Source organism: Motilimonas eburnea (assembly GCF_021295345.1).
GTDB classification, from domain to species: domain Bacteria; phylum Pseudomonadota; class Gammaproteobacteria; order Enterobacterales; family CBDFNC01; genus Motilimonas; species Motilimonas eburnea.
The window spans coordinates 1-115343 of the sequence record NZ_JAIMJB010000006.1; the positions used below are offsets into that span (position 1 = coordinate 1).

104 protein-coding genes, 1 tRNA gene and 1 pseudogene (1 of these 106 running past the window's edge) are annotated in these 115343 nt (G+C 46.9%); 59 read left to right on the forward strand and 47 right to left on the reverse strand.

All coding sequences use genetic code 11. The features are described 5' to 3' along the window. Window positions 1-127: 127 nt before the first annotated feature. The 7 genes and pseudogenes from K6Y21_RS07135 to K6Y21_RS07165 all read right to left on the reverse strand — a co-directional run. Window positions 128-858: pseudogene (locus K6Y21_RS07135) on the reverse strand (IS3 family transposase); the annotation flags it as partial. A 68-nt stretch (window positions 859-926) separates the two neighbouring features. Further along, the gene (locus K6Y21_RS07140; protein WP_233071103.1) at window positions 927-1103 is read right to left on the reverse strand and encodes a YhfG family protein; all 177 of its coding nucleotides are present in this window, start codon (window positions 1101-1103) and stop codon (window positions 927-929) included. After that, complete coding sequence (locus K6Y21_RS07145; protein WP_233071104.1) at window positions 1096-1404, reverse strand: winged helix-turn-helix domain-containing protein; 309 nt, start codon at window positions 1402-1404, stop codon at window positions 1096-1098. Before K6Y21_RS07145 ends, K6Y21_RS07140 begins: the two co-directional genes overlap by 8 nt. Window positions 1405-1570: 166 nt before the next feature. Continuing rightward, a complete protein-coding gene (locus K6Y21_RS07150; protein ID WP_233071105.1) occupies window positions 1571-2662 on the reverse strand; it encodes a helix-turn-helix transcriptional regulator in 1092 nt (363 codons plus the stop codon). Next, window positions 2646-5786, reverse strand: a complete 3141-nt coding sequence (locus K6Y21_RS07155; RefSeq protein ID WP_233071106.1) for an efflux RND transporter permease subunit — start codon at window positions 5784-5786, stop codon at window positions 2646-2648. Before K6Y21_RS07155 ends, K6Y21_RS07150 begins: the two co-directional genes overlap by 17 nt. After that, the gene (locus K6Y21_RS07160) at window positions 5786-6991 is read right to left on the reverse strand and encodes an efflux RND transporter periplasmic adaptor subunit (RefSeq protein WP_233071107.1); all 1206 of its coding nucleotides are present in this window, start codon (window positions 6989-6991) and stop codon (window positions 5786-5788) included. Before K6Y21_RS07160 ends, K6Y21_RS07155 begins: the two co-directional genes overlap by 1 nt. A 30-nt stretch (window positions 6992-7021) precedes the next feature. Further along, window positions 7022-7897, reverse strand: a complete 876-nt coding sequence (locus K6Y21_RS07165) for an ABC transporter six-transmembrane domain-containing protein (RefSeq protein WP_233071108.1) — start codon at window positions 7895-7897, stop codon at window positions 7022-7024. A 259-nt stretch (window positions 7898-8156) separates the two neighbouring features. On the opposite strand from K6Y21_RS07165, the gene K6Y21_RS07170 reads away from it, so the two are divergent. From K6Y21_RS07170 to phnP, 14 genes are all read left to right on the forward strand, one after another. Then, entirely contained in the window at window positions 8157-8576 is a 420-nt protein-coding gene (locus K6Y21_RS07170) for a DUF7878 domain-containing protein (protein WP_233071109.1), read from the forward strand. Between the two features lie 511 nt (window positions 8577-9087). Continuing rightward, on the forward strand, window positions 9088-9894 hold the full coding sequence (gene phnC / locus K6Y21_RS07175) for a phosphonate ABC transporter ATP-binding protein (RefSeq protein ID WP_233071110.1): 807 nt from the start codon (window positions 9088-9090) through the stop codon (window positions 9892-9894). 23 nt (window positions 9895-9917) lie between these two features. Continuing rightward, window positions 9918-10922 carry a phosphonate ABC transporter substrate-binding protein gene (phnD, locus tag K6Y21_RS07180; RefSeq protein ID WP_233071111.1) on the forward strand — a complete coding sequence of 335 codons (1005 nt, stop codon included), beginning with the start codon at window positions 9918-9920 and terminating at the stop codon, window positions 10920-10922. 120 nt (window positions 10923-11042) lie between these two features. Then, window positions 11043-11855, forward strand: a complete 813-nt coding sequence (phnE, locus tag K6Y21_RS07185; protein ID WP_233071112.1) for a phosphonate ABC transporter, permease protein PhnE — start codon at window positions 11043-11045, stop codon at window positions 11853-11855. Window positions 11856-11880: 25 nt separating this feature from the next. Continuing rightward, window positions 11881-12615, forward strand: coding sequence for a phosphonate metabolism transcriptional regulator PhnF (phnF, locus tag K6Y21_RS07190; RefSeq protein WP_233071113.1), 735 nt, complete (start codon window positions 11881-11883; stop codon window positions 12613-12615). Next, window positions 12612-13085 carry a phosphonate C-P lyase system protein PhnG gene (gene phnG, locus K6Y21_RS07195; protein WP_233071114.1) on the forward strand — a complete coding sequence of 158 codons (474 nt, stop codon included), beginning with the start codon at window positions 12612-12614 and terminating at the stop codon, window positions 13083-13085. The genes phnF and phnG overlap by 4 nt, the downstream gene beginning before the upstream one ends. Then, on the forward strand, window positions 13082-13693 hold the full coding sequence (phnH, locus tag K6Y21_RS07200; RefSeq protein ID WP_233071115.1) for a phosphonate C-P lyase system protein PhnH: 612 nt from the start codon (window positions 13082-13084) through the stop codon (window positions 13691-13693). The genes phnG and phnH overlap by 4 nt, the downstream gene beginning before the upstream one ends. Then, a complete protein-coding gene (locus K6Y21_RS07205; protein WP_233071116.1) occupies window positions 13684-14880 on the forward strand; it encodes a carbon-phosphorus lyase complex subunit in 1197 nt (398 codons plus the stop codon). Before phnH ends, K6Y21_RS07205 begins: the two co-directional genes overlap by 10 nt. Continuing rightward, on the forward strand, window positions 14867-15754 hold the full coding sequence (locus tag K6Y21_RS07210) for an alpha-D-ribose 1-methylphosphonate 5-phosphate C-P-lyase PhnJ (RefSeq protein WP_233071117.1): 888 nt from the start codon (window positions 14867-14869) through the stop codon (window positions 15752-15754). Before K6Y21_RS07205 ends, K6Y21_RS07210 begins: the two co-directional genes overlap by 14 nt. Continuing rightward, window positions 15747-16562, forward strand: coding sequence for a phosphonate C-P lyase system protein PhnK (gene phnK / locus K6Y21_RS07215; RefSeq protein WP_233071118.1), 816 nt, complete (start codon window positions 15747-15749; stop codon window positions 16560-16562). The genes K6Y21_RS07210 and phnK overlap by 8 nt, the downstream gene beginning before the upstream one ends. 56 nt (window positions 16563-16618) lie before the next feature. Continuing rightward, the gene (gene phnL / locus K6Y21_RS07220) at window positions 16619-17296 is read left to right on the forward strand and encodes a phosphonate C-P lyase system protein PhnL (RefSeq protein ID WP_233071119.1); all 678 of its coding nucleotides are present in this window, start codon (window positions 16619-16621) and stop codon (window positions 17294-17296) included. After that, complete coding sequence (gene phnM / locus K6Y21_RS07225) at window positions 17235-18476, forward strand: alpha-D-ribose 1-methylphosphonate 5-triphosphate diphosphatase (protein WP_285229727.1); 1242 nt, start codon at window positions 17235-17237, stop codon at window positions 18474-18476. The genes phnL and phnM overlap by 62 nt, the downstream gene beginning before the upstream one ends. Next, a complete protein-coding gene (gene phnN, locus K6Y21_RS07230) occupies window positions 18473-19129 on the forward strand; it encodes a phosphonate metabolism protein/1,5-bisphosphokinase (PRPP-forming) PhnN (RefSeq protein WP_233071121.1) in 657 nt (218 codons plus the stop codon). Before phnM ends, phnN begins: the two co-directional genes overlap by 4 nt. 28 nt (window positions 19130-19157) lie before the next feature. Then, complete coding sequence (gene phnP / locus K6Y21_RS07235; RefSeq protein ID WP_233071352.1) at window positions 19158-19928, forward strand: phosphonate metabolism protein PhnP; 771 nt, start codon at window positions 19158-19160, stop codon at window positions 19926-19928. 22 nt (window positions 19929-19950) lie between these two features. On the opposite strand, the gene K6Y21_RS07240 is transcribed toward phnP, so the two are convergent. From K6Y21_RS07240 to K6Y21_RS07250, 3 genes are read right to left on the reverse strand one after another with little or no spacing between them, the layout of a single operon-like run. After that, a complete protein-coding gene (locus tag K6Y21_RS07240) occupies window positions 19951-20433 on the reverse strand; it encodes an HPP family protein (protein ID WP_233071122.1) in 483 nt (160 codons plus the stop codon). 24 nt (window positions 20434-20457) lie between these two features. Beyond that, a complete protein-coding gene (locus K6Y21_RS07245; protein WP_233071123.1) occupies window positions 20458-22083 on the reverse strand; it encodes a 2Fe-2S iron-sulfur cluster-binding protein in 1626 nt (541 codons plus the stop codon). Window positions 22084-22143: 60 nt separating this feature from the next. Beyond that, window positions 22144-22689, reverse strand: coding sequence for a carboxymuconolactone decarboxylase family protein (locus K6Y21_RS07250; RefSeq protein WP_233071124.1), 546 nt, complete (start codon window positions 22687-22689; stop codon window positions 22144-22146). A gap of 156 nt (window positions 22690-22845) precedes the next feature. On the opposite strand from K6Y21_RS07250, the gene K6Y21_RS07255 reads away from it, so the two are divergent. Next, complete coding sequence (locus tag K6Y21_RS07255) at window positions 22846-23754, forward strand: LysR family transcriptional regulator (RefSeq protein ID WP_233071125.1); 909 nt, start codon at window positions 22846-22848, stop codon at window positions 23752-23754. A 170-nt stretch (window positions 23755-23924) separates the two neighbouring features. Next, complete coding sequence (locus K6Y21_RS07260; protein ID WP_233071126.1) at window positions 23925-24662, forward strand: DUF2057 family protein; 738 nt, start codon at window positions 23925-23927, stop codon at window positions 24660-24662. Between the two features lie 376 nt (window positions 24663-25038). On the opposite strand, the gene proX is transcribed toward K6Y21_RS07260, so the two are convergent. The 7 genes from proX to ectB all read right to left on the reverse strand — a co-directional run bounded on the left by proX (window position 25039) and on the right by ectB (window position 33539). After that, entirely contained in the window at window positions 25039-26058 is a 1020-nt protein-coding gene (gene proX / locus K6Y21_RS07265) for a glycine betaine/L-proline ABC transporter substrate-binding protein ProX (RefSeq protein ID WP_233071127.1), read from the reverse strand. 39 nt (window positions 26059-26097) lie between these two features. After that, window positions 26098-27294: a glycine betaine/L-proline ABC transporter permease ProW gene (proW, locus tag K6Y21_RS07270; RefSeq protein ID WP_238486368.1), complete on the reverse strand. Its 1197-nt coding sequence runs from the start codon at window positions 27292-27294 to the stop codon at window positions 26098-26100. A 2-nt stretch (window positions 27295-27296) separates the two neighbouring features. After that, window positions 27297-28484 carry a glycine betaine/L-proline ABC transporter ATP-binding protein ProV gene (proV, locus tag K6Y21_RS07275; RefSeq protein ID WP_233071128.1) on the reverse strand — a complete coding sequence of 396 codons (1188 nt, stop codon included), beginning with the start codon at window positions 28482-28484 and terminating at the stop codon, window positions 27297-27299. A 180-nt stretch (window positions 28485-28664) separates the two neighbouring features. Then, on the reverse strand, window positions 28665-29444 hold the full coding sequence (locus tag K6Y21_RS07280) for a TPR end-of-group domain-containing protein (protein ID WP_233071129.1): 780 nt from the start codon (window positions 29442-29444) through the stop codon (window positions 28665-28667). Window positions 29445-29565: 121 nt separating this feature from the next. After that, complete coding sequence (locus K6Y21_RS07285; protein WP_233071130.1) at window positions 29566-30999, reverse strand: aspartate kinase; 1434 nt, start codon at window positions 30997-30999, stop codon at window positions 29566-29568. Window positions 31000-31078: 79 nt separating this feature from the next. Further along, complete coding sequence (locus K6Y21_RS07290; RefSeq protein WP_233071131.1) at window positions 31079-31477, reverse strand: ectoine synthase; 399 nt, start codon at window positions 31475-31477, stop codon at window positions 31079-31081. Between the two features lie 253 nt (window positions 31478-31730). Then, window positions 31731-33539: a diaminobutyrate--2-oxoglutarate transaminase gene (gene ectB / locus K6Y21_RS07295; protein WP_233071354.1), complete on the reverse strand. Its 1809-nt coding sequence runs from the start codon at window positions 33537-33539 to the stop codon at window positions 31731-31733. A 525-nt stretch (window positions 33540-34064) separates the two neighbouring features. Here ectB and K6Y21_RS07300 point away from each other — a divergent pair. Beyond that, the gene (locus tag K6Y21_RS07300; RefSeq protein WP_233071132.1) at window positions 34065-34577 is read left to right on the forward strand and encodes a MarR family winged helix-turn-helix transcriptional regulator; all 513 of its coding nucleotides are present in this window, start codon (window positions 34065-34067) and stop codon (window positions 34575-34577) included. Window positions 34578-34710: 133 nt separating this feature from the next. Here K6Y21_RS07300 and K6Y21_RS07305 read toward each other — a convergent pair whose 3' ends face one another. Next, on the reverse strand, window positions 34711-36360 hold the full coding sequence (locus tag K6Y21_RS07305) for a trypsin-like serine protease (RefSeq protein ID WP_233071133.1): 1650 nt from the start codon (window positions 36358-36360) through the stop codon (window positions 34711-34713). 263 nt (window positions 36361-36623) lie between these two features. Then, window positions 36624-37634, reverse strand: a complete 1011-nt coding sequence (locus K6Y21_RS07310; RefSeq protein ID WP_233071134.1) for a CobW family GTP-binding protein — start codon at window positions 37632-37634, stop codon at window positions 36624-36626. 130 nt (window positions 37635-37764) lie between these two features. Here K6Y21_RS07310 and K6Y21_RS07315 point away from each other — a divergent pair, with 130 nt between their 5' ends. Both K6Y21_RS07315 and K6Y21_RS07320 read left to right on the forward strand, forming a co-directional pair. Continuing rightward, window positions 37765-38304 (forward strand): LapD/MoxY N-terminal periplasmic domain-containing protein, encoded by a 540-nt coding sequence (locus K6Y21_RS07315; RefSeq protein ID WP_233071135.1) that lies wholly within the window; start codon window positions 37765-37767, stop codon window positions 38302-38304. Between the two features lie 2 nt (window positions 38305-38306). Then, window positions 38307-39269 carry a TAXI family TRAP transporter solute-binding subunit gene (locus K6Y21_RS07320; protein WP_233071136.1) on the forward strand — a complete coding sequence of 321 codons (963 nt, stop codon included), beginning with the start codon at window positions 38307-38309 and terminating at the stop codon, window positions 39267-39269. A gap of 100 nt (window positions 39270-39369) precedes the next feature. Here K6Y21_RS07320 and K6Y21_RS07325 read toward each other — a convergent pair whose 3' ends face one another. From K6Y21_RS07325 to K6Y21_RS07355, 7 genes are all read right to left on the reverse strand, one after another. Further along, complete coding sequence (locus K6Y21_RS07325; RefSeq protein WP_233071137.1) at window positions 39370-40062, reverse strand: transglutaminase-like cysteine peptidase; 693 nt, start codon at window positions 40060-40062, stop codon at window positions 39370-39372. Window positions 40063-40249: 187 nt separating this feature from the next. After that, window positions 40250-40954, reverse strand: coding sequence for a purine-nucleoside phosphorylase (gene deoD / locus K6Y21_RS07330; RefSeq protein WP_233071138.1), 705 nt, complete (start codon window positions 40952-40954; stop codon window positions 40250-40252). A gap of 31 nt (window positions 40955-40985) precedes the next feature. Continuing rightward, the gene (gene deoC / locus K6Y21_RS07335) at window positions 40986-41756 is read right to left on the reverse strand and encodes a deoxyribose-phosphate aldolase (RefSeq protein WP_233071139.1); all 771 of its coding nucleotides are present in this window, start codon (window positions 41754-41756) and stop codon (window positions 40986-40988) included. Between the two features lie 362 nt (window positions 41757-42118). Continuing rightward, window positions 42119-42877, reverse strand: coding sequence for a TatD family hydrolase (locus tag K6Y21_RS07340; protein WP_233071140.1), 759 nt, complete (start codon window positions 42875-42877; stop codon window positions 42119-42121). A gap of 107 nt (window positions 42878-42984) precedes the next feature. After that, window positions 42985-44574 (reverse strand): peptide chain release factor 3, encoded by a 1590-nt coding sequence (gene prfC, locus K6Y21_RS07345; RefSeq protein ID WP_233071141.1) that lies wholly within the window; start codon window positions 44572-44574, stop codon window positions 42985-42987. Between the two features lie 170 nt (window positions 44575-44744). After that, window positions 44745-45737: an L-threonylcarbamoyladenylate synthase gene (locus tag K6Y21_RS07350; RefSeq protein ID WP_233071142.1), complete on the reverse strand. Its 993-nt coding sequence runs from the start codon at window positions 45735-45737 to the stop codon at window positions 44745-44747. 298 nt (window positions 45738-46035) lie between these two features. Then, entirely contained in the window at window positions 46036-46701 is a 666-nt protein-coding gene (locus K6Y21_RS07355; RefSeq protein WP_233071143.1) for a hypothetical protein, read from the reverse strand. A 352-nt stretch (window positions 46702-47053) separates the two neighbouring features. Here K6Y21_RS07355 and K6Y21_RS07360 point away from each other — a divergent pair, with 352 nt between their 5' ends. The 3 genes from K6Y21_RS07360 to K6Y21_RS07370 are packed head-to-tail and all read left to right on the forward strand — an operon-like array spanning window position 47054 to window position 49714. Beyond that, window positions 47054-47728, forward strand: a complete 675-nt coding sequence (locus tag K6Y21_RS07360; RefSeq protein ID WP_233071144.1) for a response regulator — start codon at window positions 47054-47056, stop codon at window positions 47726-47728. Further along, window positions 47719-49122: an ATP-binding protein gene (locus K6Y21_RS07365; RefSeq protein ID WP_233071145.1), complete on the forward strand. Its 1404-nt coding sequence runs from the start codon at window positions 47719-47721 to the stop codon at window positions 49120-49122. Before K6Y21_RS07360 ends, K6Y21_RS07365 begins: the two co-directional genes overlap by 10 nt. 28 nt (window positions 49123-49150) lie before the next feature. Continuing rightward, the gene (locus K6Y21_RS07370) at window positions 49151-49714 is read left to right on the forward strand and encodes a DUF6568 family protein (RefSeq protein ID WP_233071146.1); all 564 of its coding nucleotides are present in this window, start codon (window positions 49151-49153) and stop codon (window positions 49712-49714) included. A 165-nt stretch (window positions 49715-49879) separates the two neighbouring features. Here K6Y21_RS07370 and K6Y21_RS07375 read toward each other — a convergent pair whose 3' ends face one another. The 3 genes from K6Y21_RS07375 to K6Y21_RS07385 form a co-directional block, all read right to left on the reverse strand. Then, the gene (locus tag K6Y21_RS07375; protein ID WP_233071147.1) at window positions 49880-50047 is read right to left on the reverse strand and encodes a hypothetical protein; all 168 of its coding nucleotides are present in this window, start codon (window positions 50045-50047) and stop codon (window positions 49880-49882) included. Between the two features lie 87 nt (window positions 50048-50134). Then, window positions 50135-50947 carry a M90 family metallopeptidase gene (locus K6Y21_RS07380; RefSeq protein ID WP_233071148.1) on the reverse strand — a complete coding sequence of 271 codons (813 nt, stop codon included), beginning with the start codon at window positions 50945-50947 and terminating at the stop codon, window positions 50135-50137. 25 nt (window positions 50948-50972) lie between these two features. Then, the gene (locus tag K6Y21_RS07385; RefSeq protein ID WP_233071149.1) at window positions 50973-52208 is read right to left on the reverse strand and encodes a cystathionine gamma-synthase family protein; all 1236 of its coding nucleotides are present in this window, start codon (window positions 52206-52208) and stop codon (window positions 50973-50975) included. Window positions 52209-52422: 214 nt separating this feature from the next. Between K6Y21_RS07385 and K6Y21_RS07390 the strand changes: the two genes are divergently transcribed. Beyond that, on the forward strand, window positions 52423-54006 hold the full coding sequence (locus tag K6Y21_RS07390; protein ID WP_233071150.1) for an ATP-binding protein: 1584 nt from the start codon (window positions 52423-52425) through the stop codon (window positions 54004-54006). A 26-nt stretch (window positions 54007-54032) separates the two neighbouring features. Beyond that, on the forward strand, window positions 54033-55076 hold the full coding sequence (locus tag K6Y21_RS07395) for a lactonase family protein (RefSeq protein WP_233071151.1): 1044 nt from the start codon (window positions 54033-54035) through the stop codon (window positions 55074-55076). A 458-nt stretch (window positions 55077-55534) separates the two neighbouring features. Here K6Y21_RS07395 and K6Y21_RS07400 read toward each other — a convergent pair whose 3' ends face one another. Beyond that, entirely contained in the window at window positions 55535-55798 is a 264-nt protein-coding gene (locus tag K6Y21_RS07400; RefSeq protein WP_233071152.1) for a hypothetical protein, read from the reverse strand. A gap of 349 nt (window positions 55799-56147) precedes the next feature. Between K6Y21_RS07400 and K6Y21_RS07405 the strand changes: the two genes are divergently transcribed. The 5 genes from K6Y21_RS07405 to K6Y21_RS07425 all read left to right on the forward strand — a co-directional run bounded on the left by K6Y21_RS07405 (window position 56148) and on the right by K6Y21_RS07425 (window position 67846). Then, window positions 56148-56750, forward strand: a complete 603-nt coding sequence (locus K6Y21_RS07405; RefSeq protein ID WP_233071153.1) for an OB-fold-containig protein — start codon at window positions 56148-56150, stop codon at window positions 56748-56750. A 21-nt stretch (window positions 56751-56771) separates the two neighbouring features. After that, a complete protein-coding gene (locus K6Y21_RS07410) occupies window positions 56772-59012 on the forward strand; it encodes a flotillin family protein (protein ID WP_233071154.1) in 2241 nt (746 codons plus the stop codon). Between the two features lie 91 nt (window positions 59013-59103). Continuing rightward, window positions 59104-64122 (forward strand): DNA repair ATPase, encoded by a 5019-nt coding sequence (locus tag K6Y21_RS07415; protein WP_233071155.1) that lies wholly within the window; start codon window positions 59104-59106, stop codon window positions 64120-64122. A 3-nt stretch (window positions 64123-64125) separates the two neighbouring features. Beyond that, complete coding sequence (locus K6Y21_RS07420; RefSeq protein ID WP_233071156.1) at window positions 64126-64812, forward strand: phospholipase D-like domain-containing protein; 687 nt, start codon at window positions 64126-64128, stop codon at window positions 64810-64812. Window positions 64813-65047: 235 nt separating this feature from the next. Continuing rightward, window positions 65048-67846 (forward strand): DEAD/DEAH box helicase, encoded by a 2799-nt coding sequence (locus tag K6Y21_RS07425; protein ID WP_233071157.1) that lies wholly within the window; start codon window positions 65048-65050, stop codon window positions 67844-67846. On the opposite strand, the gene K6Y21_RS07430 is transcribed toward K6Y21_RS07425, so the two are convergent. Together K6Y21_RS07430 and K6Y21_RS07435 are read right to left on the reverse strand one after the other, a co-directional pair. Next, complete coding sequence (locus tag K6Y21_RS07430; RefSeq protein ID WP_233071158.1) at window positions 67840-68385, reverse strand: YaeQ family protein; 546 nt, start codon at window positions 68383-68385, stop codon at window positions 67840-67842. The two genes, K6Y21_RS07425 and K6Y21_RS07430, sit on opposite strands and share 7 nt — an antisense overlap. Window positions 68386-68455: 70 nt before the next feature. Next, window positions 68456-69541 carry a site-2 protease family protein gene (locus tag K6Y21_RS07435; RefSeq protein WP_432757982.1) on the reverse strand — a complete coding sequence of 362 codons (1086 nt, stop codon included), beginning with the start codon at window positions 69539-69541 and terminating at the stop codon, window positions 68456-68458. Between the two features lie 200 nt (window positions 69542-69741). On the opposite strand from K6Y21_RS07435, the gene K6Y21_RS07440 reads away from it, so the two are divergent. From K6Y21_RS07440 to mtgA, 13 genes are all read left to right on the forward strand, one after another. After that, window positions 69742-72696, forward strand: coding sequence for an EAL domain-containing protein (locus K6Y21_RS07440; RefSeq protein ID WP_233071160.1), 2955 nt, complete (start codon window positions 69742-69744; stop codon window positions 72694-72696). 70 nt (window positions 72697-72766) lie between these two features. Beyond that, entirely contained in the window at window positions 72767-73195 is a 429-nt protein-coding gene (locus tag K6Y21_RS07445; protein ID WP_233071161.1) for a hypothetical protein, read from the forward strand. A gap of 131 nt (window positions 73196-73326) precedes the next feature. Then, entirely contained in the window at window positions 73327-74709 is a 1383-nt protein-coding gene (locus tag K6Y21_RS07450) for a TolC family protein (protein WP_233071162.1), read from the forward strand. A gap of 11 nt (window positions 74710-74720) precedes the next feature. Next, window positions 74721-76448: an efflux RND transporter periplasmic adaptor subunit gene (locus K6Y21_RS07455; RefSeq protein WP_233071163.1), complete on the forward strand. Its 1728-nt coding sequence runs from the start codon at window positions 74721-74723 to the stop codon at window positions 76446-76448. Then, window positions 76445-79585, forward strand: coding sequence for an efflux RND transporter permease subunit (locus tag K6Y21_RS07460; RefSeq protein ID WP_233071164.1), 3141 nt, complete (start codon window positions 76445-76447; stop codon window positions 79583-79585). The genes K6Y21_RS07455 and K6Y21_RS07460 overlap by 4 nt, the downstream gene beginning before the upstream one ends. Before the next feature lie 29 nt (window positions 79586-79614). After that, the gene (copI, locus tag K6Y21_RS07465; RefSeq protein WP_233071358.1) at window positions 79615-80196 is read left to right on the forward strand and encodes a copper-resistant cuproprotein CopI; all 582 of its coding nucleotides are present in this window, start codon (window positions 79615-79617) and stop codon (window positions 80194-80196) included. 72 nt (window positions 80197-80268) lie between these two features. Continuing rightward, the gene (locus K6Y21_RS07470) at window positions 80269-80796 is read left to right on the forward strand and encodes a c-type cytochrome (protein ID WP_233071165.1); all 528 of its coding nucleotides are present in this window, start codon (window positions 80269-80271) and stop codon (window positions 80794-80796) included. 11 nt (window positions 80797-80807) lie between these two features. Next, window positions 80808-81245 (forward strand): DUF411 domain-containing protein, encoded by a 438-nt coding sequence (locus K6Y21_RS07475; protein ID WP_233071166.1) that lies wholly within the window; start codon window positions 80808-80810, stop codon window positions 81243-81245. A gap of 52 nt (window positions 81246-81297) precedes the next feature. Next, window positions 81298-81645 carry a copper resistance CopC family protein gene (locus tag K6Y21_RS07480; protein WP_233071167.1) on the forward strand — a complete coding sequence of 116 codons (348 nt, stop codon included), beginning with the start codon at window positions 81298-81300 and terminating at the stop codon, window positions 81643-81645. Between the two features lie 14 nt (window positions 81646-81659). Continuing rightward, window positions 81660-82523 carry a copper resistance D family protein gene (locus K6Y21_RS07485; RefSeq protein ID WP_233071168.1) on the forward strand — a complete coding sequence of 288 codons (864 nt, stop codon included), beginning with the start codon at window positions 81660-81662 and terminating at the stop codon, window positions 82521-82523. A gap of 123 nt (window positions 82524-82646) precedes the next feature. Beyond that, window positions 82647-83471 carry a substrate-binding periplasmic protein gene (locus K6Y21_RS07490; RefSeq protein WP_233071169.1) on the forward strand — a complete coding sequence of 275 codons (825 nt, stop codon included), beginning with the start codon at window positions 82647-82649 and terminating at the stop codon, window positions 83469-83471. Window positions 83472-83576: 105 nt separating this feature from the next. Beyond that, window positions 83577-84389, forward strand: a complete 813-nt coding sequence (locus K6Y21_RS07495) for an HAD family hydrolase (RefSeq protein WP_233071170.1) — start codon at window positions 83577-83579, stop codon at window positions 84387-84389. A 107-nt stretch (window positions 84390-84496) separates the two neighbouring features. Further along, the gene (gene mtgA / locus K6Y21_RS07500) at window positions 84497-85189 is read left to right on the forward strand and encodes a monofunctional biosynthetic peptidoglycan transglycosylase (protein WP_233071171.1); all 693 of its coding nucleotides are present in this window, start codon (window positions 84497-84499) and stop codon (window positions 85187-85189) included. Window positions 85190-85216: 27 nt separating this feature from the next. Here the strand turns inward: mtgA and K6Y21_RS07505 are convergent, their stop codons facing one another. Further along, complete coding sequence (locus K6Y21_RS07505) at window positions 85217-86089, reverse strand: DUF4190 domain-containing protein (protein ID WP_233071172.1); 873 nt, start codon at window positions 86087-86089, stop codon at window positions 85217-85219. A 183-nt stretch (window positions 86090-86272) separates the two neighbouring features. Between K6Y21_RS07505 and K6Y21_RS07510 the strand changes: the two genes are divergently transcribed. Further along, window positions 86273-87010, forward strand: coding sequence for a spermidine synthase (locus K6Y21_RS07510; protein WP_233071173.1), 738 nt, complete (start codon window positions 86273-86275; stop codon window positions 87008-87010). Window positions 87011-87315: 305 nt separating this feature from the next. Beyond that, window positions 87316-87897: a DUF922 domain-containing protein gene (locus K6Y21_RS07515; protein ID WP_233071174.1), complete on the forward strand. Its 582-nt coding sequence runs from the start codon at window positions 87316-87318 to the stop codon at window positions 87895-87897. Between the two features lie 47 nt (window positions 87898-87944). Here the strand turns inward: K6Y21_RS07515 and K6Y21_RS07520 are convergent, their stop codons facing one another. From K6Y21_RS07520 to K6Y21_RS07545, 6 genes are all read right to left on the reverse strand, one after another. Then, the gene (locus tag K6Y21_RS07520) at window positions 87945-88682 is read right to left on the reverse strand and encodes an RNA methyltransferase (protein ID WP_233071175.1); all 738 of its coding nucleotides are present in this window, start codon (window positions 88680-88682) and stop codon (window positions 87945-87947) included. A gap of 118 nt (window positions 88683-88800) precedes the next feature. Then, window positions 88801-89760, reverse strand: a complete 960-nt coding sequence (locus K6Y21_RS07525; protein ID WP_233071176.1) for a M23 family metallopeptidase — start codon at window positions 89758-89760, stop codon at window positions 88801-88803. After that, the gene (rimI, locus tag K6Y21_RS07530; RefSeq protein WP_233071177.1) at window positions 89732-90193 is read right to left on the reverse strand and encodes a ribosomal protein S18-alanine N-acetyltransferase; all 462 of its coding nucleotides are present in this window, start codon (window positions 90191-90193) and stop codon (window positions 89732-89734) included. Before rimI ends, K6Y21_RS07525 begins: the two co-directional genes overlap by 29 nt. After that, a complete protein-coding gene (locus K6Y21_RS07535; protein WP_233071178.1) occupies window positions 90190-90669 on the reverse strand; it encodes a DNA polymerase III subunit psi in 480 nt (159 codons plus the stop codon). The genes rimI and K6Y21_RS07535 overlap by 4 nt, the downstream gene beginning before the upstream one ends. Before the next feature lie 145 nt (window positions 90670-90814). Next, window positions 90815-90890, reverse strand: a tRNA-Trp gene (locus K6Y21_RS07540). A 118-nt stretch (window positions 90891-91008) separates the two neighbouring features. Further along, window positions 91009-91854: an HDOD domain-containing protein gene (locus K6Y21_RS07545; RefSeq protein ID WP_233071179.1), complete on the reverse strand. Its 846-nt coding sequence runs from the start codon at window positions 91852-91854 to the stop codon at window positions 91009-91011. Window positions 91855-92037: 183 nt separating this feature from the next. Here K6Y21_RS07545 and K6Y21_RS07550 point away from each other — a divergent pair, with 183 nt between their 5' ends. After that, window positions 92038-93150, forward strand: a complete 1113-nt coding sequence (locus K6Y21_RS07550) for a phosphoserine transaminase (protein WP_233071180.1) — start codon at window positions 92038-92040, stop codon at window positions 93148-93150. A 48-nt stretch (window positions 93151-93198) separates the two neighbouring features. On the opposite strand, the gene K6Y21_RS07555 is transcribed toward K6Y21_RS07550, so the two are convergent. Beyond that, window positions 93199-93414 (reverse strand): hypothetical protein, encoded by a 216-nt coding sequence (locus K6Y21_RS07555; protein WP_233071181.1) that lies wholly within the window; start codon window positions 93412-93414, stop codon window positions 93199-93201. 161 nt (window positions 93415-93575) lie between these two features. Further along, window positions 93576-95204, reverse strand: coding sequence for a methyl-accepting chemotaxis protein (locus tag K6Y21_RS07560; RefSeq protein ID WP_233071182.1), 1629 nt, complete (start codon window positions 95202-95204; stop codon window positions 93576-93578). Between the two features lie 451 nt (window positions 95205-95655). Between K6Y21_RS07560 and K6Y21_RS07565 the strand changes: the two genes are divergently transcribed. Further along, window positions 95656-96324, forward strand: coding sequence for an OmpA family protein (locus tag K6Y21_RS07565; protein ID WP_233071183.1), 669 nt, complete (start codon window positions 95656-95658; stop codon window positions 96322-96324). Between the two features lie 127 nt (window positions 96325-96451). On the opposite strand, the gene K6Y21_RS07570 is transcribed toward K6Y21_RS07565, so the two are convergent. Then, window positions 96452-97705 (reverse strand): glutamate-5-semialdehyde dehydrogenase, encoded by a 1254-nt coding sequence (locus K6Y21_RS07570; protein WP_233071184.1) that lies wholly within the window; start codon window positions 97703-97705, stop codon window positions 96452-96454. 162 nt (window positions 97706-97867) lie between these two features. Here K6Y21_RS07570 and K6Y21_RS07575 point away from each other — a divergent pair, with 162 nt between their 5' ends. From K6Y21_RS07575 to K6Y21_RS07595, 5 genes are all read left to right on the forward strand, one after another. Beyond that, the gene (locus K6Y21_RS07575; RefSeq protein WP_233071185.1) at window positions 97868-98119 is read left to right on the forward strand and encodes a hypothetical protein; all 252 of its coding nucleotides are present in this window, start codon (window positions 97868-97870) and stop codon (window positions 98117-98119) included. Between the two features lie 182 nt (window positions 98120-98301). Continuing rightward, window positions 98302-100446 carry an ATP-binding protein gene (locus K6Y21_RS07580; protein ID WP_233071186.1) on the forward strand — a complete coding sequence of 715 codons (2145 nt, stop codon included), beginning with the start codon at window positions 98302-98304 and terminating at the stop codon, window positions 100444-100446. Between the two features lies 1 nt (window position 100447). Continuing rightward, window positions 100448-100810, forward strand: a complete 363-nt coding sequence (locus K6Y21_RS07585; RefSeq protein WP_233071187.1) for a response regulator — start codon at window positions 100448-100450, stop codon at window positions 100808-100810. A 5-nt stretch (window positions 100811-100815) separates the two neighbouring features. Next, window positions 100816-101262: a chemotaxis protein CheX gene (locus tag K6Y21_RS07590; protein WP_233071188.1), complete on the forward strand. Its 447-nt coding sequence runs from the start codon at window positions 100816-100818 to the stop codon at window positions 101260-101262. 67 nt (window positions 101263-101329) lie between these two features. Further along, on the forward strand, window positions 101330-101965 hold the full coding sequence (locus K6Y21_RS07595) for a hypothetical protein (protein ID WP_233071189.1): 636 nt from the start codon (window positions 101330-101332) through the stop codon (window positions 101963-101965). Between the two features lie 80 nt (window positions 101966-102045). Here the strand turns inward: K6Y21_RS07595 and K6Y21_RS07600 are convergent, their stop codons facing one another. The 4 genes from K6Y21_RS07600 to K6Y21_RS07615 are packed head-to-tail and all read right to left on the reverse strand — an operon-like array spanning window position 102046 to window position 105432. Continuing rightward, a complete protein-coding gene (locus K6Y21_RS07600) occupies window positions 102046-102984 on the reverse strand; it encodes an L-lactate dehydrogenase (protein WP_233071190.1) in 939 nt (312 codons plus the stop codon). Between the two features lie 23 nt (window positions 102985-103007). After that, a complete protein-coding gene (locus K6Y21_RS07605) occupies window positions 103008-103658 on the reverse strand; it encodes a YdcF family protein (RefSeq protein WP_233071191.1) in 651 nt (216 codons plus the stop codon). 12 nt (window positions 103659-103670) lie between these two features. Continuing rightward, a complete protein-coding gene (locus K6Y21_RS07610) occupies window positions 103671-104438 on the reverse strand; it encodes a heme ABC transporter ATP-binding protein (RefSeq protein WP_233071192.1) in 768 nt (255 codons plus the stop codon). A 1-nt stretch (window position 104439) separates the two neighbouring features. Continuing rightward, on the reverse strand, window positions 104440-105432 hold the full coding sequence (locus K6Y21_RS07615; protein ID WP_233071355.1) for a FecCD family ABC transporter permease: 993 nt from the start codon (window positions 105430-105432) through the stop codon (window positions 104440-104442). 136 nt (window positions 105433-105568) lie between these two features. On the opposite strand from K6Y21_RS07615, the gene K6Y21_RS07620 reads away from it, so the two are divergent. Both K6Y21_RS07620 and K6Y21_RS07625 read left to right on the forward strand, forming a co-directional pair. Continuing rightward, entirely contained in the window at window positions 105569-106501 is a 933-nt protein-coding gene (locus K6Y21_RS07620; RefSeq protein ID WP_233071193.1) for a Gfo/Idh/MocA family protein, read from the forward strand. Window positions 106502-106604: 103 nt separating this feature from the next. Further along, entirely contained in the window at window positions 106605-106913 is a 309-nt protein-coding gene (locus K6Y21_RS07625; protein WP_233071194.1) for an STAS domain-containing protein, read from the forward strand. Here K6Y21_RS07625 and K6Y21_RS07630 read toward each other — a convergent pair. Then, window positions 106910-108610, reverse strand: coding sequence for a diguanylate cyclase domain-containing protein (locus K6Y21_RS07630; RefSeq protein WP_233071195.1), 1701 nt, complete (start codon window positions 108608-108610; stop codon window positions 106910-106912). The two genes, K6Y21_RS07625 and K6Y21_RS07630, sit on opposite strands and share 4 nt — an antisense overlap. A 318-nt stretch (window positions 108611-108928) precedes the next feature. Between K6Y21_RS07630 and rsmC the strand changes: the two genes are divergently transcribed. The 6 genes from rsmC to K6Y21_RS07660 all read left to right on the forward strand — a co-directional run. Next, on the forward strand, window positions 108929-109981 hold the full coding sequence (rsmC, locus tag K6Y21_RS07635; RefSeq protein WP_233071197.1) for a 16S rRNA (guanine(1207)-N(2))-methyltransferase RsmC: 1053 nt from the start codon (window positions 108929-108931) through the stop codon (window positions 109979-109981). Between the two features lie 360 nt (window positions 109982-110341). Then, window positions 110342-111568, forward strand: coding sequence for a glucose-1-phosphate adenylyltransferase (gene glgC, locus K6Y21_RS07640; RefSeq protein ID WP_233071199.1), 1227 nt, complete (start codon window positions 110342-110344; stop codon window positions 111566-111568). Window positions 111569-111729: 161 nt separating this feature from the next. Then, window positions 111730-112950 (forward strand): glucose-1-phosphate adenylyltransferase, encoded by a 1221-nt coding sequence (glgC, locus tag K6Y21_RS07645; RefSeq protein ID WP_233071202.1) that lies wholly within the window; start codon window positions 111730-111732, stop codon window positions 112948-112950. A gap of 78 nt (window positions 112951-113028) precedes the next feature. Continuing rightward, window positions 113029-114498: a glycogen synthase GlgA gene (gene glgA / locus K6Y21_RS07650; RefSeq protein WP_233071204.1), complete on the forward strand. Its 1470-nt coding sequence runs from the start codon at window positions 113029-113031 to the stop codon at window positions 114496-114498. Between the two features lie 93 nt (window positions 114499-114591). After that, entirely contained in the window at window positions 114592-114885 is a 294-nt protein-coding gene (locus tag K6Y21_RS07655; protein ID WP_233071206.1) for a late competence development ComFB family protein, read from the forward strand. A 285-nt stretch (window positions 114886-115170) separates the two neighbouring features. Then, on the forward strand, window positions 115171-115343 hold the 5' portion of the coding sequence (locus K6Y21_RS07660; protein WP_233071208.1) for an antibiotic biosynthesis monooxygenase family protein. Its footprint extends 154 nt past the window's final position; the window shows 173 of its 327 coding nt (coding positions 1-173); its start codon is at window positions 115171-115173; the stop codon falls past the right edge of the window.

Sequence of the window (115343 nt, forward strand, 5' to 3'; positions counted from 1 at the left end):
TTGAAGGGAGGTAATAACTTGTTCAAAACCTGCTGTTTTCGTTCTTCACTATAGCGTGGCACTATCAAGCCTTAACGCCCCAACTGGTTAAATTTTAAGTAGTGACAACTATCCTGCCAGAGGGGGCAATGGCTAAATACATCCAGCCTTCACCTGTTTTTAAGTAAGTCACATCGCCTGCCCAAACTTGGTTGGCAGCTGTGGGATTGAAGTTCTGATTCAGTAGGTTGTCAGCCACTGAATCGGAGTGCTTACGCTTTGTTGTGACCTTGTAAGCCAGGCGTTGTGTGACCTTAAGGCGTAAGCGACGCATAATTTTACGAACAAGATAGCGACCAACTTGATAGCCTTCTTTGCGCAGTCTCTTTACCATTTCACGGTTCCCCAAGCTGCCACGGCTCTTTTCAAAAAGGCGTCGGATACGTCGATATAACTTCAACGTATCCAAGCTTATGACTGTTGCAGGGCGCTTAAGCCAATCATAATAACCGGACTTGCTTACACCCAAAACACGGCAGAGTAAGGCCACAGGGAACTGGCCAGACTGTTTTTTAATGAAATTAAATTTTACTTCATTTCTTTTGCAAAGAAGGCGCTGGCCTTTTTTAAGATTTCTTTTTCCATGCGTAATTCTTTGTTTTCTTTACGCAATCGCTTAAGCTCATCCCGCTCAGACTCTTCTAAACTAATACCTTGGCGCTGGGCTTCAAACTTCTCTTTCCACTTGTAAAGAAGGCTAGTACCGACGCCAAGTGACTTAGCCGCTTCCGCAACACTGTAACCTTGCTCAGTCACCATCAAGACAGCTTCATCCTTAAAATCTTGAGGATAGCTTTTATGGGATTTTTTCAGGCTCATATCATTTCCTTAATCTATTGACGTTATTGTCTCAAAATTAAGTGTCCGATGGGATTAGACCAGAACAGTTAGTCTAACGATTTAGCCTGAGAGTATTTTTCAATCAGCTGTTGTCTATGTTGCTCCCTATTTTGTGCTAGGTCCAACTCAGCGCTATGCTCAAAACCTTCTAAGCGCATGCTTTCTTTGTAGTTGTCCATTTTGACTTGCTCATAATAGGCATGCTTGTCTGCATAGTTAGCCATCAATGAATGATCTGAATGGGTAAGATGTACATTGTTCAATTGAGATTGAATGGGTAAGATGTACATTGTTCAATTGAGATTGAATGGCTTGGCCTGATTCAAAGACCCCCCAGCCCTTAATAACAAAGCTAAACGTTCGCCCATGGCGCTGCCTTTGAATATCTAGGCCTAAATCATCAATTAGAGATTTCACCACTGATTGTACTTTTCGTTCCGATATTCCTGTTGCAGCAACAATGGCGTTAGTATTGGGAGAGTCCAATCGTGACATTGCCGCCAGCACGGCTAATTCGTATTTCATATCTTTACCTCGCACATTTATGCGCATCTAGGATAATTCTATACCTCATAGACCATGATAACCATATAGAATTTACTTTAATCACATTCCTCCAAACAGCCCCTACCCGCTCAGTCCCCACAAGGCAAAGCCGTGATCATCATGGGCTAGACGCTCCCCAAACAGCCTAACTACAAATCGGAATTTGAAAGGAAAAGGTGACGCCGCCGGTGGTGGTGAGTTCGATGTCTCTGACATATTCCAGCAAGTAGCCCGCTTCGTCTAACTGCAAGCCTTGCTGCTCGGCGCAGGCAAATAGTGCCTCTAAGGCGCTGCTGTAGCCGATATCCGATACCACATACACTTCGGCGCAAAGATAATACCCTTCGGGGATCATGACATCGTACTGGCTGGGGTCGACTTGCCAATCACCTATTTGAGTTTTAATTTGCGACCAGCTGCTTTCGAGTTGGTTGATGGGGGTGGCGCCCATCAATCGCAGGGACTTTTTGCCATAGCGTTCAAATAGCTTGTCCCAATCTGGGTTGGCTTTAGGCTGGACTTTCATGCCGCGCTGCGGATACCAAATCACTTCGGTGGGCATGGCTTGGCCTAGCTCGGCTTCAACATTGCCCTTGGTAATAGCACCTGCGGCGGCACTCGGATGAGCAAGGCGCGCCATCAATTCCATGGTTTCCCTCGGCGTTGCTTGGGTGGCCATGGCCTTAATTTGACTGGCGGTTAAGCCTAATTCGCGTTTTAACGCCTTGGCCAAGGCTTGGGAAGACGAAAACCCCGCATCTTGGGCAATGGCGGTGGTGCTGCGTGGCTCGGCGCTGAGTAAGTCGCTGAGCGCTAATTGCAACCGATAGCGACTCAAATAGTGACCCGGCGTTTCATTAAACAAGGCGCTAAATTGGCGATGAAAATGATAAGGCGAGATAGCGCTGGCATTGGCTATTTGCTCCCATGTCAGCACTGGGTCGCTGGCTTGGTGCATTAAGGTTAAGGCGTGATAAAACCGCTTACGCTGATGGCTAGGTAAGCGTTCTAACAGTGCGATTTCAGGCACTAATTGATAGGGCTGCGCGCAATTATTGGCTTTAATCATGGCTAGGTGTCTGGTTACACTCTCGTTTAACTCATCCAGCATTTGCGCGGTTATCTCTTGGGGGAGCTCATCTTCGAGCTCCTCAAAAAAATCATCGAGCAACACGCTTAATTCATCGGCCCAGTTACTATTGTCTGTTTTCCAAAGAAAATCAATTAAACTCAGCATCTTGTGCTCCACCTTTAGATTCTAATGTTAGCGATTTAACAGGCTCATCACTGAGCGCAGGGAGACGCTCGCGGCTAAATAATTTAAGCAGGACGGGGATCAAGACTAGGGTCACAACCGTGGCAAACAGCTCACCAAACACCAGCGACACCGCCGCGGGTTTGAGGTATTGCGCCTGCTCCGCGCTTTCGCACAATAACGGCAATAGGCCGCATACCGTGGTTAAGGTAGTTAAAAAGATCGCCCTAAGGCGCTGGCTGCCAGCGTTCATGATCGCTTGTTCAACCGCGACGCCTTTGCTGCGCGCTTGATTAAAGCGGGTCAGCAATACCAGCGAGTCATTGATTACGATGCCGGTCATCGCCATCATGCCAAACATGGACAACAAGCTGATGGGTAAGTCCATCAAGTAGTGACCAAATATCGCCCCCGCAAAGCCAAAGGGGATCACCGCCATGATGATCAGCGGCTGCCAATAAGATTGCAGCGGCACCGCCAGCAGCACAAATATCAGCATTAGGGTAAGCAGCATGGCCGAGTTAAAGCCCTCACTCACCTCGGCCAGCTCGGCAAATTCGCCGCCGGGTTTAATTTGCACCTGCGGGTAGCGCAGCGCCAGCTCGGCAAGGGGCTCGCTCAATTGCGCTAAGGTTTGCTCCGGCGCTTGCACATCGCGATTTTGTCGCCAGTAAAGGTTAATCACTTGGGCGCGATCGCGTCTGTGGATCACCTGTGGCTGTTGCTCTAAGGCAAACTCAGCCACATCGCCCAGTAACACGCTGTTGCCATCGTCTAGTTGCAACCAAGTTTGCGCCAATTGCGACAAGCTAGTGCGGTTGGCTTTAGGGTATTTCAATAACACCTTGGTTTCTTGGCCTTGTTCAAGTAAACGATAAAGTTCGCGCTCACCAAAGGCCTCTCCCGCTAATTGGGCTAATTTAGCTTGGCTTAACCCTAGCTGCAGGCCATATTGATTTAAGATCAAGCGCACCTCGGCTTGGCCCGCTTTACCGTCATCAACCACATCGGCCACGCCCGGCAAGGTCATTAACTGCTGGGCTAGCTCATGACTGACCTGTTTAGCCAGCTCTCGGTCAGTGGCTTGAATGGAAATAAAGGTATCCCCAGCGGGCGCTTCGGCGGCGCTAAATTGCACCGCATAAGCCCCTTCAATCACACCGGTTTGGCTGCGCCAGCGCTCCAGCAACAAATTCGCGGGCAATAGGGTTAAGGCTTCGCTGGTGAGCTCGGCGGTCACTTCAATTTCACCCAAGCCGTCAGACCAAGCCAACAGGTTAATCACCGGGGGCTGGCTTAAGCCGTAATCTTGCCCCAGTGTGCTGGCCACTTGATTCATGTTCTGCTCAAGCTGAGCTAAGGCACGCTGCTGCAGAGGCGGCGCAGCGCCATCTTCTAGCTCTACCTTAGCGCTAATATAGCGCCCGGGAATATCGGGAAACACGGCGCTGCGAATAGTGCCCGTTGCCCACATGCCGTAGGCCAAGATCACCATGGCAATAAAGCCCAATAAAAACGCCACAGGATATGTGATGGCCTTGGCTAATACCGGTTGATAGATGCGTTGGTTAAACGCGCTCAGCGCACCTTGCGCGCTGGCTTGGGCACACCCGATTAAGCCGCGGTCAAATTCACGCGCGGGCAGATTGGCCAAGTGCGCCGGCAAAATAAATTTACTTTCAAGCAGCGAAAACAGCAGGGCTAATATCACCACCAGTGAAAAGCCAGAGAGCACCTTAGCCACTTCGTTATCTATCCACAGCATGGACGAAAACGCGGCGATGGTGGTCAGCACGCCAAACACCGTGGCCAGCGATACGGATTTCACGCCCAACCACGCCGCTTTGCGGCTATCGCGCAGCTGACCATTGGCTTGCACGCGCTGCTCATGGATCGCCTCGCCCACCACCACGGCATCATCCACTAAGATCCCCAGCACCAAAATAATGCCAAACAAGGTAATGTCATTGATGCTGTGGGTCGTTAATTGCAGCGCAGCTAAGGTACCAGCAAGGGCGACGGGAATGCCCACGGCTACCCAAAAGGCCAGCCTTAATTGCAAAAATAATCCCAGAATGAGTAGTACAATCAACAGCCCCTGCCAGGCATTATCACCAAGTCGAAATAGCTGGTCTTCAATGTAAGGGGCCATGTCGGCCATGGTGGTGAGGGCGATGTCGCTGGGTAATACCTTACGCTGCTGCGCTAAGGTTTGCTCGATAGCGTCACTCACCTTAAGTAAGTTATCGTTTTGACTGGTGCTCACCAGCAGCGCGATGGCGCTTTGGCCGTTATTGCGCACGATGGCGCCGCTGTCTTCATAGCCGCGGCTTAACTTAGCCATATCCCCTAAATACACCGTGCCTTGTGGGCCAGATATCACGCTTAAGCGTTGCAGTTTTTGCAGATCATCGGCGTAACCGTCACCGCGGATCACAATGCGACCACTGGCACTTTGCAGCTCGCCGCTACGCGACAGTAATGACATTTGCTCTATGGTCTGTGCCAATTGCGCCAGGCTTAAGCCGTACTGTTGCATCTTGTCGGGATCGGGCTCAATTAACAGCTGGGCACTGCGCCGCCCCCAGTTGGTCACATTAGAAATCGCCGGATGATTGGTGAGCGCCTGTTCGACTTGATGCGCAATAGGCTGCAATTCACTATCACTACGCGGCCCTGCAACTATCACAAAAGCCGCTAAGTTAGTAAAATCGTTGCGCGTGACTTGCGGCTTTTCGGCTTGCAAGGGAAAGCCATTAATGGCATCGACGCGGTTGCGTACATCGTCTAACAGCTTGGCTAAGTCAGTGCTGCTGGTTTTGCGCACCACCACGCTGGCTAAACCGGCGCTGGACTGACTTGTTACTTGCTTTATTCCCGCGATACCGCTGATGGCTTGCTCGATGCGCTGAGTAATGCTTTCGTCAATTTGTGTGGCCGTGGCCCCCGGATAGGCCACATTGATCACCACGGACGAGGGCGCCACTTGCGGAAACGACTCGACCCGTAATTGGGTTAACGCCAAAAGCCCACTAATGATGATGGTCACCATTAATAAATTAGCGGCCACCTTATGCTCAATAAACCACTTGGTTAGCGTGCCCATTATTTGCTCTCCTGCTTAGCCATTATTAATGAGGCTCTATCTGACGGTGCAGCCGACTTGCTCCCCTCCTTAGCGAATAAGAGTCCGTCAGCTAACGGCGCCACCTGCTTGCCCGCCAGCATAGACACTAAGGGATAGCGCACCACTTGGCGTGGCTGCTCTGGGTGTTGGATAAAGCGCAAATGCACTTGGCCGTTGCCTTTGCTCTGGTCTTGGCCGTGAACACTGACCCATTCTTGTTGCAAGCGATTGTCTGTATCTAAGGTCCAGACATAGCCGTCACGGGTTAACGCACTGGCAGGCACACTGGCAATATTGGCCTGCTCGCCCAAGGTGACTTGCACCTGCACCGGCTGGTTTGGCAATAACGGCAGCGCCCCGCTGTAGGGGTCGTTCACCGCCAACACCACTTGGCGCTGGCGAGTATGGGGATCGGCTTGAGGTGAAAGGTAGCGCACCTTGGCTGGCCATGCTGTGCCATCACGGCTCACCACCGTTAACTTAGGCTTGGTCAGCGCATTTTGCACTTGCTGCCAATGCATTTCAGACACCGGCAGCGCCACATTAAGGGAATCACTGGCCGCTATTTCAAAGGTCACTTGGCCGGCTTCTAGCCATTCGCCGGGGCTAATATGACGCGCCATGATCACCGCATCAAACGGCGCGCTAATGGTGGCTTCGGCCAATATTTTTTCGGCGCTGGCATAGCTTTGCTGCGCTCGACTTAACTCGGCCTTGGCAGCAGCGACTTGCGGTTTACGCTTAGCAAAATCAGAGCGTTGGTTAGGCGAAAGCATTTTTAGCGCAACGGTTTGCTCATGCTGGGCTTGTTGTAAATTCAGCTCGGCTTGTTTTACCCCGCTTAACGCCTCGGCTAAGTTGGCCTTTAGTGCTTGTGGGTTTAACCTCGCCAAGGGCGCGCCTTGTTTTACTAATGTGCCCGGCTCTAAGTTAGGGTCGAGCCATGCCAATTGGCCGCTGCTAGATACCTTTAACTGCATCGGCCAGCGCGCTGAGGTCGTGGCCAATAATTGCAACCGCCCCTGATGCGCTTGCGGCGTTACCTGAACCACGCTTACCACAGGCAAAGGCGGCTCACTGGCGTTCACAGGCACAGGCTCGGGGGCGAGTTCATCAACCACCACTAAGGCTAAAAAAATGGCCGCGCATCCCGCCGCCAGCGCCGCAATCTTTTTAAATTTCATTCGGTCCATCCTTGTGTGTGAGTAATGGGGTTAAGAGTTATGGGTTAAAGCTTGCAAGGGGGTTGGCTGGTTCAGCCGTTCAGTGATTTCTTGTAATCGAGTTAAGGTTTGCAATGCCATCGGCAACAGCACCGCGGCTTCGACAAACTCAAGGGAGTAAGTCACGATGGCAAACACCTGCCCCGCGCTGGGCGAGCTCAAGGTGCTCACCAACCACAAGTTGGCCAGTACCGAAGCAAATAGCAGGGTGAAAATAAGCCCATAAACAATGGACTCGGTATCGGAAAGCTTAATTTCGCAGCGCTTTAAACGGGCAAAATGCTCAGATAACAAACGAAAACTGCCACGGCCTAATAACGCAACTTGGCACTCTCGTTGATCGTTGAGCGCGCCATTTAAGTGTTTAAATTGCTGATGAAATAAGGCAAATACCAATAAGCTGGCTAAACCGGCTGCCAGGACAGACCAAGCCAACTGACTGGCAAAGCTGGCTAAAATCACCACGGTGGCCACCAGTTGGATCACCGCGGTAAATAGCGTTGGCAGCTCGTGTTCAAAAAAGTCCACCAGCTCGCGTGACATGGTTAGGCGCGCATCTGTCATCGACACCGGCGCCGCGCGCAGCTTTCGCGCCACGCGCTGGGCTAACCTGACTCGAATTGCGCCATAGACACGGGTATCGTAAAAACGCCGCGCAACACTCACCCCCACCAACACCAGCAACAAGGCGGCAAACATCAGCAGCGGCTGCATTTGCTGTTGCAACACGCCATCTATCGCCTTACCAATTAATAAAGGCAACAGAATAAGCAGCACGTTTTCAATCAGCACCAACAGCCAAGTTAAAGTGAGCTTAAGAGGCGCTAACGCCAGCACCATAGGCAGTGAGATAGCTTGATTAAACAAAAAAGACGCTCCTATTAATCAGGTAACGTCAGTATTGCCTATAGGCCTATGAAAAAAGTGTCCCAGATTGCGGTGTTGAGCTGTCATTTGTTGGGGGAACCACTTTGAGCAGAGGCTCAATGCGTTCTTTAATTGCTTGTTTACTATAGATAAAAATGATGCAACTATTGTGGATATGTTTTACGTACCGTTTTGGGGCGTTTTATAACCCCGTTATGGAATCTAAGAAGCTGTTATAAGCCAAGTTCTGGAACATGCGATGACCCAAATTAGCTTCGAGTTGGATAACATCAAAGTAGACCCAGAGGGGATGAATATTGATGAGAAGTATAAAGCTCTAATCAATATTGATGCTAATCTTACACTACGGTTTGATGATGACATTGTGTTTGCTGAGAACTTTAACTTTCTAGAGTTATTAGCCTCGTTGAAGCGCTGGGAAAGGTTAGATTTTTCAGGCTTATTCTCCTTTGAAAGCTTTGATTTTGATGATGAAGGAATATTTGAGTTTATCCCCGTTGAGAATGGTTTTGTTTTTAGTTCTTGCTGGGCTGTTTCTACAACCGATGTTACATTGTCTCTAGGTGAAGTTACCGACTTCGTTTTCAGCTTCGACCAGGTATGTAGAGCTAGCGTACAAGCTGAATTAGGTATCAACATAGAGCGCTTCAGCTTATAACAAGCCCATCAACCCGACGCCCTTCCGCTGCGCTTTTTGGGCTTGGTGCAAGCGCCAGTTTAGCCCCAAATTCGCTCTGGTCGACAGTTTTTTGGAAACCCTAGCAAAAGCTCCAACCAAGAGATTTTCGCGATATGATTTGAATACCTCACCCAATCAAATCACTATTTGATTCGATTAAGCCCCATAATCAAATCACAATCTGATTTAAATGTTCGGTTAGTCATATTAAGGATATGGCAATGTGGATCTGGCAAAAAGCAGGTTTGCCCTACTTTTCATAGGACAGGCTCTTTGAATCATTAACCCTTGCTAAAACATGGCTGCACTCGGGATAGATTATTCCCCCCAACATTACTTCAATAACTCGGCCATCGCCTTTCTGTCCAAACCATCAATATTGGTCATAAAACCACCATCAAAGTTTAACTATCCAGACATATCTAGATAAGCTGACTGTCACATAAACCGCCTAATTTATCATCAAACCCAAGCACAAGATGATGCCATTATGTCGGTAATTTCGGTGACAAAGCTAAACAAACACTTTAATGAAAATCATGCACTTAAAGATATTTCATTAGAAGTACAGCAAGGTGAGATGGTGGCCTTATTGGGGCCATCGGGGTCGGGTAAATCCACCCTATTAAGACACTTAAATGGCCTCGTTTGCGCCGATAAATCTCAGGCGGGCCTCAGTCAAGTGAAGGTGCTAGGTAATCGAGTGCAACAAGATGGCCGGTTTAGCCCACAGGTGCGCGCCAGCCGCGGCCAAACGGGTTATATCTTTCAGCAATTTAATTTAGTTAACCGATTAAGTGTGCTGGACAATGTGTTGATCGGCGCTCTTAATGCCACGCCTTTATGGCGCAGCCTAACCGGCCGTTTTAGCCTCAATCAAAAACGCCAAGCCTTAGCGGCGCTGGATCGCGTTGGTTTAGCGGACTTTGCCCAGCAGCGCGTATCTAATTTGTCTGGCGGTCAGCAGCAGCGCGTCGCCATTGCCCGCGCCTTAATGCAGCAAGCCAAGATCATTCTAGCCGATGAACCCATTGCGTCTCTTGATCCCGAATCATCACGCATTGTGATGGAAATACTGCAAGGCATTAATCAACAAGAAGGCATTGCCGTGGTAGTGACCTTACATCAAGTGGATTACGCGCGCCGGTATTGCCCAAGAATTGTTGCCCTAAAACAAGGCGAAATTTTCTTCGATGGCGCCAGCGAGCAACTCGACCAAGTCACGCTCGATGCACTTTATGGCAGTAAACCCCAAGCACCTCATTCTGTACCTCAACTCTGGGCTAAAACAGCCTAAATTAATATAGGAAGTTTGTAGACATGTTAAAGCTGATTAAAAACACCACCCTAGCTTCGGCTTTTGCCGTTTCAGCCATTGCGGCCACACCGGTTATGGCTCAGGAGCAAATGGACACCATTAACTTCGGTATTATTTCAACCGAATCGCAGCAAAACCTTAAAACCACCTGGCAGCCGTTTCTTGAAGCCATGGAGCAAAAAACCGGTTACAAGGTTAAAGCGTTTTTTGCCCCTGACTACGCCGGCATTATCCAAGGCATGCGTTTTAACAAGGTAGACGTGGCTTGGTATGGCAATAAGTCAGCAATGGAAGCCGTTGACCGCGCGGGCGGTGAAATTTTTGCGCAAACCGTGGATGTCAGCGGTAATCCGGGTTACTGGAGTGTGCTGGTGACTCACAAAGACAGCAAGCTAAATAGCCTTGAAGATGTGTTGGCACAGCGCCAAGAGCTGATCTTTGGTAACGGCGATCCAAACTCAACATCGGGCTTTTTGGTGCCTTCTTACTATGTGTTTGCCAAAAACAACGTCGATGTTTCAGAGTTTAAACGCTCGATGAACTCAAGCCACGAAGCCAATGCCTTGGCAGCCGCCGCTAAACAAGTGGATGTGGCGACAGGCAACACCGAAAACATGGATCGCTTAAAAACAACCGCGCCTGAGAAGTTTGCCCAGCTTAAGGTGATTTGGAAATCGCCATTGATCCCATCTGACCCGATTGTTTGGCGTAAAAACCTACCAGAAGACGTCAAAAATAAGGTTTACGACTTCTTTATGACTTACGGCACCAGCGGCGACAGCAAAGAGCTGGCGATTTTAAAAGAGCTGCAATGGGCACCGTTTAAGGCCTCTAGCGACCTACAACTACTGCCTATCCGCCAACTGGTCTTATTTAAGAACCGCTTAAAGATAGAGCAAGACACCGAGCTAAGTGCTGAGAAAAAACAGCAACAGCTGGCCGCCATTGATATGCAATTGGCTGAGCTAAACCGCCAGCAAAATGCCCTAACGGCGATGGCGAACTAATAGTCAATATGCACCACCAGCAAGTAGGCAGTTGCCTACTTGCTGCATAACAAAGGCTTTATCTCACTTAGCGCCCGTATGCTGGCGTTAAGCGGATTCGTATAACTAAGCGGTAGCAAGATGAATACACAAGTTAGCTCCACTCCCAATCACGATCTCGCACTTCAATTAAATTCAACTAAGCCGTCTTGGTGGCATTGGCTGTTTTGGGCAGGCGTAATACTGCTTTTATCTTGGTCTTGGCAAGGTGCGGAAATTGCACCGATGAAAATCGTCAACGATGCCGGCAACATGCTTGAGCTAGGCGCGGATTTTTTTCCACCCGACTTTACCGATATTCGCTACTACCTCGAAGAAATGCTGATCACCTTACACATCGCGCTGTGGGGCACCTTGTTTGCCATTATTTTGTCTGTGCCGCTGGGGTTAATGTGCGCCGAGAACATGGTGCCGGCGTGGATTTATCAGCCTACCCGCCGACTAATGGATGCGGCACGTGCCATCAATGAAATGGTGTTTGCCATGTTATTTGTGGTGACCGTGGGGCTTGGCCCGTTCGCCGGTGTAATGGCGTTATTCATTCACACCACGGGCGTGCTGGCTAAACTGTTTTCCGAAGCGGTAGAAGCCATCGACCCCGGCCAAGTTGAAGGCGTGCGTGCAACCGGCGCCAACAAACTAGAAGAAATCGTTTACGGCGTGATCCCGCAAGTTTTGCCCCTGTGGATTTCCTTTTCCCTGTATCGCTTTGAGTCCAACGTTCGCTCCGCCACCGTGGTTGGCATGGTGGGCGCAGGTGGCATTGGCGTGATCTTATGGGAAAGCATTCGCGGCTTTATGTTTCCTCAAACCTGCGCCGTGATGCTGATCATTATCGTCACCGTAAGCTTGCTCGACTTTGGCTCACAGCGCATCCGCAAACACTTCATTTGATTCCATCATCAACGAGGATCAAGTTATGGCGCGTTATCAAGAAATAGCCCAAAACCTTGAGGCTGAAATAACCCAGCACTACCAAGCGGGTCAATATTTACCGCCAGAGCAACGCTTGGCGGACCGCTTTCAGGTCAACCGTCATACGCTGCGCCGCGCTATCGATGAGTTAGTGGCGCAAGGCTGGCTGCTACGCCAACATGGCAAAGGCGTCAAAGTACTTAAAAAGCCCATGCGTTATCCACTTCATGCAAGCGCTAAGTTTACCGACAATATCTTAAATCTCGGCGCAGCGCCCACCAGCCAGCGCTTACAGTTTGGCTATGTTGATGCTTGCAAGGATGTCGCCGATGCCCTAGCCGTTCCCTTGGGTAGCAAGGTAATACAACTGATGACCCTGCGCTTTTTAGATAACACGCCCGTCAGCGTGATTAAGCATCACTTTATCAAGGGCAACCATGAAGCGGCGTTAGCGAGCTATCAATCTGGCTCGGTGCATCAACTACTCGCCCAGCAATGCCAAATTCAATTAAGGCGTAAACACACAATGATCGGGGCAGCCATGCCCAATGCCAGTGACAGTGATTACTTAAATATGCCGGCCCATTCGCCGCTATTGACCTTACGTAGCATTAACGTGAACAGCCAAGACACCCCCTTTGAATTTTCAATCTCTCACACCCGAGCCGAGTTGCTCGAGTTGAGTTTGACGCACCCTAGTGAAAAACCTCAGGAACCAGCATTGGAGCAAGCACTATGACTTGGCAACAACAAGACGCAAGTTACCACCAACAAAGCCGGCAGCACTGGCTCAGTGTATTAGCCTGCGCGCCCTACGAACAGGTGATTAGCCATTGGAACACCCTAGGGTTAGATCCAGAGTGCGAAGTGATCCGCCAACCTGAAATAGGCTTGGCTCGCATTCAAGGTCGAGTAGGCGGCACCGGCTCTCGCTTTAACTTTGCCGATACCACAGTGACCCGCGCGGCCATACGTTTAGCCGATGGCACCACGGGCTATGGCTACCTGCAAGGTCGCAACAAGCACCACGCCTTATTAATTGCCATAGCCGATGGCTTATTGCAGCAAAGGGACTATCACGACCAGCTGCAAGCCCAATTGGTTGCGCCTTTAGCCAGCTTAGTTAAACAACAGCACGAGCAGGTAGCAAAGCAAATGGCCAGTACTAAGGTCGACTTTTTCACTGTTGTAAGAGGAGAAGACGAATGAGCATTATCGCCCCCGGTTTTAATCAAAACGTTGAGCAAAGCCAAGTCTGTTTTCGCCAGCTGTTAACCGCCCTCAGTGAGCCAGGCACAGAAGTCACCTTAGATCAACATGTTGGCTTTAGCCCGCTAAATAGCGCTGCCTCACAAGTGATCCTGTGTTTATGCGATCAACTTACTCCGCTTTATCTCAGCCCATTTTTAGCAGAGCTGGTGCCCGGCAGCGATATCGCACAAGCCCAGCGCAACTTTACGTTTCACTGTAATACCAAGCCAAGCAGCTTGGTCAATGCCGACTTTGCGGTGATTTCGAGCCAAGAAAGCATTCATTTTAGTCGATTAAAAGTCGGCACTGATGAGCAGCCTCATCAGAGTGTCACCTTGATAATCCAAACCGACGATTTTACGAGTGGGCCTAAGCTCACCTTATCGGGGCCGGGCATTCCAAACCAGCGCACGGTGCAACTGGGCCAACTGCACCCTAAAATTTTGCAATACCTGTTAGCCCCTTCTCATCCGTTTCCCCTTGGCGTCGACCTGCTGTTTTGTCATCAGCAGAGCCTGATCGCCATTAGCCGAACCACTAAGGTGGAGTTAGCCTCATGTATGTAGCCGTAAAGGGGGGCGAGCAAGCCATTCAAGCCGCCCACCAGCAACAAGCCCAACGCCGACGCGGCGATCTGAATATCGCCGAACTCAGTGTCACGCAAATCCAAGGGCAATTAAGCCTTGGGGTTGAGCGCGTGATGACCGAAGGCGGCATTTACGACCAAGAGCTCGCCGCCCTTGCCATCAAGCAAGCCTGCGGCGACCAAGTGGAAGCCATTTTTTTACTGCGCGCCTATCGCACCACCTTGCCCATGCTATTTACCTGTGCGCCCCTCAATACGCAAAAAATGCGGGTGCAGCGGCGTATTTCGGCCATCTATAAAGACTTACCCGGCGGGCAACAGCTGGGCCCAACCTTTGATTATAGCCACCGATTACTTGATTTTAGCTTGCTAGCAGAAGGCTTAGGTAAACCAACAGCAACGCAAGAGGCAGACGCCAGCACTGGTTCTAACACTGAAGCCAACACTGAGCCATCCTTGCAACAACCCTTTAGCCGCGTATTTAACATGCTAGAGCAGCAGCAATTAGCGAAGCCCGAAGTGGATTGTGCCGCAGAGCCGGCCGATATCAGCCGCGATGCGATCCACTTTCCTTGCTCTCGCGCCGCTCGCATGCAACAACTAAGCCGCGGCGATGAAGGCTTTCTACTGGCCTTGGCCTACTCCACTCAGCGCGGCTATGGTCGTAATCACCCCTTCGCGGGCGAAATTCGCTGCGGTGAAGTGGCCTTAGAAATTTGCCCCGAAGAGCTGGGTTTTAACATCGAAATTGGCAGTGTGCTGCTCAGTGAATGTGAAATGGTCAACGGCTTTGTCCAGCCCAAAGAAGCCCCGGCCCACTTCACCCGAGGGTATGGCCTTGCCTTTGGCTTTAGTGAGCGCAAAGCCATGGCGGTGGCCTTACTTGATCGCGCCTTGCAGGCGCAGCAATACGATGAAGCCATTACCAGCCCAGCGCAAGATGAAGAATTTGTGCTGGCCCATGCCGATAACGTGGCCGCCGCCGGCTTTGTGTCCCATTTAAAACTGCCCCATTACGTGGACTTTCAATCTGAGCTTGAGCTGCTGCGAAAAATGCATCAAAGCCAACACGCTCCTTGCGCTAATACGGGTTATCCCTCGGGAAATCCATCGGGACAGCCCTCTAAACAGACCGTAACGAAAGAGACTGACAATGCAAAGGTTTAACCAACACTTAGCCACGCTCGATGCCGACCTTGGTTATAACTTCGGCTATTTAGATGAACAGACCAAGCGCATGATCCGCAGAGCCATTTTAAAGGGGATCGCCATTCCCGGTTACCAAGTGCCTTTTGGCGGTCGTGAAATGCCCATGCCTTATGGCTGGGGCACGGGCGGCGTGATGCTGAGCGCGGCCGTTTTGGGCCGTGATGATGTGTTTAAAGTGATCGACCAAGGGGCCGATGACACCACCAATGCGGTGTCAATTCGCCAGTTCTTTGCCAAGGTTTGCCAAATCGATACCACCACGTCAACCGATGCGGCCAGTGTGATCCAAACCCGTCACCGGATCCCAGAGCAAGCCCTTAAACATGGCCAAATTCTGATCTATCAAGTGCCTATTCCTGAGCCGCTTCGATTTATAGAGCCAAGAGAAACCGAAACCCAAAAAATGCATGCCTTGGCTGAATACGGCCCAATGCAGGTCAAGCTGTACGAAGACATCGTTAAATACGGCTATATTGCCACTAGCTATGCCTATCCCGTGATGGTGAATCAGCGTTACTTAATGGATCCTTCACCGATTCCTAAGTTTGACAATCCCAAGCTCAATCAATCTCCCGCACTCATGCTATTTGGCGCGGGCCGCGAAAAACGCATTTACTGTATTCCGCCTTATACCGAGGTGGCGAGTTTAGATTTTGCCGATCACCCCTTTGCGGTGCAGCAATGGAGCGAGCCATGTAGCTTGTGCCATAGCACCACTAGCTTTTTAGATGAGGTATTAATCGATGATCAGGGCCAGCGTATGTTTGTTTGCTCCGACACCGATTACTGCCAGCAGCAACAAGCCTCAAAGCAGGAGCCTTGCCATGGATAACCTTGCCTATGTGTTACCCCAAACCAATCCCCTCGCGTCTGAGTTACCCTTGCTCCAAGCCGAGCAACTCAGCCAATGGTTTGCTCCGGGAAAGGGCTTTGCGCCATTGGATTTATCCCTTTATCGCGGTGAAGTGCTGGCCATTGTCGGCGAATCCGGCTCAGGTAAAACCACTTTATTAAAAGCCTTATCTGGGCGCCTAACACCCCAGCAAGGGCAAGTGCTGTATCGCCACGGTGAGCAAGCCGCCAATTTATATCAAATATCCGAAGCGCAGCGACGCAACATCATGCGCCAAGACTTTGGCATCGTGCATCAGCACCCAATGGACGGTTTACGTCCTCGCATTTCGGCGGGTGGCAATATTGGCGAGCGCTTAATGGAAGTAGGCTGGCGTCATTATGGCGATATCCGAGCGCAAGCTAAAAGCTGGTTAAGCGCCGTTGAAATTGACATCGACCGTATTGATGACTTGCCCATCACCTTTTCCGGCGGTATGGCGCAGCGCTTACAAATTGCCCGCAATCTGGTCACGCATCCCAAGGTGGTGTTTATGGATGAGCCCACCGGTGGACTCGATGTGTCGGTGCAAGCGCGGTTGCTCGATTTGATCCGCAAGCTGGTTAGCGAGCTGCAACTGGCGGTGGTGATTGTCACTCACGATCTGGCCGTGGCGCGCCTGCTGGCCCATCGCATTATGGTGATGAAACAAGGCGAAGTGGTTGAGGCTGGCCTGACCGACCGTGTGCTGGACGACCCTCAACATCCCTACACTCAATTACTGGTGTCTTCGGTGCTACAACAATAAAACGGCAACAATAGAACGGCAACAATAATGATAAGGAGCAAATCATGGAGCCCTTCATGATGGCAAAAAATATCTCTAAAAGCTTTGTGTTACACAACCAAGGAGGGGTCGAGCTAAAGGTGCTACAAGGCCATGATTTTAGCGTGGCCAGTGGCGAATGCGTGGTGCTCAGTGGCAGCTCGGGCTCGGGTAAATCCAGTTTACTGCGCAGCTTGTATGGCAATTATCAGGTGAACCAAGGCGAAATCTTAGTTAAACATAATGACGCTTGGCTCGATCTGGCCCGCGCCGAGCCCAGACAAATTCTGCAATTAAGACGACACACCTTAGGCTGGGTCAGCCAGTTTTTAAGGGTGATCCCGCGTTTGTCGGCGCTGGATATTGTGATGCAGCCGCAACTGGATGTCGGCATCCCTCATCAACAAGCCGAAACCAAAGCCTGTGAGTTACTCACGCACCTTAATGTGCCCGAGCATCTGTGGCATTTAGCCCCCGCTACCTTTTCTGGCGGTGAGCAGCAGCGAGTCAATATTGCCCGCGGCTTTGCCTTGGATTACCCCTTATTGCTGCTGGATGAGCCGACCGCCTCGTTAGATGAACACAACGCCAATCAAGTCATTAGCTTGATCCACAGAGCCAAGGCAAACGGCGCCGCCATTGTCGGCATTTTTCATGATACTTGGGTGCGCGATCAAGTTGCCGATCGCATTTACCCAATGCAAGCCGCCCACTAACCCATTTCAGGAAAGCAAAATGATCATCACCAATGTCAATATGGTCTTAGCGGATCAAGTATTATCGGGCTCCCTTGAAGTGAGAGACGGGGTTATTCGCGCCTTAAGCGATCAACCAAGCCAATTACCGACGGCGATTGATGGCCAAGGGGCTTATTTGTTGCCCGGCCTCGTTGAGCTGCACACCGACAATTTAGAGAAATTTTTCACCCCTAGACCTAAGGTCAATTGGCCAGCGGCATCGGCCATGGCCAGCCACGACGCCTTAATGATTGCCAGCGGCATTACCACGGTGCTCGATGCCGTTGCGGTGGGCTATATCAATGATCAAGGTGCGCGCCTTAACAATCTGGATCGCATGCTGAGCACCATAGTGGCCAGCCAACAAGCGGGGCACAATCGCGCCGAGCATCTGCTACACCTGCGCTGCGAACTGCCCAATGCCGATACCGCCGCCATGTTTAACACCTTAGTGACCAAGTTTGCGCCGCCTGAGCAGGCTCATAACCCCATCGCCATGGTGTCGTTAATGGACCATACGCCGGGTCAAAGACAGTTTATCGACAGTGAAAAATACCGCACTTACTACATGGGCAAGTATGGGCTTAATGAAGAGCAAATGGCTGCCTTTGAAGCCGAGCAAACCCAAGCATCCAAACTTTGGTCTGATCCTAACCGTCAAGCCATTGCCGCCCAAGCCAGAGCGCGCCGCTTTACCCTTGCCAGCCACGACGATGCCACGGTGGCTCATGCCCAAGAGTCGGCCAGTTTAGGTTGCCAAGTGGCTGAATTTCCAACCACGGTTGCCGCGGCAAAGGCATCTCATCAAGCGGGACTAAAAGTTATGATGGGCGCCCCCAATATTATTCGCGGTGGCTCCCATTCGGGTAATGTGGCCGCCGCTACCTTAGCCAGTGAAGGCGTGCTTGATATGTTGTCATCGGATTATTACCCCGCCAGTATGCTAGACGCCGCTTATCAGGTCGCCCTTGACCCTAGTAACCACTATGATTTAACTGGGGCCATCAACATGGTCAGCCTCACTCCGGCACAAGTCATAGGGCTAACGGATCGCGGCGAAATAGCAGAAGGCAAGCGCGCAGATCTTGTCTTAGCCGCGCCTTATCAAGAGCGGTTAAGAATAAGGCAAGTGTGGCGCCAAGGAGAGCGGGTATTTTGAGTAGCATAAAGCCAACGCGGGAGCCAACCAAGACGCAAGCTCAGGGGCAGACGCAGTTATTGTACTTGATTGGCCCCTCTGGCGCGGGCAAAGACAGCTTGATCAATTGGCTTAAGCAGCAGCCACAAGCCATCGCCGACGCCATTTACTTTGCGCCGCGCTACATTAGCCGGCCAACGGATAATGGCATTGAACAACATATTTACCTTGACGCCGATGGCTTTGGTCAACAGCGTCATCAGTTTGCCATGTACTGGCAAGCCAATGGCTATCACTATGGCATTCACCAAGAAGTGTTAGTGCGCCTGCAACAGGGGCAAAGCGTGGTGATTAACGGCTCTCGCGCCGAGCTTACCCAAGCGCAGCGGGTGTTTGGCGAACGCTTAAAAGTGGTTTTACTGAGCGTATGCGATACGACCTTAGCCCAGCGGTTACAGCAGCGAGGCCGTGAAACGAGCCAACAAATCACGGCGCGCTTAACCCGCCACCGTCGATACCAAGATGTTAACGCCGATGCCATCATAGATAATAATCACTCACTCGAGGATGCGGGTAAGCAATTACTCAAGTATATTGAGGGAGTTATTGCCAAGGATACTGAGCCGCAACACCAGCAGAACGCGCCACTATTCACCAGCAGTGATATCCCCTAAACGTAATAGACTAAAGGAAGTGCCCGTGATGCAACTGACCTTATTGGGCACCGGCAATGTGCAAGGTGCGCCGGTTTATGGCTGTGACTGTACAGCTTGCCAGCGGGCGATGGATGAGCCAAAGTGGCAACGCAACTTATGTTCGGCGGTGCTGTCGGTGGCCGGACAACAACTGCTGATTGACGCTAATCATCCCGCATTAATGCAGCGTTTTGCCGCTGGCACTATCAACGCTATTTTGCTCACGCATTTTCATATGGATCATGTTCATGCCTTGTTTTCATTGCGCTGGGGCTTAGCGCCCACGATCCCGGTTTATCGCCCCGATGATCCCCAAGGTTGTGACGATTTATACAAGCATCCCGGACTATTAGCATTTCAGCCGCCCAATCAGTTAGGTGCGCCATTTCGGGTTGCTAACCTGCCAGAATTAACCATCACCCCAGTGGCGCTCAACCATTCGCGGCCCTGTCAGGGTTACGTGTTTGAATATGAATCGAACCAGCAGCGCGATTGCCTTGCCTATCTCACCGATACCCAAGGTTTGCCCGATGCCACTTGGCAAAAACTCATCCAATGCGCGCCAAGGGCGGTGGTGATCGATTGCTCTTACTCGCCTTTGGTGAACAACAGTAACCACAATAATTTAAGCCAAGTGATCGAGTTTGCTCGACGCTTACCCGATTCGCTGTGGGTGCTGACCCATATCAGTCACGAGCTGGACAGCTTTTTATTAAGAGAAGCGCAGCTTCAGTTGCCCCCCAATATCAAGGTGGGCTTGGATGACATGGTTGTCTAGCGCTTGGTGTGTTCCACGCGATTCAGGCGACAGTTTTCACTCCTTGATTAACCAATTTATTAGCGGCCTTATTAACCGCCTTATTAAACAGTAACGCCACCAGCACCATCACTATTGAGCCAGCGAGCACCGGGTTAACTAAAAATGCCCACGATGGCATGAGTAACATGATTAATGTGGGGTTGGCCCCTGCGGGTGGATGAGTGGTTTTCGTCGCTAACATGGCAAACACCCCAAGCCCAGTGGCAAGGGCTAACGACCATGGGGTAACACCGACAAAATGAGCAAAGCACAGACCAATCACACTGGTAATGAGATGACCAAAAATCACATTCTTGGGCTGCGCTAAAGGACTCGCGGGCACGCCAAAAACCAATACCGCGGTGGCACCAAAGGGCGCCATTAACCAAAGGTCGACGCCTTGCCAAGCCCGAAGCGTGGCCAAGATCATGATAGCAATGCAGGCACCAAAGCCTGCTAGCAAAGGTTGAAATAACGGTTTCATGTTGCTTCCTTGAAATTTTTTTCGTTACAGTTCGATGGTAATACTGGGGCTCGTGGCGCGTGAGACACAGGCACACAGGCGTTGTTGGCGCTCTGGTTCGCTCAGGCAAGCATCTTGATGGCTCACCTCGCCATCTTGATAAGCCACCACGCAACGACCACAAATGCCGCTGCGACAAGCACTTGGCAGCGCAACTTGATGCTGCTCTAACGCTTCCAACAAGGTTTGATCTTCCGCTACCGTCAACATGATGTCAGATTGACTTAAGTGCACTTGAAACGCACTCGCCTTTTGTTTTTCCTTAGTTATTTGAGATGCCTGAAAGTGCTGATAGCGAAGCCGTTCTGGGTCGAGACCTATTTGTTTGGCTACCGCTAGGGCTTGAGCAATCAAACGCTCTGGTCCACACAGATAAAATAAGCTGTCGGGATCAGCGCGACGTAACATCTCGGCCAGATCCATTCGCTGCTGCTGATCACTGTAATAAAACTGAACGCTGCCAGCGAATGCGTTTGCCAATTTATTAGCAAAGGCCATGTGTTGCTTCGATTTGGCTGCATAATGCAGCTCGAACTGGCGCCCCGTCGCGGCGAGCTGCTGCGCCATGGGTTTAATGGCCGTGATCCCTATGCCTGCCGCAATCAATACCGATGGTCGCGCATCGTCATGAAGCGCAAAACCTTGCTCGGGCGCTACGCAATTTAATCGCTGACCCAATTGCAACCAAGCATGAATTGCCTGCGACCCGCCTTGGCCTTGGGTTTGGCGTAACACCGCAATTTCATAAACATCGCGGCGCGCCGGATTGGAGCAAATAGAATAATAGCGCGTGGTTTGGCTTTTATCTGGCATCACCACTGGGATACCAATATGGGCACCGGCACTGATTTTTGGTAACGCTTTGCCCTCACGATGGCGCAGCTCATAAGCGCGCACTAAAGGCGTTAATTGACGAACGGCGCTGACCACAAGGGGTAAGTCACCCGAGCCAATGGCCTTGTCCACACAAGCTGCCATATCGTCATCTTTAGCTTTGTCGTGTTCAAGGGCAGCGAGGCGATCCAGTTTAGATTGCAGCTGGTTATTTCGTTCAACTAACGGGTCCACCAGCTGCGCTATTTCTTGCTCGGTAAATCGCGGCGTGATGTATTTTGGGCAATTCCAATCAAATCCAACCACCTTAATCACAAACCCGCGCTCAACGGGCGCAGTAAAGTCGTCCATTTCCAACCGCGCCAAGGTGGCTAAGTCATGATCCGGCACTTGTTCAATATAACCACTTAGCTTTAACCGGCGCTGATTGGGATAATCCATGAAAAAAAGCGCCACGCGATGGTTATGGCGAAAATTGCCCGTGCTGATGTATTGGCGATTGCCACTGAAATCAGCAAACCCCAATGTCGTTGCGTCCAGCACGCGCATAAATCCGGCTTTGCCACCTCGATGTTGTATATAGGGCCAATCGCTTTCACCAACACTAGCCATGTAAAAACTATCGCGCTCATTGATGAAGTCAGCCTCCAATTGTGACAACACGCCGTTATAATCTGGGCCGCTCTCCATCCCTTGATATCCTTGACGGCTGCCCATTTCTTGCTGTACTTGCTTCACCCCTGCGGTGAAATGAATGTTGGCGTATTGATGTGCCATAGCGACCTCCACAGATTGAGTTAACCCGGGCTTGCGCCCGGATGCACGCGCTAAACCCACTTAGTTGACTGGGTGTAACTCAATCTTGGGAAAATCAATTTCTACCCGGCTGGCCTTACCTAAAATATTGGTGAGCACATTCATGCCCACATGGGTAATGATCTCAACCACCTCGGCATCACTGTATCCGGCGTTTTGCAGGGCTAACAGTTCTGCGCTGCTGACTTCACCCTTTTTTTCGGCTAAAGCTTGAGCAAATTTTACCGCCACCGCCGCCTTGCTATCGCTACTGCCGCCTTCTCTGTTGGCTGCCATTTCATCGGCCGATAAACCAACGCTTTTACCCAGCGCGGTATGGGCTGATACGCAATATTGACAGGCATTTTGCTGCGCTAACCCCAGTGCAATGCGCTCCTTGGTCTGCGGGGTCAAACTGCCTTCATTGGCAATGGTATGTAAGCCTAAGAAAGCTTTTAACGCCGCGGGGGAATTGGCTAACACTTTTAAGAAATTGGGGACAACGCCTAATTGCTGCTCAATGGCAGCAAACAAGGCTTGTTGCTCGGGATTGGCTTGCTCTGGGGTGACTAAATTAATTCTGCTCATCATCTATTCCTATTATTTCAAATTGTTACACGTAAACTTTGGAAACAACCGCACTTAACTCAGTTGACGTAACCATGATGACAAAATACGATTAGTGAAAGAATAGTCACTTTTAACAAGTCAGTATTTCGCATAGTGAAACAATAGGAGCATTACTTGGATCAATTACATTTAATGAAGGTACTGGTTGCCGTCGCCGAGCACGAAAGCTTTGCCATGGCGGCCAAAGCCTTAAATATGTCGCCTCCTGCGGTTTCGCGTGCCATTACTAGCCTCGAAACCAACCTAGGGGTGAGCTTGCTAAAACGTACTACGCGCTTTGTGCGCGCGACCGAAGCGGGTCTGAGCTATGTTGAGGATGCGCGTCGCATTCTTGAAGATATTGAGCGCGCTAACCAAGCGGTGATGGGCATTAATACTCAGCCTAAGGGTAACTTGGCCATTACCGCACCGGTGTTATTTGGACAGCGCCATGTGTTACCTGTGGTGTTGGAGTATTTACGGTGTTATCCCGACACTAAGGTTAATGCCGCATTTGTTGATCGCACGGTCAATTTGTTAGAAGAAGGGTTTGATCTGGGTATCCGTATTGGCGAGCTTAAAGACTCCGGCATGCGGGCACGAAAAGTGGGTGAAGTCAGCTTAGTCACGGTCGCCTCGCCTGATTACCTTAAGCGCCATGGTCAACCCAGCCATCCTAATCAACTTAAGCACCATACCCTGATCGCCTCTAACTCCAATGACTTTTCACGTGACTGGCAATTTATGGATAAGGGCAACAAACTCGCCCAGCGGATCCACCCGCGCTTAACCGTTACCACCAATCAAGCCGCCATTGAGGCCGCCATTTCGGGCTTAGGCATTACCCGCGCGGTGTCATATCAAGTCGCGGATGCCATTGCCGCTAACCAACTTTGTTTACTGTTAAACGACTATCAGACCCCGCCGTTACCAATCCATATTATCCATCAAGAATCCCATCATTCTTCTTCTAAGGTTCGCGCCTTTATTGATTTAATGGTGCAGCGTTTTCAACATCAGGTCTTTTTGCCGCCGTCAGGTTGAGGGCTTAAAGGCCAAACACGGTGACATGCCTCCTGATTAAGTGGCCACTACTATTAAAGACATCAACAAATATAATCAAGATATCATTTTTATCATGTAGGCTACTTGCATTTGCCGCCATTACGGGGCAACCTCTTATGCTGAAAAAATCTCTCCTTAGGATGTCATTTATGAATGCTTTCAAGTTATTAACTTGTGCCGTGTCGCTATCTTTAAGCGCCACTGTGTTGGCTGAAGTACAACTAACCGTACCCAGTGATGTAGAATTATTAGCGGCCAACGAAGAAAAAGCCGAGCTGTCTGGTGGTCTGTTTGCCAGTAACAAGAAACTGATCTTGCCAGACGGTGAAAACCAAATTGTATTCCGCTATGTCCCCGTTTATAGCCAAGGGGGGGACGATATCCAACTACAAAGTAAAACCATTATTGCCACATTTTCGGGCAGTGATGCACGTTTACGCTTTGAGTTACCTAAATACCGTAGCGCTCTTGAAGCCAAAAACAGTATTGATAACTTAGCGTGGCGGCTAATGGATCAGACGGGTAGCACATTGGCGGTTAACCAAGATGTTTTGGATAAGGATGGTTTTCAGATTGGCCGAGACTACGCTGACGAAGCAAAGACATATAACCTAGCTGGTGGCAAAGCTGCCCTAAGCGCGTCATCAACGCCAGCCATCGCCGCGACCTCTACCACTAAAGCTGCGTCAACCGCGGCCGTTGCAGCAACTGCGGCAAGCGTTGCGGCAGATTCTGGTGCTAAAGACAGCGCAACAAAACAGGCTGCTCCCACCAAACAAGCCACACCTGAAGCAGACAACACAGCCGAAGAAATGTTGCACTTTTGGTACAACAAAGCAGACAAAGCCACTCAAGAGCGCTTTAAGCAATACATTAATCAGCTATAAAAAAAATGCCCCAGCTCATCCGTTGGGGCATTTAGCTTGACTATCAAAAAGCTTGCCTAATGGATACTCGCAGGCTGTTCAATGGTTAACATGCCTGTTGCTTAGGCCCTAGGGCCTGTTTATCTTTGGTGGTTAATTTTTGTTCGAGATAAAAGCGTTTTGGGCAAGGCGAGCAGTGTGTAGCTTAGCAATCTAAGTAAATACTGCTCAACGACGAACAAAACGCTTTTAGCCGAATCCGTAGGACAGCGTTTGTTGGTCATTTCTACTGCGTTAGCGCCTTTTCGCGTAAGTGACTATGCCACAAAGTCGCTGCCTGGTATAAATACCCAACAAATCGCTGCAAAAACAAGCTCAAAAGATAAACAGGCCCTAGTTACATCGCGGCTTTTTTCGCCTGCTCTATCCAGCTATCAAATAGGGCTTGATTGGCTTTTATCCAACCATTGGCATGGGCTTCAATGTCGCCAGCACTGTTCTTACCTTTACTCATCATCATGTTCTGTGCGCTTACCGCATTAATATCTAGCTTAATGACTTCAAATAGCTTAGCGGCCGCAGGGTTAGCTTCGGTGAAGGCTTTGTTAGCCACTATTTTCATTGAGTTCATTTCAAAGCCATAGTTTTTACCGTTGGCCAAGGTGGTATCCACGCCCTTACGCTCTCCCGGCAGCGCAGAAAAAGGCACTTCTAGCCACACCACATCTTTACCGGGCACGAGTACACCACTCACCCAATAAGGTGTCCAAGTGTAGTATAAGATGGGGTCACCTTTTTTATAGCGAGAAATGGTATCTGCGATGATGGCAGCATAATTGCCCTGATTGTGGCTAACCATGTCACGTAATTTGTAGGCATCAAGTTGCGCTTCAATCACGAGCTCACAGCCCCAGCCAGGGTTACACCCCGTTAAATCGGCCTTGCCATCGCCATTGGCGTCGAACAACTTAGCCAATTTAGGATCACTTAATTGACCGATATTGGTGATCTTGTACTGCTCAGCCGTTTTCTTGTCAATCAGGTAACCTTGAGCCGCACCACTAATGTATTCCCCTTTGCGGAAAAATACTTTATCACCGCCAGCCATGGTGTACTTGTCAGCATGCAGTGGAAACCACCCCACGGTGAGATAGGTTGCATCGCCGTTAGCAATGGAAGTGTAGCCCACGTTGTAATCGACTTCTTTGGTCGGTTTAACGTCATACCCTAATGCTTCCATCGCTTTATTAACAATGAGGGTCTGAAATGTCTCTTCGGCCACCGTCGACTGAACAGGCTGTACCGAAATGCCTTCACCAGGCAATGATGCAGCCCAAGCCGAGGTGCTTAACGCTGCCCCCGCTAAGGTGCTGCACACGAGTTTTATCTGCCAAGCGCTAGGTTTATTGTGTTTCATGAAATACTCCTGTTTCGTTACGAAATATGTAGCTTGAAGTTACGAGCGGCGTTTAACCAACAACGACACAGGGCCGCTGTGATACCAGCGGGCCTTGTTATCACGCGATTTAGCACCAACAGCCTGAGTGATCCGATCCAGTAAGATCGCCAGAATCACTATGCCTAATCCCCCCACAGCAGCGAGCCCCATGTCTAATCGACCAATACCTCGAAGCACCATCTGCCCTAAGCCACCCACGGCAATCATGGAGGCGATCACCACCATAGATAATGACAACATGAGGGTTTGGTTGACGCCCGCCATAATGGTAGGCATGGCGAGTGGCAATTGAATGCGATACAGCATCTGCTTTGAGTCCGCACCAAAAGAATGCCCCGCTTCGATCAACTCTTCGGGGACTTGGTGAATACCTAAGATGGTCAAACGCACCACTGGAGGGAGAGCAAATATGATAGTGACAACGACCCCAGGTACATTACCGATACCAAACAACATCACAATGGGCACCAAATAGACAAAAGCGGGAGTAGTTTGCATCGCATCTAATATGGGTCTGACCAATCGCGCCGCTGTCGCACTTCGCGCAAGCCAAATACCAAGAGGTAAGCCTATCACTAAACAGAAAAACACCGATGTCATCACCAGAGATAGGGTCGTCATGGCTTCGGACCAAACCCCTATCAAGCCAATCAAAATAAGAGAAACCAGTGCACTCACGCCCAACTTCAAACCGGCAAATTGCCAAGCGAGTAAGAATAGCAGCAGTAACATGACTGGCGCTGGCGTCGCCACCAATAAGGCTTCAAAGGTGGTTAACATAAAATCGATGGGGATACGGATAGCTTGAAACAACGGACGACCATGCTCAACGAGCCAGTTCAACCCCGTTTCTACCCATAGATCAAAAGGAATCAGTGCGTGTGCAAAAGGATCGAGCCAAGAAAATTCGACCACGGATTCTGGCGAAGCATTAAGCCAATCATTGTTAGTGGTTGGCGTCGACCCGCCCCAAGGATCATCAGCGGTATTGGTTGCTGAGGCTCCCGCACTCCCCCAAGGATCAGATGCAGAGCTATCTTGAGTCACTGTCGTGCTTGACCAAGGGTCACTGTTATCGAGTGCACTATTATCAGGCGTACTCTCTTGTTGAGTATCGGGCGCCTGCGAGGGCGCGGTGACCACGGAATTAGCCTGTTGATTTTCACTTTGGCTTTGCGTAATTGCTTGAGACATCATTATTCCCTATCTAAGGTTTTCAACAAGCGCGACTTGGTAATCACTCCTAGGTAATTGTTGTGCTCATCCACAACGGGTACGGCGTAAGGCACACTGGCCACTTGACCAATGAGCTCACCCACAGGCATCTCCGGCGGCAAACTTAAGGTGTCATTGATGATCGCACTGGTCAGTGAGCTGCGCTGTTGATAGGCTTGCTTTAAGGAGTCGAGGGACACGATACCTAAGTATTGATTGCCCTTGTCCACGACCACACCATAATCTCTGTCGTGGTCGATTAAATACTGCATCGCCGATGCTGGCCCTTCATGCTCCGATTTTTTAAATACCGCGGCCGGTTTCTTCAATGCGATATCTTTAGCCGTGAATACGGTGGCAACATTCACACCACGGAAAAAAGAGCTCACATACTCATTAGCAGGGTTATGCAAGATATCATCGGGTGTGCCGACTTGTATTACCTCACCATTTTGCATAATGGCAATGCGGTCGCCAATACGCATGGCTTCGTCTAAGTCATGAGAAATAAATACGATGGTACGGCGATCGTCATTTTGCAGGCGAATTAACTCGTCTTGCATTTCGGTTCGGATTAATGGATCCAATGCGGAAAACGCTTCATCCATCAGCAAGATGTCGGGGTCGCACGCCAAGGCTCTAGCTAGTCCAACCCGTTGTTTCATGCCACCGGATAATTCGTCGGGATAAGAGTCGCAATAGCTGTCTAGGCCAACCCGCTCAAGCGCAGCCATCGCCTGCTGCTGCCTGGTGGCTAATGCTATTCCCGCCAGCTCTAAACCAAATGCGGTGTTTTCGACCACTGTCATATGAGGCATCAAAGCAAAATTCTGAAACACCATGGAAATGTTATTTCGTCTAACGTCAATGAGTTCTTCTTTGGGGATTTGTGCGATGTCTTTACCATTGAGCAGGACGTGGCCGCGGGTTGGCTCGATGAGACGATTAAGTAAACGCACTAAGGTTGACTTACCCGAGCCTGAAAGCCCCATAATGACAAAAATTTCGCCCTTTTCGATGGACAAAGACACGTCATGAACGCCCACTGTCATGCCTGTTTTAGCAAAGATTTGCTCTTTGTCTAGGCCTTCCTCAATGAGGGGAAACGCGAGATCAGGTTTGTCGCCAAACACTTTGAACAAATTTTTAACTTCTAATATTGTTGACATTACCCTTCCCTACCAAACACTCAAATATATTAGAGCTATAACTATTTTTTTGACCCCGCCGTTAACAACCTTGACCAAGAAAATGCAATAAAGCTAATACCATTAGCACAAATCTAACGATTTAAGCATAGCTGTGTTTTAATAATCAGCTAAATATATTTAGATGACTAACAATTAATCTTAACTTCTTGATTGATTTAAGCTGCCATAAAACTCAGGCTGCTCCAATAAAGCCGTTAACGCCGGGTCATGCTTCAACTCTTCGCGATAACTGTCACGACGTTGCACCGCTTCTGATAAATACTTCATCGCTTTATCAAACTGCTCCATGGCGGTGTAAGCACAAGCCAGTTGATAAAAAGCATGGCTGTTTTCTTTATCTATTTTAAGAGCTTGATGACACAGATTGGCTGCCCACTGTGGCTCATCCAACTCTAAAACGGCATCGGCTTTATAGGTTAAGGCTTCGCAGTCGGTTGGCCTGATTTTTAATAACTCATCATAAATAAGAATTTTATTGGCCGATGAGCTTTCCTGTTGTGCCCGTAACCAAAGTGATTGCACCTCTTGGGTTCGCTCAATTTCTTCGCGGTTTTCTTCAATATGCAGCGTTTTTTGCTGCAATTGCGCTTCAATGGCGGCAAGGCGCTTTTCATATTCATTAATCAGCTTACTTATCTCTTCATCGGCCAAGGTATGTACCCTGTCTTTGATCTCTCGAATGGATGACCAACCAACTATCACCAAAACGGACGTCGCTGCTGCGATAAGGTAAAAGAAATAAGTGACGGTGTCGGTGGCATAAGCCACAGCGCGGTCGACCGATTTATGTTCGCGATCAACTATCTGTTGGATCAACTCCTGCTTAGCTTGAGCTTGTTCAATACGCAACTGTTTTAACTCATCAAGCACATAACGCTCTACGAAAGGGTTGTACAGAGGGGCTTCAAGGGCTTCCACTGTTTGTTCAACTTGTTCGCTTTGATCTTGGCTGGGTGTTGCTGCTTGGCTATTAATGGGGGGAGCAAGCCGCCCCCCATTAACATCAAGGCAATAACGAGGCCTAGGTTAACCTTGCGCATTAACTGGCCAAGCATATGGCTTGTCCATGATTATGCACTTCAACTAAAGCGGCATGCAGACTCTTCACCGCCACATCATAGTCGGCTTCATTCACCACAAACTGCATATCCACCTCACGCATGGATTGATGCATGGCTAACACGCTAATGTTGCGTGTCGCAATAGCTTGTACCGTGCGCGCGAGAATACCCGGAATTTTCAAGTCACTGCCAATCGCTGAAACAATGGCCACCCGCTGCTGATTGATTTCAGCCTCTGGAAAACGGGCTTCCATGGCCGCACGAATTCGCTTCACGGTTTTTAGGTTGGCGGATAAATAATGGGTTAAGGTGTTCGCATTCATATCTTTAGAAACGATATGCCCTTTAAATCTGGCAATCACCTCTAATACTTCGCGCTCGTACTGATAGAGGTTACCCGCCATATCTTGATCAAACAGTTCAAGGGCATAAATGCCCTTACAACCTGCGATGATCTCAACACAGGGCGATTCACTGACGTAATCCCCCGTGATCAAGGTCCCGGCATGATCCGGCTCGAAGGTATTTTTAACCCTAAGGGGGATATTTTGCTGGCGCAGTCCTTTGGCGGCTTTCGGATGGATCGCTTCCATCCCTAAGTTAGCAAGTTGATCGGCGACATCATAATTTGTACGACCAATAGGCACCGCATTTTGCTCACCCACAAGGCGCGGGTCGGCGCTGCTTAAGTGAAACTCTTTATGGATAATGGCTTCTTTAGCCCCCGTTAGCACCGCGATACGGCTGAAGGTCATTTCACTGTAACCGCGGTCAAAGGTTGACATTAGCCCCTGCTCGCTATGGGCATAGCCTGTTACTATGGGTAATTCACTGCTTAAATCTAGCTTAGCAAATGCTTGCTGGACTCTTTGGTCTAGCGATATATGCTGTTCACTTTTCCAACCCGTTAAATCGACAAACTTGGCATTCACCCCATCACGTTGTAATAAGGTTGCCGTATTCCACGCGCTGTGCGCTTCACCAATACTGGCCAACATTTCACGCACTGTGCTTAAGTGCGAGGCCAATTCAAAGTGGCCATGCTGACACAGGCTTTTCAGGTCCAGTAAGCATTGCTCAGCATCATCAAGCTTAGTCAGTATAAATTGATTAGCCTGCTCAAGCAGTTCCCCTTCAACGAACAAGGCGGTGTTAATATCCAGTAATTGCTGCTTTAATTCAGCTAATTTCTGCTGCCAGCCGGTGTCCACCATGCTGTTAGCGAAAAGAGCATAAACTCCGGCTTGCCCGGTTTTTTTGTATTCAAGTAATTGGTCGGTAATACCGCCATAGGCCGATACCACAAAAACGCGCTGATAAAACTGGCTAGCGCCGGGGTTTAAAATAATGTTATCGCGCACCGATTCATAATCACTCATCGATGTGCCACCAATTTTTTCTACGGTATGCATGCTACTCCTTATCATCCTTAAAACATGATCGTGACGCGGTGACCTTGGGGTTTTAATTAAGGTCACATCACGTGACTGGCTAGATAACGTCGGCCTCTAGCTCATAAGCGCCTTGGGCGTTATGCACTTCTTTACCGTTTAACGGAGGATTAAATACACAGGCTAGCTGCATTTCTTCACTGCAACGCAATATGTGTTTGTCGTGCTTGTCAAGAATATAGATAGTCCCCGGCGCAATGCTGTGCTTGCTGCCATCTTCTAAACTTTCGATTTCACCTTTACCTGAAATGCAGTACACCGATTCCAAATGGTTTTGGTAGTGCATTTGGAAATCAGCCCCTTTGTAAATAGTGGTGATATGGAATGAAAAGCCCATTTGATCTTGCTTAAGTAATAAGCGCGTGCTTTCCCAATTGCCGTCTGGCGATACAATTCGACGATTTGACTGATTAGCTGTGGTTAGATCTCTTACTATCATGATGTTTTTCTTCTGATTCTGTGATTAAAAGGGTCATTGGCGTATGCGCTGATACGGTAGCAATGTCTGCTGCTGCAATGTTGATTTGCGCACCATTTGATATCGCCATGATCTGACTTCGAGACATGACGCGCAGGGCGCCTTGACCTCGTAGACAGGTAAGCAGGTATGAGCCCGAGTGAGAACGGCAACTTGGTAACAAGCGCCGTTCGCCAGACCCAACTTGTATGGTTTGGCTGGGCATCATAAGTTGTTATGAAGCTTTAAAGTAAGCCACCGTGGCTGGAATATCGTCGACCTTTGCGCAAACTTCAGCGATGGCTGATTCAACAATATCGATGCCTTTACGTAAGTTATCGTCGCTGATAGTCAGTGGACAGAAGAACTTAACAATGTGATCGTCTGCACCACTGGTTTCGATGATAACGCCTTTGGCAAAAGCGGCCTTGGTGATCTTGCCAGCGAGTTCACCACTGACACAGTTAATACCTTGGAATAAGCCACGGCCCTTAATAGTAAAGTTACCCGTGCCATATTGCTTAACTATGTCGGTTAATCGCTCGGTGATGTAGCGGCCTTTTCGCTTAACATCATTGGCAAATTTGTTGTCGCTCCAGTAATGGTCGATGGCGGCTTTGGCTGCCACAAAGGCTAAGTTGTTACCTCTAAAGGTACCGTTATGCTCACCCGGCTTCCATTGGTCTAGCTCAGGCTTCATTAACACTACCGCCATCGGCAAGCCGTAACCACCAAGGGATTTTGAAAGGGTAATAATATCAGGCTCAATGCCTGCTTCTTCAAAACTAAAGAAGTCACCAGTACGACCACAACCGGCTTGAATGTCGTCAACGATCATCAGGATTTTGTGTTTACGACAAACGGTTTGTAGGTTACGTAACCATTCAATGCTCGCGGCGTTAATGCCACCCTCGCCTTGTACGGTTTCAACCAATACCGCAGCGGGCGAGTTAATACCACTACTTGAATCACTGAGTACCTTGTCGAGGTATTCTGTGGTGTCAATATTGTCGCCAAGGTAACCATCAAATGGCATTCTATGCACACCGCTTAAGCTTACGCCAGCCGCATTACGGTGATGCGAGTTACCCGTTGCAGCCAATGCGCCTAAACTCACGCCATGGAAGCCATTGGTAAACGTAACAATATTTTGTTGGCCAGTCACATTACGCGCGATCTTCATGGCCGCTTCCACCGCATTGGTCCCCGTCGGACCGGTGAACTGCATTACGTATTCCATGCCACGAGGCTTTAAGATCTTATCGTTAAAGGTTTGTAGAAATTCACCCTTGGCTTTGGTGTGCATATCTAAACCATGAGTAATGCCATCTTCTGAAATGTAGTCGAGTAAAGCTTGCTTAAATAGGTCATTATTGTGACCGTAGTTTAAGGTACCGGCTCCAGCAAGAAAGTCGAGGTATCGATTACCGAACTCATCCCACATAAATTCGCCTTTGGCACGATTAAACACGCGAGGGAATGAACGGGCATAGCTTTGCACTTCCGATTCCATTTCCTTGAATATTTCCATCACCTGTACGGCGTGGTTAACAGGCTGATTGTTAAATGGGCCGATGCGCACTAAAGACTCTGAAGCGTGTTCGCCTTCAAAGTGCTCCTGCTCTTTTAGCCACACTTTTGAATTCATTTCAGCACTTAACTTGCTAGCAAAACTTTCAAATAATGACCAAGAAGCTAAATTGTCTTGCGTAATAGTGGTTTCAATATAGTGCACCCCTTTGCAATCAGTGCGATCCAAAATGTGCTGCAGCATATCCGATGCAAGGCCTTGACCACGAACAGAAGTCGAAACGGCCACTTGCCAAATAAACAAAGTATCAGGACGCTCAGGCACTAAATAACCAGAAATAAAGCCAACTAACTCGTCATCAAGCTTAGCTGCGACGGAAGTACTTAGGAAATGGCCACATTGTAGAAAATTACAGTAACCAGAGTTGGTATCTAAAGGGGGGCAAGATGCAACAAGTCGAGAAACAGCCATACCATCTGTTAATTCCGGTTGGCTTAACACTATCTTTTGCATGGAAGACAAAATAACTCCTTATTTAGAACTAAAATAGATTCGACTAAATAATCTTTATAGATGTAAAAGATATTTCCAAAAAGCTGTCACCACAGCCTTATGCAAATCCCAGTAAAATAGACAAAACCCTAGTAAAACCGGGAAAAGCGATCTTAGAAATCCATAAAAATCACTTACAACACTAAATATAGTACACTAAGTATTTTTTTATCTCTACCCTCGCACAGAAAGCATGAGTCGTGAAACTCAATATTAAGACAGCATTTTGCCTCTAAGATGATTGCGTAACACGGCAGAAAATAACAACATAAAGCAAATAAAAATCAACCACTTAAGTTACGCCTCGCAAGTGCAATGTTTTACCTACTACCCAGCCCGTTAGTTAATGATTAAATTTTTACTACTAGATCAATTTATTGATGTAACAAAGCCGCAACAATTTATTTAGACTTGAAAGTAATTATCGATATAATTGCCGCACCTTGAGCACGACAGCTTGATTACTAAAGTTTGACTGGAGTCGATATGAATAACATAGAAGAAGTACTTGTGGCCCTGCGCAGGGTGATACGCGCCACTGACTTACATTCAAAGCACCTAGCTAAAACGACAGGCCTTACTTCGCCACAAATTTTACTGCTGCAAACCATCCGCGATAAGGGTCAGGTGACCATAGGTGAAATTGCTAATGATATGAGTTTAAGTCAAGCCACGGTAACAACCATTATAGATAGGTTAGAAAAGCGCGGCCTAGTGGTACGAGAGCGCTCAACCACGGATAAGCGAAAAGTGCATGCCTTACTCACCGAGCAGGCAGTGGAAGTATTAAAAGAAGCCCCGTTACCATTACAGGATCACTTTGCGAAACAGTTCCATGATTTAAATGATTGGGAGCAAACCATGATCATTTCATCATTACAACGTGTTGCTCAAATGATGAATGCCCAACATATTGATGCTTCACCCGTGTTAGACGTAGGTGTATTAGATCGCCACAGTACAGACCTAGAAAAGCCCGATGCCTTTAACAATAACTAGGGACTAATCAGTCGGGGTCACCTGTGCGTAAGAATAAAAAAAGCCGAAGTCACCACTTCGGCTTTTTGGGTTTTCAAACAAATGAAGGCCTAACCTACTGGCAGATGCATGTTTCAGTGCATCGCTAAGTTATTTATTGTTTGATCCAAGCATCTTTCCAAGCTGTGCCTTCCCCTGGTGCGTAAGCTGAGCCACTACACCATAGGCCAAATGGCCAACCTTTACACTGGTAGACACTGCCTAGATTGCTAACAACATCACCCGGACCATAGCTGTTACCTGCAACATAAGGCTCAACACCGGTTGGTGGCTCAGTAGGTGCTACTGTTGGCGCTACCGTAGGCGCTACTGTTGGTTCAACCGTTGGCTCTGCCGTAGGAACAGGCGTTGGTGCTACCGTTGGCTCTGGCGTAGGTTGTGGGGTTGGTTGTGGCGTAGGCTCGGTGCCACATGAAGCTGCGCCGATTGCTTTCCATACACCCCAAGGTCCTGACTCAGAAGGGTTATCACCTTGTGTCCACCATTGTGCTTGCCATAATTGACCCGCCCAAATAACTTGCTCTTTGCCTTGATAAACCGAATTCGCATTCCACTCATTTGAGCAATTGCCAGTAGGCGGAGGCGTCGGCTCAACTTGCTGTTTTGCCGTCGCAGTGACCGATGCCGTGTAAGCCGTGGTGTTTTTGTCGATACCAAAGTTTAACGCAACGCCTGCTGTACCTGGATTCGCCGCACCAAATTGAACCCCAACCGAACAAGTGGCATTTGGCTGTAAGGTTTTTGCACTACAGTAGTCAAAGGTAACCACTAAATCAGACGCAACGCCCGTCGCTTGGGTGTTCACTGAGTCTAGGGTAAATTCAACATTACCCGCATTAGTAAGCTTAAAGGTGTGCTGTTTAGTTTCACCAATAATGAATGAGCTGAGTGTTTGTGCCTTGGTATATCCCACGCTAACAAGATCGGCAGGGCCATTATCAATAATGCCATCCACCCAAGAGCGCAACGCTGCGATATCACTGTAAACACCATATTTGCCAGGGCGAGCACAGCCAATACCCCAGCTTACGATACCCAGTTGTACCACTTGGCCACCTTGGTTGATCACAATCGGGCCACCGCTGTCGCCTTGACAAGAATCTTTTCCGCCTTGTGAGTAACCCGCACAGAAAGCGACATCACCGATATTTTGGTAACTACCACCCGCTTGACGACATACTGCATCAGACACCAGTGGTACATCCACTTCTTGTAATACAGTTGGTGATAAACCACCTTCTTGAGTACGTCCTAGACCGGCCACTGTCAGTAGGTCACCCTCACGAACATATTGGCTTAGGGTTCCCTCAGCGATTTGCACCGTGACCGCACCTGGTAATTGACGGTCTAGTTTTAGCAGCGCGATATCATTGGCTAGGGTTCTCGTATTGTATTGCGGGTGAATAAAAATTTGTTCTACATTGGCGCGTTGTCCATCAGCTGCGCCGTAGCGGTAACCACCCACCTTCACAGCCACTTGGCTAGGGGAGTCACCTACCACACAGTGTGCCGCGGTCAATACGTAGCCGTTACCTAAGTAACTTGCACCACAGTAAGAACGATTACCACTGCGGCTAACAAGCTGAGTATAAAACTCCCAGTCAGCTTGATTGGCATTGCCCCCACCGACAATTCGCGGAGTAACGATCTGATCATCTTCCAATGCCATTGCTTGGCTAGGCAATAATACTGACGAGATCATCGCTGCTAAAGCAGCTTGCTTAAACATCCTTGTTGAACTCATTGCTATCTTCCTTGTTATTTGGATTGCCAATAATTAACAACCACTAAATGAAGCAAAAATGATAGTTTTCAACACCAAGAACAACAAGTTCAAAAAGCATGAGTTTGCCTTTACCAAATGTAACAAGCGTCACAAAATTGTAAAAAACTTCAAACTAGCGTTTAATCCCTTAGGCATCACATATATCAAATGCGTTAATCCGATTAGGCATTAATGCTGATACAATTAAAAATAGCAGCTAAATATTCACCTACATAATAAGGCTAGTTACTGCAACACTTGGTTAGCATACTGTAAACATCCGTTGCAATGGTTTGCTTGTCTCCGGCTTGGCGGGGAAAAATAAACTCTATTTGACTGCATGCCTGTTTATCAATCACCTCGATATGGATTTCGTTATCTATTTGATTCACTTTAATGGCGCCAATTTCGGTATTGAGTACACCTTTCACTCTCAAGGCATTGAATTGGGCCAACCCCTTCTCTAAACAGCTGCGTTCAAAACACACCGTCTCTGCAAACTGCCAACCTAGGCTAAAAAAATCATCTGTTGCGGCGGGCGCAGATAATGACAACGGGCCTTCTTTTATTAAGTGAGCCATCCCGCCAACCTGTGGTTCAAAACTGCGGATCTGAGTTATCCCTTTGACTTGTTTCAAATTAGCCAAAGGCAGCCAAGCAAGGGGAAGCTGAGCGTGATGAAGAGGGCGAATGGCGGGTGAGTTTACTAACTTGAGTTCAGATACTAATACTTCTAAATCAGCCACTTCTTGGTTTAGGTATAAGTCCGCTTTGCTGGCTAAGATAAGATCGGCAATCTCAATTTGCTGTCGAAAGATGTCATGTTCACGATAGCGCGGCTGACTTAATACTCTGGCATCAACTAAAGTGGTTACCCCCTGTACATCAAGGACTCCTTTGTACTCAGGCTGTTGTAAAGCAGCAAGGACTTGTTTTGGGTGCCCCAACCCAGTTGGCTCAATAAATAGGCGGTCGGGTTTCATTTTAGTGAGTAATTGATTGAGCGCAACCACCATAGGTACACCCGCCGTACAACACATGCAACCACCGGGAACCTGCTGAATGTGAATACTTGTGGTATTACTTTGCTGCGTTTCCAGCAACGCCTTATCCAAGCCTATTTCACCAAATTCGTTGACCAATACCGCCCAACGCTCAGTGGCAGGACACTGAGATAGCAAGTGCGCTATCGCACTGGTTTTCCCTGCCCCTAAAAAGCCACAGATCAAATGGGTTTTTACATTTTTAATCATGATTTTACGCTCTTGGATTTCAATGGGTTGATTTTACTAAAGAGAAAATCGGTATATTTATTTGACTTCAAATCAAGGTGTTTAATAATAGCGCCTAGCCATTTCAATCGTTCAACGACAGGGACAGTTTATGCTGCGAATAATACCCGCTGCTATCGCTTTGGCCATCATAGATGTGGCTTTATTAAGCGGTAGCTTCTACTTCCAAGGTGCCAGCTTAGCACAAGAGCTTACACTGCAATTTAATCAGACCATGGAGTCATCGCTGACGGCATTGGGACTGATTTTACAAAATACCTTGCTCGGTGGCGACGAAGTGATGGCTGAAACCATCATTAATGCCATGTTTGATGGCAGTATGTTGCAAAGTGTGACGCTCAAAGATCTGGACGGTTTAATTGCCTTTAACCGCATGTTTGGTGAGCCGACCGCCAATTATCCTCATTGGTTGGCACAACTTTATCCCATTGGCGATCTCAGCCGAGATATGGAAATGACCGATGGCTGGAACATCTTAGGCGATTTATATGTGGCCAGTCACCCGCACCACTTTTATCAAGCGATGTGGAACGTACTCAGCGATCGCCTTGCGACCCAAGGGACAATAGCGCTCGGCGCTTGGCTATGCCAAGTGATCACTCTTATCTGGCTAGCAACAAGGAAACGTTAATCATGCGTAAATCGTTATTTACCTCTTTATACTTTGCAGCTTGTGCGCTTTTAACTAGCCATGTATACGCAGAGCAGATCAAACCTAAACTGGTGACCATCGCATCAGGCTCGACACAAGGGATCTATTTTCAGGTGGCTTCTGAAATATGTCGCCTCACCAGTGCCAGCAAGGCAGAGCACGGTTATCGCTGCGGCGCTATCCCCACCGAAGGTTCGGAAGAAAACTTAACGCTACTACTCGCCGGCGAAGTTGACTTTGCTATCGTCCAATCTGATACCTTGTATTTTGCTGCTCAGCAGTACCCAAGCCAATTACAAGCCGTATTGGCAACCCATGCCGAGCCACTGACGATTGTGACGACGCCAGACGCAGAGATCCAGCGTGCAATGGACTTAAACGGTAAGATACTCAATATCGGCGGCCAAGGCTCCGGCACAAACACCTCATTAAAACGTTTATTAGCCGTCCCAAAATGGGATCAGCAGCCACAAGTCACCGAAGATAACAATTGGGAAGCCTTTGAAAACCTTTGCTTAGGTGAAATAGACGCGTATGCCGCGATTATCGGCCACCCTAATCGCTTGGTTAATCGCACCAGTAAACGTTGTGATATCCAGTTTGTGAGTGTGAATAGTCAGGCCTTAGCGGATAGTGAAGGTAACTTGCCTCCTTATCTTATGCCTGGGCATATTCCTGGCCGGTTGTATCGAGGCAATAAAGAGAAAACCCCAACCATCTCTTTTTCGGCTAACTTAGTCACTCGAAAAGATGTCGACCCTGCTTATGTCAAAGCCGTGGCCAAGGCCATCTTTGGTCAAGAAAAGTCATTTGGCAAAAACATCACGGCTTATGCCAATGTATTTAGATCAATTGAAACCATGACAGGTGATGCGGTGGTGATCCCGCTGCACCCTCAAGTCGAGCAGCTCAAAGCAACAGCCCAAGCGGCTAAAGCAGACTAAAAAATAAGGAGGCTTAGCCTCCTTATTTCATCTAACCACTCATCAAACCAGTTATCAAACCGCTCATAAAACCAAGGGATAGCAAACCTTTGAGAGGGGATTATAAAACGGTACGAGGCGATTTTAATTTTTGGCTAGAAAAGCGCGATTTAACACTTTTCCATTCAGAGAGTTTATCTGCGTTACCCACTGGCTCCCCTTTTTTGGCCTTGCCCATTACCCAAAGGTGCTTGGCATTAAAGCTATAGACAGGGATCAGATCTTTACGCCTTGAAGCGGGTTTAATATCGTACTCTAAGTTATCTAAAATTAATGGGTTGGCTCTACGGCTAGGGTAATAAGCCAGCACCATATGGAATTGATCATATTTAACGGCCTTAACATACACCAAGCGCAGTTGGTCTTCGCCAACACCTAACTCCATTAAGCTGTAATATTTAGCAATAGAATAATCTTCACAGTCACCGCCTTTGGCTCCGACAAATTCTAGCGGCGATGCCCAGTAATCATTTTGCCCCCACAACTTTTTATCTTGGGCATAAACCAGCATATTAAAGAAATTATTAATCTCGGTTAGCTTTTGTTTATCGGACATAGATTTAGCATCACGCAAGGTGTTCACTAACGCATCTATGCGTTTAATGGCTTTGTCACCATAGGTATCCGCCATTCGTTGTCTAATCGACTGCTGGCTTAAAAACGCTTCTAAATCCGAGGCTTGCACAAGGCAAGGGAGTATTAAGCTGACACAAAGGGTCGCTGTGAATAGTAAATTAGTGAGAGGTTTTAACATGGCCATCCTAGCTTAACGGTACGATTAATGAGCATTCATCCTTGCTTTACCCCAGCAGCACAGCCTTAACTGCAATCAGCTCAGCACAAAAATCATAGCGTAGAAAGCGTCAACTTTGAATCAAATGTTTGACCAATGGCATGAAAAAAGCGCCATTTGGCGCTTTCAAATTAATCAGATAATAAGCTTAGATCAGTGAGTCTAAGGTCATCACTATCATATCGTTAAAGGTGGTTTGACGCTCATCTGACGTGGTTTGCTCACCGGTGCGGATATGATCCGATACCGTTACCACACACAGGGCATTGGCGCCGTATTCCGCTGCCACGCCATATAAGCCGGCGGCTTCCATTTCGACCCCTAAAACACCCATTTTTTCCATGTAATCAAACATCTCAGGATCTGGGGTATAGAACAAATCAGCAGAAAATACGTTACCGACTTGGACTGGAATATTGGCTTGCTCAGCGGCGTTAACCACCTTGCGTAATAGGCCAAAATCAGCAATCGCGGCAAAGTCATGATCTTTAAAGCGCATGCGGTTAACTTTAGAGTCGGTACAAGCGCCCATGGCCACGATCACATCGCGCACCTTGATTTTTTCACTCACCGCACCACAACTGCCAACACGAATCAGGTTTTTCACCCCGTATTCGGTGATCAGCTCTTTTGCATAAATTGAACAAGAAGGTATGCCCATGCCTGAGCCCATCACAGAAACGCGTTTACCTTTGTAAGTCCCAGTAAAACCTAACATGTTGCGCACATCGGTCACTTGAACTGGGTTTTCTAGAAAGGTTTCGGCAATGTATTTGGCGCGCAGTGGATCGCCTGGAAATAATACCGTTTCGGCAAAGTCGCCTGCTTTTGCATTGATATGTGGAGTAGCCAATTTAAATATCCTCGAATTCGTTAAGCAAAAATTAATAACCGCTGCTGCTAAGATCGTGCTGCACTTCTAAGGTGGTCAGCAAATCTGCCAGTAGGCTAGACGCGCCAAATCTAAAGTGGGCTGGACTGATCCAGTCTTGACCCAGAATATCTGTGACTAGGCTTAAGTATTGCTCGGCTTGTGCTGCGGTTTTCACGCCGCCCGCAGGTTTAAAGCCGATATTGATATTGGTATCACGGATCACTTCAAGCATCACTTTAGCCGAGGCTAAGGTGGCATTTTCGGCAACCTTGCCGGTGCTGGTTTTAATAAAGTCCGCACCTGCCGCGATGGCAATTTCACTGGCTTGCTTAATTAACTCAGGCGACTTGATTTCACCCGTTTCTAAAATCACTTTCAGTAACACGCCCTCGCCGCACGCTTGCTTACACGCTTTCACTAGCTCAAAGCCGATGTCTTTATTACCTGCTAAGAATGCACGGTATGGGAACACCACATCCACTTCATCGGCGCCATAAGCCACGGCGGCTTTGGTTTCGGCGAGTGCAATTTCAATATCATCATTACCGTGGGGAAAGTTAGTCACGGTGGCAATTTTGATGTCGCTCGCCCCAATTTGCTTTAGGGTTTTACGCGCAATGGGAATAAAACGAGGGTAAATACAAATCGCTGCTGTATTGCCCGCTGGGCTTTTCGCTTGATGACACACCTTGATCACATCGGCATCGGTGTCATTATCGTTTAGGGTAGTAAGATCCATTAGTCCCAGCGCGGTGCGCGCGACTGATTTAAGATCTGTCATGTCTCTTCTCCATTCAAAAAAATGCACCTAAGGTGCAACGCTGACGGACTTGGTTCCTTGAAGACAGTTATCATCAACTGTTGACGTAACTATGCTAGTTTTAAAGCATGTTGTTGAATACGTTGTTAAATCCATTTAACCGATCATGATTGATTTGTAAGCCCAATTTGGCTAATACATCTCACTTGTGACAACATAATTAACTCAATACCGGTGATTTCGAAGTTGAAATAACTCGACATGAGCCAATAAAAAACACAAGACGCTTACAATAACGCCAGTTGTGAACCGATACAAGGGCGATATTTATGGGATTGATGAACTCTTAATCAAAAGTGTTCAGGTTTGAATATAGCTCAAATTTAGCGCTGAAATAGGCTTTGACTGGTTTGCCAAATCACCTGTTTGATCTGCTCGGCAGGCTCAGGGCGCAACTGGCATAGCGCATCAAATATAAGCGGGATATTTTGCGGGGTATTCACACCACCAGTCTGATTGGCCAATGGCATGTCTGGCGCATCGGTTTCTAGCACTAAGGCTTCAAGGGGCACGCGTGCTAGCGTGGCACGGGTTTTAGCGGCGCGCTCATAGGTAATGACGCCGCCTATACCTAATTTAAACCCTTTATCAATAAAGGCCATCGCCATTTCATAGCTGCCGGAAAAAGCATGTAGCACACCGCCATAAGGAAATGACTTTAGCTCGGCCAATAAATTAGAAGCGGTTTTGCGCTGATGCAAGATCAAGGGCAGTTGATGTTTTCGCGCTAATGCGATTTGCGCGCGAAACACAAAAAGCTGTAATGCCATAGGAATATCAACGCAGGCATCAAGGCCGATTTCACCCAAGGCGGCGGGACGTTCCTCGGTTAATCGCCTATCCAGTTGCCCTAAATGGGCTTGTTGAAAGTCAGCCAAAAAATACGGATGTAAACCTAGAGCATAATCCAGCTGAGGCTGCTGTTTGCATAAGGTTATTAGAGCTGGCCAAGTCGCCGCCTTGACGCCTGGCACCATGATTTTTTGCACACCTAATGCAAGTGCCTTGGCTATTTCCTGCTCTCGGCAAGTATCAAATTGGGCAAAATCGAGGTGACAATGGCTGTCCATAAAAGCTGACATAAGCTAGCTCGCGATTGGGTACTTGGTAACAATAGTACAGACCAAACAACAACGGCGCCATGGGCGCCGCTGTACCTAAACTAAAATACGTAATTAATGGTAAGCCATTAATGCTCGCGCGTTTTTCTGAAGTTGATATCAGGGTAGCGCTCCATGGCAAGATTTAGGTTCACCATGGTTGGCGCGATATAAGTTAAATTATCGCCGCCATCCAGAGCAAGGTTGTCATAGGCTTTTTTCTCAAACTCATTCATCTTGGTTTGATTATCGCTTTCAACCCAGCGCGCCGTTGCCACACTGATGCTTTCGTAAATGGCCTCTACCTTGTATTCTGCTTTTAAACGGGCAGTCACCACTTCAAACTGCAGCACACCGACCGCACCCACGATCAAGTCGTTGTTACGCAGTGGCCTAAACACTTGCACCGCACCTTCTTCCGATAACTGAACTAGGCCCTTGAGCAATTGTTTTTGCTTGAGTGGATCTTTTAGGCGAATACGGCGGAACATTTCAGGCGCAAAGTTAGGAATGCCGCTGAATTTAAGATCTTCACCTTGGGTAAAGGTGTCACCGATTTGGATAGTACCGTGGTTGTGTAAACCGATAATGTCACCGGCGTAGGCTTCTTCAGCGGCACTGCGATCGCCGGCCATAAAGGTAACCGCATCAGAAATGGTGATGTCTTTACCAATGCGTACATGGCGCATCTTCATGCTCTTTTCGTATTTGCCTGATACCACACGCATAAAAGCAATACGGTCACGGTGTTTAGGATCCATGTTGGCTTGGATCTTAAATACGAAACCACTGAACTTCTCTTCTGTCGCCTCGACGTCACGCTCTTGCGTCGCACGTGGCATGGGTGCGGGAGCCCAGTCGGTCAGACCTTCTAGCATATGATCAACACCAAAGTTGCCTAAAGCGGTACCGAAATAGACAGGCGTTAGCTCACCCGCTAGGAATAATTCTTGGTCGAATTCATGAGCCGCACCTAATACCAGTTCGATCTCTTCGCGTACCGACTCAGCCAGCACATCACCGATGGCCGCGGTCACTTCATCATTATCGATGCCCTTAATAACACGGCGCTCTTGAATGGTGTGACCTTGACCAGTTTGATACAAGATCACTTCATCGCGATGAATGTGATACACCCCTTTAAACTCTTTACCACAACCAATCGGCCAAGTGACAGGAGCACACGCCATTTTCAGCTCGTTTTCAACTTCGTCAAGTAGCTCCATTGGATCACGGGTATCGCGGTCCAACTTGTTCATAAAGGTCACGATAGGTGTGTCGCGTAAACGGGTCACTTCCATTAACTTACGAGTACGATCCTCAACACCTTTAGCGGCGTCGATGACCATCAAACACGAGTCCACCGCCGTTAACGTACGGTAAGTATCTTCCGAAAAGTCTTCGTGTCCTGGGGTATCGAGCAGGTTAACCAGACAATCGTTAAACGGAAATTGCATCACAGAGGTGGTGACCGAGATCCCCCGCTCTTTTTCCATTTCCATCCAGTCAGATTTAGCGTGCTGGGCACTGCCCTTACCTTTTACACTGCCCGCCGTTTGAATTGCGCGTCCGTGTAACAGGACTTTTTCGGTGATGGTGGTTTTACCCGCATCCGGGTGCGAGATGATGGCGAAGGTTCTTCGCTTGTTTATTTCACTCAGAAATTGCTTGTCGGCCATGGAATTGTTCTTTTTTTGCAACAGATTGAGCCAACGCTAAATGACAACAACAAGCATTTATGGGCTTCAAATCTGTTTTGTTAATCGAAATTGTCGGCTATTTTCGCTTATCTAGCCTGTATAAACAATCTTACGTTGCAGCAGCCCGCCTTAGGCTCACTGCTTTGGGTTTAACTTGTCGCGCGCGAGAGTCGATCGTTAATGGCACGCCACGGGTCACCTTGAGGCGGTTGCTCAACGATAATTTGCGCAGCACCTTGTTGGTCTACTTGATATAAGGTGACATAAAGCTGCTGACCATATTGCGCGGCCGTTGCCGGCATCACACGCCATTGCGCGCGCTCGTTGCTCTCTTGTAAATGGCGCTGCGCTTGCTCTGACCAGACTAAAAAGAAACTATTAGCCGCATTCAAGCGCTCGGCTTGGGCCATGATTTGCTCCGTACTGAGGAGTTTAGCGGGCGTGGTCGGCTGATAATGGGCTTTAACATTGCCCGGCACCACTTCAACATGTTGCGCTGGTAATAGCACTTCACAACCTAGGGCATCCGTTAATTGCTGTTGGCTGATAGGACCTGCGCGCAATATGCGTGGTTGCTCACTGACTAAATCTAAAATGGTGGACTCTAAGCCGTGATCGCAAGCTCCGCCTTCTAACACACCAGCAATACGCCCAGCTAAACCACGCGTGACTTGCTCGGCGATGGTAGGACTAAGCTGCTTGTAGCGATTAGCCGAGGGCGCGGCCAAACCGCTATCCAGTTTAGTTAACACGGATAAAAATAAGGGATGCGCAGGCACTCGCAAGGCGATGGTGTCTAAGCCGCCAGTGACACAAGTATCGACATCAGGTGCTTTTTTTAACAGTAAGGTTAATGGTCCCGGCCAAAACTGTTCCGCTAAGGCATAAGCTGACTCTGGGATATCCATTGCCCAACGAGATAAATGTGATACATCTGGAATGTGCACAATAAGGGGATGGTTTTTGGGTCTGCCTTTAGCGGTGAAGATTTTATCTACCGCAGCAGGGTTCGCCGCATCCGCCGCGAGACCATATACCGTTTCTGTAGGTAGTGCGACGCATTCTCCTTGCTGCAACAAACTAACAGCTTGATTTACTGCGTCTTCTCCCGTTAATAGGACGGTATTATAGCCTTGGCTCATGTTGGTTTTCTCACGGATAACAAAATTGACAACAGAGATGGCTGAGGGCATTTAATGCGCTAAGCACAATGACACCAACCTCCATCGCAGATTCAAGGGGCGGATTTTACCTGATGTGTGATCAAACTGCACATAGAATGAGCGAGGTCGATATAATAAACTCAATCAACCTAGAGGCGTCCAAATTCTTTCATTAGCGAGCCTAGTATTGAAAACTCGGTGTCGCTCTGAAACATACATCTATAAATGGATTGAGTATAGGTGTGGCCGCAGTGTAAACAGCCACATCATTTGGCATTTACTCGACTAAATAATCTTCGATATCAAAGGCGTGATTCAGTAAGACATTCAGCTGTTTTTGCTCAGCTGCAAATTGAGGGTGGCGCAACATAGTAATGTAGTTAGGTAATGACTCAGGCGAAGGCACGGTATCTTCGTCATCATCATAGGCAATATCCGCTTTTAAGGTATCAATGCGATCGGGTACCCAGTAATAAGCTGTTTCAACGGTCTCACTATACCCATCAGCCAAGGTTCTTAGGCCTTCCGATAACTCAATTAATAACTCTGCATCGATATCTTTTTGTTCGGCAATATCATCGAGCAAATCCGCGCTGATGCAGGCCATGTTGGTGACGCCAAATTCCAGCATTTGAATAAATTCGGTTGCCGCGATCACCAATAAATTGTACTCACGCTTGGCGGCGAGGCTGTCTGGCATGCCGATATTTCGGGTCACATCATTTAAAATGCGGGTGCGGATCTGACACAACAGCGTATTCAGCGGCGACACTTGCGCATTATTGCCCCTCAGACTCGCTAAATGCTGTGATAGGGTGAGCGTGCGCTCATCAATACGCTTTGTTAGGTTAGCCACTTTGGCCTCAAGCAATTTAATTTGCTCGTCCTTGGCTTTGAGTTGCTCAGCCACTTCATTGGGGTTGGCTAAAGATGATGGTTCCATGCTGTCACTACCTCAACCGCTATGTATCAATTTAAAAATTCAATATATTAAAAGCCTGTGGCGAAAGGCGCCAGCATTATATTACTGTGAGCAAGGGACTAACGCTCACCCAACGACACACGTTTGATGGTAACTTTGGCAAATAATGGTCGTTTTGGATAGATTGAATGTGAGTTTTTTATGACTGCATCATCAAATTAGCAATCCTCAACATACAGCAGCATTAAAAAACATTAAGATGCGCTTTAATGAGGCCCATTAAGCTAAGGTTTAGGCAAGCTCATATAGCCTAGCCCCCATGATAAAGCCAAACAACCAAGCAATCGGGCCGCAAGATGTACATGAGGCAATTATGAAAATTTTGTTAGTGGAAGATGACCAGATTCTTCGTCACCATTTAAAAACCCAGTTAGAAGCCATAGGCAATCAGGTTTATGATGCTGAAAACGCCGAAATGGGCGACTATTACGCGCACCAATACCCGATTGATGTCGCCATTGTCGACTTAGGGTTACCGGATATGGACGGATTAGAGCTGGTCAAAAAACTACGTCAACAAGAATTAAGCTTTCCTATTCTAATCTTAACGGCACGTGGCAACTGGCAAGAAAAGGTAGCTGGTTTAGAAGCTGGCGCGGACGACTATGTGGTTAAACCCTTCCAACAAGATGAGCTATGGGCGCGCCTTAATGCCTTGGTCAGACGCAGTGCGGGTTTTATCAAGCCACAAATCGAAGCCGGTCCATACCTTCTTGATTTAGCCAAAAAGAGCTTGCAAATTGAACAACAAGATGTGGAATTGACCGCATTTGAGTATCAAATTCTGGAATACTTAATGCGCAATCATGGTCAGGTGATTTCCAAACAGCAATTACTGGATCAACTCTACAGCGATAGCGAAGGGGATCCTAACGTGGTAGAAGTCATGGTCAGCCGTCTGCGTAAGAAAATGGACAAGGATGGCAACCTTAAGCCCATTAATACCATTCGTGGCCAAGGATATATTTTTACTCTGTCATGCAAATAAAATTATCTCTAAAGTTCAAGCTATTATCTACCAGCCTGTTAGTACTGCTGATAGGCTTATATACCTTTAGCTATTATCAAATTCTCAATCACAGGGAACAATTATTACAACAACAGCAAAACCTGCTGCAAAACATCATGACAGGGTTATTTTCGGAAGGGCTGATGCAGGAAGAAACCATCAATATGCCCAAGCGAGTCTCCTACGGCACACTCAATATTCCCAATGCCAACCTCGTCGCTATCGTTTGCGATCAGGGTAGCCAGCAAATCATCTGGAGCTCTATCTCCGGCGCTCACATCCCCAGAGATGGTCAGGCTTGCCCCTTGCTAAGTAGCTTAGTCGGTGATGAATTTTCACAAATGTTAACCTTTAATATCAATGGGGTAGAAAGTCGCTATGGGGAGCTTGAAATTAACCAAGAACCCATGATTATTCAATTAGCGCAGTTGCAGCAACATCGCGCAGAAATGAATAAAAACTACGTGATTGCCGTTGCCAAGGATGCCGATGACCTTGAACAAGCCATGACCGCCTTCACCCGCAAGGTGTATCGTCGTAGTATTTTCCTATTCTGTTTCTTCACTGCCCTTTTTTACTTAACCATAAAATGGAGCTTATCCAGCTTGACTCGGTTGACGCGCGAGCTAAACAGCATCAAGGCCGGTGAACGCGAAGCCCTATCACGCCATTACGAGCCAGAGTTGCAATCACTGACTTCGGCCTTGAATCAGTTACTCCATAGTGAGCGCGAACAAAAAACCCGTTATCAACACTCGATGAATGATCTGGCGCATAGTTTAAAAACCCGATTAGCCTTGCTCAAGGCGGTCAGTGAAGAGCAAAACACCACCAGCAAAGCGTTTAACCACACTCTCAATGATCAAATAAGTCAAATGGATCAAATTGTTCATTATCAATTACGCCGCGCGGTTTCGGGCCGACAAAACATCATTGGCAAGCCCATTGCCATTGCGCCGGAAGTAACTAAACTAATGAATACATTGGACAAGGTTTATCGACACAAGCGCATTCAATTTGAATTATCCGATCCCGATAACGCGATATTTTTTGGTCAACAAGACGACTTAATGGAGCTAATGGGGAATTTACTTGATAATGCCTGTAAATTTACCTTAAGCCAGATACATATCAGTGCAAAGTTTGAAAAAAATAAAGGCCTAAGCCTGATCATCGAAGATGATGGATTAGGCATAGATACGGCCATTAGAAACCAGATCCTCAAACGCGGTGTGCGCGCCGATAGCTCTGGAGGCCAAGGCATAGGCCTAGCGGTCACCAGTGAAATCGTTCATTCATACGGTGGTGATATAGAGATCTTTGATAGCGAATTGGGAGGCGCGGGATTTAAACTCTTTTTCCCTGTCGCCTAATCGGCTTTTGAGCGAATAAGGAACATGTATGAATAAACGGCAATTAGTGACTCGCTTAGTTATCTTGCTTGCGCTTGCGATTATAGCCAGCCTTTACTTGCTGTTTTTTCATGTAAAACCCCAACACCATGTATCGGCAAAAGACGGCTGGTTAATTGGCTTTGACCAGCTGCCTTATGCCAAGCAACTCTCTGCCCAGCAAAACAACCCCTTGTTTATCTATTTTACCCGCTCCCCTTGTAAAGACTGTGATACTTTTGAAAACGACTATTTAACCTTAGGGAGCGTTCGTTCCCAAATCGCTGCTGCGGTCAAGTTAAAAATCAAGGTAGATAACGACAACAGTCAAATCCAAGCTTTATTAAAGCGCTATCAAATCATTCGCTTACCTGCAATGGTCATCAAACACAGCCCAGCAACTGAAGCAATCCGAGTACATGTGTTGATGGATTTACAACAAGTCTGGCTACCTATACCTGATTATAAAAGAGGGAACTATACCCCACTTTCCGAAACGACCCTCAATGTCGCCCTAGAGCGCACCTTTGCCATTGCAAAAGATTTAGCCATACAGCAAACGGAGCCGAAATAAGGCTTGGATAAAAGTATCAAATGAGCAGGCAGGATAAAGCGCAGAGTGAAGGTTTAACGCTGGATGAGCTTAGGGTTAACACAAAGAACAGCGTGTTTGAGCCTCAATGGGCGACAAGGTGAAGACAATCCACAGCACCATACCCAGTGGCAAGGTATCGCTCGATTACTTCTTCAATTCAATGTGTAATGGGGCGATATTAACTTGAGCCTGAGCGTGGTTCATCTCATTTTGCACGGGGGTAGTTTCTGCTTGGGTCATAAAAGTGTATAGCAAAAACAAGCTTACAAAGATAATCCCACCTACATTTTTCAAAAAGTGCAATAAAGACATGAGCCACCTCCCTTGATGAATTGTTACTCGGTTATTGATATAACTAAGTGTAAACAAAAAAACATCAAGGGTGGTTACATTGGTCGCTTAATGCTGCCATTCATCGGGTTGTACGTGATAATAAGCCGCCAATATTTGGTATAGCTCTGGATGCTTGTGCTTGAGCTGCGCTGGTTTTTCGAAAAATGTCTCCGTCACCACCGCAAAAAACTCCGCAGGCTCACTAGCACCATAATCATCCATCACGCTCTTTAGGCCAAGCATATGATTATGCTGCAATTGTGCAAACTCTTTGGACATCACTTTAGCCCAAGATTGATATGCATTTGGTGAGTCTAAATAGGGTGCACCATTGGTCGAGCCATCTTCAGAATCCAATTGATGAGCAAACTCATGGAGCACCACATTGTGCCCATCATGGATATTCCTTGCGCCTTTTTTCACGTCATCCCAAGATAAGACAATCCGGCCATTGCCCCATGATTCACCCGCTAAGCCTATTTGTTCAACACTGACTAAGCCATTTTCATCAACCTGCGTATGCGCAGCAATAAATGCCGCCGGATAAACCAAAATGGATTTTAACTTAGCATACTCACTGGTTTTACGGTTAAGCAGCAACAAACAGGCCTGTCCAGCAATGGTCACCTTGATCTCATCTGTCATCTCGAGATCTTGGCAAGGATAGAAGTTTTTACGGTGGATAAAACTGTTGACCAATAAGTGCAACTGCATTTTCAGTTCATCGGGCAACACGAGATATAACGGCATATTGCGCTCTAAGATTTCCCGCCATGGCGCGGGAAACGGTGCAAAACGTGCTTTTCTATCTTTGTAGACAGGCAAAAACAGTAAGATACTTAAAATGATGACACCAAAGGTGATAAACACGGCATTCATGATTGGCTTAGTTCCTGTCGCTGGTTTAACACTGTTCTAATGCGGCACTAAAGTCATCTAGCAAGTCTTGCGTATCTTCAATCCCTATCGAACAACGGATCATGTTTTCGCTGATGCCCATGGCTTGGCGCGCGGCTAAACCCATTTCAAAGTAGATAGTAGACGCAACGGGTAAGGCTAAGGTGCGATTATCGCCTAAATGGGTCGCGCTGATCACCCATTGCAATTGGTTTAAAAAGGCACAACAGTCAATGCCATCGACCAAATCAAAGCTCAAAATAGCACCAAAGTCATTAAATAAGGTTTTTGCCCTTTGATGCTCTGGGTGATCCGCCAAGCCCGGATAGTACACCTTAGCCACTTTAGGATGCGCATCTAACAACTTGGCTAAACTCATAGCATTGTGACACTGGCGCTGCATTCGCAGAGCTAAGGTATCTGAGCCAACAGACAACATATGCGCCGCCTCTGAACTTAAGCTGCCGCCCATATCACGCAGACCCTTTTTCTTAATTTGGTTAATGCCCCACATTTTCTCATCACCTTTACGGTAACCAGCAAAAATGTTGTCGTATTGGCGCCAATCAAACAGGCCCGTATCGGTAACACTGCCGCCTAAGGCATTACCATGGCCACCGAAGTATTTCGACAATGAGCTAATAATTAAGCTGGCATGAACGGATTTTGGTTGGAATAAATAAGCCGAGGTCATGGTGTTATCAACGGCATAAATCAATTTTTCAGCTAAACAAAACTCACCGATTTCTGCTAGGGCAGCAATTTGTGTCACTGGGTTAGCGATGGTTTCGACAAACACCATTTTGGTATTGTCTTGCTTAGCCCCTCTCACCTCGTCAATATTGGTGGCATCAACAAGGCTCACTTCAATGCCGTAGCCTTGTAACGTCGCCATCACACTCGAGGTATTACCAAACACAAAGCGGCTACAAATTAGGTGATCGCCTTTTTTTAATAAGGTTAAAAAAGCGGCGCAGATAGCGGCCATCCCAGTGCCAAACACTAAGGTCGCCACGCCTTGCTCTAACTGACAAATTTTATGGCTTAAGGCATCCATGGTCGGAGTGGATTGACGTGCATAAGCGTGACCCGCTTGTTTACCCTGAAACACATCGACTAAGTCATTGACGTCTTGATAACCATAGGGCACCGATGGATGAATCGGTGCATGAATGGCACCGTGCTCTAGCCCAGATAATCGATCACAGTGGATCAGTTGTGTGGTAAACCCTTTTCTTGACATAATTTTTATCCTTGACCGTGTGTTCATGTTAATGGAATGATAAACTGACCAACAAGCTCTCATATGGGTAGATAATGTACTTCATTCTCAGCGGTAAAAACATAAACCCAATCAAATCGCTGCGTTTTTTAAGATTACTGCCCAACACGACTGCATCAATCTAAGCATGGGGCCAGAGAGCCTCAATTGATGCCGCTAGATCAAGGATGACAAGGTGAAGTACCAAATTATTGCTGGGATTATTTTATTTCTTGGCGCCACTCTCTCAATTGGTTCATGGCACTACCTGAAATGCTACGAAACCCAATTTATTCAATCGGAAGTGGCAAGCCAAAGCCATAACATCGCCAAGGTCATCAAGGTTCAACTGACCGAACAAGTACAATCGTTGAAGCGCATGGCAAAGCGCTGGGAATACAACAATGGCACCCCATTTGATCAATGGCTATTTGATGCCATGAACTTCATGACCTACGAACAGGCTTACCACAGCCTGGCCTGGGTAGATAAATACAATGAAATCCAATGGGTTGCACCAATAAAACAGGTCGGTGAAGTCAACAAGCTACTCAATGAAGTAAACCAGTACCATAACAACGCGCTCTCACAAGCGAAGCAAAGCCAAACCGTCGCGATTTCGCAAAGTTTAGAGCTAGCCCAAGACGGCAAAGGCTTTGTGGTGATCATCCCCCTATTCCCCAAAGGCCAATTTGATGGGTATCTGATCGGCATTTTTAGCTTCAATCAATTGATGAGCGTGATCCTAGAAACCGGCCACTTTGATACGCCCATCACCATGATGGAGTCTGGCCAAATTGTCTATCAGCAAGTGCCAGAAGACACCCGTGTCGATCAAAATATGCTACAGACAAAACTGCCCGTGTTTGGTCGCCATTGGGAGATCTACAACTGGCCTTCACAATCTTTACTCACCAAAAGTAAAAGTTTATTACCGGCCATGGTGCTCACTTTTGGTTTATGTATTTCATTCTTACTGTCATTTTCATTTTACTTTGCCCGCCAAGTTGAGCGCAAAAAACACGAACTAGAAATGAAGAATGAAGAGTTACGTTTGAAAAACAAGGAGATTGCCAACACCCAATCGCAGCTTGTCCATTCCACAAAACTGGCCTCACTGGGAGAAATGGCAACGGGGATCGCCCATGAGCTCAATCAACCCTTACAAGTGATCAGCATGAATGCTGAAATGGGACCCGAATACCTTGCTCAAGGTAAAACCAACCGTGTGGTCAAGGCATTCACCGATATTATGCAGCAAGTCGACCGAGCACAAAGTATCATTAAACAACTGCGCTGCTTTGGTCGTGATTCGGCTCACGATGAACATCAAAGCATTAGTTCAGAAGAGCTAATAAAAAGCAGCTTAATGTTTTTAAAGCGCCAATTTACCAGTAAAAACATCGAAGTCAGAGAAAACATCGCGCCAGCCCTGCCGCAAATAAAGTGCAATAAAGTGCAAATCGAACAGGTATTGCTGAACTTACTGGTGAATGCCCGTGATGCGGTAGAAAATTGCGAAGAAAAAGTGGTGGGTATTAAAGCCTTTCAAAAAGATCGTCGACTCTATATCGAAGTCTATGACAACGGCACGGGGATCCCGCAAGCCGCTCTCGATAAAATATTTGATCCTTTCTTCACCACTAAAGAAGTCGGTAAAGGCACTGGATTAGGTTTGTCCATCAGCCATGCCATTATCGAACAACACGGCGGTGAAATTTCCGTAGAAAGTCAGCCCGCTAAAGGCACTCAGTTTCTGGTGCAATTACCTTTGAACTAAACCGATCCAAAAAGAGAGCGTTCCTTATGTTAATTTACGTTGGCGGCTACAACTTGCCTCATCAGCCAAGTATCCATGCACTGAAAATAACGAAGCAAGATCAACAATGGCAGTGCCAACCACAAGCAACATTAAGTGCATTAGACAGTGCGAGCTTTTTAACCTTTGATCATGACAACAAACAACTTTATGCCGTCAGTGAAATTGACTCTGGAGCAGACCAAGCCAGTGGTTGGGTTGGCCAGTTTGACTTAACCGCTCCCCTAGAGCCTCAATTCGTTAGCAAACAATTAAGTCAAGGCAGTCACCCATGCCACCTAGCCTTATCAAAGCACGGGTTAATTTGTTCTAACTATAGCGGTGGCAATGTAGCCTTATTTCAACTCTCGGGTCATAAGCAGCTAAGCGCAGCCGAGCAAGTGTTTCAGCACACAGGCTCAAGCATCATTGAGGCGCGTCAGCGCCAAGCCCATATTCACAGTGCTAAGGTGTCACCAAATGGTCAATGGGTTGTCGTCGCTGATTTAGGCAGTGATACTTTAACCACTTATGGCTTTGACCAGACAAACCAATTACAACAAACAGCGAGTTTTAGCATGCCTGCAGGCAGTGGCCCACGCCATTGTGCATTTCACCCTGATGGCACTAGCCTGTACGTGGCTAATGAATTAAACAATACTATTAGCCAGCTGACTATCTCTGGCTCGGGCGAGCTAGCCTTAATAGAAACCCTAGCCGCCACCGACAATGACACCCTCAGCTACCCGGGTGAAATCACCTTAGATAGCACTGGGCAATTTTTATACGTGAGTAACCGTGGGGACGATTCCATTAGCTGGTTTGAAATTGACCCTCTGCAACATAAACTTAAGTACGTATCTAGTTGTGCTAGCGGCGGTCAATTCCCACGCCATTTTGCCTTAAGTCCAGATGAACAGTTTCTAGTAGTAGCGAATCAACAAAGTAACCGCATCAACCTACTCAGCCGCGACGCAACCACAGGCCAGCTCACCCTAACCGATTTTTCTGTGGCGCTTAACGCCCCTGCTTGTGTTTGCTTTGTTGATTAAAATTGATTCGTGGCGGTGGGAGCTGGGCTTGGGTTACCCTTGCTCGGCGAATAAAACCATTCCCGGAGCAAGCTCCGGTCCCACAACCACATAATCACATAATCACATAATCACATAATCACATAATCACATAATCACATAATCACATAATCACATAATCACATAATCACATAACCAGACAATACACACCTTTGGCAGGCGTGCTTTCTCGGCGAATAATATTAACGTGAATGGATTAGATAAAAAAATGCCCAACGCTGGGGTTGGGCTAAGGGTATTGCAACTGACAAGCACCTTGCTTGATAACTTAATCCACATATTTCAGGCAAAAAAATGCCCAACGCTGAGGTTGGGCTAAGGGGATGGTGACAAGCACAATAGAAACTTTGGTGACAAGCACAATAGAAACTGGAAACAAACACAAATTAGAAAAAAACAAACACACAACAAGCTAATGATTACATAGGGTTAATGACCTTCTCACCATTACTCCAAACGGTTTTAGCCTTGGCCTTAGTTGCAAAGGGTCCCTTGGCATTGCGCACCGCAGCAACCAATAGTAGCGTCATGCCCGCCAATAACTGCATACCCAGCAATAGAACTAAAAGCGGCAGTGCTAAGAAAAAGAAAGTCACTAAAAGAAGGCTTCTTAGCACGGCCTGAAAACCACTACGTGATTGATTCTGAAGTAATACTTGCATATAAGACGAATAAGCTTTCATAAGGCTCCTCTATGGGTTGCTGCGGCCATTGACAGTCTCGTCAATCGTTGGTACTTGATTTGGTCAACAAAACAGCAACCTTGTTAAGTTGACGACATCTTATAACCCCATTAGTAAATATCCGGTGTTTACAGGATTAACTTTCGTTAATTAGCGCAAGGAATAATCAAGCAATAAAACAACTGGTTGTACAGATTGTGATGGTAGCGTTATAGATAGAAAAAACGACAACAAATAGTCAAAACCACAATTGCGCCAACTATGTATAGCTGATATAAACAGGCATTTATTTTTGATTAGTTGATCATCTTCAGCAGAATAATTCTTGATATAAGGTAAGGGTTACATAATGAGCATGTTTTATAGTCTTGCATTTGCCTTTCCAACTGCCCTTTTTACTGCTTTTGTACTGCTCATTTCTCTTTATTGGGCCGTGACTGTGATTGGTATGACGGAAATTGAGATGCTCGATGTTGATGACTCCTTGCTCGATTTTTCCGGTTTAATGGCCAAGCTCAAACTCGATGGCGTGCCCGTCACCATTGCTTTGTCATTACTGTTTTATTTCTCTTGGGTTGTCAGCCTCATTATTCAAAATCAACTTAACCAAATGTTAGCGCCAGGGATCACCTACTATGGTTTTGGCCTGCTCGCGATGCTCGTCAGTTTATTACTCGGCGATCTCATCGCTAGCCAATGTGTTAAACCATTGCGCAAGATCTTTCGTGACCAAGAGGTACTCAGTAAACAAGACCTTGTCGGTAAAACGGCCATCGTCAGAACAACCAGCGTGACCGATAGTTTTGGTGAAGCCAACTTTAATGATGGCGGCGCCGGAATCATTATAAAAATAAGAGCACATCAACCTAACCAACTTAATCGTGGCGACTCAGTGTTACTGGTGGAATATTTGCAAGAGCAAGATTCCTATATTGTCACCGCCCATTTGTAATCATCGTTTTAGGGAAAAACTATGTTAGATATCACTACCATATTGATCATTGTCGGCATCGGCTTTGGCATCTTGTTGGGCTTTGCTTTATTGGTTAAAGCCTTTTATATCAAGGTACCTCAGGGCACGGCCTTGATCGTTAACACCACTCAAACCACACCTAAGGTTCGCTTCACGGGTGCCCTTGTTATCCCCGTGATCCACAAGATGGAAAAAATGCGTATATCCTTGATCACGCTAGAGATAGATCGCCGAGGTAAAGATGGCCTTATCTGTTTAGATAACATGCGCGCCGACATTACCGTTGCCTTCTATTTACGTGTAAACGAAACAGCTGAAGACGTACTTAAAGTCGCCAAATCCATCGGTGCCGATCGCGCTTCCGATAAAGATGCAGTGAACGAGTTATTTAATGCCAAATTCTCTGAGGCATTAAAAACCGTGGGTAAAAAAATGGAGTTCTTACAACTGTTTGAAGAGCGAGCATTTTTCCGCGATGAGATTGTTAAAACCATAGGTAATGACTTAAACGGTTATGCCCTTGAAGACGTGGCGATCGATTACTTAGAGCAAACGCCAAAATCCGCTCTAGATCCTAACAACATCATGGACTCGGAAGGTATTCGTAAAATCACCGAAGTCACCTCCAAAGAGAACGTTAAAACCAACGAATACATTCGTGATGAAGAGCGTGCCATCAAAAAGAAAAACGTTGAAACCATTGAGCATTTACTCGTGCTTGATCGCCAAGAGAAAGAAGCACGAGCGAAACAAGAGCGTGAAGTGGCCAACATTAAAGCGCGCGAGAAGTCTGAACAGCTTAAGGTGGAAGAAGAAGAGCGCCTCAAGGCCGAATCAGCACGTATTCAAACCGAGCAAAATATTGCCATCCAAGAAGAAAACAAACTTCGTGAAATTGAAGTGTCGCAGCAAAACCGCGAACGTGCGATTGGCGTTGAGCAAGAGCGGGTACAACGTGCCAAAGATCTTGAAGTGGTATCACGCGAACGTGAAGTCGCGCTGCAAACCATAGAGAAAGAGCGTGCCCTCGAAGTTGAGAAGAAAGAAATCGCCAACGTGGTACGTGAGCGTATCGCCGTTGAGAAAACCGTGGCTGAAGAAGAAGAGCGCATTAAAGAAGTACGTGAAGTCTCTGAAGCCGATCGTAACCGCCAAGTGGTGATCCTACAGGCCGAAGCACAAGCCCAAGAAGAGCTAGTTAAACAGGTTAAACAAGCCGAAGCCGATGAAATTAAAGCGCGCCACGAAGCGCAAAAAATCATCACTATGTCCCAAGCCGATCTCGAAGCTGCAGCGAAAAATGCCGACGCCATGAAGAAAATGGCCGAAGGTATCGAAGCTGAAAACTCAGCACCGGGTCTGGCCGAAGCCCGCGTGAAAGAAGCCCTAGCCGATGCCCTAGAGAAAGAAGGCCTAGCCAAAGCTAAGGTAGAGCAAGAAACCTTAGTGGCTCGCGCCCAAGGTGATGAGCAAGTGGGTCTGGCTAAAGCGCGCGTACTCGAAGCGAACGCCAGCGCCAAAGAAAAAGATGGCCTTGCCGAAGCCAAAGTATTGGCTGAAAAACTCACAGCACAAGCTCAAGGTGATAAAGATATCGGTCTTACTGAGGCCATGGTATTGGCTGAGAAATTGAGCGCTCAAGCCAAAGGCGATAAAGACATTGGCTTGGCTAAAGCCTTGGCTTCTCGCGAGCTAGGTACTGCCGAAGCGGACGTGTTAGCGCTGAAACTGTCTGCCCAAGCTAAGGGTGATAAAGAGCAAGGCATGGCAGAAGCGGAAGTACTCAGTGCCAAATTCCACGCCGAAGCCCAAGGTCTGGTTGAGAAATTCAGCGCCATGGCAACCATGTCAAAAGAAGCTCGCGAGCACGAAGAGTTCCGTATGCAGCTTGAGAAAGACTTTGAGCAAGCCATGCAAGCCATTAGCGTTAATAAGGACGTTGCTGTCCAGCAAGCGCAAGTGCTGTCTTCTGCCCTTGAAAAAGCCAACATCGACATCGTGGGAGGCCAAGGCGATTACTTCAACTCGTTAAGTAAAGCCCTGACCGTCGGTAAGTCCATCAATGGTCTGGTTGGTAAAACACCTTCGGTTGCGGCATTGCTGAATAAATTCATTGGCGGTGAAGAGTCAAAGCTATCGCCAGAGCAAACCGCAAAACAAAACTCATCTGATGTATTAGGTGGCTTATTAAACGAAAAAGCCAATGCAAACCAAGCAACTTCCGAGTCTAAAGACGCTTAATGTTGCCATTGTTTATCTGCCGACTTGAGCCTTCAAGTCGGCACTAAAGTAAAGGCGCTAAAGTAAAAAGCACTAAAGTAAAGGATGCATGATGTCGGATCACACTGTTGCAGAGAATGAACAAGATCTTGCCGCCGTTGCCGAAGGCGGCGCCTACCAAGTTATTCGCGCTCGCCTTAACCAGCAAGGCAACGAGCTAGAGCAAAAAACCCAAAAACTCAATCAAGCCAGACTGAAAGAGTTTGGCCGCGAAGACATGCACGTACTTGGCCGAGTTCGCGTGCGCACTGAAAACAACTGCCAAGCCCGCGACATCGTCTGCGCGGGAGATTATTTACTGTTTGGCTACAATGTTTTTATCGGTCTCAAACAAGAAATTAAAATATCCGACGTCTTTGGTCTCTATAAGCTCAACCACACCGACGCCGGCTATGAAATGCACCATGAGCCGATCGCTGGAAGCTTTTTAGACAACCCCAGATTTGACCAAGACTTCACCGAGCTTTACACCTATTACAAAGAAGCTCGCCTACTTAGACTCACCATTCGCGATGGTAAGCTGCTGGCCAGTTTTCAGATTGGCCTAAAAATGTCGGATGTCAGGGTGTTTCGCTGGAGCATCAGTAGCGATGGTAAAACCCTAGAATACATAGACAACCGCGGCGAGCGCGACCTCGTGCCGCCGGCCCAATACGATTTTGAATGGCAAGAATGTAGCCGTGAAAACGAAGTGGCGGGACGTTTCCCCCACATGAATATTTTAGACACCTTGTTTGTAGAAACCACCCAAGGTGATCTGACCGTCAAGATAGAAAACAATACCGACTCAGGCCTAGGCATCTACGCCGAAGACGTTGAAGACGACAACCAATCCCTTGATGATGCGCGCTTTTTATATGCCGAAGTGGGCTCGCTGATCCTATTAAAGATACTGCCTTATCGCGAAGAAAAGTGGCGCTACTTGGTCTTTAACCGCAACACTGAAACCGTGGTGCGCATTGACCATATTGGCCACGCCTGTCGCCAGTTGCCTGAAAATCACGGCATCATCTTCCCCGGCGGTTATTACCTGCAAAATGGCGATTACAAAACCTTTGATGATGATATTACCGGCCTTGAATATCGCCAAACCATCAAGAGCCCTAATGGCGAAGACGTGTTGTATGTGTTTTATGAGCCAATCGAAGGCAAAGTCGGCCTTTATGCCTATAACCTGATCAACAAAAGCTTAGAAAACCCCTTGTTTGGTCACGGCTACGCCGCCCTAAATGATGGCCGCGTGGTGCTGTTTTATGCCGAAGGTGAGCCGACTCGCGTACACCCCATGCAAATTTGGCAAACGCCATTTTGCTCCGACGAGTACGCCAGCGCCCAGCCAACTAAACAGAGCTTTTACGGCAAAATCGGCAACGCCGAACTCGTACGCGGCATCTCGGAATTATTTAGCACAGTTAAAGCCATCAACAACCAAACCGTTTCCACTAAGCTCTACAGCGAGTTGATTAAAAACGTCAACCGCATGTTTGATAGCTATCATTGGATGGCGGCACAACAAGTCGATGGTATCGAAAGCCTGCTGCGTCAAATTGCGGCCACGGCAGAGCTCGTGCTTGATGAGTTTGAAAAAGTTGAAACCATTCGCCAGCAAGCGCGCCAAGCCTTGCAACAAGCGCAGCAGCAACAAAGCAAGATATTATCTGAGATCACCCCTGATTCGTGGCAGACACCGGAAAAGTTTGTTGGCGGCCTTGATGCCATACGCAAACAAAAAGGCCACTTGCTGACCATCAAAACCATGCGTTACATGGAAGCCGAGCCATTAGCGCAAATGGGGCAAAAGCTGGAGCAAGCCGAGGCTAGCCTGAGCCAAAAAACCGTGGAGTTTTTGGCCAAAGAATCTTCATTAGCGCCCTATAACGATAAGCTAGCCAGCTTAAATACCGAGCTTGAAAAAGTGGTGTCGGTGGCCGAACTAGAGCCCGTTGCCGAGCAGCTTGAGCAAATGGCGGCCGGACTGGATTTACTGTCCGAGCTGATGGCAACCTTAAAGGTCAATGATGCCACGGTACGCACCCGCATCATCGATACCATTTCGGAGATTTATGGCCGCTTAAACCAAACCAAGGCCAATGCGAAACATAAAAAGCAAAGCCTTGGCAGCGCCGAATCCCTAGCGCAGTTTTCTGCGCAATTTAAGCTGTTCAGCCAAAGTATTACCAATGCCTTGGGTCTGGCCAATACACCCGAAAAAGCCGATGAACAACTATCGCGCCTGTTGGTGCAGCTTGAAGAGTTAGAGAGTCAATTTAGCGAGCAGGAAGAATTTCTCACGGATATTCTGACCAAACGTGAAGAAGTCATAGAAAGCTTTGAAAGCCATCGCCAACGTATGGTCGAAGCGCGCCAACGCAAGGCTAGCACGTTAAAAGACGCGGCCGAGCGGATCTTAGCCAGCATTGCCCGCCGGGTGCAAAAGTTCACAGAACTAGAGCAGCTCAATACCTTTTTCGCTTCCGATGCCCTCGCCCTTAAAATTTACGATCTAGTGGCGCAGCTGCGCGAGATTGACGATTCGGTCAAAGCCGATGACATCGAAGCCAAATTTAAAAACAGCAAAGACCAAGCCATTCGCTCGCTGCGTGATAAAAGCGAAATCTTTGAAGACGGCGGCAACGTTATCAAACTGGGGCCACGCCATAAGTTTACCGTGAACACCCAAGAGCTGGATCTCACCTTACTGCCTAAAGGTGATGAGCTAGTGTTCCACTTAACCGGTACCGACTACTTTGATGTTGCCAGTGACGCCGAGCTAAATCGTCTGCAAGATTACTGGACCCAAGAAATTGAATCAGAAACCAAGCAGGTTTATCGCGCCGAGTACTTGGTTAAACAAATACTGGATAGCGCCGAACGAAATGAAGCAGGTTTAAGCACAGAGCAGCTAAGATTAGCACAAACGGATCCAGCCCAATTAAACCAATTGGTCCGCGATTTTGCCGCGCCGCGCTACAAAGAAGGCTACGAACGCGGTATTCATGATCACGATGCCAGCTTGATTTTAAGTCAGCTGTTACCGGCTCTAAGTCAAGCCGATGTGCTCAGGTTTCCGCCATTAAGCCGTGGATTTAGCGCCATTTTTTGGGCTAACTGCCAACAAGATACGCCGATGCAAACTTGGCCAGAGCGGGCCAAATCGGCATTGCGTATGGAAGCCATCTTTAACTCAAGTGACGCGAAGCATTTACTTGAGCAAGAAATTAAACAAGCGCAGCAAGCCTTTGCCAAAGCCAATGAACTGCCCTTGGATAACACCGCCATTGATCTTAGCGCCCGCTATTTAGTGCAAGAGCTAGCCAAGGAGCCAGTGGTATTTGCCACCAGTAAATACGCCGACCATCTGGCGCAAGAGCTCAGACGCGCCATGGACACAGAGTCTTGGAATTCCTACCAGCATAGTTTAGAAAAACTCAAAGGTAAGATAGGTCAGCGCTGGGCCCTAACTCAAGCTTGGCTGCAAGCCTTAGTCAGTAATAAAGCCATGGCAAAATGGCAAGCCTACATTCCAGAAGCCGTGGCCTTGATTAACGGTGAAGGCCGCCTTAGCCGCCGCGTCCATGAAGTCGAGCTAGAGTTTCAGGTAGAGGGCTTAATGGGCCAGCATAGCCGGATAAAAGATCGTAAGCTTGATCTTTCTTTAGATGACTTTTTGCAGCGCCTTGAACATCACCAACAAGCCGTATTACCCGGCTACAACGAGTTCTTAAGTGTTCGTAATCAGGTCACTCAAAAGCAAAAAACACAGCTGCGCTTAAGCGAGTTTAAGCCTAGGCCGCTGTCGTCTTTTGTACGAAATAAGTTAATCAATGATGCGTATTTGCCCATCATAGGTGATAACTTGGCCAAACAAATGGGTACAGTGGGCGAAAGTAAGCGAACCGATTTGATGGGCTTGCTCATGCTTATCTCCCCACCGGGCTATGGTAAAACCACCTTGATGGAATACATCGCCAGCCGGTTGGGCTTGATTTTTATGAAAATCAACTGTCCCTCTATCGGTCATGTGGTGGACTCGCTCGATCCCGCGCAGGCGCCCAACGCCACCGCCAAAGCCGAGTTAATTAAACTCAACCTAGGCTTAGAAATGGGTAACAACGTGATGCTGTATCTCGATGATATTCAGCACACTAACCCTGAATTTTTACAAAAATTCATTTCTTTGTGTGATGGCACGAGGCGCATCGAAGGTATCTGGCAAGGCCAGCCAAAAACCTATGATCTGCGCGGTAAAAAGTTCTGCGTGATCATGGCGGGTAACCCTTACACCGAATCCGGTGAAGCATTTCAAATCCCCGACATGCTGGCCAACCGCGCCGACATATACAACCTAGGTGATATTTTAGGTGGCATGGATGAGGCCTTTGCCTTGAGTTACCTTGAAAATGGCATGACCTCCAACCCCGTACTGGCGCCACTGGCGACGCGTTCACAGCAAGATTTCTATAAGCTGGTTGAGCTGGCCAAAGGCAATCAAGTGGATAGCAGCGAATTAGAGCACGGCTACAGCGGCGCCGAGCTGAATGAAATCACTGGCGTGTTGGCCAAGTTACTGCAAATTCAACAAGTGGTACTGGCCGTCAACCAAAGCTATATTGCCTCGGCGGCCCAAGCCGATAAGTATCGCACCGAGCCGCCCTTTAAGCTGCAAGGCAGTTATCGCAACATGAACAAGATGGCCGAAAAAGTCTCTTCGGTCATGAATGATGACGAGCTGATGCAACTCATTGAAGATCATTACCTAGGTGAAGCGCAAATGTTGGCCGCGAGCGCCGAGGAAAACTTACTCAAATTGGCCGAGCTGCGCGGTAACATGACACCAGAGCAAGCTCAGCGCTGGCAACAAATCAAAGATGATTATGTTAAGCATCAGACATTGGGTGGCGACAGTGATGTTACCCTCAAGGCCGTGTCGCAATTGTTAGATATGAATGCCAACCTGAACAGTATTAACGATACCTTAAGCCAAACCCGTTATCGCTTTAAACGTTCCACCACAGAAACGGGTAAAACTCAGGTCAGCATCAGCAAAAAGCCAAAGCATGTGAAGGAATAAATCATGGACCAACAACATATAGAGCAAGTATTGCTGGCTAGTCTTGAAGACAACAAGCTCGATCGGGATGAAAAACATGCCCTTGCCGAGTTAACTCAAAGCTTGCAAACCCAACCCGATAACATCAGCTTTATTCGCAATAAAGCCTTTGCTTTGCTATTGGCCAGCCATGACTTTAATGAGGAGCAGTTTCGTGCCATTAAATGGCTGGAAAACGTGGTCAAAACCTTAGATAAAAACAGCCAGCAACCTAGCATCGTCGCCGATGCGTGCTTTAGCCCGGGCACAGATTGTTTAAATCGGATCGAGAGTTTGTGCCAACAAGCTAGGCGCAGTATCGATATCTGTGTGTTTACGATTTCGTGTAACGAAATCACCGATGCGATATTGCAAGCCCACCAGCGCGGCATCACGGTGCGCATTATTTCTGATAATGATAAGCGTAATGACAAGGGCTCTGACGTCTATCGCTTAAGCGACGCAGGCATTCCTGTGGTGGTGGATAAGACCGACCATCATATGCACCACAAGTTTGCCCTGTTTGACCAAAAAGTGTTGCTCAACGGCAGCTTTAACTGGACCCGTAGCGCGTCTAAATACAATCAAGAGAACATCGCGACCACCGACAATCCTAAATTGGTTGCCGCCTTTAGCCGAGAGTTTGACCGCCTTTGGCATAAATTAGGTTAGTTCCCGTCTAGGCCAGTTGCTCTGCACTGGCCTAATCAAACCTGCCCCACAAACATAAACAATAATTAAGTATGCCCTGTCGCGATAAGTTGCTATGTTAACCCGCTTACTCAAGCGTACATTCAGTTGGACTTCACTGAGTTCAAACTTTAATCGTTAGCCACTTTACTTTTAGCGCACGCATTGCAGAATGAGCAAGGTGCTTGCTTGGCAAAAAGCTGTTTCAGGGAAATTTATGCTAGACCGGAGTTGTCGAAATCTCATCCGCTATTATCGAGCTTGTTACCAAGCCGACAATCGAGATTTAACTCTATTTAATGTTTATCACCGTGATTGTGAGTACACTCGCTTTATGCAAGGGCGAGAAACCCTGATCAGCAATGATATTCCTCGCCTGCCCTTAGCAAAAAGCTATGGCGAAACCCTGTATCAAGCGCAAAACACCTACCAAAGAGAAAAGACCTTACTTTATTGCAGCTTTTTTTTGCTCGGTAAGTTACCTTCGAGTTACCCCGGAAAACGCAAGGTGTGCGCACCGCTACTCTATTATCATGCTCAAGTCAGCATAGATAACAATGAGTACTATCTCAGCATAGATAAAAGTAAGCCCATCGTTAACTGGCCCTTATTGCGCTGGGCGTTAGCGGAAGGCAAACAGCCAAATGAGCCGGAGTTTATCACTCAGGGCATCACCGAACTTGATGTGGCTAAACTGAGCCACTGGCTGAGTTCAATGAGCGATAAGATAAATTGCCTTGAATTATATCATTACCCCAATTTGACCAGTGAAGATGACATTGAGGCTAAACAGCATCAGGAAGGCGAATTTAACCTCGTCTCGGCTTCTGCGATCACCTTAGTCAAATACTCACTGGCTTCGCGGGGGATCTTACACGATCTCAAGGCGATGGCGGTCTCTTCCTACCTGCCACAATCGGTCAATATGCTACTCACGGGAGCACAACAAGCCACATCATACCCTCGCCAATCATCAACCAGCGCACCCTCAACAGGGCGAGAATACCTCAGTGGTTTAACCGCAGCCGATCCCGATAATATTCCCGCATTACTCAGCCATGCCCAACGCCAAGCCTTGATCAATGCAGCACGTTTTCCTGTTAGCCAAATTGTTGGGCCACCGGGCACGGGCAAATCCTATACCATTGCCTGTTTAGCCCTAGAGCGCTATCTACAAGGTGAGTCGGTATTGGTGGTGGGACAAAACAATGAAAGCGTAAACATTGTTGGCGACAAAATAGAGGCCATGCTGGGCCAACAAGATTTTGTCGTACGAGTGGGTGATGCCAGTTATCACAAAAAATTAAAGCGCTATTTAAAAGACCTGCTCAGTGGCTACCTGACCCAACAAGAAAACCGAGCTAAGCAACATGGCAGTGAAAGCCTACTCAAGCAAAAACAAAAGATGCAGCGCCTCGAGAAGCAATTTGCCAAACGCTGTCAAAAAGCCATTCGTTACGGCATGCACACCTGGAAAGCGCAGCAACATGACTCGCTATGGAACCGCTTTAATGCATGGCGTGCAAAACGAGCCACCCTCAAACAAGATATTTTGTTTGACGTATTTGCCGAGATAACCAAACAACAGCGTATTCGACACCTGGCCCTAGGCCATTATATTAGCCAAAGCCGTCGGCGACGCTTGCACCATGTGCTCAATCACCACCGCGCGCAATTGAATCGATTTCGCGAAGCAATCAACGCCACCAATTCAAGTGAGCAAGCCAGCCGATTTGACACCATTGATTACCCCATTCTACTCAAGGCGATGCCGGTGTGGCTGGGCACCTTAGGTGACTTGCATCGAAGCTTGCCATTAAAAGCGGAATTGTTTGATTTGGTCATCATCGACGAAGCCAGCCAATGTGATATTGCCAGTACCTTGCCGGCCGTGTTTAGAGCTAAGCATGTCGTCATCGTAGGCGATGATAAGCAACTTAGGTTTATTTCGTTTTTATCTAAGGACAAGCAAGGGAAATTGCAATCGCGCTATGATTTATCAAACCAAACGGGTGAGTTCGATTATCGTAATGTCAGTGTGTTAGACCTAGCTAACCGTCATATCAAGCAGCAACAGGCGATTGTTGTATTAGATGAACACTTTCGCAGCAAAAGTGCATTGATTGATTTTAGTAACCGTAAGTTTTACCACCAGCAGCTCAAAGTGATGCGCCATAAACCGGGCAATAACACGGACTATCCTTTATCGATAGTGCCTTGCCAAGGACAATATAAAAATGGCAAAAACCAACAAGAAGCGCTAGATGTCATGGCGTTTTTGCAGACCAAGCTACATCAACAGAGCGCCATGGGTTTACACTCCAGTATCGGCATTCTATCGCCTTTTCGTGAACAGACCATGCTGTTGCAAAAGCTATTACCTCGGTATGCCACGCCCGACCAAATCAATCATCATCGCATAAAAATTGAAACCCCTTATGGTTTCCAAGGCGAAGAGCGCGACATCATACTACTGAGTATGTGTGTGGATGAACAAAGCAGCGGCCATCAATTTCGATATATCAATCGCCCTGATGTGTTTAACGTTGCGGTGACGCGCGCACGCGACGAACAATATGTTTTTTTATCAAGTCGGCCGCACCGTTTACCTTCACAATCGCTGTTATTTGAATACATCCACAGTATCGAACGGAATCATCAATACGCGTTAGATGAAAACAACGATTTTGATGCCTTTCAGGCCGAAGTATCCCGATTGTTGACCTTAAATGGCATTAACACATGGAAAAACTACCCCATAGCAGGGGCAGAGCTTGATTTAATGTGCGAGTATGGAGATAAAACCTTAGCCATCGACTTGATTGGCTACCCAGGCGAATCTCAGGACTACTACCACCTCAGCCGCTACCAAATTTTTCAACGTGCTGGCCTAACCTTATATCCCCTGACCTATACTCGCTGGGTTAACCAAAAACACCGAGTATTAAAACAAATAATCCAACTATTGGGGGCCAGCGAAACGGGCTTGACCAGTCAGGAAAACAGCATTTACTGATCGCCTTGTAATAAATCGGGTGATAAAGACACCGAGCCTGACTCCGTGCTCACTAGCACTTCCCCATCTTGAACGGACACTTGCACATCCATGGTTTTTTGAAACAACTGGGCTAGCGCTTGCGTTTGCTCATAGGCAAGGTTGTATACCGTCAGCTTAGGCAATTTAGCGAGTTGCTTTTGGTTTTGTTGCCACCAAATATCTGCACTGCCGCCGCCATAACTGTAAAGCACGACTTGTTTAGATCTGGCGCAAGCTTTTTTCAAACGCTTCTCTTCTGGTGTGCCCAGTTCCACCCATAATTCAATGTCATCCGTTAAAGATTTAGCCCATAACTCAGGCTCATCATCGGCACATAGGCCTTTAGTAAACGTGAGGTTATCCCTTGCCTGCAGGGCAAAGGCTAACAATCTAACCATCAAACGCTGGGCATTTTCCGAAGGATGCTGAGCCAAGGTTAAATTGTAATCTTGGTATAAATGCGTGTCCATGTTGGCAAGTTGTAACCTTGCCTTGATAATCGTTGCGCCTATTGCCATTTATCATTCCTTTTCGCCACGTCCAATGCGGCGTTCTGTTTAAGCTAAGCCAGACTAAGTTAAGCTGACACTAACTTCCTAAAATTTTTAACGGTAGACCTAGCATGGCATCGCCAGTGCCAGCTAAGTGCCAAATAATCGCGACAAAGCTTGCCACTGTGGCCACATACCAGATTAAAGAAACCCATTGAGCGTAACGGTTAAGGGGTAATAAATGGCTTTGATGGCGCATTTTCCATTCCATTAATATCTCAATCGATCCGATTAAGAGTAAAAAGCCTAACAAGGCGAGGCCAAAATGATAGCTGACCCAAACACCTAGCCCAGCGCCTACCACACAAGCGATCAAGCCAGTTACGCTATTCATTGAGAAACTGATGCTTTTTAAAATATGACCGCCATCTAAGGGCAACACAGGCAGCAAATTAAATAAATTTAGCAGCGCATTAAAGGCTGCTAATCCAGCAAAAAAGAGGTTGCCCGTTAACCAATAAGCCAGGAGGCAAGCCAGCGACATGAGCAAGCCAAAAAACGGTCCCATAATCGAGATCACCACATCTTGCCATCGCGTGTTGATTTTTTCATCGCTGAGAGCCAAACCACCCAAAAAAGGAATTAAATATATGCCTTTGGTTTTCATGCCAAAATACTTCATCGCGCGAATGTGGCCGTATTCGTGAAACACTAAACAGGCTAGCAAAGCCAATGCAAACTGAAAGGAAAATAACCAAGAATAAGCAGCAAGGCTAGCGCCAGCAAATGCCACTTTGATCATCTTGGCGCTTTTGAACAGTTTAAACCCTAAGGACAATAAGCCTAGGGTACTCCATTTCTTTTCTGCGACGATCGGCTGGCTCGGCTGCTGCTTTTCTATGTCCTTTTCATTGCGTTCACCTTGGGCTTTGATCATGCCATTACTGGTTAAGCAATAAATTAACTTAAATGGCTGCCAACTTAAGTTAACTTCTAGCTCTACGACTAAGGCGTTGTCGTCTTGGTCGTTAAGTTCAAATCGATGAGTTTGTAAGGCTCTTTCATTTACCTGCTGTTGTAATGAAGACACCAGCTGCCCTTGCCAATACAGTTTTTGCTCACCATTGGTCGATGCTTCTAACCGCAAAGGTTGCTCAAAAAGGGTTAAATTCAGTAATTCCAAAACGGGCGTTCTCATTGTGACTTAAGATAATTGGCCAGCATTATGCCTAGTGAGTAAGGAATCGCAATGATTTGCCTGTCGATTAGTCAATTTATCTCACCCTTTAGCAATCGGGGCAAAAAAATATTTAGCTCACAGTGATGTGTTTTTGACTAAACTAGCAATAAGGTTTTTATCAACAACGCGAAATGGAGTATCCATTGCTAGCAGCGCTATTTTATACCAGTGCAGGGATTTGTTTATTTGCTGCTATATTCAGTGGCTTTGTCGCACTCTTGAAAGACAAGTCAAACATATTTCTCAACTTCTCATGCATTTGCTTATGTATTGCTGGCTACCAAATCTTTTCACTGCACTATTTTCAAGCCGATCAACTCTCCCCAGCCATTGAGCTGTTGCGTTGGCAAGTGTTCTGCGTCTTGTTCATGACCCCTTCCTTTTATGCTTTTATTGCTGCCTACACAGGCGCTAAAAAGCAGCGCGCTTTGTTGCTGGCAATCGGCATTATTTGCTGCTTTTTCGCCTACTTAAACTTTACCCAGCCACTTACTATTCGCTTCAGTCAGGTCACGGAATTAATCCAAGTTCCCCTGCCTTGGCCTGGGCATATATCCATTATTAAAGGAGAGCTGGCCCTGTGGGGCAAGTTCATACACGGCTTATATTGGTTGTTACTTTGCTGGGTGGGCTATCGCAGCTGGCGCCTTTATCAAAAAAAGGAACTCAGGGTCGCCATTTTTTTTAGTGTCTACCTAGCGATTCAAATCGTCACTGTGATGGTGGGATTAATGATTGACATTGGCATGGTGCATTTTTTCTATGTGACCGGTTTTTCCTTTGTCATTTTGATCATGTTAATGTGTTTTAGCCTAGCCATTGACTTTAAGAACACCAATCACCGCATTTTAGCGCAAACCATTAAGCTGACGACGGAACGACGCCAGCGCCTAATGGCACAGAAAAATCTCAATATGATGGCCCAAGTGGTGGATCAGTCCCCCTCTGCCATGATGATCTTAGATCTCAGCGGCCGAGTGATAGAAACTAATCAAGCGTGCGATGACTTTTGGCAACGCTCCTTGGTATTAGAAAAAGTCAATTTTCTTGATTTCTTATGCCTACTCTACCCCACTAAAAGTCATCTGATCAAAGAGATCAGTCAACAAGAAAAAATACAATTACCCCCGATTTACATGAATGAAGTGTCGACCCCCTATTTTGCCGCCAGTCGAAAAAAATCCATTCTAACGTTTAGGCTATTTATTACTCGGGAATACAATCAGGCTAAGCAAATCGTGGTGTCATGCTCCGATGTCACCTCTTCGCAACAGCAAATGCAGGCGATACGTCATATTGCCAGTGGGGTGACGACTGGCGAAGGAGGCCATGTTTACCATGATTTGATCACTAACCTAGTGAAGCTGTTTAAAGCCAAGTATGGTTTCATTGGGTTTATTCAGCCTCAGGATCCACAAGTGATTCGTACCTGCTCCGTTGTGGGGGCGGGCAAAATCATGGGGAACTTCACTTATTCTCTGGTGCATTCGCCTTGTACTCACTTAACTAAAACGAACATCTGCCACTTTCCACAGCATGCAAAAAAACTATTCCCGCAAGATGACTTAATCAGCAAGATGGACGTTGAGAGTTATATCTGCACAAAAATTGTTGATGAAGAGGGACAAACCAAAGGCTACATTGTGCTGATGCACACCGAGCCACTCCATGATGATGCTCAATTACGAGATATTTTAGATATCTTCTCCACGCGTGCAGGTACGGAGATGCAACGTAATGAAGCACAAAATAAAATCAGAAAAATGGCGTATGAAGACTACCTTACTCACTTACCTAATCGCGCCCTGCTTCTTGAGCATTTAACAGAACAAATCACTCAACATAAATCAAATCAAACTCTGGGATTGATGGTGGTGATGGATCTTGACCACTTTAAATCCATTAATGATGTGCTGGGGCATGATATCGGTGACAACATTTTACGTTGCATCGCTAAGTTGCTATCCGAACACTGCCTTCACGACTTTTTCATCGCGCGACAAGGTGGCGACGAATTTGCGTTAATCAGCCGTAAACCTTGTTTGCATCTAGCCCAATTGACCGAAGCCATGTTCAAGTTAGAAAAGCTCCTCAATCAGCCGTTACAAGTGGGCGAGCACAAAATAGATTTGGGCGCCAGCTTTGGTGTGTGCCAGTTTCCTACTACCAATGAAAGTGCGCTGGATGTCATCCGGCATGCAGAGCTGGCCTTATACAAAGCCAAAAGCAGCGGCAGGGGAAGATATAAGATCTATGAACACAGCCTAGAGACGATTGCTCAAGAACGCATGGAAATGCAACAGGCACTGAAACACGCGATTGCCAATGAGGAGCTCTCACTTTACTTTCAGCCACAACTCGACAGCCAAGGCCAACTATTTGGCACAGAAGTGTTATTACGCTGGTTTTCACCTCGGTTTGGTTTTGTTTCACCAGCAAAATTTATCCCATTGGCGGAAGAAACGGGTTTGATACACAAAATCGGCGAATGGGTATTTACGAGTGCATTGAGTAGTTTGCGCCAGTGGCAAACCAACTCGATTCCGTTTCAGGGGCATTTATCTGTTAATGTGTCTGCTTGGCAATTTGCCCTGCCCCATTTTGCCGAAGACGTCATAAACAAGGTAAAAGCACAAGAAATCTCACCTCATAACTTAATGCTAGAAGTGACAGAAACCGGGCTGCTTGTCGATATCCCTGACACCATACAAAAGCTCTCATTAATCCGTCAATTTGGTATTGAAATCGCCCTCGACGACTTTGGCACGGGCTACTCTTCCATGGCTTACTTAAAAGAGCTCCCCTTGGATCTCCTTAAAATAGATAAGACATTTATTGACGAACTGGCCCAACACGATCACTCCCCCATCACGGAGTCCATTATTTCTATCGGTAAGAATATGCAATTAAAAGTCATTGCAGAAGGCGTAGAAACCCTTGATCAAGCCAAGCGCCTCGCTGATTTGGGCTGTCACATATATCAAGGTTATTATTTTGCTAAGCCTATGCCAGAACAAGACTTCATTGCTTGGCTGTTTAAACACGGCGAGAAACAGTTACAAGCCAACTCAACGCCTCAGCACCTCAATCGAGCTTAGTAAGATACAAGTGTTGACATCAACATGGATTAACGGCTAAATTTATGATTCTTTCATCAAGGATTGTGTCATGCTGTTATCGCGTTTACACAAAATTTGGATTTCATGCTTAGTCATCGCCAGCTTGGCCATGTCTGGCGTGGTTTCTGCCTCGATGATGTCCATGCCAACCATGATGATGGCATCTGCCACCATGACAACAAACGATTCTCACCATAGCAATGCTGCAAGTGGCTATGCTGAGAGTAAAGTGGATTGTCATAGTTCAGCCTCAGCTCAAGATCACGTAACACAGTCCCCAAGCAAAAATAAGAGTCAATCACATTGTGACAAGCTGATGGCCAGTGATTGCTGTCCAGCGGTTTGCGTCAGTCTTGGCCTGCTATCGCCAACCACACAACTAATGGCTCGCCAGCCACATCGCAGTAAATTACCAAGCGAAGCCAGCGTAACTGTTATTGCCCGCGCTTCATCTTTATATCGCCCTCCGATTAGCTAATTCCAATACTCCTTTTTCCGCGGCGATAAGCTGCGCGTAAATCGAGTCAAAAATCTATACCCCTGTTGAGCTTGGTTATTTTAAGAATTCCAGCTTGATTTAACGTATGTTTTTAATGATTGGAAAATACCGTGAAAACAAAACTATCCCTTATAGCGCTCGCGATTTTTGCTAGCTCAGGGTTGCTATCGCCTACATGGGCAAATTCAGCGGCCAAGACGCAAACAAGTGAGAGTCGCAGCGAGGCTAATATTAGCCTTAACCAGCTGATTGAGTTTGCCCTTAACCGCGATGCCACACGTGAGCAATTACTCACTCAATCCATGGCCCTTAGAGAAACCGGCGTGGCCAGCGCCAGTTTGATGGATCCCAAGATGAAAGTTGGCATTGGTGGCTTACCTACCGACAGCTTTCGCTTTGATGATGATCCCATGACGAATGTCTCGATTGGCTTTATGCAGCAATTTAGTCGCGGTGATACCTTGGCATTGCAACAGCAAAAATTTAATCAACAAGCCGATGGTGTCGAACGTCAACTTGGCGCGCGTGAATTAGAAGTCGCCAATAGCATCACTAAGTTATGGCTTGAGCTAGGCTATCAACAACAAGCCGCCGAGATCCTCAACCAAAATCGCAGCCTAATGCTAGAAATGGTTGGTTTTATCAACACCAACTACGCCATCGGCAAAGGCGAAAGCCAAGACCTATTACAAGCACAATTACAAGTCAGCCAACTAGATGAGAAATTACAAGCGAACCACCAAATGCAGCGCCGTATTATGGCGCAGTTATCACAGTGGTTAGGGCTTGAATGGCTTAAAGATGAACGCCCATTTGTCGCCAGCCATTCATTAAGCTGGCAACAACTAGAGCGCCAACTCAAGCAAGTAGGTCAAGGCGATGACTTCTACCCCTTGTTACAACATCATCCATTGGTGCAAATGAGCAATAGCAATATTGCCGGCAACGAAACCCAAGTCGCCATTGCCAATGAAGCCTATAAACCGGAATTTGGCGTTGAGGTGATGTATGCCAATCGCCAAGCCAATGGCATGGGTGGCAAGCCGGCTTCAGACTTAGTGAGTGCTTACCTAACCATCGACATTCCACTGTTTACCGGTAACCGCCAAGACCGCAATTACGCTGCGGCGCAATATCAACTTGGCGCCGCCAAATTGCAGCGCGATCAACTATTGCGACAAATGAACGCTGAGGTCCACGCCCTATTGGTTGACAAACACAACCTCACTGAGCGCATAGCCTTATACCAAGACACCTTAATCAAGCAAGCCAAAGCCACAACTAAAGCGGTAGAGCGCGGCTATGAAAACAACACCGCACAATTTAACGACGTTATCGCCGCCCTGCGCGCTGAGTTGACCCTAAGCCTAGAGCAAACCCGTTTGATCACCGATCTCAATATCAGTCAGAGCAATTTAGCCGCCTTATTACAGGGTTTTGAATACCAAGTAGCGCTACCAGAAATAGCAAAACCTAACGCCAGAATGAAGTGAGAGTAGATAGAATGAAGACCTTCAGTATTGCCACCATCACCTTACTTGTCGGCGCAGCCCTTGGCTATGTCGCCAGCGATGTGGGCCAGCCTTTGATGAATCAATTACTCGGTGCACCAGCGCATCAAGACCACCAGCAGGCTGGGGCCGCTGCTAACGAGCCACTTTATTGGGTGGCGCCAATGGATCCCAATTACAAACGCGACAAACCGGGCAAATCCCCCATGGGCATGGATTTAGTTCCCGTTTATGCTGAAGATCTCGCGGGAAGTAATGATGCCCCTGGCACAGTCACCATCAGCCCTGCGGTTGAAAATAACCTAGGCGTGAAAACCGCCGCCGCAAAAATGGTGCCCCTTAGTCCACAAATTGAAACCGTAGGCTACATCGCCTTTGATGAAAGTCGTTTGTGGCAGACCAATGTGCGCGTCAGTGGCTGGGTTGAAAAGCTCTATATCAATGCCATTGGTGAGCGAGTACAGCGCGGTGATGTGCTCTTTACCTTGTACTCACCCGAGCTAGTCAAAGCGCAAGAAGAGCTACTCAACGCTTATCGCACCCAGCGCAGTGGTTTAATTAAGGGCGCCACCGAGCGTTTAGTGACCTTAGGTGTTGATAGAGCGCAAATCAAACAAATCGTACGCAGCGGGAAAGCGCTGCAAAATATCCAAGTTAAAGCCTTAGATAGCGGTATTATCGCCAGCCTTAACATTCGCGAAGGCGGCTATTTATCGCCCGCGCAAGCCGTGATCAGCGGCGGCCCCATTGATGAAGTTTGGGTCGATGCCGAAGTTTTTGAGCGCCAAGCCCATTGGGTGAGTGCTGGCAGCCAAGCCGTGATGACCCTAGATGCTATTCCCGGCCAAACTTGGCAAGGTGAAGTGGACTATGTTTACCCGATTTTAGATGCTAAAACCCGCACCTTAAGAATGCGTTTAAAGTTCGACAATCCAGATTTTGCCTTAAAACCAAATATGTTTGCCAACATCACCTTGCAGCCAAAAACCCAGCAAGCCGTGTTGACCATCCCTCGCTCTGCGGTGATCCGCTCCGGTGATATGACCCGCGTGGTGCTGGCCTTAGGACAAGGAAAATTTCGCTCGGCGCGCATTGAAGTCGGCCGCGAGGCAGGCGAACAAATCGAAGTGTTAGCCGGCCTAAACGAGCAGGATCTGGTTGTTACCTCGGCGCACTTCTTACTGGACTCAGAATCCAGCCAAAGTGCGGACTTGTCACGCATTAATGGTGTCGACGCCGCAGCCAAACGGGTATGGGCCAAAGGCGAAATTACTCAGGTGATGGCAGGCCACAACATGCTCACCATCAATCACCAACCCGTTAAGGAGTGGGATTGGCCGGGCATGATCATGGATTTTAGCGTGATAGAATCCCTTGATTTAGCTGATGCCCAAATCGGTCAAGGAATCGAATTTGAAATGCAAAAAACCGCCGCGGGCGGCTATGAAATTACCGACTTTAAACTCAGCGAAAGCAGTGCACCAAGCCAAGTTTGGGTAGAAGGCAAGATCACCATGCTGATGGCAGACTTTGGCATGATCACCCTAGCACACCAAGCTGTCTCAGAGCTTGGCTGGGAAGCCGGTGAAATGAATTTCAGTGTAGATGACAAGGTTGACTTAACTCAGCTCAGTGAAGGTCAAGCCGTGCGATTTTTACTGCAAAAAGAGGGTAGCGAATTTCGCTTAATCCAGGTCGTGGATAACGGGAGCGAGTCATGATCCCAAGTATTATTCGCTGGTCTATTCATAATCGTTTTTTAGTCTTGGTTGCCACCGTCTTTTTGGTGTTAGGTGGTTTGTATAGCGTTAAAAATACCCCGGTTGATGCCCTGCCCGATCTTTCCGATGTGCAGGTCATCATCAAAACCAGCTATCCGGGACAAGCGCCGCAAGTCGTTGAGGACCAAGTGACTTATCCCCTCACCACCGCCATGTTGGCAGTGCCGGGCGCAGAAACGGTACGCGGCTATTCGTTTTTTGGTGATTCCTATGTTTACATCATTTTTAACGATGACACCGACATGTACTGGGCGCGTTCACGTGTGCTGGAATATTTAAGCCAAGTTGCGCCAAAATTGCCGGCCAGTGCCAAGCCCACGCTGGGCCCTGACGCGACCGGTGTGGGTTGGATTTTTAGCTATGTATTGCAGGATAAAACCGGCCAACACGATCTGGCTGAGCTGCGCAGCTTGCAGGATTGGTTTTTAAAGTACGAACTGCAAACCGTTGATGGCGTATCGGAAATCGCCACCGTGGGCGGCATGGTCAAGCAGTACCAAGTGCAAATCGACCCTGCTAAGTTACGCGCCTACAACTTGACCTTACAACAGGTCAATATGGCGATTCAAAACGGCAACCAAGAAAGCGGGGCTTCGGTGATTGAAGTGGCCGAAGCCGAGCATATGGTGCGCACCACGGGATACTTATCGAGTATTAAAGATATCCAATCGCTCCCGCTTAAGGTTACCGATAAAGGTACGCCGTTATTACTGGGCGATATTGCCGATATTAGCTTAGGGCCACAAATGCGCCGCGGTATTTCCGAGCTAAACGGTGAAGGCGAAGCGGTTGGCGGCGTGGTGGTGATGCGCTTTGGCGAGAATGCCAGCGAGGTCATTGCTAAGGTCAAAACCAAACTCAGTGAGTTGCAACTAGGCTTACCGGAAGGGGTCGAGATAGTGACCACTTACGATCGCTCAACCTTGATCAACGCCGCAGTCGATAACCTTTGGACCAAACTCGCCGAAGAATTTATCGTGGTGGCCATCGTTTGTGCGCTATTTTTATTCCATATTCGCTCATCCTTAGTGATCGCATTAAGTTTGCCTGTGGGCATCTTATCGGCTTTTATCATCATGCATTGGCAAGGTATTAACGCCAATATCATGTCGCTGGGGGGGATCGCCATTGCTATCGGCGCCATGGTTGATGGCGCAATTGTGATGATAGAAAACGTGCACAAACACATAGAGCGCACGCCGCTGACCGATAAAAACCGCTGGCAAGTGATTTCTAAAGCCGCCGAGGAAGTGGGCGCGCCGCTGTTTTTCTCATTGCTGATCATTACCTTAAGCTTTTTACCTGTGTTTGCCTTAGAAGGCCAAGAGGGCAAGATGTTCTCGCCACTGGCCTTTACCAAAACCTATGCCATGGCGGCGGCGGCCGGTTTAGCCATCACCTTAGTGCCTGTGCTAATGGGCTACTTTATTCGCGGTAAAATTTTGCCTGAGCACAAAAACCCAGTGAACAAAGGCTTAGTCGGCATGTATCGCCCTTTGCTAAAACTCAGCCTGCGTTTTCCTAAATCCATGATCTTACTTGCTCTTATCCTGATGGGCTCGGCTTACTACCCGATGTCTAAACTAGGCGGCGAGTTTATTCCGCCCCTTGATGAAGGCGACTTAATGTACATGCCGACCACCTTTCCCGGTGTGTCCATCGGTAAGGCCCGCGAGCTATTACAACAGACCAATAAGCTGATCAAAACACTGCCCGAGGTAGAAACGGTTTGGGGCAAGGTGGGGCGCGCGGAATCGGCTACCGACCCTGCGCCTTTGACCATGATAGAAACCGTGATCCAATTGAAACCCAAGGATCAATGGCGTGAAGGCATGACATCGGAAAAACTGCGTAAGGAGTTAGATCAGCTGATCCAATTTCCAGGTTTAACCAATGCTTGGGTGATGCCAATCAAAACCCGCATCGACATGCTGGCCACGGGGATAAAAACCCCTATCGGCATTAAGGTTGCGGGCCCCGATCTAAAACAAATCGAGCGCATTGGCGCCGCCCTTGAGCCCATCTTAAATCAACTGGATGGCACCGCATCGGTTTATGCCGAGCGGGTGGCAGGCGGGCGCTACGTGACCATAGATATTAAACGCCACCACGCGGCGCGTTATGGCCTTAATATCAATGAAGTTCAGCAAGTTATCTCCACGGCGGTGGGCGGTATGAACGTCAGCGAAACCGTTGAGGGTCTGCAGCGCTACCCTATCAATGTACGTTATCCGCAAGATTACCGTGACTCTGTGGTCAAATTGCAGAACTTACCCTTGGTAACCCCCAATGGCGCCCGTATCGCTCTGGCCGATGTGGCCGATATTCGCTACGAAGACGGCCCTCCTATGATTAAGACCGAAAATGCACGCCCTAATGGCTGGGTATTTGTCGATATCGAAGGACGCGATCTTGGCTCTTACGTGGCCGAGGCAAAACAAGCCGTGGCCGAGCAGCTGGATTTGCCAGCGGGCTACTCCTTGGCTTGGTCTGGGCAATATGAGTACATGGAGCGCGCCAAGGCACGTCTGAGTATCGTCACGCCGATCACCCTAGCCATTATTATGCTGCTGCTTTACTTAAGTTTTCGCCGCGTGGGTGAAGTGTTGATCATCATGGCAACCCTGCCACTGGCGATGGTGGGAGGTCTGTGGTTAATGCACTACTTAGGTTACAACTTCTCTATTGCGGTTGGGGTTGGCTTTATTGCCTTAGCCGGGGTCGCCGTTGAAATTGGTGTGATCATGCTGGTGTATTTAAACCAAGCTTGGCACTACAAAAAGCTGGATGCCAAAGAGCGCGAACAAGCACTGAACGCCGCTGATTTGGCCAGCGCTATCGAACAAGGTGCCGGCCTGCGGGTGCGCCCCGTGATGATGACGGTGCTCACGGTGATCATTGGCCTGATCCCGATTATGTACGGCACAGGAACCGGCTCGGAAGTGATGCAACGCATCGCCGCGCCGATGATTGGCGGTATGGCCTCGGCATTAATGCTGACCTTATTGGTTTTACCCGCCATTTTCCAGCTTTGGAAAAGCAGAGAAATACAGCTAAACCCACTGACAGATAAATAAAGTAACTGATTTAACAAGAGGAAATGAATATGAAAAAGTCACTAATAGCCCTAAGCCTAGCCCTAGTTGTTAACGCCAGTTGGGCTGCTGAAAAAATGGATCATAGCAACATGGATCACGGCGACATGGACCACAGCAGCATGAATCATGGTGAAATGGACCACGGCGATATGGACCATAGCAAGATGGATCATTCAAACATGGATGCCGATACCATGGCAGCCATGCCGGGGATGACAGATGTGGGCATGCCTGCACCAGGCGCTAAGCCCGATAAGGTCGTTCATGTGATCTTAAGTGATGATATGAAAATCACCTTTAAACAAGAAGGCACCATCAAGCCCAATGACGTCGTACAATTTGTGGTGATGAATACAGGAAAAATCGACCATGAATTTGCCATTGGCTCTGCCAAAGAAATGCAAGAACATCGCGAAATGATGAAAACCATGCCGCATCATGCTCACGATGCGACTAACTTGGTTAAGGTTGAACCCGGTAAAGCTAAACAGTTACTTTGGCATTTTCATGGCGAACCAAATGTAGAGTTTGCCTGCAATATCGATGGCCATAGTGAAGCGGGCATGGTGAAAAAGGTCACCTTACAATAAGCCAAGATGGCAGAGCGCCATTATTTAACGACAAATTAAAGTGCGCTCTGCATTAGCCAACAAGGAATCAAGATGAAACAGCTGCTTGTGTTAGCCATGCTATTACTGCTTAGCAATCCCAGTTATGCCGATAAAGATTTATACCTTAAGGCGGGCGGTTATGGCTGCGCCGCTTGCCACGGTAAATATGCTCATGGGGGGAACAATGTGGGCGGTAATATCCGCGGCGCAGATTTAGCCAAGCTAAATGATGCCCTTGCTAATGAGCCAACCATGCAGCTACTTGGCCCGACACTGGATGAGCAGCAACGCGCATCCTTGGTGCAATACTTGGCCGAGCTAGATCAATACCAATTGATCGAATGGCAACTCAAAGATGGCTCAAACACAGTCACGGCCACATTTACTCAAGACCGGCCGCTGCAATTGGTTATCTTTAATAGTACCTTACAAGCCGTCAGCTTAGATTTAACGCCCATAGGGCAAAGCGCAAGCCTAACTATTACCCCTTACGACACCCAAAGTGTTGAGTTACAAGCCAATCAGCCCAGCTATACTTTGACCATTAATCAGCAAAAACTTGTTTTAAAAAAGCAATAAGAGAGAAGTCAATGAAACTAATCAAACCGTTATTTAACCTTACCTTACTATTATGGAGTGGTTGGGTATTTGCTGACCCTATTATTGAGCTCTATAAGTCCCCCACCTGCGGCTGCTGCACCGAGTGGGCCCAAATCATGGAGCAAAAGGGTTATGAGGTGAAGGTTCATCACCAGTCAGATTGGAGCGAGCTGAAACAGGCTCACGGCATGCCGCCACAATTACAGTCTTGCCATAGCGCCATCATTGATGGCTATTTAATCGAAGGCCATGTACCAGAGGCCGACATAGCACGCCTGTTAAAAGAGCGTCCAGCAAATATTAAAGGATTGGCGGCGCCTGGCATGCCAATGCATTCACCCGGTATGGCCAAACCAGGTGAAGCCTATAAAGATTTTGATGTGATCGCTTTTTCTGAAGACGGTCTAAGCATTTATAAAAAATACTAAACCTTTGGGGAGAGTAAGATCTCCCCCTTTCACCCAAACCAAGGAGTCGGTTTTGCGTCTAACTTATTTATGCTCGCTGATGATTATCAGCCTTATGACCATTAATGTCAGCTTTGCTCATACTCAATTACAGTCTTCACAGCCCAGCGCTGGGGCAAGCCTGTCACAAGCGCCCAGCTCACTGCAGTTGACCTTTACTAACCCCATTCAATTGATTGCCGTGAGCTTATATAGCGCTCAGCAAGAAATTGAGATTGATTTCTCACCCCAAACGAACGCGCAACAGGCGTTGCAAATCCCCCTGCCAAACTTAGCGCCTAGCCAGTATCAGGTTAAATGGCGTGGCTTAGGCGAAGATGGCCACCTGATGAAAGGCGATTTCGGCTTTGAGCTGAAATAACCCTGGACGCCGTTATGACCCATTGGGAAATCGCGATACTTATATGCAGAGTCGCTATCTATGCCAGCATCGCGGGCGCGATTGGTGGCGGCATTAGCTGCTTAATCGCTCGACCTGATTTTAGCCTTTATCCTAAGTTACGCCGTTACTGTTACCTCAGTTGTACGATGGGATTAATTGCAAGTGGCGCCATGCTCCTTTTGCGCAACGGCGAAATGTTAGATGTTGGCTGGCGGGGCTTATTCAATACTGACATGTTAGCTATCACCTGGCAAAGTGCGCTGGGTAATGCGCTGCGCCCGCGTTGGCTTGGCTTTGCACTCATATTACTGTGCTTAATCCTCATAAAGCGGCTGCCCAAAGCACTCTGTGGTTGCATCATCATCTTTGCGAGTTTGATGCTGTGTGGTGCATTTACTCAAGCTGGACACGCCATTGGTCAACCTTTTTGGCACAGCATCGCCTTAGTCGTCCATAGCCTAACGGCTGGGCTATGGCTTGGGTCCTTTTACCCCCTATGGCTGGTATGTCGTCATTTGCCTTACCACCAAAGCCATAAAATATTAACGACTTATGGACAATGGGCCAGACTGCCCATGCTGCTTCTGTTAAGCTGTGGGCTGCTGATGAGTTATCAACTAACTCATTGGCAAGGGCTAAGTGATAACTTATATGGCAATACCTTGATAGCCAAAATCACACTCGTTGGCCTGATGCTCGCTATCGCTGCGTGGCATAAATTTTATGCCACCAGCCAAATCTTACAACATCAACATTGCCGTATTTGGCTGCGCAGTTTTTATCTCGAAGTGGCCTTAGCCGTTACCATTTTAGCTATCACAAGCGCCCTCACCAGCATAATGGGGCCATCCCACTAACCAACAAGGATTTTCATAGTCAACGCTAGCTGCTAGAAACCAAGCAGCCACCAACATTCGCCACACATCATCTATACTGAGACTAGATCTCAGCTTGGCTAAATGAATCTGCGGGAGGCGATGATGAGATGGCTGTTACTATTGTTAGTGCTACTGAGTGGTTCAGCTTGGGCTTGCGAGTTAATAATGGGCTATCGCACCACCCAGCGTCCTCCTTTTATCGCTGGTGCGCCAGACAATACAGGTTTATATAAAGAACTTTATGAGACGGCAGCCGCTAAAATGGGCTGCCAGTTAACCATTATTCGCAGCAGTAAAAGCCGAATATTGGCAAAACTTGAATCGGGCGATATCGACTTCTACCCCGGCCTGACACCCACATCAGAACGAGCCCAATACGTGCACTTTTTCCCTAATGGCTTAGTCGATGGCTATATGGGCATATCCCATCTCGACTTAGCTGATATCACCCATCATGCCCAGTTATCCGGTAAAACTTTACTTATCGCTAAAGGCGGTCCCAAGCTCGTTAGTGACGACCTCGACGTTATCATCAAACAGCCACCTGAACTGTCCGTTGCCATGGCGGCTGAAATGATTGACCAACAAAAGGCCGATTTTTACATGTATAACTTCACCTCGCTTATCGAGTTTATGAAGCACAATAAGCACCTTAACATTAAATTACATCGGCAATGTTGCGGTGAGTTCCAGCCGATGCAACTTGGCTTTTCACTGAAATCTGAGCTGATAAAAACCACGCCAAATAATCAGTTAAGAGTCCGTTACCCCTATAACAATCAACAGCTAGAGGGAGAATCAAAAGCGCTGCAATTAAAAAAAGCATTAGCAGAAATGAAGCAGGATGGCACCACGGCAGGCATTTTTTATAAGCACTTTAATTACCCCATGCCACGGTTAACGCCCAATAACCAGCAAGTTGACTAGGCTGCCATGTAACATTATGTAACACTCGTTCTCTTTCTTTGCCAAGTTTAAAAGGATAAACTACTAACTTAAGACTTAATTACCCTATTCCCTTCTGGAGGTGCCATGCCTGTGCTTTTTGTTAGTGATCTAGACGGAACCCTATTACAAGAGGATCACTCTTTAGCGGCAGAAACGATAACCGCTATTCGTAATTTACATGATGCAGGACGCACCTTTGCTATCGCTACCGGACGCCACCATACCGATGTTGCCGATTTAGCTAAAAAAATTGACCGGCCCATCGGTATGATCAGTTGTAACGGTGGCATGGCTATCGCCCCCAATGGCGATATCATCGCCAGTGCTTATATCCCAGATGCGATAACGCAAGATCTCGTGCATCATCCGATGCCAGAAGGTGTCTTTTTAAATATGTACACCGACTATAATTGGTACGCAACCGAGACCAATCCTAAGTTGGAAGCGTACAGTGAAAAGGCCGGCTTTAAGTGTGAACTGGTTACTCCCCAGTTTATCCAAGATAAGCGTGCGGTTAAATTTTTCTTGTGGGGCGACAGAACGGGTCTGCTAGCGCTGCAAGCTGAGCTAACAACTAAGTATAAAGGCCAGCTGGATTGCTTGTTCTCCTTACCTCATTGTTTAGAGTTAATGCCTAAAGGCATATCAAAGGCGACTGCCGTTGATGCACTTTGTCGGCATTTAAACCTTGATGCGACCCATGTGATGGCCTTTGGCGACGGTGAGAATGACATTGAGATGCTAAAATACGCAGCACACCCTAAAGTGATGCTAAATGCGGCAGAATCCGTTAAAGCAGCCGTGCCTCATGCCGAGATCATCGGCCATGCTCACCAGCTTGGCGTAGCTAACTATCTCTCTAGCGCTATATTGGCACACTTAGAGCAAGCATCATAAAGTCACCTTGGCATATTGGCTGATCAACCACATAAAAATGCATCTTATTTACTCAGTTTGCCGCCTGTTAGGTATAATGACGCGCCAAACAAAAGAGGGTAGCAAGCATGAAGTGGTTACTAAAAATATGCCTCAGTTTGATCTTAACGTTACTGATAGGTAGCGTTCTCATCACTCTGCCCTTAAAATTCGTGAACCCTATTTTTTGGAGCTGGCAACTGCAGCGAGAGTTTAATCCTCCCGCCACTTACCCAGAGCAAGCCAGTTATGCTTGGGTAGAAATAACTGAAATATCTAAGCACTTACAGCTCGCCGTGATTGCGGCAGAAGACCAACAGTTTAATAACCATCGGGGGATAGATGTCGCGGCGACCGAGCAGGCATTTCATGACATGCTGGCAGGAAAATCCATGCGAGGAGCCAGCACCTTAAGTCAGCAAACCGTGAAAAATCTGTACCTCTGGCCGGGCAAAAGTATGATTCGAAAGGGAATCGAAGCTTGGCTTGCCCTCTTAATTGAATGGCAATGGGATAAGCCGAGGATCCTTGAGATATACCTTAATATTGTCGAATTTGGTCCGGGTATTTATGGCGCGCAGGCCGCAAGCCAACACTTTTTTGGCGTGTCCGCCGCACAGTTAACGCCTGCACAAAGTGCGCGCTTGGCCGCGGTGTTGCCCAATCCCTATCGATTTAATGCAGCTCGGCCCTCCGCTTACCAAATAAAGCGCGAGGGCTGGATACGAAAACAAATGAGCCAGTTAGGATACGCTTATCTCACCACATTAGAAGATAAATAGTCAGGGGCCTCCCCTGAGCTATCAAGCCTAGAAGTGGCCTTCAAAGGCCAACCCCATCATGGCAATACCCACCAAGCCAAACGTTAAAAACAGGCTTAAATAGCCCATGATTAATCCCGCTAATGCCATGCCATCTCCGGCCAGCTTACCTTGACTTTGACGAATATTACTGCGGGCAATGTGGCCACAGATCACGGCAATTAATGAACCAAAAAAGAACAAACCAAGGATACCAAAGATAAGACTGACGATGGCTAGGGAAGAAGTATCTGGTGACCTTACTGCATTCGCGGCCACATTTTTCCCTGCTTGATTGATGGTTTCACTAAGCTGTCCTTCAGGCGGTGTTGAGCTCGCAACTTGCGTTCCCATTAATATCACGTGTCGCACTTCACCTTGCTCCAGCACGATATCCACTTTATCCAACGCCCTTGGTGGCTTAGCGCCTTGCCACAGGGACAAAGGGAACTCATAGCGCTGATCGTCTTCACCTTTTAGCAGGCCGATTTGCTCTGCTTCGTTTATATCCAAAATGGTGGCAGGGACAGTTTGCGACGCTGTCGCTGAGTCGGTTAGCGGGGGTGAACTCGGCTGCGCTTGTTCGGCGCCCTCTTCAGGCAACACAGATTCAACGGACGCGATTTCATCAACTTCAGGCGGCGAGGTTGGCGTCTCTTGTGGCGCAGTGGTTTCTGCTTCGTCAATATGACTAAAGGTTAGCTTCTTAGCAGCAACAAACTTGACTACCCCTTGTTCAACAAAAAACTCGACCTTGTCCATCACTCGAAGGGGCGAGCGCTCCTGCCACAACACCAAAGGAAAGGGATAACGCTCACCCTCTTCACAGCGTATGACGCCCTCTTGGGTGACAGAGTTAACATCTATAACGGTACCAAACATGAAATCACTACTTCTTCTAAAAACAATCAATTTAATATATTAAAGCGAGAATGGGAGTGCGAGAACAATCGTTCACTTCAACCAAAAAATTACTGCTAGCTCACTTTTCATCTATGACTCAAGCAATGAGCTCATTGACCCACGCAGCATTAGCCATAATAATGTCCGCTTTTAGGAACTCTCTTGAGCAATAAAATACTCTTTCAAGGGCAAGACGATTGGGGTCCCTTACTGGTGATCGAGGAAGACGGCATACGCAAGCTGTCTTTTGGCCCAGGGGATGAACAAAGTCGTCAAAACAGCCAATCTCCCACCATGCCAGAGCATGAATACATTCAGGCAATGCTACTTTCTTTGCTATTTATCGAGCCCAAACGGGCCTTAGTATTGGGACTCGGTGGCGGGTGCCTAGTCAATGCATTGCATCACAGCGTAGCCGGCATAAACATTACCGCCGTTGAGCTAAGAAGCACCGTCATTGATCTTGCCTTGCGCTTTTTTCGCCTGCCTCATGGAAAAAAAATCACCTTAGTGAATGATGATGCCAATCACTACCTAACCCAACCTAATAAGAAGGTAGATCTGCTCTATGCCGATATTTATCAAGCAACGGGCGTCGACGAAACCCAACTGAGCGATGCATTTCTGCAAGCTTGTTGCGCACAGTTAAAACAACAAGGCTACCTTATTCTAAATTGTTGGCACGAACACAGTGAAAGCCAATTATTTGCACACAACCTGCGCCGACATTTTTGTCATTTATACGGCTGTCATGTCAGTTCGGGTAACTGGATAGTCTTTGCCAGCAACCAGACACAAGCACTGGAGTTAGCACACCTTAAGTCTCAAGCCTTGCACTTAAAAAAATCAAAAAACATTGATTTAACTCGCTTTTTAAGTCAGTTTAAAAAAATATATTAAAAAAATTCAATAAACAAACAAAAAACGTTGAACCTTTGGTATTTGCCATGGTCATACTTAGTACAATTGCTCCAAAGACTCAGCACCTTTTCAGCAATCATTAGCTAGCAAGATTAGCTCTCTCGAAGTAATTTAACGTTTTACAAACGGTACCTAAGTCCCCTTACTGGTACCCTTCAGGCCTCAAAATGAGGCCTTTTTATTATCTTTTTTGCGTCGTATCACGCACCAAGTACGACAACCCAATATATAATAAACAGATATGCTAAATTCAGCAGATAACTCAACACAATAAAGAAGTCGAAATGCAGTTATTCAGTTTACGTGTCTGGTTTGTTCTTTCCTGCTTGCTTATCTCTCAGGCCTCACTGGCTGCGCCAGAGATTACCATTCGTTACAAACACATAGGTTTTTATGGTCAAAGCACCGAAGCCGTACTAGAGCAGCTGAGTAAGCAAAACGCCCACTTTGCACAAACTCGCACCTTTCATAACAGCAACGAGTGGCAAAAAGATTGGGTTTTTATTACCGAGCAATCTAACAAAGGCTGTCGCATTTCCCATGTAAATACTTGGCTAAAAGCAGATTACAATTTACCTCGGTGGTTGGATCAAGCCAGTGCCCCCGATACAGTACAAGCCCCCTGGCACGATTTTTACCAAGGGGTGCAAGATCACCTAAATGGCCACAAAACCATTGCAATAGAAACCCTTGCTGATATTGAAAAAGCCGTTTTGAAATTGCCTGCCCAGTCAAGCTGCGATATCGTCAAAGCGCAAGCACAAGCCTTGGCACAGCAAATGTTAGACACGCAGCTGCCCGCTAAAGAAGCTCAGTATGACAATGATACGCAATTTGGTTTAACCCAAGGCGCTTACTGGCCTTGATCTGAATAATATCCCAGTTAGTTTAACTTCAGGGCTAATTGGCCTGATTAGTTACGCTTAAAATTATCTAAGATGATGGCCCCAGCCATTGCCACATTAAGTGACTCGGCTTGACCAAAATTCGGGATCGTTATTTTATGATTGATGGAGTCGGCAACGGCCCCACGGATACCATGAGACTCACTGCCTAACACTATGATGCCAGATTGGGCTAGTTTAGCTTGGTGTATATTCTCCCCTTCCAAAAAAGCACCATAAATAGGGCAAGTTTGCTGATTAAGAAACGCGGCCAAGTCTAGACGATGTAAACGCACCCGACAAAAAGACCCCATGGTCGCGCTGATCACTTTAGGATTATAAAAATCGGCACTGTCTTGGCTAACAACGATGTCGGTAATGCCATACCAGTCAGCCAAACGGATCAAGGTGCCCAAGTTACCAGGATCGGAAACCCCATCTAATGCAAGCAGTAACTTATTAGCCGTATCGACATCAATATCAGACTGGCTAGGTACCTTGACCAAGGCAAGAGCACTATTATTGGAACTGAATGTGCCGGCTTTAGCAAGGGCGTCAGGGGTGGTGATCACGACATGCTTAGCCCTTAGTTCACCTTGGTGTTGGCTAACAAACGCCTCAGTTGCAAACACTTGGTGCAACTCGTAGTCGGAGCGAAACAGCTCAACCACATTTTTTTCGCCTTGCACTAAAAAAAGCCCGTGTTGCTTACGGTACTTTTTTTGAGCAAGGGAATTGATTAATTTAAGTTGGTTTTTCGTGATCATCACAAGGCTCCTTGGCTATCGGCGAGATTATTCCACTAAACGCTTCATTAAGCAAAAACCTCAACGTTTAGCTCAAACTCAACCCCATTGGCTAGGCGGCCTGATGACAGTGAGTCGCTCAAGGCGAGCCTGCGGAAAACCTCATCGACTTACTCGGCGCTACCGCTTGGCCTTCTATGTCCAATAAAAAAGGCACCGCAACCAGCTCGCCAGCTTGATTGATTTGGACCGCAAAATGAAGATGGGGGCCTGTACTAAACCCTGTATTTCCAGAGAGCGCTAAGGTTTGGCCTTTATTAACCCGCTGCCCGACCCTCACCTTGGATGAAAACGTTTTTAAATGTGCGTAAACCGTCATGCTGCCGTCATCATGGGCCAAACGCACCACGTTTGCTTTAGTTTTGGCAAAGTCCGCCGTGGCCGCTCCGGTATTGTTTTCCACCACTTCAACCACCACACCCGCCCGAGCGGCCAATACCGGCGTTCCCTCGGGTAAAGGAATGTCAATGGCATAACGACTATGGGGTTCACTATGAGTAAAGGCGCCATTAAAGCCCTGCGACACTTGAGTTGTTTGAGTAAGAGAAAACGGAACCTGATAAGCGTAATTAGCGTCGTAATTGGGATTAAACGAGCCAGGTGTAAAGCTATATTGATACTGAAAACGCCATTGGCCAGGGGCTGCTGGCATCACGTCTAATATGGCTTGGCGCGAGTTGGCATCAAGGTGAAATAATTCAGTTAACGGTTTAGACAGCTTCGCATTATCCAGTTGAGTAAACGACAAACTTAGGGTCACCGGCATGGCGTAATTATTCACGGCGATAATTTGGGCCGATTGATTTCCTTCGCTGACCTTATGTAGCACACGAACCGGCGAAATGTCTGGCTCGGCAACTTGCTGATGAGAGACGTCAAATTCCACTTTTGGACGGATATCACTGAATACCCAATTGCCCTCGTCATCTTGATATTTATAAATATCACGCGCAGCGTGCACCCCAGTTGTCATCAATAACAAAGCGAGGATGACGAGAGAAGAATAAGGTTTACAGGTAACAGCACATAATAATGGCATCTTCGCGTCCCTCCTGTGCGGGGTAATATCCCTTTCTACGATCGACTTCAACAAACCCGAGCTGTTGATATAACTGGTAAGCCGCGACATTAGAGACCCGCACTTCTAGCCAAATTTCTTCCAACTGCTTTTGTTTTGCAAGGTCAATTAAATGTTGTAATAGCATACGACCATATCCTGCCCCTTGAACGTCTGGCTCAACCGCAATGTTAAGCAATGTCGCTTCAACACCTGCTTGACTCGCGATGTAGTAACCGACCACCCGCTGTTCAAGCTGCAACACATGATTGAAGTATCGCGTACCGAAATTGCCGCTTAAGGTATTTTCGCTCCATGGCCAAAGGTGGGCACGCTGCTCAATTTGATAAACCCTAGCAAGGTCACTTAAGGCCATGGGGACGATACTCCCACCTATGTTATTCAATTGCGTCATCTATTCCCTTCACCTGACAAATAAGACTTAATTTGGCCCCATAGCGTGCGCTTGGCAGCTTGATCTCGGCTGGTTTGTGCGATACTTGGTGAGAAAATAACCTTGCTATCAGGCAAGGCGGGTATCTCGCCTTGAGTCGACCATAACCACTTCGCCATGGCTCCTCGGTAAGCCGCGAACTCATCCATGGATAACACTTTGGCTTGACTTGGCTCCAGCCCCATAGATTTAAGCACCGCGACCACAAAATCCGAATTAAGGGCCGTTGGCTCAGCAAGAATGACTATCTCATAGCAAGATAAATCAAGGGGCGAAGTCGCCACAGGCTCTGCCATCGGCGCGCCGCCATCAGGCTTAGGCAAAGTCGTCGGCAAGGTCGTCGCTCCCTTCGCTGAGGGCTCAGCCATTGACGAAGCATTCAACTGCCAAGGGGTGATCCCCATTTCATGAAGTAAATACGCGTGATACTGATCCATTACGGCCAAATAAAATCAAAATTGGACATGAATAGTAACGAAATTGGCCGCAAAACACGACTTGAAAAAAGCAAGACGGGAGAGTAAACAAAAAGATATCGTAAAACGAAAAAAGCCCGACCATAAAGGTCAGGCTTTTAGAATTTGGCAGGGGTGGAGAGATTCGAACTCCCAACATTCGGATTTGGAATCCGACGTTCTGCCGTTGGAACTACACCCCTGCTGAACAACGAGGCAGATAATACCAAATGATTTTTAAAGGTAAAGCCTTTTGTTACAAATTATGTTTAACTGCTGAATTAATCACCATCTGGCTGCGAATCAGCGCATGCTTCTCGATTAACCGGCACGACTTGACTGATGTAAGCCCTCATCAGCGCGATCTAATAGTTCCTCTAGCCCAATATCATCCAACCCCAAATATTCAGCAATAGGCTCTTGCACGGTCAACCATTCAGACTGACAACTCTTCATGGCAACGTGACGGGCAATTTTCAAGATAGTCAGTAAATCTAATGCAACACCAGGCAGCTCTTTTGATTGATAAAAACCTGCGGCATCTTGCTGGTAATAGATGATTTCCACTAACGCTTTAGGGAGTAACCATTGCTGGGATAGTAATGCGCCTAGGGTAGTATGCGCCGTACCAAAGGTTTTATGCTCTTGTTCGGTCAATTCAGGCCAACCGAGATCATCCACTTGTTGATAAAGATCCGGATACTGCTCGAAGCCTAGCATCATCACCGGCACGCCTGACATATGAAAGAGCCCAAGCATATAGGCATTATCGATGAGTTCTTCTTTACCTAATAACTTAGCAACCCCCGAGCAGGCTTGAGCTATGGTCGTCGCTTGCTGCCAAAAGTCATCTAATAACGGATGGTTGGACATACTGGATTTTAACGCCACGGCTTTGACTAACGGAATGATCCGCTTAAGCCCCAACATCATCACCGCCTGTTGAATCGATTCTATTTCCTTGGCTCGACGAAACGCAGCGGAATTAACCACTTGTAAAACAGCAGAAGCGATCCCGACATCGGAACTCACCGCTTTAGCAATCACAGCCACATTCGGCTCAGGCTTACGGGCTTCCTCCGACACCGTTAATAACACTTCAGGTCGTGGCGGTATGCTGATCGTTTTAAGCAGGGCTCTTTCCTGCTCGGTAATATTGATTGCCATGCTTGCATCCTTATATTTTTTATAATCTGTCCTAAATGCCAAAGCTATTGCTAAAACTATAGATTAAAGTCAAGGCTTCGTGATATTTTGAGCGCCATTAATGACATCTATTCACAGGGTGATATCCGCCTGTCACCCTGTACATAGGCAACGCTTGCAAATTGAAAGGAACCCTGGGCAGATATGACCACATTAACAAAACCCGCTAATCCAAACTTCTCTTCTGGCCCTTGTAGTAAACGTCCAGGCTATGACTTAAGCGCACTCAATACCGAAACACTCGGTCGTTCTCATCGCGCAGCCATAGGCAAAAACGCATTGCAAAAGGCCATCGAAGACACAGCCAAACTGCTCGATTTACCAAAAGGCTATCGCGTTGGTATTGTGCCAGGCTCTGATACTGGTGCGATGGAAATGATCATGTGGTCTATGTTAGGTGCACGAGGCGTAGATATTGCGGCTTGGGAATCATTTGGCCAAGAGTGGTACACCGACATTAGCCAACAGTTAAAATTAACTAACGTTAACACGCATTTTGCCAAATATGGCCAACTACCTGACTTGAGCGCAATCAATCAAGATAATGATGTCGTTTTTACCTGGAATGGCACGACATCTGGCGTCAAAGTACCCAACGGCGATTGGATCAAATCCGATCGTCAAGGCCTGACGATTTGTGATGCGACATCAGCGGTATTTGCTATGGAAATGCCGTGGGAAAAACTAGATGTCGTTACCTTTAGCTGGCAAAAAGTACTTGGCGGAGAAGGGGCACATGGTGTCATTATTCTAAGCCCGAGAGCGGTTGCACGTTTAGAAAGTTATCAGCCAAGCTGGCCATTGCCAAAGATCTTCCGATTAACCGCAAAAGGCAAGTTAATTGAAGGTATTTTTAGTGGTGCAACAATTAACACGCCTTCTATGTTGTGTGTTGCTGATTATCAAGATGCGCTAGATTGGGTAGAATCAATAGGTGGTTTACCGGCTGCCATTGCCAAATCAACGGCAAATTTAGCGGTGCTAGAAGCCTTTGTCGCCAAACATGATTGGATTGACTTTCTTGCACAAACGCCAGAAACTCGCTCCAATACCAGTGTTTGTTTAACCTTGCAAGCCACCCCAGAGCAAGTAAAACAAATGATGAAATTGCTTGAAGCAGAGCAAGTGGCGTACGATATCGGCTCTTACCGTGACGCTCCCGATGGTCTGCGTATTTGGTGTGGAAGCACAGTAGAACAAGCCGATTTAGAGGCCTTGATGCCTTGGCTTGAATGGGCTTGGCAACAAGTTCAATAAAGACCTGAGCAAGCTAACCTTAAGGCCTAGGTTAGCTTGCCAGCTTACTTATTCTTCTTCGTTACCCGCCATATTTTTAACTTTGTTGGTTTCATCACTGTAAGCGGCGAAAAATTCAGCCATCACTTCAGGCGTCAATTCCCCTTTCTCTTCCAGCGCTTTTAGTTTTTCGACGATAGCACGCTGCTCTTCAATACTGGGTAACGGCGTCTCGTTGGCCGCTTCATCTTCCATTGCTTTTAGTTGTTGTTCAAAATCACTCATTATTGGCTCCACTTCTTGCCACTAGTCAAACAATTACATTTCCTAGCTCGATTCAGTCCAAGATAGTAACGCCTTCCGTGATCAGATACCACTCACGAGGTAACAGAGCGCAAAAAAAAAACGCGGCCCACGGGCCGCGTCAACACTTAGAACAAACTCACTTAGTTCACTTTAAACTTGCTAATTTGCTGCTCTAGATTATCAGCGAGATCCATAATCACATTGGTTGATGCTCTATTTTCTCTGGCTAATTCCGCCGCTTTATGGGAGCTATCTGCAATGGAGTTAATTCGGTGAGAAATATCATCCCCCACTTTAGTTTGCTCATCAGCAGCGCTGGCGATTTGATGATTCATCTCGGTAATGGTGCCAAGAGAGTCTGCAATTTGCTGTAATGCTTGCGCCGCTTCTTGGGCCCCCGAAACCGTATCAATACTCGATGTTTTACTATTTTCCATCGAGTTGACGGCTTTTTGCGAGCCCGTTTGTAAGCGCTCTATCATTTGTTGGATTTCAGCCGTGCTATCTTGGGTACGCTTAGCCAAGTTACGAACCTCATCTGCGACCACAGCAAAGCCTCGTCCTTGTTCGCCAGCACGTGCCGCTTCAATAGCTGCGTTCAACGCAAGCAAGTTGGTTTGCTCGGCGATGCCACGAATCACATCCAACACAGATACGATGTTATCGACATCTCGCCCTAGCTCACCAATCACTTGTGCAGCTTCGTCAATTTGAGAGGCGAGCCCTTCAATCGAGCTAACTGAGTTAAGGACAATGCCTTGCGCTCTTTGGCCTTCGGCATCGGCTTCTTGAGTGGACGCCGCTGCATTATTGGCACTTTCTGCAACGGTGCGTGCCGAAGACGACATTTCGGTCATGGATGTGGCCACCATGTCGGTCTCGCTGCGCTGGGCATCGGACACTTGATCAACTTGACTTGAGCGGCTGTCAGCATTGGTTGCTTCATTTCTCAACTCTTGCGTTGCCGCTGATACACTATTCATGATTTCACGAAGTGACGCTTGCATTGATACCACTGAGCCATAAATACTCGATGGGCTGTACGTATCTGCCGACTTCACTTTAGTAGACAGGTCTCCTCCCGCTACCGCTCGCACTAGCGTGAGCACCTCTTCAGGCTCGCCGCCCAGATCCGTCATGATCTTGCGAATGGTGGTGATAATAATAAACCCTAACACCGCGGCAATAATTAAGCATAAAATTAACTGCACTCTGGCCGAAGCCCAAAAGCGCGCATCCACCTCGGTAGAGCGTATGCCTGTTCCCACGGCCCACTTCCAACGTTTAGACACCTGAGCAACAGAAAGTAGTTCTGCCACATCGCCATCGGCGTTACGTGATGTCCATTCATATTCAACTATCCCATTCGGCTGCCCTCTTACTGCGTCTAACAATATTTGACCAACGCTGCCACCTTGGGCATCTTTAAAATCATGAAAGCTGGTGCCGTGTAATTGAGGATCATGGGGGGCGGCGATAAAGTCCATGTTTTCATCAGCAACATAAACGTACTCAGAATCATTATACTTGTTCTCACGCAAAATCTGAGTGGCTAACTCTTTGCCCTGCTCATCTGTCATTTTTCCCGCAGCAACATAGCCTTCTATCTGGTTGACAGTGGAATAAGTACTTTTTAACAACTGATAAATTCGGGATTTATTATCGGCATCACTGGCTTGCCTCAAAGTGTAAAGGCCCATTAGCATTACACCAAGCAAAGCAACCAGCGTTAACACTGCCATGCCCCATACTTTAGTCTTTAACGTCATTTTGCATCCTCATCATTTGCAGCAGTCTAATTTGAACAGTCGCACAGAGCTAAACCAGCCCAGCCTTCGCATAGGGGTACTAATTTAGACCTTAGCTACATTATTCTTGCTGACTCATGGGTCAGCTTTATTAATAATCTAGGTTTGAATCGGCTGTCATGCCAATATCTTTAACTTTAATACGAAAAGATGTTAAAAAATGAAGGTTGCATCACGACAAATAAATCACAGATAAATCATTGCTTTTGCTGTGATATTAAATGACCCGATAGCCCACACCAACAATGCGACCTGTTTTTATCCCTTTCTCGTTCACGGTCTTGTCAAAAAGGCAAAATAAAATCAGTAAAAAATCATATTTTTTATTTGATCGAATAGTGGAAAATAGCTAAGTTATAGCTAATAGTTAATTTTTTGTAGTCCCAATGTAAACCTAAAATAAGGAAAATCAATGAAAAAACTACTTTTCACAGCTGCCGCTGCTGCCGTTCTTGCAGGTTGTTCAACAAGCAAAAGTGTTGAACCTATTCAACAAACTGTAGATCAGGTTGAAGCCGCGTCAAGTGGTCAATGTATCATCGCTGTTCACAATGCCGCACTGGCATTAGAGCAAGCCAACAAAATGCTTGCCATTTCAAAAGATGGTGAGCTATATGAAGTTGAATACAATGCCGCTAAAGCAGCTGCTGATCGCGCAGCTAAGTACCAAGCTGACGCTGACATGTACTGTTCTGAAGAAGTTAAGCGTATTATTGCTGAAATGCCAAAAGATGCGCCATTTGTACAAGTTGAAAGCCTACCTGGTGTCGTTTTTGCTGAAGGTTCAGCTCAATTGACTCTAGAAGCCAAAGCTATCCTTGAAGCCGTAGCGTCACGCCTAGTTCGTGAGCAAGGTGACCTAGAAGTGGCAGGCCATACTTCAAGCACAGGCAGCGCAGAATACAACATGATGCTATCGCAAAAACGTGCGGAATCAGTCAGAAACTTCTTGATCAGCCAAGGTGTAGAAGCATCTCGCCTAACGGCTAGAGGTTACGGTGAAGAGCAACCTGTTGCGACAAACGAGACAAAAGAAGGCCAACAAGCAAACAAGCGTGTTGAAATTCGTTACAGTCGCTAATGATAACCACCGACTAACGTCGGTGAGTTAGGATTGAATCTACACGAGTTAGGCGACTGTAGCCTATCAGTGACAAATGCCGAGCTAATTGCTCGGCATTTTTGTTTTGATCCATTGAAGGCTGGGCCTATTGACGAATGTGGCCATCTCCTAACACAACCCACTTCTGAGAGGTTAATCCTTCTAGCCCAACTGGGCCACGGGCGTGGATCTTATCGGTTGAAATACCGATCTCTGCACCAAGGCCGTATTCAAAACCGTCGGCAAATCGGGTAGAGGCATTGATCATAACCGAGCTAGAATCAACCTCGGTAATAAAGCGGCGTCCTTTAGAGTAATCTTGCGTCACAATCGATTCAGAATGAGCAGAGCTATATTGGGCGATATGATCCATGGCTTGGTCCATATCTTTAACCACTCTAATGGATAAAATCGGTGCCAGGTATTCCGTTGCCCAGTCTTGTTCCGTTGCAGGAGTGGCTGAGATGATTTGACAAGTTCGCTCACATCCTCGTAGCTCAACCCCTTTTTCTGCGTAACCCTGCGCCAATCGCGGTAGGATATCTGTTGCGACATCCTGATGAACTAATAAGGTTTCCATTGCATTACACACACCATAACGGTGGGTTTTGGCATTAATTGCAATGTCATACGCTTTATCAAGATCAGCCTGGTCATCAATATAAACGTGACAGATACCATCAAGGTGCTTGATCACCGTCACTTTTGCATCACGCGAAATACGCTCAATTAAACTTTTACCACCACGTGGAACAATCACATCCACGTATTGATCCATGGTGATCAATTCACCTACCGCTGCGCGATCTGTGGTTTCAACAACCTGAACGGCCGTTTCCGGTAAGCCTGCTTGTTGCAGACCGGCTTTAATACACTTAGCAACGGCACGGTTGGAGTGGATAGCCTCACTTCCCCCACGTAAAATCGTTGCATTGCCCGATTTAAGGCACAAGCTTGCAGCGTCAATCGTCACATTAGGACGCGATTCATAAATGATACCAATAACACCAAGGGGCACACGCATTTTGCCTACCTGGATCCCCGAAGGCATGTAATTTAAATCGGTAATCGCACCACAAGGATCTGGCAACGCAGCGACTTGACGTAGGCCTTCAATCATTTTATCAACCCCTTGCGAGGTCAGCGCTAAACGGTCAATCATGGCATCATCTAAGCCTTTTTCACGTCCAGCTTGTAAATCCTTTGCATTTTCAGCAATTAAATATTCTCGGGTATCATTCAATGCATCGGCAATCGCCAACAATGCACTATTCTTTGTACCCGATGTCGCTGCAGCTACTTGTCTTGATGCCGCGCGAGCATCCTGACCCAGTTTTTGCATATATGCTTGCACACTCATGGTGACTTTATCCTTTTTAGACGACCTAACCCTTTGTCAACCAAATCTCAGCACACTTGCTCTTCGAGTGCAGGATTGGGTTTATTGTAGAAATTAAGGCAGAATAAAGAATAATAATTGCAAGGGCAAGTCACCCATAAGCTCGTAAACAAAGGAAATCTAATGCGCTTTTCATTACCCCAACAAACCAAATCTTCATTACCTCTGTTACTCGAGCAACTCAACGAACATATCAACGTTCACAAGAAGGTATCAGTTAGCTTACTCAAGCAAACCTTAGACACTTGTTTCTCATCAGGTTTCACCTTGGATGAAGTCGAAAAAGCGCTGCAATGTGAAGTCAACGCACTAGAACAAGCCGAAATACAAGGTGTCCAACAACTTATTAAGCTAATCCAGCAAAGGCAACTATAATCAATCAGTCTGGCTTTAACATTGCTCCCTTTACTTGCTGAAGCTCACATAGCGAATTGTTGTAACTAGGTTTTCGAAATACCCCATGCTATATTCTGGCAATTAAATGTGTTGAACATTAAAACCTATTGTTTATAAAGATATTTTAAATCTTCAATAGCTTTGTATAAGGAAGTTAAACCATGTTGTTGCACGATTTAGGCAAATACCGCGGTATTGTAGCTGCAATTACCCTATTTCTTGTTTTAGATACCTGTGTGTTAGCGCTGAACTATTTCGTGTCTAAAGAAATTCAACAAGAAACTGAAAGTGTAAATTTAGCCGGTCGACAAGGTATGTTGACGCAAAAACTGCTCAAATCTCTGTACGAATTACAAGATGACCTAGCGGTTAACCTCGATGTCACCGAAAACTTCCAAGAGTTCGCTGATACCTTTGGCCTATTTGACGTGACATTAGTTGCGTTGAAAGAAGGCGGCATGGTTCCTGTCACGGACATCAATGATACCGAAATGATAGAGGTAAAACCGGTTAACTCCGAAGCCGCGATGCAATCGGTAGATGCGGGTTTACAACTGTGGCAACAATATCGCGAGATTTTAGGGCCAATTATCAGTAATGGCAGCAAGCAAGTTTCACTGCTCGATATCCATGAGTCTATTGCTACGGTTAAAGAAACCAACGCCACCCTACTTAAATTCATGAATGACCTAACACGTTACATGGAGCAGCAGGCAAACGAAAAAACCCAAATGCTGCAATACGTAGAAGCAGCTGCTGTACTGGCAGCGATTCTTAACTTCTTCGTTATCATGTTCATTTTCGTTGGCCGTTTGAAAAAGAACGATGAAGAGTTAGAACTGGCTCAAAAGGAAAACTCTGAGATTTTAAGTACGGTAAAAGAAGGTCTATTCCTTCTTGACCAAGAGCTTATCATCGGATCGCAATACTCGCGCGAGCTGGTCAACATCTTTGGTCGTGAAGATTTGGACGGCAAAAAACTGGCGGTACTACTAAAAGACATGGTATCAGACAGTGAGTTGCAACTTTCTGAAGATTACATCGGCTTATTGTTTAAAGAGCACGTAAACGAAAACCTCATTCAAAGCTTAAACCCGCTAAAACAAATTGAAGTTAACCTGTTAAGTAGTAGTGGTTTATTTGAAACCAAATACCTCTCCTTCCAGTTTAACCGTGTAAGGGTTAACAAATTAGTATCTCATGTACTGGTAACCGTAATGGACCGTACCATTGAGGTAGAGCTTGAGCGTGAGCTTGAAGAGGCGAAGACCAAGGCCAAAGGTGAAGTTGATAGCCTAGTCAGCATACTGAGTATTGAAAAGAGCGCCTTTATTGACTTCCTAGACAAGGCCAGTGATGGCATCAACTTGATCAATGAAGAGTTGAAGTCATCGAACCAAGATCACCAAGCTTACATGGCCAAAGTGGTTCAATTCCAACGCATCATTCACTCAATTAAGGGTGATGCTGCGGCACTTGAAGTCTCTCCTGTTGAGAAGAAAACCCATGAAATGGAAGACGTGCTCACTGAGATTAAAAACAGTGATGAAATCTCGGGTAATAGCTTCTTGCCTTTCACCGTAAAACTGGATGAGCTGTTCTCTCAAATTGGTAGCTTACGCTTGCTCAGTGAGCAAATCGCCAATATCAATGATCAACATTCAGATATCCAGCCAGCAGCCACGCCTAACATGCAGTCTTTCTCAGAAATCAACACCTTGGTTAAGCGTGTTGCTGAGGATGAGAATAAGATGGTGAATCTCGTGACCCAAGGTCTAGACAGCCATCATGTTCCACCTGCCTATATCCGCAAAGTGCGTGAAGTGGCTGTTCAGCTTGTTCGTAATGCCGTGGTTCACGGTATCGAAGAGCCAAATAAGCGTGTTGAACTGGGTAAATCGCCTCAAGGTACCGTTAAAGCTCTCTTCCAGCAAAAAGAAGATGGTAACTATTCATTAATCATCGTGGACGATGGTGCGGGCTTATCTGTTAATAGAATTAAGCGCCATGCCTTGAAAAACGATTTGGTATCCGAGCAAGATATTGAGAAAATGTCTAACGCGGAAATCTTAAACCTCATCTTCCAACCTGGCTTCTCTACGGCATCAGACGTGTCTATGCACGCAGGTCGCGGTGTTGGTTTAGATGTTATCAAGCAGTCTGTGGTTGAGGCTGGTGGTAAGATGAAGTTAAGCTACAAACAAAATAAAGGCTGTCGTTTTGAAATCATTTTGCCGGGTAAAATTACTACGACAACCAAAACTTATAATGAAACAGAACAAAATATTGGGGTAGAACAGGTCTAGCATGAAGTTGTTAATAGTTGATGATTCAAATATTATCCGTCGAAAAATCCGACGCAGTAATAAAGTTGGTGATCTGGAAGTTGTTGGCAGTGCATGTAACGGACTAGAAGCGGTTGAGCTAGTAAAGCAAACACAGCCTGATCTTATCACTATGGATTTAACCATGCCTGAAATGGATGGCATTGAAAGTATTGAGAAAATACTTGAAGTTAAACCTGACACTCGAATTTTGGTGGTGTCAGCATTAGCAGACAAAGCAACCGCTATTCGCGCTCTTACTATTGGCGCACGAGGTTTCATTTGTAAACCGTTTACGGAAGACGAGCTCAACGATGCTTTTGAGCAATTGCTAGAGGATATTTAAAAAGAATGAAAGAAGAACAATTACAAGTATTTATAGAAGGGACGAAATACTTCTTTAGCACCTTTGCTGGACAGCAAGTTGATGTTGGCGTGCCTTACCTCGTTTCAAGTGATACTAAAGTTGCGTTTGATTACACAGGTATCATAGGTATTGCGGGCGCGCGTAAAGGCTGTGTTTATTTCTCAGCACCTGGTCGCTTACTGGCTAAGCTACTGCAAGCGCTAGGTGAAGAAGATCTCGAAGATGACAACCTTTGTGATGTGGTTGGTGAAGTGGCGAACACGGTTTCAGGTAACGCACGGCGTGATCTTGGCCCAGAGTTTGTGATTTCGGTCCCCGTCATCGTGAAAGGGCAATTGGAAGATATCAAACTACCGCGAGAGATACGTTCATTCGTGATCCCCATTACTTGGGGTCAAGATAAAGCGGCGCTTGTTATCTGCTTAGAATAACCAAATGAGGCAGTACAGAGCTTACTGTACTGCTTACTGTTTCATAGTCACCAAAGAGTGAACAAACATGTTTGGCATTGATTTTAAGGTTCTCCCCCATCTCGATAGCACCGTCTATCAACCCCTATGTAATCAGTTTAAGCAAATAAGCTGTCAGGCCAGTGTAGGACATTATCGTCCGACTGGCGCTCTCGCTCGCTATGACTGGTTACTGCCTTGTGGCGTCACGATGGAACTCACCCAGCCGTTTTTTGAAACGCAAGTTGATCCCGCACGCGAATCATTTATTGCACCATTAAAACAGTTGATTGAAACCGAACTGTACCAAAAAATGATCCATGCCAAAGATCCCTTTCAACTGCGTAATAAAGACGGCTCGGTAAAAGTCACCATTTTCTCTATGCATGCCTGTCTCAACTACACGATGACGGGGAGTCATGATGAAATGAACTTGCGCTTGATGTTTCCGGTCAACTGCACGGCTGACTATTTTAGAGACGCCATTTTTTCATTTATGCAGATGTTAGAAGATGTCCATCTGGCTAACTCAACCGACATGTTTTTAAACATGCTACGGGCAGCTGATGGCCAAGGCTTCGGCACACGTGTACTTTGGTATAATGCAGAAACGGGTCGCACAGAGTTCATTGATGTAGAGCGCAGCCAAAAATCAAATACGGTGGTAAAAAAGCGCATAGCTTAGCTGAGCTCCCTTAGCCACAGGGATACCATCTCAATTAACAGCCAGTCACGCCATTGCATCATGGCGTGATAGCTCTCCATTTAAAAATCAATACTCGCTATATTTTGCTTTAATACTTCAGCGGATTGACGTAATTTCTTCAGCTCATCCTTACTTAAATTAAGCTCAACAACTTGTTCAACCCCTTTAATACCGATTTTTGTCGGGACACTGATGCACACATCGCTAATGCCATACTCACCATTTAAGCGAACACTGATAGGTTGAATGGACGCTCTATCAGCCAGTAATATTGAGACTAACTTTGCAATCACCACCCCGATAGCCCAATTGGTGTAGCCCTTTCCCTCGATTATTTTATAGGCTGCATGTTTAACTTGATGAGATAAGTCTTCCATTTGATCTTGCTGATAGGCAATGCCCAACACTTCATTACCGGCAACAGGAATGCCGCCAATATTGATGGTACTCCAAGCCGCAAACTCAGAGTCACCATGCTCGCCTAAGATGTAACCGTGAATGGAGGCAGGATCGACATTATAGTGCTCTCCTAATAAGGATCTTAAACGACTGGTATCTAATACAGTGCCCGTCCCCATCACCTTAGTATGAGGACGCTGAGTCAGCTGCTGAAATAAGTAAGTGGTAATGTCCACGGGATTTGAAGCTATCACCACTAATGCATTTGGGGCATATAAATCGACTTGTGCTGTGATATCTTTGAAGATAGCGGCATTTTTATTGAGCAAATCTAAGCGCGTTTCGCCTGGCTTTTGTGAAGCCCCCGCCGTGATCACAACAACATCACAGTTTGACAAGTCAGCGTAATCACCCGCTTTCACTTTCACGCGGCCGGTGATGCCTTGGCCATGCATCAGGTCGAGCGCTTCCCCCTCTGCGCGGGCTTTGTCCAGATCGACCAAAACTATCTCACTGCAGATCTGCTGTAAGTAGATGGCATACGCGCCCGCCATACCAACGTAGCCCGCTCCAACGATTCCCACTGATTTCGACTTCATCTGCACTCCTATCATTGATGATATTATTTGATTAGCTGCGCTGTATATCCTGCAGCCACTAGGGCTTCATATGCGGCCTCTGCTTGTGCAGAGACGGGCATAGGGATTTGATACCCCAACTCAGGATAGCGTTTCATGCGCTGCATATCACCCACTAAGGTGTTAATTAATAAATCTTTATCTATGATATCGTTAGGGTAATCAGCATAACTCAGCCTAGGGCCTGTCACCATAACAGAGATCGAGGGGAAATGTTGCTTAAAGGTGGCATAGGCGCGTTTAGTCGCAAAATCTTTATGCACCAAAATTACCTTTTCAACCTCAATTTGCTGCTGTGCCAGTAGCTCCATCGAGAACTTCACGTTTTCTCCTGTATTGGTGGCCTTAGGCTCAAGCAATATTTGCGCCTGGGGTACTCCCTTTAAACGCGCTTGCTCAGCAAATAATTGCGCTTCGGTCGCAGTAAAAACGCCTTGCGTGTTGCGGCCACAATTACCAGAAAAAACAATGTAAGGAGCCAGTCCCGAGCGCATCAAGGCTGCGCCGCAATCTGCACTACGTATATCCACAGAGCCAAGCACAATAATGCAACTGGCCGGCTTTAAGGGTGAATACATCGCCATTTCTTGCCATAAGCAATTCGCATAAATATCAATCTGTTGCTCTGAAATCATAGTTTTAAGCTCTTAACAAACGATAACTGGGTGGCCGTGCTGTGGATGAGCGATGACTTGTGCATCAAGACGAAACACGTCATGCAATAAAGCCGGTGTCAGTACCTCGCTCGGTGCACCTTGTGCCACCAACCTCCCTTGGTCTAACACCAAGATCCGATCAACATAGCGCGCGGCCAGGTTTAAATCATGAAGAATAACAAAACAACCCACACGACTGTCACGAAGCTGTTGCAACTGCTGCAATAATTGGTGCTGATGAAATAAATCCAATGCTGCCGTTGGCTCATCGAGTAAGAGATAACGCTCACCATTCGTTGGCGGCTCCCAGATTTGCACCACGACCCGAGCCAGCTGCACCCTTTGCTTTTCGCCACCCGATAAACAGGTATAAATCGCATTTGCCTTGTGGTCGATATCAAACATGGCCATCACTTGATTAACCACGGCCTCATTTTCAGTCTGGTTACAACACTTATTCATGCGACCAATACTGACGACTTCATGGGCTGTAAATGGGAAGTTTAAATGTGAGGACTGAGGCAAAACGGCCATCTTTTCGGCCAATGACAAATGAGACCATGATTGACGAGGCACGCCATCCAGTATGACCTCACCTTGATCCGAGTACTCACCACAAATTAAATTAAACAGGCTACTTTTGCCAGCCCCGTTGGGCCCCACTAAAGCAACGATTTCATTGCTATTTAAGGTAAAGTTAATCTTTTCAAGTATCACTTTGCCTTCACGGCTAAAATGGCCGTCAATAACGTCGAGCATACTAAACCATATGATTGCGCTGCTGTAACAGCAAGTAGATAAAAAATGGCGCGCCAATCATGCCCATAACCACCCCGACGGGCAGCTCAATCGGCATTAATGCGGTACGCGCGATCAGATCCGCCACCAACAATAAGCACGCGCCCAATAAGGCTGACAGAGGCAGTACATTGCGGTGATCGGGGCCAACAAGCAAACGTACCAAGTGCGGTACCACCAAGCCAACAAAGCCAATCAACCCCACGCAAGCAACACTCACGCCGACGGCCAGCGCGGTTAACGCAATCAGTCGGTATTTCAATCTTTGTACATTAACACCTAAGTACCTGGCTTCCGACTCCCCCAGTAATAAGGCATTTAGCGGGGCCGCGGTTGCACGAATACTCGCTAATAGCAGCCCCCCCACCAAGGCTGAAAGGGCCACCATGATCCAATTTGCCCCGACTAAACTGCCTAACTGCCAAGCCAAAATATTGCGTAATACGGTATCGTCGGCAAAGTAATACAGGATTGCAATACCTGAACTTGACAGGGCTGTAATCGCTATGCCGGCAAGCAGCATCACGCTCACGGATGTGCCCAAACGCGTTGTCGCAATGCGCAAGACCAATAAGGTCACCGCCGTGCCGCCTAAAAAAGCTGCGCCAGCGATATATAACTCCTGTCCTAGGGTCGGTAATGTGGTGAATAAAAGGTGGCTGGTATAAATAGCTATTGCCGCTCCCAGTGCCGCTCCACTCGATACCCCAACGATCGCCGGATCGGCCAACGCATTACGAAACAAGCCTTGCATCATGGCGCCACAAATAGCCAAATTTGCGCCGATGAAAAGACATAATAAAGTTCGAGGCAAGCGCAAGCTTTCCATCACAACCGTATGTGTCGCGCTGACACCTTCAATAAATGGAAAAATGAGCGCCAATAATGTTTGTAGGCTTTGCCAAGGTCCAAAGGCCAGTGGACCTATCATCAAGGAAGCCAATGCGGTGATCATGAGCAGCGCTACAAAAAACCAATAACAACGTGAGACACGACGACTTTTCACGCAAACCCTAGTGCTTAGATAAAAGATGAGACTATTATACCACTATCAAGTGATGGGATCGTTTAATTGCAACGGAGAAGTCTGTATGACACAACCACTCAAAATCGCCTTAGTTGGTCTTGGCGACATAGCGCAAAAAGCTTGGTTACCCATTGTTTGTCAGCATCAGGACATTATTCCAGTATTTTGCACCCGTAATACACAAGTACTTGATAAACTTGCAGCGCAATACCGAATAAGTGAAACCTATCATCATTTTGCCGACTTAGTGCAAAGTAAACCCGATGCCATCATGATCCACAGTGCCACAGCCAGCCATTTTGAGTTAGCGAAAGCCAGTATTCAGGCCGGTATTGCCACCTTAGTCGACAAACCTATCAGTGACAATTTACAAATGGTTGCTGAGCTAGTCAACCTAGCCCATACCCATAACACGATCCTCTACACCGGCTTTAACCGCCGATTTGCGCCTCTGCTATCCCCCCTTAAGCAAGCTGAGTTACGTCACCTACGATGGCAAAAAAATCGTCACGACCTCCCCGGAGACATCCGCCGTTTTATCTATGATGACTTTATTCATGTGGTAGACAGTTTGCTTTATTATGCACACTTTCCTGCCATCGAGGTTGAGCAGCTCGATATCCAGTATCAAATGAAACAACAGCAACTAGCTAGCGTACACTTGCGGATCAATACCCAAGATATTCTGTTAGAAGGCTACATGAACCGTTTAGCCGGTAGCACATTTGAGCGTATTGAAGCGTTTGCAGAAAATGAGCACTGGCAAATAGACGATTTACGCACAGGTCATCATTGTCGTGACGGGGCAACCACTGCAATCGGATTTTCTGACTGGCAAAGTACCCTGCACAAGCGTGGCTTTGAACCTTTGTTGGAAGATTGGTTGGCTTTAATTAAAGCGAAAAGCCAACCGACCAAGGATCTTGACAGGCTACTCACCAGCCATCATATTTGTGAGTACATAGTGAATTTTATCCAAGCAAAGACAAGCAATTAGAAAAATCACTGCTATATTTCAATAGAAATATATAAGTTTTTTATATTTTGCTTTAGATTAGAGCGAGCGAAATAATCCGTGTTAAGCGCCGATGGGTGGGAATATGTCAATTAGCAAACGATTAATTAACAATGACTCCGAGTTAGAAATTATCATCAAAGGGCGTTTTGATTATTCGTTGCACCGTGAGTTTCGCGCCTGCTACCAAGACCAAAGCCCAAGTTTAATCTACAACCTTAACCTCAGTGACGCTCAGTACATGGATAGCTCTGCCCTTGGCATGATGCTGTTGCTTAAGGAGCACACGGAAAAGTCCGATCATGGGCAAGTGAAAATTTCACACCCCTCAGACACCGTACTGAAGATTCTAAAAATAGCCCACATAGATAAGCTGATTGATATTGAGTATTAGGCAAAAACAGCTTGGTCTCTGCCCTTTATCTTAGCCTGATATAGGGCTTTATCGGCCATTTCAATCAAATCATTGGTCGATAAAGTATTATCCGGAAACAACGTCGCAACACCAACACTGATGGTCACCGCTTCACTGATCTGACTTGCGCTATGAGGTATGGCGAGCTCCCTTACCCCAGCAAGCACATTGTTCACCACGTGTGTTAACTCTTGATCGGAAACATGCGGCAACAAAATAGCAAACTCTTCACCGCCATAACGCGCCACCACCTCACCCGAGCGACGGGCATGTTTTACTAAACTCATGGCCACTTGCTGTAATGCTTTATCACCCTCAATATGGCCATAACAATCATTAAACTCTTTAAATTTGTCCACATCTATCATCAATAATGATAAACGCTTGTGATGCCTTAGCGCGCGATCCCACTCTGAATTAAGAGAAGAATCAAAAAAGCGACGATTACTCACCCCCGTCAATCCATCCATCATAGATAAGCGCTCTAATTGGGCGTTTGCCGATTCTAACGCGCGATTAGCATTTTCAAGGGCGTGGTTAGCCGAGGCCAACTCAGCGGTCCGCTCTAAAACCCGCTGCTCTAGTTGCTTATTAAACTCAAGCAGTCGCTCATCTTGGCGTTTACGAAAAATGAGTTGAGATAAATTCGCCGCATAGAGCTTTAGCACCTCTTTATGATGCAGCTCTAATGGCCGGTGGTTAATCAAGTTATCTACCGCGATCCAGCCTAATGCTTGCTCTCCATCCCATAAAGCAACCATGGCATTCCAGCCTCTTCCGACTTCTTTTTTATCATGTTGCAGTGCGGTATCTTCGATCACGATAACATAGTCTTTACGCCGTAACGTTTCTTGTACCACAGGGTGATCGGGTATCACACTGCTGTAATAGCTTTCATCAACCACTTCCCCTTTTTCGTTGGTGCCAAAGGTACCAAACATGCGATTACTTTCCTGATCGATGATAAAAATCGCCATGCGATCTATTTGTAAGTGGCGTAAGGCTAACGAGACCGAGCGATAAAACAGCTCATTGAGGGTTTTGCTACGGCTAAGTTCAATGGTGACGCGGTGTAATTCAGTCAAAAGCGACAAAAAGTGCTCGGACTGGATCACTTTATCATGCAATGCTTTCGCATTATCAGCGCTCTGAGCCAGGGCTAGCTGGGCTTGCTCGGTTAAAAAGCGTTTTTCAAATTCGATCCCGATAGTCTGAGCAAACATCTTAATAATATTTTGCTCATCAATCGCTTGAACATCAATATCGGTGCTGGTTTCAAGAAACAATACTGCAATAACAACTTGTTCATGAAAAATAGGCACGGCAACTTGCAAGCTTTCATGGATATCGAGGTACTGAGTTTGCCAGATATCGTCTTCAGCTTGGAAATTGATTTGATAATCAAGGGATTTAGAATATGCCGCTGACTTGATAAAGGTGGCGGGTAAGTCATGGTGCTTAGCCAGAGCCGACTCGCCAGCAAAAAGCTGCACACCATGACCGGCGCGCTTTATCGCCGACACTTGAAAACCTTGATGAACTAAAATCACCGCACTCATTCTGGCTTGAGTATGAAGTTCGAGCTCTTGCAGGGTTTGTTGGTAAACCTCTGCCATGTCTCCTGAATCAGCAACTTGTTTTGATAATAAGTTATAAAATCCGTTCTCAGTGTCCATATTTTCCAAGCCAGTTTTAGCCAAACCACGTTAAGTGAGATGTGAGGCCGAGTCACCTTGCTGTCCGCACCATCCTGGAGCGAAAGTGCAAAATTTCGGTGGGTAAGATTAAAGATAAGTCATAAAATAAAAAAAAACCGTTAGCTACCGCTTAAATAGCTAAGGTCATGAACTAAATCTAACTGCTATGAACAGAAATTAGACTTACTGCAAGTTTTGTCGTCAAACGCCGTGGTCCTATACCCCATCAATCTGTTGATGCTGCTTGTCGCGACGCTATCGGATATACTAGGGGATATTTTTTCAGAAGTAGCCAACATGACTCAGATTAGCTCTAGCCCGACTCCTGCAAGCCAAGTTCTTGAGCGTAACTTAGCGCTTTTTGCCGATAAGAAGGTACTTGTTGCCGGCGCAATAGAAGATACTTACCCTATCGAATTGGCCAACACATGTGACTCGGTGACGGTATTCACCACTTTCTATCCTACTTTTAATGCGCTAAAACACAGCGAACGCATTGATTGCCATTTCGCGGCAAGCTATCAAGGGAAGGCCGATGAAGCCGCTCATTTTGATGCCATTATTCTCTATGTTCCTAAGGCCAAAGCCGAAGTTGAATATCTGCTGGCTAATCTCATGCCCCATCTCAAATTAAACGGCTTGTTGTACCTAGTCGGAGAAAACCGGGGGGGGATCAAGTCCATTAATAAACAGTTAACGCCATATGCCAACCAAACGACGAAACTCGACAGTGCTCGACGCTGCAGTTTATTGGCCCTAGAAAAGCACCAAGTCTGTGATGAGTTTCAACTGGACGATTGGTTAAGCCGTTATTCAATTGAGGTCAAGGGTCAGCACCTTGAGGTGATCAGCCTGCCTGGCGTTTTTAGTGCAAAGGAACTGGATTTAGGCACTCAAGTGTTGCTCGAGAATATTGCTCCCCTAAAAGGCAATGCATTAGATATCGGCTGTGGCGCAGGCGTCATTGGAGCTTACCTATTAAAGTCTAACCCAGACCTCAACTTGGATATGATAGATGTTAACGCTCTCGCCGTGGAATCTACCAAACGCACATTAGCCGCAAATGGTCTAACGGCGAATGTGTTTGCCAGTGACGTCTACAGCGACGTGAACCAGAGATACAACACCTTGGTTTCCAATCCCCCTTTCCATGCCGGTCTGAACACCCATTATGGAGCAGCAGAGCAAATCATTAACCAAGCTCGCCAACACCTTAAAATTCGTGGTCGCTTGATCATTGTCGCCAATAAATTTTTACGTTATGAACCCTTGTTCGAGCAAAGCTTTAGTCATTGCGAGTCCTTGTTCGCAACATCAAAATTTAAGCTACTGAGCAATTACCCTGACTAACCAAATTGTGCCAATCTTAAACACGCAACGTACAGCCTTGCCTTAGCATCAGGCAAGGTTGGCTTGTGTGGCTGCACCAGCTCACATTAATACAGCTTGCCTATTACTAAACTCCTCAAAAAAATCAAATCTGTACTAGGATTAATCACTTATCTGACCGCAAATCGTGGTTTTACTGTAGCCAGCTCTCATCGTTTACCTTTTGTTTGCATTTAGTATTCACAACATCAGCAAAAAAAGATAAAACTAGGCTCAAGTAATAAAAGTGTCAGAATTCATTTAAGTGTCATGTTATTTCACTTAAATAGACTCACTAACCCTAGATTAGGGCAATGACGTAAATTTGATAATGGAGAAAATATGGCTGGTATCCTTGCGATGATCCTTGCCGGTGGTGAAGGCCGTCGCTTACACCCCTTAACTGAAAACCGTTCCAAACCAGCAGTTCCTTTTGGAGGAAGCTATCGGCTACTTGATTTTGCGTTAAACAACTTTGCCAATGCAGACATTTTAAAAATCTATGTATTGACTCAATTTAAATCGCAATCACTTAATATTCACCTCAATCAGGCTTGGCACCTCTCGGGGATCACAGACCGTTTTATAGACCCTGTGCCTGCACAACAGCGGGTTGGCAAGCGCTGGTACGATGGAACGGCTGATGCCATCTATCAGAACGAAAAATTCATTGAAATCAATGAGCCTGAGCATGTGTGTATTTTTGGCAGTGACCATATCTATAAAATGGACATTCGTCAGATGGCGGATTATCACAAGCAGAAAAATGCAGATTTAACGGTAGCGGCCATCAAGGTTAGCAAGGATCAAGCGTATCACTTTGGTATTATTGAAGTTGACGCTGAAGGCAGAATGATCGGCTTCCAAGAAAAGCCGAGCGTGGAAGAAGCTAAAACCATCCCCGGTGATGACCAACATGTATTAGCCTCCATGGGTAACTATATTTTTGAAACCCATACCTTGTTACGTGAACTAAGACGTGATGCCGAATTAGAAGAGTCAGATCACGACTTTGGGAAAGACATCATTCCACACCTGTTCCCACAAGGTAAAGTGTTTGTCTACAACTTTAATGATAATAAAATCCCTGGCGAGCCAGAGGGCGTTTACTGGCGTGATGTCGGTACCCTAGATGCGTATTGGGAAGCGCATATGGACTTGCTCAAAGACGAAGCCCCTTTCTCGCTATACAATCGAAAGTGGCCACTGCACACCTTTCACCCCCCGCTACCCCCTGCGACCTTTAAAGATTACGACGGCTTTAAAACTAAGGTAAGTCGCTCACTATTGTCAGCGGGATGCTTTATTTTGGGCTCAGTGATCGAAAGCAGTGTATTGGGTTTTCATACCCATGTTCGTAGCGGCTCAAAAATTACGAACTCAGTGATTTTAGGTAGCGTAAAAATTGGTGAAGGCTGTCGTATCAACCGAGCCATCATTGACAAAGAAGTTGAAATCGCGCCGGGCACCATCATAGGTGAAGATATCGAGCAAGATAGAGCCCGCTTTCAGGTTTCCGATAATGGCATCGTTGTCATTGCAAAAAATTCAAAGATAGGTTTTGACTAAGCCATCTGCTTATAGCGACAAACGCTATACGCACTTAAACACGCCCACAGGGCAACAACATGCAGCACAAGACAATAACAAAAGCTGCTTACAGAGACATTTTTAGGGCCAAGCTGAGGGAAACTCCCTCATTGAAATGAATTAACATAAAGGATGTATTAATGGCACGAATTCTATCCATGGTGCTGGCAGGAGGTGAAGGAACTCGTCTTTACCCCCTGACTCAATCTCGCTCAAAGCCCTCGGTACCCTTTGGTGGTAGCTATCGATTAATTGACTTCGCATTAAATAATTTCGTCAACTCTGACTTTATGCGCATTTATGTGTTGACGCAATTTAAGTCTCAATCACTGTATATTCACTTGCGCAAAGCCTGGCGTGTTACCGGTATCTCAGGGCGCTTTATTGACGCCATCCCAGCACAAATGCGCATGGGTAAACGTTGGTATGATGGCACCGCTGATGCCATCTATCAGAACTCACGCTTCATTGAATTGGATGAGCCCGACCACGTATGTATTTTCGGCAGTGACCACATCTACAAAATGGATGTGCGTCAGATGGTCGACTTTCATGAAAAAAACGAGGCAGAGTTAACGGTTGCAGCGATCCAAGTGCCTGTTAGCGAAGCACATCATTTTGGCATCATTGAAATAGATGAAGACGGTCGCATGATAGGTTTTCAAGAAAAACCTAAATCTAACCCGAAAACGATTCCCGGTGATCCAGACCATGTTTTAGCTTCAATGGGTAATTATGTATTTGAAGCCAATACCTTAGTTAACGAACTAAAAATTGACGCCGAAGACGAAAGCTCAAGTCACGATTTTGGTAAGGACATCATTCCTAAGATGTACCCCAGAGGTAAAGTGTTTGTTTACAACTTTAATGACAACAAAATTGCGGGTGAACAAGAAGGTTCGTACTGGCGTGATGTGGGTACCATTAGTGCTTATTGGCAAGCCCATATGGATTTGTTAGAAGAAGAGCCGCCCTTTTCTCTTTACAACCGAAAATGGCCGCTGCATACCTACTACCCGCCATTACCACCGGCCACCTTCACCGACTCAGATACCCATGAATCAGAAATAAGCCAATCATTGGTTTCAGATGGCTGTTATGTACTTGGCTCTCGAATCAATAAGTGCGTATTAGGTTTTCGTTGCCATATTCGCGCAGGCTCTCAGATCAGTGGCACCATCATGCTGGGCAACACTAAGGTAGGTGAAAACTGTACCATACGTAATGCCATTATTGATAAAGGCGTTGAAATTGCGCCGGGTACCGTGATTGGCGAAGACATCGAGTTAGATCGCCGCCGTTTTACCGTATCAGAAGAGGGCATAGTGGTGATCCCAAAAGGAGCCAAAGTCGGCTTTTAAAATGTCTAACTAAAGCGGCTCAAGAGCCGCTTTTTCAATTACAATAAAAAGAAAAATTGTATCCACAAGGAACCCATTTTGACCAATAATAAACTAAAAATTCTGTTTGTTGCCTCTGAGGTTGAAGGCTTCGCGAAAACAGGAGGCTTAGCGGATGTGGCTAAAGCACTGCCTTTAGCGCTCCATGAAAGAGGCCATGATGTACGCGTCATGATGCCACTGTATCGCAGTGTTAAAGGCGCAGATCAAGCGGAATTTGTCTGTAACCAAACCATACGCCCACAAAGCGGCTTACCAGAAATCCCCTATACCATTAAACGCTTAAAACAAGGCAACGTCACTGTTTATGGCATAGACAGCGCCCATTATTTTGACCGTGCGGGGTTATATGGTGAAGATGATCATGCTTACAATGATAACGGCGAACGTTTTGCTTTCTTCTCTTTGGCTATCATCCAAAGTTGTGAAGCGATTGATTTTACGCCTGATATTATTCACTGTAATGATTGGCATACGGCTTTAGTGCCCTTTTTATTAAAGACGCGTTTTCGAGATCACGGCCGTTTTGCTTATACCAAAACCGTTTTGACTTGTCACAATGCCGCCTATCAAGGCATTTTTGATAAATCACAGCTTAAACTGATCCCTGAAGTCAACAGTTGTATGGATCATCGCGTGCTTGAAAACTATAGTTACATCAACTATTTAAAAGCAGGCGTTTTGTACGCAGACAAAATCAATGCGGTCAGTCCCAATTATGCGTCAGAATTACTCACCCCCCTTGGCTCCCATGGCATGTCGCATTGTTTTGTCGACCGGATCCGCGATTTTGAAGGCATAATTAACGGCTGTGATTACAATGATTGGAACCCAGAAACGGATCCTCACTTGCCCCAAACTTATTCTGCCGATGATTTAAGCGGTAAAGCCGCCTGTAAAACAAAATTACAACAAGATGTCGGCTTACCTACCGCCAACAAAGCCCTATTTGGCATGGTTTGTCGCCTGACCGAGCAAAAAGGATTCAACATCTTATTGCCCGCTCTCGAGGCCTTATTGTTACATGATGTTCAGTTAGTCATAGTAGGCACAGGTGACCCAGCCATCACCGGCCACTTAAAGTCCTTGGAGCAGCATCATGGCGACAAATTCAAGTTCATGAATACCTATAGTGATTATCTATCACACATGGTGGAAGCCGGCGCCGACTTTTTCTTAATGCCGTCCCTGTTTGAGCCTTGTGGCTTAAATCAACTGTACAGCTTAGCCTATGGCACTTTGCCAATTGTTCGTGGTGTCGGAGGCCTTAAAGATACCGTTAATGATTATGATCAGGACCAAGACAGTGGTAATGGCTTTATGTTTTATGAGCCCGAGCCCGTTGACCTGACGAACTTACTTCGTCGTGTATTACTGTTATACCTAGAGCAACCAGATGAAATCGCACGCTTACAAAAACAAGCCATGCAATCACATTTCTATTGGTCAGAATCCGTACTTCAGTACGAACGACTCTATGCTAAAGCCTTAGAGCGTTATGCTTTATAGGTCACAGGTTAAGCAGGGCTAAACAGGCTTTAGCCCTTCAAGACAAATTTAGGTATATACTGAGTTAAACACTTATATCTTCTAGGAGACACTATGGCGCTAGGTATTGATGTACATAATTTTACAGAAAAATTTGTCAGTGAACGCTTTGCTCAGTTAGATCTTTATCGTCGGTTTGATGCTGAGTTTTTAGAAGATCTTGCGTGCATAGTACTTAATAAACTACCGGTTCATTACATCCGCTATGATGTTGATATGTATAGCTATATGAAAGATGAAGATAAAGTCGCGTTGAAACAGAAAGTCGAGCAAGCCGTGGACGAATCCATCGAGTTTTTATTCGATGAAAAGCAAATGAAATTCAGCCGAGATGAGAAAGCAGAATAACGCCAAACTCAGCTCAGGCCCTCAAAAGACAATAATATCGCCAATGCAAACAAGGTGAACATTGGCGATATCATAATAAATGGGCGCATTGCCGGTACTAATAACATCACAGGTGCAATTAAAATGCACAAAGCCAACACCAAATTCATCCCTCTCTCTCCACTCGCATTAAAATAAAAAACAAATAAGACAAACACTTAGTTTCGTCTATGCTTAAAGAAAACAAGATACAACACACTTTAATAATAATGATTACCATTAGCAAGTAATAATTTGGAGGTGGGTATGTTCGTGGTACTGTATCAATGGCAATTACGGCCAGAGCGCGTTAAAGAATTCAAGGAAGGTTGGAGTGAAATCGTTCACCGCAACATTGAAAAGTACGGCGCGCTGGGCTCTAAACTGCACCAAAGTCATGACAACACTTGGTATTCATATAGCCAGTGGACGAGCAAGGC

What these genes read in the sequence shown, in the direction of transcription:
- K6Y21_RS07470 (WP_233071165.1), top strand. Translation starts at nt 80,269, where the DNA reads ATGAAACAGCTGCTTGTGTTAGCCATGCTATTACTGCTTAGCAATCCC.
- K6Y21_RS07310 (WP_233071134.1), bottom strand. Translation starts at nt 37,634, where the DNA reads ATGATTAAAAATGTAAAAACCCATTTGATCTGTGGCTTTTTAGGGGCA.
- K6Y21_RS07305 (WP_233071133.1), bottom strand. Translation starts at nt 36,360, where the DNA reads ATGAGTTCAACAAGGATGTTTAAGCAAGCTGCTTTAGCAGCGATGATC.
- K6Y21_RS07340 (WP_233071140.1), bottom strand. Translation starts at nt 42,877, where the DNA reads ATGTCAGCTTTTATGGACAGCCATTGTCACCTCGATTTTGCCCAATTT.
- K6Y21_RS07545 (WP_233071179.1), bottom strand. Translation starts at nt 91,854, where the DNA reads ATGGCAATCAATATTACCGAGCAGGAAAGAGCCCTGCTTAAAACGATC.
- K6Y21_RS07525 (WP_233071176.1), bottom strand. Translation starts at nt 89,760, where the DNA reads ATGCCATTATTATGTGCTGTTACCTGTAAACCTTATTCTTCTCTCGTC.
- K6Y21_RS07425 (WP_233071157.1), top strand. Translation starts at nt 65,048, where the DNA reads ATGCTAGACCGGAGTTGTCGAAATCTCATCCGCTATTATCGAGCTTGT.
- K6Y21_RS07610 (WP_233071192.1), bottom strand. Translation starts at nt 104,438, where the DNA reads ATGCTCGACGTTATTGACGGCCATTTTAGCCGTGAAGGCAAAGTGATA.
- K6Y21_RS07380 (WP_233071148.1), bottom strand. Translation starts at nt 50,947, where the DNA reads ATGAATGCCGTGTTTATCACCTTTGGTGTCATCATTTTAAGTATCTTA.
- K6Y21_RS07155 (WP_233071106.1), bottom strand. Translation starts at nt 5,786, where the DNA reads ATGGGCACGCTAACCAAGTGGTTTATTGAGCATAAGGTGGCCGCTAAT.
- rimI (WP_233071177.1), bottom strand. Translation starts at nt 90,193, where the DNA reads ATGACGCAATTGAATAACATAGGTGGGAGTATCGTCCCCATGGCCTTA.
- K6Y21_RS07590 (WP_233071188.1), top strand. Translation starts at nt 100,816, where the DNA reads ATGAAAGAAGAACAATTACAAGTATTTATAGAAGGGACGAAATACTTC.
- K6Y21_RS07320 (WP_233071136.1), top strand. Translation starts at nt 38,307, where the DNA reads ATGCGTAAATCGTTATTTACCTCTTTATACTTTGCAGCTTGTGCGCTT.
- K6Y21_RS07415 (WP_233071155.1), top strand. Translation starts at nt 59,104, where the DNA reads ATGTCGGATCACACTGTTGCAGAGAATGAACAAGATCTTGCCGCCGTT.
- mtgA (WP_233071171.1), top strand. Translation starts at nt 84,497, where the DNA reads ATGAAGTGGTTACTAAAAATATGCCTCAGTTTGATCTTAACGTTACTG.
- K6Y21_RS07555 (WP_233071181.1), bottom strand. Translation starts at nt 93,414, where the DNA reads ATGAGTGATTTTGAACAACAACTAAAAGCAATGGAAGATGAAGCGGCC.
- K6Y21_RS07300 (WP_233071132.1), top strand. Translation starts at nt 34,065, where the DNA reads ATGAATAACATAGAAGAAGTACTTGTGGCCCTGCGCAGGGTGATACGC.
- K6Y21_RS07655 (WP_233071206.1), top strand. Translation starts at nt 114,592, where the DNA reads ATGGCGCTAGGTATTGATGTACATAATTTTACAGAAAAATTTGTCAGT.
- phnG (WP_233071114.1), top strand. Translation starts at nt 12,612, where the DNA reads ATGACTTGGCAACAACAAGACGCAAGTTACCACCAACAAAGCCGGCAG.
- K6Y21_RS07485 (WP_233071168.1), top strand. Translation starts at nt 81,660, where the DNA reads ATGACCCATTGGGAAATCGCGATACTTATATGCAGAGTCGCTATCTAT.
- K6Y21_RS07210 (WP_233071117.1), top strand. Translation starts at nt 14,867, where the DNA reads ATGCAAAGGTTTAACCAACACTTAGCCACGCTCGATGCCGACCTTGGT.
- K6Y21_RS07515 (WP_233071174.1), top strand. Translation starts at nt 87,316, where the DNA reads ATGCAGTTATTCAGTTTACGTGTCTGGTTTGTTCTTTCCTGCTTGCTT.
- K6Y21_RS07145 (WP_233071104.1), bottom strand. Translation starts at nt 1,404, where the DNA reads ATGAAATACGAATTAGCCGTGCTGGCGGCAATGTCACGATTGGACTCT.
- prfC (WP_233071141.1), bottom strand. Translation starts at nt 44,574, where the DNA reads ATGGCCGACAAGCAATTTCTGAGTGAAATAAACAAGCGAAGAACCTTC.
- K6Y21_RS07240 (WP_233071122.1), bottom strand. Translation starts at nt 20,433, where the DNA reads ATGAAACCGTTATTTCAACCTTTGCTAGCAGGCTTTGGTGCCTGCATT.
- proW (WP_238486368.1), bottom strand. Translation starts at nt 27,294, where the DNA reads ATGTCTCAAGCAATTACGCAAAGCCAAAGTGAAAATCAACAGGCTAAT.
- K6Y21_RS07455 (WP_233071163.1), top strand. Translation starts at nt 74,721, where the DNA reads ATGAAGACCTTCAGTATTGCCACCATCACCTTACTTGTCGGCGCAGCC.
- K6Y21_RS07150 (WP_233071105.1), bottom strand. Translation starts at nt 2,662, where the DNA reads ATGCTGAGTTTAATTGATTTTCTTTGGAAAACAGACAATAGTAACTGG.
- K6Y21_RS07160 (WP_233071107.1), bottom strand. Translation starts at nt 6,991, where the DNA reads ATGAAATTTAAAAAGATTGCGGCGCTGGCGGCGGGATGCGCGGCCATT.
- K6Y21_RS07395 (WP_233071151.1), top strand. Translation starts at nt 54,033, where the DNA reads ATGTTAATTTACGTTGGCGGCTACAACTTGCCTCATCAGCCAAGTATC.
- K6Y21_RS07615 (WP_233071355.1), bottom strand. Translation starts at nt 105,432, where the DNA reads ATGATCACCGCATTGGCTTCCTTGATGATAGGTCCACTGGCCTTTGGA.
- proX (WP_233071127.1), bottom strand. Translation starts at nt 26,058, where the DNA reads ATGAAACACAATAAACCTAGCGCTTGGCAGATAAAACTCGTGTGCAGC.
- glgC (WP_233071202.1), top strand. Translation starts at nt 111,730, where the DNA reads ATGGCACGAATTCTATCCATGGTGCTGGCAGGAGGTGAAGGAACTCGT.
- K6Y21_RS07290 (WP_233071131.1), bottom strand. Translation starts at nt 31,477, where the DNA reads ATGATAGTAAGAGATCTAACCACAGCTAATCAGTCAAATCGTCGAATT.
- K6Y21_RS07250 (WP_233071124.1), bottom strand. Translation starts at nt 22,689, where the DNA reads ATGAGCAGAATTAATTTAGTCACCCCAGAGCAAGCCAATCCCGAGCAA.
- K6Y21_RS07325 (WP_233071137.1), bottom strand. Translation starts at nt 40,062, where the DNA reads ATGTTAAAACCTCTCACTAATTTACTATTCACAGCGACCCTTTGTGTC.
- K6Y21_RS07605 (WP_233071191.1), bottom strand. Translation starts at nt 103,658, where the DNA reads ATGATTTCAGAGCAACAGATTGATATTTATGCGAATTGCTTATGGCAA.
- K6Y21_RS07365 (WP_233071145.1), top strand. Translation starts at nt 47,719, where the DNA reads ATGCAAATAAAATTATCTCTAAAGTTCAAGCTATTATCTACCAGCCTG.
- K6Y21_RS07560 (WP_233071182.1), bottom strand. Translation starts at nt 95,204, where the DNA reads ATGACGTTAAAGACTAAAGTATGGGGCATGGCAGTGTTAACGCTGGTT.
- K6Y21_RS07535 (WP_233071178.1), bottom strand. Translation starts at nt 90,669, where the DNA reads ATGGATCAGTATCACGCGTATTTACTTCATGAAATGGGGATCACCCCT.
- K6Y21_RS07360 (WP_233071144.1), top strand. Translation starts at nt 47,054, where the DNA reads ATGAAAATTTTGTTAGTGGAAGATGACCAGATTCTTCGTCACCATTTA.
- K6Y21_RS07140 (WP_233071103.1), bottom strand. Translation starts at nt 1,103, where the DNA reads ATGGCTAACTATGCAGACAAGCATGCCTATTATGAGCAAGTCAAAATG.
- K6Y21_RS07630 (WP_233071195.1), bottom strand. Translation starts at nt 108,610, where the DNA reads ATGGACACTGAGAACGGATTTTATAACTTATTATCAAAACAAGTTGCT.
- K6Y21_RS07445 (WP_233071161.1), top strand. Translation starts at nt 72,767, where the DNA reads ATGCTGTTATCGCGTTTACACAAAATTTGGATTTCATGCTTAGTCATC.
- K6Y21_RS07350 (WP_233071142.1), bottom strand. Translation starts at nt 45,737, where the DNA reads ATGAGCCAAGGCTATAATACCGTCCTATTAACGGGAGAAGACGCAGTA.
- phnC (WP_233071110.1), top strand. Translation starts at nt 9,088, where the DNA reads ATGTCGGTAATTTCGGTGACAAAGCTAAACAAACACTTTAATGAAAAT.
- phnE (WP_233071112.1), top strand. Translation starts at nt 11,043, where the DNA reads ATGAATACACAAGTTAGCTCCACTCCCAATCACGATCTCGCACTTCAA.
- K6Y21_RS07355 (WP_233071143.1), bottom strand. Translation starts at nt 46,701, where the DNA reads ATGGAACCATCATCTTTAGCCAACCCCAATGAAGTGGCTGAGCAACTC.
- phnP (WP_233071352.1), top strand. Translation starts at nt 19,158, where the DNA reads ATGCAACTGACCTTATTGGGCACCGGCAATGTGCAAGGTGCGCCGGTT.
- phnL (WP_233071119.1), top strand. Translation starts at nt 16,619, where the DNA reads ATGATGGCAAAAAATATCTCTAAAAGCTTTGTGTTACACAACCAAGGA.
- K6Y21_RS07505 (WP_233071172.1), bottom strand. Translation starts at nt 86,089, where the DNA reads ATGTTTGGTACCGTTATAGATGTTAACTCTGTCACCCAAGAGGGCGTC.
- K6Y21_RS07620 (WP_233071193.1), top strand. Translation starts at nt 105,569, where the DNA reads ATGACACAACCACTCAAAATCGCCTTAGTTGGTCTTGGCGACATAGCG.
- K6Y21_RS07595 (WP_233071189.1), top strand. Translation starts at nt 101,330, where the DNA reads ATGTTTGGCATTGATTTTAAGGTTCTCCCCCATCTCGATAGCACCGTC.
- deoC (WP_233071139.1), bottom strand. Translation starts at nt 41,756, where the DNA reads ATGACAGATCTTAAATCAGTCGCGCGCACCGCGCTGGGACTAATGGAT.
- glgC (WP_233071199.1), top strand. Translation starts at nt 110,342, where the DNA reads ATGGCTGGTATCCTTGCGATGATCCTTGCCGGTGGTGAAGGCCGTCGC.
- K6Y21_RS07495 (WP_233071170.1), top strand. Translation starts at nt 83,577, where the DNA reads ATGCCTGTGCTTTTTGTTAGTGATCTAGACGGAACCCTATTACAAGAG.
- phnK (WP_233071118.1), top strand. Translation starts at nt 15,747, where the DNA reads ATGGATAACCTTGCCTATGTGTTACCCCAAACCAATCCCCTCGCGTCT.
- K6Y21_RS07400 (WP_233071152.1), bottom strand. Translation starts at nt 55,798, where the DNA reads ATGAAAGCTTATTCGTCTTATATGCAAGTATTACTTCAGAATCAATCA.
- K6Y21_RS07575 (WP_233071185.1), top strand. Translation starts at nt 97,868, where the DNA reads ATGCGCTTTTCATTACCCCAACAAACCAAATCTTCATTACCTCTGTTA.
- K6Y21_RS07580 (WP_233071186.1), top strand. Translation starts at nt 98,302, where the DNA reads ATGTTGTTGCACGATTTAGGCAAATACCGCGGTATTGTAGCTGCAATT.
- K6Y21_RS07410 (WP_233071154.1), top strand. Translation starts at nt 56,772, where the DNA reads ATGTTAGATATCACTACCATATTGATCATTGTCGGCATCGGCTTTGGC.
- ectB (WP_233071354.1), bottom strand. Translation starts at nt 33,539, where the DNA reads ATGCAAAAGATAGTGTTAAGCCAACCGGAATTAACAGATGGTATGGCT.
- K6Y21_RS07600 (WP_233071190.1), bottom strand. Translation starts at nt 102,984, where the DNA reads ATGAAGTCGAAATCAGTGGGAATCGTTGGAGCGGGCTACGTTGGTATG.
- K6Y21_RS07585 (WP_233071187.1), top strand. Translation starts at nt 100,448, where the DNA reads ATGAAGTTGTTAATAGTTGATGATTCAAATATTATCCGTCGAAAAATC.
- K6Y21_RS07625 (WP_233071194.1), top strand. Translation starts at nt 106,605, where the DNA reads ATGTCAATTAGCAAACGATTAATTAACAATGACTCCGAGTTAGAAATT.
- K6Y21_RS07420 (WP_233071156.1), top strand. Translation starts at nt 64,126, where the DNA reads ATGGACCAACAACATATAGAGCAAGTATTGCTGGCTAGTCTTGAAGAC.
- K6Y21_RS07260 (WP_233071126.1), top strand. Translation starts at nt 23,925, where the DNA reads ATGAATGCTTTCAAGTTATTAACTTGTGCCGTGTCGCTATCTTTAAGC.
- rsmC (WP_233071197.1), top strand. Translation starts at nt 108,929, where the DNA reads ATGACTCAGATTAGCTCTAGCCCGACTCCTGCAAGCCAAGTTCTTGAG.
- K6Y21_RS07170 (WP_233071109.1), top strand. Translation starts at nt 8,157, where the DNA reads ATGACCCAAATTAGCTTCGAGTTGGATAACATCAAAGTAGACCCAGAG.
- phnF (WP_233071113.1), top strand. Translation starts at nt 11,881, where the DNA reads ATGGCGCGTTATCAAGAAATAGCCCAAAACCTTGAGGCTGAAATAACC.
- K6Y21_RS07460 (WP_233071164.1), top strand. Translation starts at nt 76,445, where the DNA reads ATGATCCCAAGTATTATTCGCTGGTCTATTCATAATCGTTTTTTAGTC.
- K6Y21_RS07370 (WP_233071146.1), top strand. Translation starts at nt 49,151, where the DNA reads ATGAATAAACGGCAATTAGTGACTCGCTTAGTTATCTTGCTTGCGCTT.
- phnH (WP_233071115.1), top strand. Translation starts at nt 13,082, where the DNA reads ATGAGCATTATCGCCCCCGGTTTTAATCAAAACGTTGAGCAAAGCCAA.
- copI (WP_233071358.1), top strand. Translation starts at nt 79,615, where the DNA reads ATGAAAAAGTCACTAATAGCCCTAAGCCTAGCCCTAGTTGTTAACGCC.
- K6Y21_RS07490 (WP_233071169.1), top strand. Translation starts at nt 82,647, where the DNA reads ATGAGATGGCTGTTACTATTGTTAGTGCTACTGAGTGGTTCAGCTTGG.
- K6Y21_RS07245 (WP_233071123.1), bottom strand. Translation starts at nt 22,083, where the DNA reads ATGGCACATCAATACGCCAACATTCATTTCACCGCAGGGGTGAAGCAA.
- K6Y21_RS07385 (WP_233071149.1), bottom strand. Translation starts at nt 52,208, where the DNA reads ATGTCAAGAAAAGGGTTTACCACACAACTGATCCACTGTGATCGATTA.
- K6Y21_RS07205 (WP_233071116.1), top strand. Translation starts at nt 13,684, where the DNA reads ATGTATGTAGCCGTAAAGGGGGGCGAGCAAGCCATTCAAGCCGCCCAC.
- K6Y21_RS07475 (WP_233071166.1), top strand. Translation starts at nt 80,808, where the DNA reads ATGAAACTAATCAAACCGTTATTTAACCTTACCTTACTATTATGGAGT.
- phnM (WP_285229727.1), top strand. Translation starts at nt 17,235, where the DNA reads ATGATACTTGGGTGCGCGATCAAGTTGCCGATCGCATTTACCCAATGC.
- K6Y21_RS07375 (WP_233071147.1), bottom strand. Translation starts at nt 50,047, where the DNA reads ATGTCTTTATTGCACTTTTTGAAAAATGTAGGTGGGATTATCTTTGTA.
- K6Y21_RS07565 (WP_233071183.1), top strand. Translation starts at nt 95,656, where the DNA reads ATGAAAAAACTACTTTTCACAGCTGCCGCTGCTGCCGTTCTTGCAGGT.
- K6Y21_RS07405 (WP_233071153.1), top strand. Translation starts at nt 56,148, where the DNA reads ATGAGCATGTTTTATAGTCTTGCATTTGCCTTTCCAACTGCCCTTTTT.
- K6Y21_RS07285 (WP_233071130.1), bottom strand. Translation starts at nt 30,999, where the DNA reads ATGCATACCGTAGAAAAAATTGGTGGCACATCGATGAGTGATTATGAA.
- K6Y21_RS07430 (WP_233071158.1), bottom strand. Translation starts at nt 68,385, where the DNA reads ATGGCAATAGGCGCAACGATTATCAAGGCAAGGTTACAACTTGCCAAC.
- proV (WP_233071128.1), bottom strand. Translation starts at nt 28,484, where the DNA reads ATGTCAACAATATTAGAAGTTAAAAATTTGTTCAAAGTGTTTGGCGAC.
- K6Y21_RS07520 (WP_233071175.1), bottom strand. Translation starts at nt 88,682, where the DNA reads ATGATCACGAAAAACCAACTTAAATTAATCAATTCCCTTGCTCAAAAA.
- K6Y21_RS07550 (WP_233071180.1), top strand. Translation starts at nt 92,038, where the DNA reads ATGACCACATTAACAAAACCCGCTAATCCAAACTTCTCTTCTGGCCCT.
- K6Y21_RS07570 (WP_233071184.1), bottom strand. Translation starts at nt 97,705, where the DNA reads ATGAGTGTGCAAGCATATATGCAAAAACTGGGTCAGGATGCTCGCGCG.
- phnD (WP_233071111.1), top strand. Translation starts at nt 9,918, where the DNA reads ATGTTAAAGCTGATTAAAAACACCACCCTAGCTTCGGCTTTTGCCGTT.
- K6Y21_RS07315 (WP_233071135.1), top strand. Translation starts at nt 37,765, where the DNA reads ATGCTGCGAATAATACCCGCTGCTATCGCTTTGGCCATCATAGATGTG.